The organism is Streptomyces sp. NPDC107765 (assembly GCF_055657085.1).
In genome coordinates, this window is the sequence record NZ_JBVKBL010000009.1 from 167,372 (window position 1) to 282,714 (window position 115,343).

Here is a 115,343-nt window from a genome sequence, read left to right on the forward strand (position 1 = left end):
GGTGACGTCAGGTGCAATCCGACGCTTGCTGGTGGGAGTGAATCCGCGTCTCTGGTAGAGGGCGAGCGCGGGCTGGTTGTCGGTTCCGGTGGAGACCACGGTCACTTCTGCGGGTTCCATGGCATCGAGGCTGTTGAGCAGTGCTGTCGCGATGCCGCGGCGGTGTGCACGGGGATGGACCACGAGTCGGCAGATATCCAGGGTGCCGTCGTGCAGTCGGGTCCAGGACACGGCTCCGGCCAGCCCGGTCCCGTCCGTGACTCCGAGGAAGGACTCCGTGCAACTACGCAACTCCTGGAGGGTTTCGTGCAGCGGCGGGATGCCGTCGAATCCGATGAGGTCGGCCTCCACTGCGTAGGCAGCGCGCTGAAGTTGCCACAACTGCCGCAAGGTGCCTGGATCGGCCAGGTCCAGCCGATGGGGTTCGCTCAGTTGCCGGCAGGGTGCTGCGCTGGTGCTGCGATGGCTTGTCACGCGGCAATCGTTTCAGAACGCTCTTTCAGGAGGCCACGCTCGAAGCAGGCTTCGGCGCGGACGAGAGGGCTGTCCGTTCTCTGGGTCAGCGGACGACGTTGGCGGGTTCATGTGCGCCGGCCAAGCTCCGCAGCGCGTATCGGTGGGATGACCGATGTGCGGGGGAGGGGGGTGGGGTTCATAGTCCTCGGGAGATCGTTTGCGGGCGGCCGAGGTGCGCCCGGTTTTCGAAAGGACCCTTCTGTGGACACGTATGCGGACCTGGTGTTTCTCGGCGGGAAGGTGGTCACGGTCGATGCGGAGTTCTCCGTCGCCTCGGCCCTGGCGGTGACCGGCGGGGTCATCAGCGCCGTCGGCGGGCGGGACGACGTCGCGCCGCTCGTCGGGCCCGACACCCGCGTCATCGACCTGCGGGGAGCGACGCTGCTTCCCGGCATCAACGATTCCCATCTGCACGGATGCGCCTTCGGCATGGCCAGCCCGCCGCTCTCCCTCGACCTCGGCCATCCCGCCGTCTCCTCCCTCGCGGACGTGGCCGAGGCGGTACGGGAAGCCGTCGGTCGGGTACCGGGCGGGCAGTGGGTCACGGGGCACGGCTGGGACCCCGGATTCCTCGACGAGTGCGTCACCGATCCTTCGCGGCAGCCCTCGCGGCGCGATCTCGACGCCGTGAGCCCGGACCACCCTGTCGTCCTGTACTCGTTCTCCGGGCATGCCACCTGGGTCAATTCCAAGGCACTGGAGCTCATCGGGATCGATCGGCACACCGTTGCGCCGCCCGGTGGGGCCATCGTCGTGGACGAAACCGGGGAGCCGACCGGGCTGCTCCACGAGGGGGCCCAGACCCTCGTGCAGAACGCGCTGCCGCCGCTCAGCCGGCAGGAGCGGACCGACGCGATCAGATCCACCCTCGCCACGCTCGCCCGGCTCGGCGTGACCAGCTACACCGAGCCCGGGCTCGGCCCCGGCGGCGACGGCATCATGCGGGGCGCACTCGGCGCACAGACCCTCGACGTCTACCGCCAGCTGCTGGCCGACGGCGAACTGACCGCCCGCGTCGGCGTCTTGGTCCTGCCCACCGGAATGGCGAGCACCGCCGAGGAGTTCGCCCGCACCCTCACCGCACTCGACGACTCCGGTGACTCCGGCGACGTCGATCCGCGCCGCCTCGCGATCCACGGAGTCAAGATCTTCGCCGACGGCATCGTCCCCAACAAGACGGCCTGGATGCACGAGCCGTACGTCGGCGGCGGCTGTGGCTCTCTGTGCGTCGGCGGTGAGACCGACGCCGAGCGGATCGCGGAGATCGACGCCATGATCCGGCATGCGCACGCCGCCGGGCACCAACTCGGCGTCCACGTCACCGGCGACCGGGCCTGCGACTCCGTCGCGGACGCCTTCGCCGCCGCCGTGGCCGAGCACCCGCGGCCCGACGCCCGCCACTACATCATCCACGGCGACTTCCTCACCCCGCACAGCATGAAGGTGCTGGCCGCGCACGGCTTCGGTGCCAACATGAACCCCACCATCAAATGGACCGTCGCCGACATGGAGGAGGAGTTCGTCGGCGCCGAACGGGCCGCGTACGCATGGCCCTACCGCGATGCCATCGACGCCGGCGTGCGGGTCGCGAGCGGGTCCGACGCCCCCGTCACGTACCCGGACTGGCGCCAGGGCGTCGCCACCATGGTGCTGCGTGAGTCGAAGGCCGCCGGCCGGGTCAGCGGCCCCGAGCAGCGCATCGGCCTGGCCGAGGCGATCCGTACGTACACGATCGAGGCGGCCTGGCAGGACTTCGCCGACGACTGGAAGGGCTCCCTGGAGCCGGGCAAGGTCGCCGACCTGTGTGTGCTCGACGGGGACCTGCTCAGCGCCGACCCCCACGACATCCCGCGGATGCCCGTCGTCCTCACGGTCGTGGACGGGCAGGTCGTGCACGACGCCCGTCGCGATTGACCTGTTCCGGAGAAATGATCATCCTTGGGGGATGCCATTGGAGCGGAGCACGGCGGACATCCTGGACGCGGCCGTCCAGGTCCGTGCGGCCGCCAGGAACGCCACGAGCGGCGCGAGTGGCCTCGACACGGTCCTGACGGCGTTGTCGGAGGTGATGGAGTACGACCACGCCTCCCTGACCCGGTGGGATCCGCTGCACCGGCGCCACACCACCCTGGCCGGGAGCTACCCGGATGACGCCACGGCCTACATCGAGACCCGCCTCCACCACGACCCGGTCTTCCCCGTGCTCCGCAGTCCGGCCCGAGGTGGTCTCTGGCTCAGTGACGTCCCTCGGCAACTCCTGGCCACCTCCCCGGGCTTCCAGGAAGTGCTGCGTCCCCTCGGCATCGAGGGCGGCGTGGCCCAGTGCCTGTTCTCCGCCGACGGCCGGTACGTCGGCATGCTGAACGTCAGCACACGCCGACCGCGGCGCGCGCCCGATCCGGCGCGCGCCGTGGTCACCCTGCTCACCGAGGCCCTCGCCGCGGCCGTCGCCCGAGGAGGCCCGCCGTCCGAGGAGGCCACCGCGGCCGACCCCGCCGCGGACGCGCGCCGGCCTGGCGGGCTCTCGCCACGGGAGGTCCAGGTGCTGGCCGAGCTGACCACCGGCCGCACCAACAGGGAGATCGCCGAGCGGTTGTTCATCGCGCCGCGCACCGTAGCGACCCACATCGAGCACATCCTCGCCAAGCTGGACCTCTCCAACCGCGCGGCCGCCGCCGCCCGAGCCGTCGCCTGGGGCATCGAGCCCTCCCGCTGACGCGAGCCCTACGGGGCGAAACGCTTCACCAAGAGCATTGCCCATGGCTGCCTCCGATGCGGTCGGGGGCGACGGGCTCCCGCGGGGCTCTTGTCAGTCCGTCAAGCCTCACTCTGCTCGATGTGCAGATGGATCGGACCGCGGAGAACGGGGCTGCGTCGATACGGCGGTGGGTCGGTGACCAGCCGGGGCTGGTCGAGGCGGCGCACCAGCTCGGTCAGCGCGATCTGGGTTTCCCGCCGGGCCAGTGGGCCGCCGAAGCACAGGTGGATGCCGCTGCCGAACCCGAGGTGCTGGTTGTCACGCCGATCGGGGTCGAAGCGGTCGGGATCGTGGAAGCGGTGCGGATCGCGGCTGCCCGAGGCCAGCATGAGAATGATCCGCGAGCCCTTGGGGATGGTCGTACCGCCGACGGTGACCTCGCTGTATGCCGCCCGCCACGGGATGATGTGCACGGGGGGCTCGTAGCGCAGCAGTTCTTCCACCAGCGGCACGACCAGGCCCGGTTCGTTGCGGAGTTGCTGCAGTACCTGGGGATGGCGCAGCAGGGTCAGCATGCCGTTGGTGATGAGGTTGACGGTGGTCTCGTGGCCGGCGATCAGCAGCAGATTCGCGGTGCTGATGATTTCCTCGTCGGTCATCCGCCCGTCCGGCCCGTCATCGTTGACCAGCCGTGCCAACAGGTCCTCGCCAGGCCGGCCGTGGCGTTGCTCCACCAGCCCGCCGAGGTACTCCTGCAAGTCCTTGCGGGCCTGTACGCCGTTCTCCAGTTTCTCCTTCGGGTCGGTCTTAGGGTTGTAGTCGATCGAGTTGACGATGTCGTTCACCCACACGTGGAATCTCGGTTCGTCCTCGCGCGGCACGCCGAGCAGGTGGCAGATCACCGTGACGGGGAACGGGTAGGCGAAGTCGTCGACGATGTCGATCCGCTCCTTGCCCGCGAAGCCGTCGATCAGGCTGCTGACGATGGCGACCAGGTCGCCGTCCATGCCCGTCACCAGGCCCGGGGTGTGCGGGGGGCCGAAGTGGCGCATCGCCATACGCCGCAGGCGGTCGTGCTCGGGCGGGTCGAGGTTGATGAACGACGGCTTGCCGGGCCTCTCGAACGCCTCCATCGGGCGCGACAGGTTGCGGACGTCGGAACTCAGGTGCGGATCGTGCAGGACGTCCGTGAGCTCACGATAGGTGCTGATGACGTAGCTGCCGTCCTCCTGCAGAGCCACCGGCGTCTCGCGCAGTTCGGCGTACAGCGGGTACGGGTCGGCCCGGGAGGAATAGTCGAGGATTCGGCGCAGCAGGTCGGGCGTCTCGGTCGTGGTCATCTCGCTTCCCCTCCTGCTACCGGTACTGCGCGGACGTGACGCGCCGCTCACTCGGGTCATGGCCGGTGACGACCACGGTGGCGCCCTGGGCGAGCAGGGTCGGGCCGGGGAAGTCGACGGCCACCGGTTTCCTGTCGGCGGGCTGGTCGGGCGTGGGGCAGGGCGGCGGGAAGGGTGCGGCCGTCTCGATCAGCTGCCGGTAGTGGTCCAGCCACTTCGCGTTGTTGAAGCTGACCGCAGCGGTGACGCGGCCCCGGTAGCCGTATGCGGCGACGAAGCGGTGGTCGGCCACCGATCCCTGGGAGACGATCACCTCGTCGGCGTAGGTCGGCACGCCGACGGTCTTGATGTTGACGCCGAACTGGATCGACCAGAACACCGGAATGGACAGGTGGGGCCAGCGGTCCGCCTGGGAGCTCACCATGTTGTGCGCCGCGACCTCGGCCTGCTCCACGGCGTTGGCCCAGTGCTCCAGCGAGATGAGCCGATACTCGTAGATCGGGTTCGGGCAGCGTGCCACGTCCCCGGCGACGAAGATGTCGTCGGTGATCAGGCCGTTGAGGTCGAGGGCACGGCAGCCCGTGTCGCAGGCGATTCCCCAGACCCCCGCCGCCAGTCCCGACCCGCGCAGCCACTCGGTGTTGCGGATGCCCCCCAGCGCCACCACTGCCACGTCGGCGTCGATCGTGGAGCCGTCGTCGAAGTGGGCCCGGCAGAACCGCCCTTGCGCGTCGCCCTCCAGCCGCGTGACCTTGACACCGCAGCGCAGGTCGACCCCGTGCGCGCGCTGCATGTCCGCCGCGACCTCACCGATCATGGCGCCCAGCGCGCCGACCAGCGGGGCCGCCGCGAGTTCGGCGACGGTCACCGGGATGTCCCGCTCGCGGCAGATGGAGGCGATTTCGGAGCCGGTGAATCCCGCACCGATGACGAGGACGCGGGAGGGCCCGGCGGCGAGGGCTCGCTGCAGGCCCTCGGCGTGCTCGCGGGTCCGCAGGACGAACACTCCGTCCAGGGCCGCCTCGCTCTCGACGAACCACGGCCGGGCCCGCACCCCGGTAGCGATCAGCACCCGGTCGAAGGGAACCTCGCGGCCGTCGGCGAGCCGCACGTGGTTGGTCGCCAGGTCGAGCCCCGCGGCGGGCACGCCCAGCAACCACTCAGCATCGATGTCACGGCGGCGCGGCAGCTTGGTGCCGTCGGCCGGCACCCACCCGGACAGAACCTGCTTGGACAGGGGAGGCCGGTCGTAGGGCTCGGCCGACTCGTCACCGACCATGGTCAACGATCCGGTGAAACCCTCGCCGCGCAGAGCCTCCGCGGCCCGCAGTCCCGCCAGTGACGCCCCGACGATCACGATGCGGCCCTCGCGCTTGAACGCCCGCAGGTTGTCGGCGCTGGTCATGACGGCGATGCCTCCGCCGATGCGTCCCGACTCCCCGCCGGTGCGCCCCCACTCTCCGCCGGTGCGTCCCGTCCCTCCAGCTGATCAACCAGAATCGCCTGGACCGGGCAGGCCGCCGCGGCACGCAGCACCTGGTCACGCCGGGCGTCGTCGGGGTTCGGGTCGTACATCAGCGCTTCTTCGCCGTGCATCCGGAACGCGTCCGGAGCCAGAAAGGCGCACTGCGCATACCCTTCACATCGGGAAAGATCAACGACAACTCTCATCCCCGGCCTCCGCTGCAGAACTGCGGGCCCCGAAGCCGGCGCCACTTTGACGCTTAAGCGCCTGACAGACTTCGCGAGAAGACGTGGCCGTGGCCCCGCCGCTGCGAACTGTGAGGGGGTGCACGGCGCTCGCCGCTCGGCGCTCGTAGGGTCTCCGCAGCCAAAAATTGATCGTCGCCGTAAGGCGAGTGGCGTCCGCAAAACCGCCTAGAGGAACTCACGTTCCTCCCAAAAGGCTATCCCGCGCCCACACCGCCCGCACCCGGGAAAGGGGCGTCTTGCCGTTCGGTAGCCGGCTCGCAGATCCCGCCCTTCTGCGTTCCACCGCGGAATAATGGATTTCCAGCCGCGGAGATTGCCGAGCAGTTCCTGGAGGGCTTCCAGCCGCCATTGGTCATACGGTCCGCGGGCGCTGCGGCGTCGCTCCGCCTGCTCCAATTCCTGCGCGTCGCCTGTTCCCGGCTTGGCGCCGCGTTCCTGGCGTGCCGCCGCGTTCCCGGCTTGGCGCCGCGTTCCAGGCATGGCGCCGCTCGCTGTGTCTGGCACTGGAGGTAACCCACGATGGCAACGAACGACGGCAACGAACATCATGGAGCCCACGGGAAGCGCGGCAGTCAGCAACTCCACGGCGGCATTGCGCCGAGAACGGTGCTCCACTGGCCAGCCCGCGGCATCGACACACGGCTGCTGCCCGAGGTCCGGCGTCGCGGACCTCGGGCAGCATGTCACCAGACCCGGCGAAGGTTTCCGGTCACCGCACCAGGGGCTGCCCGATGGTGGATCGGGTGACGGGCCTAGCTCCCGGCCGCGGCAGTGGTGGCAACGATGACCGCGGCCATGGCCGCCTGCATGTCACGGATCGCCGCGCGAACGCTCTCGGCGGCCCACTGGCCGGACGCGACCTCCGCCATCCGGTCGGCCACCTGCTTACGCGGCACATCGGGGAACGCCAGGCGGTGCAGCTTGGCAGCGTGGATCAGGGCGATGAGGCCCGCCGTGCGCTCGTCCGGGGCGGCGCCGTCCAGGACGACGGCCTGGAGCCGTTGGCGCAGCTCCTTCTCAGGCGCGCCGTCGGCCTCGGGGTAGCGGCGCGTGGTGAACAGACCGAGGGCCCTGTGCTGCTGCTCGACGACCACTCCGCGCGCACACAGGCTTTCCACAGCCGCGTTCCCGGCTTTGCCCCGGTCCTTCGTCAACCACTCCGTCACCCGGCGCTTTTCGCGGTCGCCCAGCCAGGCGTCGAGCAGCGCCAGTCGGTCATCGAGCAATTGCTCACCGGTCGGCGTCCTGTCTGCAAGTTTGAGGTACTTGCCCTCAACGGATGCCCTCCCGGCGAGGACCAGTTCCAGCAGGATCCCACCCGCGACGGCCCAGCCCGCCGCCTGCCGTTGCTCCGGCACCCCGGACTCCTCGTCCAGGGAGAGCAGCATGATCTCCTCGGCCAGCGTGATGGCCATCCGCGGTCCCCCGATACGTCTCGTGGTCATTTTCAGTCAGCCAGTGAGACGCCCAGGTTGACCAGGCGGTTGCTATGGACGCCCGTCTCGTCGCCTGCACTCACCGGGCCGGCGCTCATGCCGCATCAGGCAACGTATGTCTGGATGTTGAGTGGTGGTCAGGCCGGCACTCCGGCTTTCGATTGCGTATCACCTCATCTGGCCAAGCGTGAAGGACCGGGGCGTGCCAATGGCGGTTCGCGCGGCAGTCGTTCCAGATTGCCACCGCAGTACGGAAGGGTTGCGCGCTCCGGGCCAAGCGGGCGGCAGCTTCGTCTGAACGGCAGCGACCACCGCAGCCACGGCGAGCAGGACGGCGCCATCGCTGCCTGCGGTTTGATTGCGGGACGTGAGTGAGACGTTACCGGAACGTCAGTGGCCCCGGGAAAAGTGGTGTTCACACCGCGGGAACAGCCAACGAAGACTCCCGCACGAAACAGGGGGAACCCGAGCATGCGTACTTCCCGGATTCGTACCGCCACCCTGGCCGCCGTCACCGCCGCGTTGGCGCTGGGCCTGACCGCTTGCGGCGGCGCCGACGGCAGTTCGAAGGCGGCGGGCGGCGAGACCGCCGCTGGTACGGCGCAGAGCCGGTCCGCGTCCAATGGGGATGGCAAGGGCGGCGCGGAGCAGGCCAACAGCGGCGGTGACACCAAGCAGGGCGCGCGCTCGAAGACCGCCCCGGGCGGGACGGGCGAGAACGCGGGCAAGGGCACAACGGCCGGCGCCCAGCAGTGCCGCGGCGACGAGTTGCTTCTCACCGCGGTGCACCGGTTCGCCGGGCAGCAGGGCGACCACCTGCTGGTCACCGCGTCGAACGCGGGCACCAAGCCGTGCTGGGTCACCTCGTACCCGGCCGTGAAGCTCGACGGCGAAGGCGCCGCACTGCCGCACTCGAAGAAGGACAACCCCGGCGGCGACAAGCACATCACGCTCCAGCCCGGCGGCACGGCATACAGCGCGGTGAACCTCTTCGACTACGGCTCGAAGAACCACACGGCGCAGTCCTTCGCCCTCGCGCTGCGCGGCGCGGACGGTCACGTCGGCCCCTTCTACTCCGTCGACCTCAAGGGCGAGAAGCCGCAGTTCAGCTGGAACGAGGCCGACGTGCTGAACTGGAACACCAAGAAGCCGTACGACTTCTGACGGCTCGTCGGCCAGTGGGCGTGTCAGTTCGGGACGGCGCCGCACCGCGCGTCCCGAACCCCGCCGGCACGGCTTCGATGTGCTGGCGATCGTGTCCGGCTGGGTTGGACGTGAGAGGGGGACGCCGATGACGCTTGGTTGGGCGCGGGCTGCGGGAATCGGTGGGGTGTGTCACGGGAGGCGGCTGAGTCGCAGTTCCTTGGCACTTCTTCAGTTCCCTGACTGTGGTGAGGTGGCGTGGCCTCCACCCCTCAACGCCCCAACCCCTCAACGCCCCAACGTTCCAACGCCCCAGCGCCCACCTGGGGCTTTCGGTGGTAGCGGTCCGGTCCTCGGCCGCGCGTCACTTTGACATGCTGGCTTCGATGCCGTCGAGCAGGAAGTCGAGGCCGGTCCGGAAGGTGTGGTCGGCGTCCAGGTGGGCGGCATCGCGTACCACCCTGGCCAGCGCGGGGAAGCGGCCGGTGGCGAAGGTCCGCTCCAGATATGGCCCGAGGGAGGCCTGCCAGCGCTTCTCGTCCATCCCGGTGGCCCGCTCGGCACGCCGCTCGGCGATCTCCCGACGCACCGCGCCGATCACGTACGCGTCGACCGCGGTGACCACCGGCATGATGGCGTCCACATCGACGCCGCCCAGCGCGGCCACCACGGCCTCCCCCCCGGCCAGCGCGTGCGGCCCGAGCTGCGGTCGCCCGCCGAGCAGATCGGCAAGCCATTCGTGCTTGTGAGCGGCCTGCCGGGTGGTTTCGGCGAGAGACCGAAGCACCTCCCGCCAGTCGTCTCCGACCGGCCGGATCTCGGCGTGGACCGCGTCGACCATCAGGTCGAGCAACTCCTCCTTGCTGGCGATGTAGCTGTACAGCCGCATCGGCCCGACGCCCAGTGCGGTGGCGACCTTGCGTAGCGACACCGCCTCCAGGCCGTCCGCGTCGGCCAACCGGATCGCCGCTCGCACGATCCGCTCTCGGTTCAGCGGGGCCGGGACGGGTCGATTCGGTGGCTCCGGCCTCTCCCATACCAACATGCCGCCCACGATACATCGCATCGGGCGATACAGTGTATCGACCAGTACGGCGTATTGAAGGGGAGGCACCAATGACCATCGCCATCGTCGGAGCCGGGCTCGGCGGCCTGGCTCTCGCCCGTGTACTGCACGTGAACGGCATGGATTCCGTCGTGTATGAACGTGAAGCGTCACGCGGTGCGCGCGGTCAGGGCGGCATGCTCGACATCCACTCCGGCCAGCGGGCGTTGCGCGAGGCCGGCCTGATCGACCAGTTCTACGCGATTGCCCGTGGTGAAGGGCAGGACATGCGTCTTCTGGAGCCGGACGGCACCCTGCTGCTCCAGGAGGACACGCCCGACGACGCCCCGCTTGAGCGACCCGAGGTCGACCGTGCCGATCTGCGCAACCTGCTGCTGGATTCCCTCCCCGAAGACGTGGTGCGCTGGGGGCACGCGTTCACATTCGCCGACAACGGCCTGCTGCACTTCGCCGACGGCAGCAGCGCGACGTATGACTTGCTGGTCGGCGCCGACGGCGCGAACTCCCGGGTCCGCCCGCTGCTCACCGACGCCCGCCCAGCGCACACCGGCCACAACGTCGTCGAGGTCGGCATTCCCGACATCGACCGCACGCACCCCGACCTCGCGGCGATGGTCGGGCGCGGCACCTACTGGGTGCTCGGCAACGGACTGTCCCTGGCGGCGCAGCGCAATGGCGACGGCCGCGTGCGCATCGGCCTCAGCTTCTACAACACCGCCGAGGACTGGTTCGCTACCAGTGGGATCCCGTTCGACGATCCGGCCGCCGCCCGGGCGCGGCTGATCGACCTGCTCCCCGGCTGGGACTCACGGTTCACCGCGCTGATAGCGGCCTGCGACGACACGGTCGTGCCGCGGTCGATCACCACTCTCCCGGTCGGCCTGACGTGGCCGTCGACGCCAGGCGTCACGCTGCTCGGCGATGCCGCGCACCTGATGCCGCCGGTGGGAGAGGGCGCCAACATGGCGTTGCTCGACGGCGCCCTGCTGGGTCTCGCGCTGGCCGCGCACCCGGACGACTTTCCCGCCGCCGTCAAAGAATACGAACGCGAGATGTTCGAACGCACCAGTGCCGCCGCCCGGATGTCCGCAGACTTGCAGGAATTGCTGACGTCGCCGGACGCCGCCCAGAAAATGCTCGCATTCTTCCAACCTGGCTGAATGCAGGCCGGATAAGACCAGGCAACCGGCCGCCGCGATCGTGACTTCCGGCGCTATCTCCACTCATGTTCGCCCGGTGTTCTCACACCACCTGGCTTTCGCGGAAGTCGCGTTGGCGGGAGAGGAAGAAGCGCCGGCAGAAGGGGTCCTGGACACAAGCGCCATTGCGTGCGTGTGGTGATGCGTACCGAGTCGGCAGGTGTTTGCTGGTCCCTGCCCCTGGGGAGCTCGGGACCGGATACGGTTCGAAACGAAGCGGGACGGCGCCCGGTTGGCCGCGCCCGCTGTGCGCCGGCCGGGCGTCAGGGTCAGTCATCAGGGGGTATCGACGTGCCGCAGGAACCATGGGCCGAGCTGGGGGAGACCGTCAGCGCGATTCGTGCCGAGTTGCAGAGCGCCATGGAAGCGGGCAGGGAGGAGTCCCTGAAATTCAGGACCGGGCCGGTGGAGCTCGAGTTCAGCGTGGAGGTCAAGAAGGACGGCGGGGCCAAGGCCAAGGTCTTCGTTCTTCCCTGGACCGTTGAGGCCCATGGTGCGGCGAGCGTGGGCCGCACCCACCGGGTCAAGCTCACCCTGCAGCCGGTCGACGACGACAACAACGATCTGAGGATCTCCGCCGACTCTCCGCAGCGTCCGAAATAGCCGCAAACGATCAGCGTGGAGAACAGCTCGTCGGGTGAGGAACAGGACGGGGGATGGACCAGGCACGGGTCATGGAGATCTGGAATCCGGTCCTCGGGAAGTCGGGCAGCGGGTACCTGATCGGTGACGACGTGGTGCTCACTGCGCACCACGTCGTGGACGGGGTCCGGATGCGTGGCACCGTGGAGGTCCGGCAGCTGAATCCGGAAGGCGGGACGGACTGGACGGCTGCCGAACTGGTGTGGCTGCCGGAAGCAGCAGCTTCGGAGGTGGTGCCGGACGCGGACGGTGCGCTGCTGCGGATCACCGGGCCTGACTGGCAACCGCCGGTGACTCCGCCGGTGCGATTCGGGCGGATCGTGGGCAAGGACCGCGTGCCCTGCCTGGGGCTGGGCTTTCCCGACGCCGTCACGCGTCCCGACCACGCTCGGGACACCATGCCGATACGTGGCCATGTGGATCCGTTGCACGGCATGAAGTCGCGGATGACCACGGTGCATGTCGACGTGGGCATCGTGCCGAGCCGCTCGGGATGGCGCGGCAGCTCGGGGGCCGGGCTGCTGTGCGGACCGCACCTGGTCGCGGTCGTGACGACGGAGAAGAGCTTCGCGCCGGGTGTGCTGGAGGCCGTACCCGTCAGTGTCCTCGCCCAACTGCCAGGATTCGAGCAGACGTTACGTGCCCACGGCGTCCACTTCGTCACCGAGGACATCGGCGAGGCGTCTCCGGATCCCGACGACGAACCGGACTACGCGCCCATTGCCATACCGCCGCCCTCCGCACGGCACCGTATGAAGAAGCTGCTGGTGCCTGCCGCCGGAGGGATGATGACGATCCTGGCGCTCTTGGCACTGTCCCCGCCCGCGTCGGGTGTCACGTGGCCGATCGGATCGACACTCTCCGGCGTTCTGGCCGGGTGGGGCATTGATTGGCTCCGTGGCCCGCAGTCGGCAGGGGACGGCCGGGAAGCTGCAGTCCAAAGGCTGCGTGAGGCCGTCCGGGGGGAGGTGGAGCGACGTCGTTGGCAACTGCTGGGCAACGACAGCAAGGCCATCAACGTCACGTTCGTCACCGTGCCGCAGGACGGCAGGGACGCGGACAGGGCCTGGCCTCGCGGCGACTTCGACGGCGTCGCCCGTTACCTGGACGGGCTCCGGCCGAAGCGCCTGGTCATCACGGGCGGTCCCGGCTCGGGCAAGACGCTCCTGGCTTATGAACTCGTCCATCGGGTGCTCGCCCGCAAGCACTACGACGGTCCGGTGCCGGTACCGGTCGGCCTGTCGGAGTGGGACACCAGCGTGACGTTCGCCGACTGGTTCAGCGCTCGCCTGGAGCAGGAGTACCTGGGTGGTTCCGAGACCAGGGCGCGGGGCTTGTGGGCGGCCGGGCGCATCATGCCGGTACTGGACGGGCTCGACGAGATGGACCCTACGGACAGCGGACGGCCCAGGGCCGTCGCCGCGCTGGCCGAGCTCAACCGGTTCGCCGGGCCAGTGGTGCTGACCTGCCGTTCGGATGAGTACGCCGAGCTCAGCCGCGCCGATCAACGTCTGCTGGACTGTGCGAAGGTGCGGATCGAGGAGGTCCAGCCCGTCGACGGCCGGCGGTTCCTGGACGAGCGGAGCAGGAACAGGGCCCGGCTCGCCGGGTTGCAGGACGAACTCTTCGCCACGGGGACGGCCACGAGAGCGGTGCTGTCCTCGCCGTGGATGCTCACGCTGGCGTCCCTGGCCTCGCAGACGGAAGCCGGAGCCGCGAAACTCCGTTCCTTCGTCGGGGTACGGGCCTCGGGCGGCCGAGAGCAGGAAGACCTGCACGCGGCGTTGCTGGAGGAGCTCATCCCCTCCCTGTGCGAGCCGGATCCGGCCGACCGGCGTCGGCCGTACCAGGCGGAAGCCGTGACTCAGTGGCTGCGGCTGCTCACCGCAAGCCTGCGCGGCGGCCACGCGGCACCGGCCGACGGCAGCGATCCCGTCATGCCGTCCCGAGACCTCGCCATCCATACGCTGTGGCCGGTCGCCGGACCGCGCAGCGCCCGCTATGCCGCCGCAGCGATCGCCCTCGCCTGCTGGCTGCCCGCCCTGCTCTCCTTGGCGGTCTGCCTCCACCGCAACCACGCCCTGCCACTGCCTGGGGCAGTACTGCTCGCACTGCTGACCCCTGCGCCGCTGCTCTCGGCCTGGAACGCACGTGCCCGGTACGTCCAGCCCCGCCGAATCCTGTTCCAACGGCTACGCAGCAAACTCGGCTGGAGCCGGATCGCCCTGGGTTCCGCGCTGGGCGGCGTCCTCATGCTGCCGCTGACGTCGCTGTTCGGTCCGGGCTTCGCGCTGGCCGCCGGCGCCGGGTTCGCAGGCGTCTTCGGCCTCGGTCTGGCGCTGTCGGTGCGGGCGGACATCGACCGCCGCCATCTGGTGGGGGTCAGCATCCCCTCTGCCCTGGCGGTGACAGTGGCGGCCGGGTTCCTCGTCGGCCGACTCGGCGATTTCATCGGTCTCATCGCGGGATGCGGCGCCGGAGCAATCGGGCTGGCGGTGGGGGTACCCGCAGCGCTGCGCGCCGCTCGGCGCAACAACGGCGGAGACCCGGACCCGGACCCGCCCGGGGTGCCCACGCCGCTGTCCCCACTGCGCAATGACGCGATGGCAGGGGTGGTGTCCGGCGCCGTCGTCGTGGCCCTCACGCTCTACGGGACGCTGAGCGTCGAGTGGTTGCGGGTTCCCTGGCCGCTCGCCGTCATCACGGCCCTGGCCTGCGGTGTGGCTGCCGGGCCCGGTTTTGTCGCGGTCACCAGTTGTCAGTACCTCGGCCTGATCTTGGCCACCCGTGGAAAGCTGCCGTGGCGCCTGGCCGCATTCCTCCGCTGGTGCCATGACCGAGGACTGCTGAGGTCGGCCGGCACCGTCTACCAGGTACGCCACGACGAACTACTTGAGTGGCTCCGGCGTTGAGGTGAATATCGCCGGGCGGCTCGGTCCTCAGGTCCAACCGGCGGCTGGGTTCGGCGGCGCTTGGTTCGGGCCCGCCTGGACCCGGTCGCCGCGCGCCGTGTTGGCTGCCGAGCGGTGGCAGACGTGTGCAACCTGCCACGCGGGTTCGTAAGGATCGGTCAGCAAGGTCAGCAAGGTCAGCAAGGTCAGCAAGGTCAGCAAGGTCAGCAAGGTGAGCTTCAGCGGAAGTGGGAGAGGCTGCGTAGGAAGGCCCCGTCGTGGGCTGACCGGCCCCTTACTTCTCAACACCTCCTGAACGTAAAGCGGTCAGCTCCCCACGGTCGCCGGGCCGATCCCGGTCGGCAGGCGGACCTACGTTCAAGGCCAAATCGCCAACAACTGCGCCAAAATGCAAGCTAGTTGACGAGATCTTCAGTCGCGTCTTGCCCGCGACTCTGGACAGAACTATTGACGCACCATTCACACACGGTGAACATGCAACAAGCAAGAGAGCGCTCCCATGGACTTCACTCGTTCACTTCCTGAATCCGAATCAGGAGAGCTTCCATGCCCACACCCCCCTCAGACGCAACAGCTCACCCCACACCGAGACCCTCACGCCGCACAGTCCTGGCCGCGATGGCGGCCGCACTCCCCGCCGCCGGACTGCCCGTCCTGTCCTCCCGAGCCTCCGCGGCGCCCGCCGCCGCTGCGCTGCCCGGCGGCGGCGACCTCGGCCCGAACGTGCTGGTCTTCGACCCCGGCACGCCCAACATCCAGGGCAAGCTCGACGAGATCTTCAAGCAGCAGGAGTCGGCCCAGTTCGGTACCGCCAGGTACGCCCTCCTGTTCAAACCGGGCACGTACAACGGCCTGAACGCCCAACTCGGCTTCTACACCTCGATCGCGGGCCTGGGACTCTCGCCCGACGACACCACCATCAACGGCGATGTGACCGTCGACGCCGGCTGGTTCAACGGCAATGCGACGCAGAACTTCTGGCGCTCGGCGGAGAACCTTGCGCTCATACCCGTCAACGGCACGAACCGGTGGGCGGTGGCGCAAGCGGCACCGTTCCGGCGGATGCACGTCAAGGGCGGACTGAACCTGGCGCCCAACGGCTACGGCTGGGCCAGCGGCGGGTACATCGCCGACAGCCGGATCGACGGTACGGTCGGCCCGTACTCCCAGCAGCAGTGGTACACGCGCGACAGCTCGGTGGGAGGCTGGCGCAACGCCGTGTGGAACATGGTGTTCTCCGGAGTCGAGGGAGCCCCCGGGCAGACGTTTCCGGACCCACCGTACACAGCGCTGGACACCACTCCGATCTCGCGCGAAAAGCCCTTCCTCTACCTTGAGGGCGGCGACTACCGGGTGTTCCTCCCCGAGAAGCGGGTCAACGCCCGCGGCACCACCTGGGGCAACGGCACACCGCGGGGCGCATCCCTTCCGCTGAGCCGGTTCTACGTGGCCAAGCCCGGCACCGACGCGGCAACCCTCAACGCCGCACTGGCCCAGGGCCTCAACTTGCTTCTGACTCCCGGGATTTACCATGTCGACCGGCCGATCGAGGTGCAGCGGGCGAACACCGTGGTCCTGGGGCTGGGGTACGCGACCATCGTGCCGGACAACGGGGTGACCGCCATGAAGGTCGCCGACGTCGACGGGGTGCGCCTCGCGGGGTTCCTCATCGACGCCGGCCCGGTCAACTCGGCCACACTGCTGGAGATCGGCCCCAACGGCGCTTCCGCGGGCCACGCCGCCAATCCGACGACGGTCCAGGACGTCTTCGTACGGATCGGCGGCGCCGGCCCCGGCAAGGCGACGACCAGCATGGTGATCAACAGCAACCACACCATCATCGATCACACCTGGGTCTGGCGCGCCGACCACGGGGACGGGGTGGGCTGGGAGACCAACCGGGCCGACTACGGCATCCGCGTCAACGGTGCCGATGTCCTGGCCACCGGGCTGTTCGTCGAGCACTTCAACAAGTACGACGTGGAGTGGCGCGGCGAGCGGGGCCGTACGGTCTTCTTCCAGAACGAGAAGGCGTACGACGCGCCCAATCAGGCCGCGGTCCAGAACGGCAACACCAAGGGCTTCGCCGCGTACAAGGTCGCCGACACGATGACCACCCACGAAGGGTGGGGCCTGGGCAGCTACTGCTACTACAACGTGGATCCCACCATCCGGCAGGACCACGGCTTCGAGGCCCCGAACAAACGGGGTGTGAAGTTCCACGATCTGCTCGTGGTCTCGTTGGGCGGTAAGGGCCAGTACGAGCACGTGATCAACGACGTCGGCGCCCCCACCTCAGGCACCACGACGGTGCCGTCCACGGTGGTCTCGTACCCCTGACGTCCGCGCCCTACGAATGCCAGGCCCCCGGCCGGTGGCCAAGTCGCCATGGGCCGGGGATCGGGTGCGGGCCCGGGCCCTGTGCTCGGACGATAGCGGCTGCTCTCGCACCGGCCTGCCTGCCCTCTCTCTCCGCGGACGGCTGGCGGGGCATCAGTGGACGTCGGGAGACATGCGCACATGCGTACTCCATGTGACATGCAGGTGATGGTCCGAGCGCTTCCGGATCGATCAGGAATCGAGAAGCACGGTTTACACGGCCGCTTCTAACCTGATGGTTATGGACATCACCGTTCAGCCGAGTTCTCTCCTGCACGACGACCCGGATGCCTCGCTTGCCGTCTACCGTGATGTCCTGGGCTTTTCGCTGCCCTGCGGGCAAGCTGGTTCGCATCCGGGGCTGCGCTGAGCGTGCGGGTATCGACGCGGCCGCGCAGTCCGACTCGCGAACTTCCAAGGACGCGGCCGCGCACCAGCGCAGAGGCGACAAACAACGAACGTTGGAAAAAGGGGGAGTCTTCGCATGTGCCTGACCGAGTGGGGGCGGGCGCGCGTCCAGGCGCAGCGCCTGACTGATCTGGCGCGACTGCGCCGGGTCCGCGACCGGATCGATGGGCAATACGCGCAGCCGTTGAACGTGGAGGCGCTTGCCCGCGAGGTGAACATGCCCGCCGCCCACCTCAGCCGGCAATTCCGGGCCGCCTACGGTGAGTCGCCGTACGTGTACCTGATGACGCGTCGCATCGAGCGTGCGACGGCGCTGCTGTGGCGGGGCGACCTTGGCGTCACCGAGGTCTGCTTCGCGGTCGGCTGTGCGTCGCTGGGCACGTTCACCACCCGCTTCACCGAGCTGGTCGGCATGCCGCCCGGGGCCTTCCGGCGCCAGGCGGCGAAAGCGGCCCGCCATGCCGACACTGGGGGAGCAGCGCATGCAACCCGTGCAGTCCATGCAACTTATGCAGCCCATGCAGTCCATGGAGGCCACGATGCGCCCTCTGCGATGACGGTTGAGGTGACGCCTACGCCTGCGCGTGCGGCGAAGCAAGGGACACCACCCGTCAGGAATCGAGAAGCCCGGGCCGCCGAGCAGCCTCTAGCGTGATGACCATCGAAACAAGCACGGCTTCCAGCGCATCCACCACGTCCACCACGCCCACCATGTCCCTCGCATCCGCCTCACTCACCCCTACGCCGTCCTGATGCGTAGCCCCGGCACTACCGCCCCACCCCGCTCATCCTTCTACGAGAGGAAACCCGCCATGCAGTCCACGAAGTCGTCCGCCCAGAACTCCGGCACGAGCGCCGAGCAGTACAACGGATTCACCGCCGAGGAGCGGGCCGCGATGAAGGAGCACGCGCAGGAGGAGAAGAAGGCGGCGGCGAGGCGTGGTGCGTCGAAGAGGGAGAAGGAGGCGGCTGCGGAGCGGGACGTGCTCGCGAAGATCGCCGAGATGCCGGACGCCGACCGGGTACTGGCCGAGCGGATCCACGACATCATCACCACTGCCGCTCCGCACCTCACGCCCAAGCTCTGGTACGGGATGCCCGCCTACGCCCAAGACGGCAAGGTCGTCTGCCACTTCCAGAGCGCGCAGAAGTTCAAGTCGCGGTACGCCACGCTCGGCTTCAGCGACCAGGCGGCACTCGACGACGGCGCTATGTGGCCGACCGCCTACGCCCTGAAGGAGCTGACTGAGGCCGACGAACAGCGCATCAGCGCGCTCGTGAAGAAGGCGGTGGGCTGACGCCGGCCGGGCGAGCGAGTCACCACGCACGACGAGACCAGTCCCCGGTTACGGCCCCATCGATCACGGCGAGGCCCGCCTGACCCCCGTCGACCTCACCTGCGCCCAGGGCCCCATGCCCTCGGCTCGTAGCTGAGGGGATGGAGTGGTGGGGCGGATGGAGTGGTGGGGCGGCCGAGCAGCATCGGGTTGGGGGTGGCGCTGGGCTGTCACTCCTCCGTGCCCTCACATCCCACGCATGCCGACGGCGGCCAGCTGCTTGCAGCTTTGGTGGTGACCGCGCTGCGTACCTGGCTCTGCGCACCGCACGCACGTATGACGAACGGCCAACAAGGTGAACCTGGTCGACCTGAAGGCAGGGAAAACACCGGACGACGCAGAGGGGAGGTCTGATTGTGGGCGATCCCATCCAACGGTCGGTTCGGCACAGATCTGCGCTGATGCTGCCGAAAGGCCGTCCCCCCCTCCGCACCGGCAACTTCCGAGGAGCAGGAACGACGATGGCACCCGATCCCACAGTCGCCCAGGTGACCATGACCCTGGCTGCCTTTGCAGCCACCGGCGCTACCCCGCGTCCGTCCGGGGAAACCCTGCAGCAGCAGACCGAACGCATCATCACCGGCATCGACGCGCAACTGAGCGATCCCAGCCTTGCGACGCAGGGCGAGTGGGAGCTGGTGTGGCTCGCACTGAGCGCGGCCAACGCCAATATGGCCTACATCGCACGGAGCACCAACGGCTCGAACGAGTTCGCCGTGGTCGCTCGCGGAACGGACGCCGATCTGACCGACATCCTTGAGGACCTCGACGTCGGCACGGTCGTCCCGTTCCCCGAAAGCGGATCGCCGAAGCCCATCGCCGTTTCCAAGGGGGCGATGGATGCGTTCAAACGGGTTGTCAACGCCCGCTCGATCGCCTCACCCTCCCCGAATGTCACGCTCGCTCAGGCGCTGGCCGTCGCGCTCAAGTCGGCGCCCTCCTCGCCGCAGCCGACCGTCTATCTGACCGGTCACAGCCTGGGCGGTTGCATCGCCACCATGCTCGCGCCGTACCTGCAGGCACAGACCTGGACCACACAGCCGAAGTTCGCGGTGATCACCTATGCCGCTCCCACCGCTGGCGTGCAGAGCTTCGTCGACTACTTCAACTCCCTGCCGTGGGTCATCGACGAGCGCCAGAACAACGCCTACGACCTGGTACCCCACGCGTGGGCCGATCTCGACACCACCGCCGGCTGGTACCCGAGCCCGGGACCGCAGGCGACCGACGAAGTGAAGCTGCTCATCGGGACGATCGCCAAGCGCACCAAGGGCAACGTCTACGTCCAGCCGGGCACGCTCTGCCTGATGAACACCGGATATACGAGCCTTGCCAAGAACCTGGTCAACAAGACCACTCAGGACTTCCTCGGCCAGGTCGCCTTCCAGCACGCCAACTCCACCTACCTGGACCTGGTGGGGGCGCCTGCCGTCCCTTCGCCGCCGGTGGTGACCGACGTGAGCCCCACCTTCGGCGCCGCAGGCGACACGGTGACCATCAACGGCAAGGATTTCAGTCAGGACAGCAAGGTCGACTTCGGCCACTTCGCCTGCACCGAGCGCGACACCGTCATCGACCCCTCCGGCCTCAAGATCACCACCAAGGTCCCCAACGGAACCGGCGTCGTCCACGTCCGCGTCACCAACACCCTCGGCACCTCCCCGGCCGTCGCGATGGGGCAGTTCGCGTATGGCGGACCCGCACCTGTGGTGGTCAGTGCGGTCAGCCCGACCAGCGGAAAGGTCGGCACCCCGGTCACCATCAACGGCTCGGGCTTCGCCAATGGCGCCACCGTGCACTTCAAGGACAAGGCATCCGACTCGGTCAAGTTCGTCTCCACCGGCCAGATCACCGCAACCGCGCCCGGTCAGCTCGACGTCCAACAGACGGTGAACATCACCGTGACGGTGGGCAAGGCCACCTCTCCCACCAGCCCGGACGACGAGTTCACCTACACCGGACGGTAGTCTCCGCACGTTCCGTTCCCGGGGTGGCTCTTCGAGCCGCCCCGGGTCCTTGCCGTTGACCGTTCGAACCGTGCCCGGGCGAGGGATCGCCGCAGGACCAGGACCGGTCGCCCTGCGGCGAGGCCCTGTCCGTGCACGGTGGGAAAGACGCTCCAGTCAGTCCTCCCCACGCAGGTTCGTCCCCCGGCACGTTGACAGGCTTCTGTCGACATGTTGCTATGAGGCGCTGCTCAGCTGGACCTGCGTCGCATGCATGCCGCTAGGGCACCGGATCGACCGCCACTTGACCGGGGGCGGCGCCCACGAACTCAGAGCGAGGACCCATGCCGCAGCGCGCCGCGACCATCATCGGCGGCGGGATCGGCGGCCTCGCGGCAGCCATCGCCCTGCACCGCCGGGGCTGGCGCGTCGAAGTGCTGGAACGTGCGGCGGAGTTCACCGAGATCGGTGCCGGTATCTCCCTGTGGCCGAACGCGCTGCACGCGCTTGAGGTGCTCGGACTGGCCGACGCCGTCCGGGCGTTCGGTGCCGTCGAGGCCACCGGCGGCGTACGCGACCGCCGGGGCCGCTGGCTGTCCCGTACGGACAACGCGGAGCTGGCACGCCGATTCGGCCATCCCTTGGTGGTTTTGCACCGCGCCGACCTGCTGCGGGTGCTCACCGAGGCGCTGCCCGCCGACAGCCTGCGGTCGGGCAGCGAGGTGTCCGCGGTCCGCGACGACGGCCACAGCCTGGTCGTCGAACACCGTGGGGGCGCGTCCCGGCCCGATCTCGTGGTCGGCGCCGACGGGCTGCGCAGTGCCGTACGACGCGCGCTGTGGCCCGACGCGGCCGGTCCCCGGTACGCCGGTTACACCGCCTGGCGCATGGTCACCGAGCCCCTCGCCGAGCCGCCCGCCGAGGGCGCGGCGACCTGGGGGCGCGGGGAGCGGTTCGGCTACACGGCGCTGCCGGGAGGCCGGATGTACTGCTTCGCGACCGCGTCGCTGCCGGCGGGAACGGCCTCCGGCTCGTCGGAGTCCGCCGAACTGCTGCGCCGTTTCGGGTCCTGGCCGGATCCCGTGCCGGCCCTGCTGGCCGCCGCCCCCGCGGACGCGGTGCTCCGCCACGACCTGTACGACCTGCCGCCGCTGCGCTCCTTCGTCCGCGGCCGGGTAGCGCTGCTGGGCGACGCTGCCCATGCCATGACCCCCAATCTGGGCCAGGGCGCGTGCCAGGCACTGGAGGACGCGGTCACCCTCGCCCACTGCCTCGACGGCACCCCGGACGTGGCCGCCGGGCTCCGCTCGTACGACCTGCAGCGCCGCCCGCGGACGCAGGCCCTCACGCGTCGGTCCGCCCGGCTCGGCACGGTCGGCCAGTTGTCGTGGCCGCCTGCGGTGCTGCTGCGCGACACGGCCGCCTGGCTGACGCCGATGTGGGCGACGCTCCGTTCCATGACGCCGGTGCTCAGCTGGACGGCGCCCGTTGACCCGGTGACCGCGACGGAGAGCGAGAGCAACTGATGCCGGACTGGACCTATCACCCGCTGCGCGGCTTGGCCGCGGCCGCCGTCGGCCGGCGCCGTTCGCAGCGAACCGCACTGCGGCTGCTGGCGTCGATCGGCTCCCGCCCGGCCGGTGCCCGGCTGATCGCCCGGGGATTCGGCCACCGCCATCCACCGGAGCGGCTCGCGGGCGAGATCGCTGGCGTGCCCGTGACCGTCCGGCTCGGGATATCCGTCCCGCCCTCGCTCGCCCGCGAGGCGGTGCGCGCCATGCACCCGCTCGGGGCCGGTGTCGTCGAGGTGGCTCCCGTCTCGTTGGGCGACGCCGAGACGGTACGCGAGGCCGCTGCCGGCCGATCGATCCCGGTGGTCGCCCGCGTGCGCGATCCGGAGACGGAGGCCGCCCTCACGTCCCATGTCGACGGGTTCACCAGCAGCGACGACCCGCACGTGGTGCAGGTGTCCGACCCGTCCGTCACCGCCGCGGCCGCCGTGCTGGAGGAGCCGGAGGCCATCGTGCTCGCCCGGCCCGAAGTGCTCGTCGAGGCCGGGCCCGGCTGGTTCGCACGGGTCACCGAGGCAGCCACGCCCACCGCGCCCGCTCCGCGGCTACGGGACGTCGGCCGCGCTCCTCGCCGCTGGCCCGCCTGGTGGTGGGCACTGCTCGTCGGGCTGGGTATGACGGGCGCGGGGCTCGGGGCCGCAGCGATCACGCTGGGGCCGGTGCTGCTCTGGTACGACCGTGACTACCTCGGCATGACGCTGCACGACCTGCATGCGGCCAACCATCACCTCGTGCACTTCCTCCAGCACGACCGGATCACCATGGCCGGGACGATGGTGGCGATCGGCGCCCTCTACACCGGCCTTGCCGTGGGCGGGATCAGACGCGGCTGGCCCTGGGCCCGTGAGGTGTATCTGCTCTCGGGATTGATCGGCTTCCCCACCTTGTTCTACTTCCTGGCCACCGGCTTCGTGGAGCCCCTGCACACCGCCACTGTCATCGTGCTGTTCCCGATGTTCGTGGCCGCGGTCCGGCGGGCTCCGCACGCACCGCGGTGGCGCCTGGCGCCCGAGGGGCCGGAGCCGGAACGCCGACGGGCGCTGGTCGGTCAGCTGCTGCTGATCGTCACGGGAGCGGGGCTGTTCGTCGGCGGAGCGGCGATCTCGGTGGTCGGTCTGACCGGTGTCTTCGTGCCGAGTGACCTGGTCTTCCTGCGCACCAGCGCACAGGCGCTGGAAACCGTGAGTCCTCGGCTCGTGCCGTTCGTCGCCCACGACCGCGCGGGGTTCGGCGGCGCCCTGATGGCCGCCGCGGTGGCGATCGTCCTGCTCAGCGCGTGGGGCTGGCGGCGGGGTGAAGCCTGGGTGTTCTGGACCCTGGCCGCGGCGGCAGCCGCCGGCTTCCTGCCGGCGGTCGTCGTGCACGGCGCGATCCACTACATGGACTTCCTCCACCTCGCGCCGGTCTACTTCGGCATCGCCATGACCGGCACCGGCCTACTGCTCGCGCGTCCCTACCTCTGCGCGAGGGCCTCGGCGAGGCCGAAGGACTGATGGGCTGCATCGGCGAGTGCGCCACCCACCGATCCAACGACCAGGCAGCTGCGCCTGGTTGCCTTCTGGGCACGGCACCGACTCCGGCTTCGGCGCCCTGCGCGTAGGTATCTCGAAGACTGTGCACAACTTGGTTCAGGTACCGGGACTGTGATCGCATGGTGGCGATGCTCTCCAACGAACCTTCAGCAGACTCCCACGCGCGGGTACCGGCGAGCCGTGCTGCCCAGGACGGCCCGGCCTCGGACAACCAGGGCCCGGACGCGCCGTCGGCCCAGGGCAACACCGTCGGCGCCGACTCCTGCCCAGGCACCCGTACAGCCGCTACTGCTACCGCCGCCGGCAGAAGCACGGACTCGACCACGGCCACCGATAGCAACGCCGTCGGCGCACCCGTAGCCGCAACCGACGCAAGCACCGACCATACGAGCACCGGCGAAAAGAAGGAGCACCCACGGGCCGAGCGCAAGCCGCGACGGATCGTGCGGAGGACCGCGAAGGTGGTCGTCGCGCTGGCCGTCGTTCTTGCGTTTCTTGCGCTCGGTGACCGGTGGGCCGTGCTCTACGCGGAGAACCTGGCGGCGCAGCAGGTGCGGAAGGCGCTGAAGCTGCATGCCGAGCCCGAGGTGCACATCGACAGCTTCCCGTTCCTCGGGCAGGTGCTCGCGGGCACCATCGACCACGTCGAGGTCAACGTCCCCGATGTCGACGCCGGGCCGGTATCCGTCGCTCAGGTGAAGGGGACGGTGGACAACATCCGGATCGTCGGCAGCCTGCCGTCCTCGGTCACCGGCGCGGTGCTGAGCCGGGTGCGCGGTGACATCCTGCTGGACTTCAAGGACCTCAACCGCGAAGTCGCCGCGTCACAGGTCCACTTGAGGCCCGCTGCCGAGGAGAACACAGTGCTGGCCAGCGGCGACCTGCCGGTGGGCGACAAGCAGGCCCAGATACGGGGGCGTGCGCAGTTGCAGCGCACCGGGGACCGCGGCCTGCGCATGACCGTGCAGGACGCGCGCGTGGTCATACCCGGCTTGCTCACGTATGTACCGGGCAAGGGCGGTGGCTTGCAGCTGACTGCACCCGTCGCCGACAAGATGGACGAGGACGAGCTGCAACAGGCGACCGGGAAGCACGTCCGTCCGCAGCAGCTGATGAAGGGTCCCGTGCTGGACACGCTCGTGGACCATCCGTCGCTGCTCAAGCCCACCGGCATCGATCCCTCGCTCATCCAGGGCCTACAGAAGCTCCGGGAGCCGAAGGTCGCGCAGCAGATGGAGTTCTCCGTGCAGCTGCCGGACAACCTGCCGGGCGACATCCGGCTACGCGACATCTCCGTGACGAAGAACGGCATTCGGGCGCAGCTGACCGGCAACGACGTACCGGTGGGCTGACTGGCTCCGACGAAAGTTGCTGGCTCGCCGGCCGGGGCTCCATTTTGCGGGCCCCGGCCGCATGCTGGTGGGTACGCAGGACGCAGGACCGTGGAGTGCACGGACCCGACCCCGGGCCGGAGCCCGGCAAGTAAAGACTCGGGCGCCACGCAAGACCATGCCACCTCAGACCTCTTCGCGCCGTATCAGTGTGTCTGGCGGCGCCAGATCGAGGGGCTGACGCCCCGGTTGCGCTTGAACGCCACGCTGAAGGCGAAGGGGTCCTCGTATCCGACCTCGCGGGCGACGGTGGCGACGGTCGTCCCGGCGTCCCGCAGCAGGTCCGCCGCCAGGGTCATACGCCAGCTGGTGAGGTAGGTGAGCGGGGGGTCGCCGACCAGCGCGGTGAAGCGGGCGGCGAAGGCCGCACGGGACGTGCCGACCTGGGAGGCCAGCTCGGCGACCGTCCACCGGCGGGCTGGTTGCTCGTGCAGCAGGCGCAGCGCCTCGCCGATCACCGGATCGGACAGCGCCTGGTACCAGGCGGGCGCCGCCTCCGCACCGGCCCACCAGGCCCGCAACGCCAGCACCAGCAAGAGGTCCAGCAGCCGGTCCAGCACGGCGTCCTGACCGGGTTCGTCGCGGGTGGCCTCAGTGGCGAGCAGGTCCAGTGCCGCCCGGGTCGCCGGCCCGGCGGGTACGACGGCCAGCGGCGGCAGCATGCCGAGGAGGCGGTCGCCGACGTCGCCGCTGAGGTCGTAGGCGCCGCGGAGCATGATCGTGGCCCCGGGCAGACCGTCGCCGTACGTGCGGGGAGCCAGGCTCCGCTGCGTGTCCGGCGCTTGCGCGGACCGGTCGACGACGCGTTTGCTCTGCCCGTGGATCACCACCTGAGGCGCGGTGGAAGGGTCGTCGGCGATCGTGTACCGGCGGGGGCGGGTGAGGAGGGCGATATCGCCCGCCGCGAGCCGTACCGGTGCGGTGTCCGTGTCGTCGATGCGCACCGACGCGTGACCGGCGAGCGTGGTCACCACCGTGAGCGGCGGCGGGTCGGTGAAGCTCAGCGACCACGGAGGCCGCTGGATCAGTTGCCTGACCCACGCGTTCCTGGCCCGCGCCCGATGCAGCAGATCGCTAAGGACGTCCACGCTCCCACGCTAGACGAACGCAAAGGAAGTGGGGACGTTCTCCCATGGATCGTCCATGTGCTCCTGAGGTTGTCTGGACGGCATGAAGATCATTCTTGTTCTCGGCGGCACCGGCAAGACCGGCAGCCGCATCGCCCGGCGCCTCAAGGCCGCCGGCCTGCCGGTCCGCACGGCCTCCCGCACCGGCGGCGACTTCCGCCTCGACCTTGACGACCCGGCGAGTTGGACGCCCGCACTCGACGGCGTCACTGCCGTCTACCTCGTGGAGCCCAGCCTGTCGAGGAGCACGGACCACGAGGCGCGTATACCGCAGTTGGTGAGCGAGGCGGTCACCGCGGGCGTGCGCCGCTTGGTGCTGCTGTCCGCCCCACGCGCGGGCGAGGACGGCCATCCCCTGCATGCCGCTGAACAGGCCGTGCGTGCCTGCGGCGTCGACTGGACCATCCTGCGCCCGCAGTGGTTCGCGCAGAACTTCAGTGAGGGACCCTGGCGGCACGGGATTCTCGCCGGTACTTTGGCCCTGCCCACCGGTGACGGGCGCACTCCGTTCGTCGACGCCGAGGACATCGCCGAAGTCGCCATGGCAGCACTGACCGAAGACCGCCACAGCGGCCGGATCTACGAGCTCACCGGCCCACGGGCGATCAGCTTCGGTGAAGCGGCCGACCTCATCGCCCGGGCCACCGCCCGCACGGTCCGTCATATCGACGTGGATCCAGCGGACTTCGTCGAGCACCAGGTCGCCGCCGGCGCCTCACCCGACGTCGCCCAGCTGCTGACGGGGCTGCTGGTCGCGATCCGTAACGGCGCGGGCGCCACGCCCTCCGACGACGTCGAACGAGCCCTCGGCCGACCGCCCAGAACCTTCGAGACCTTCGTCACCGATACCGCTGCCGCGGGCCACTGGAACTGAACGTCCGGGCAAGTCGAGTAGGGCCACGTTGAGCACCGAAGTGGTCCTCTCGCCTTGCCCACACCAAAGCGCAGGCCGAACGAGCCGTCGCCGGCCTGGTGGGGGAGTTCGCCTGGTGAGAGTGCTCGCCTGGTTGGGGCGTTCGCGTGGTTGGAGTGTTCGCTTGGTGGGGGTGTTCGCGTGGTGGGGCGCTGACCGCCGGGCGGGTTCCGGGCCGGTCCAGCCGGCGGTCCCGCCACAGGCTTCGTTGCCTTCCGGTCGGCCAGCACCCAGTGCGAGGGAGCATGGGCCTTGCTCACCAGACGTCCGCCAGCCGCAATGGCTGCCGCCTTGCGCGCTTCGGCCTGGTCATAGGGCACCCACACGTCGACGTGCACCCGGTTGCGCTGAGGCGTGGTGTGTCCCTCTGCTGGAAAGAGAACGGCGCTCCGCGGCGCTGCGGGTCGATCAGCTCCACGATCATCCCGGACGTCGTCGAAGTCGGTTGTCGTCCGGCTGCGGTGTCAGGCAAGGCCGGTTGCCCATTTCGTCAGCGCGGCGAAGTCGCTGATGGTGAGGCCGCATCGCGGGTCGACCCGGTGCAGTAGGGCGGGACCGTCGTGGTGTTCCTGCACCCAGGTGCGATCCGCCTCTGTGATCTCGTCGTCGACCCAGGCGAACGCACGGCCTTTTGCCCACGCGACGATCTCAGGCGTCTTCCAGAACACACCGCCTCCAGGCTCGGGACGCGGCGCGGGCCAGGGAATGAAGGGCAGCTCGGGCAAACCCAGGACTGGGGCGATGAAGGTGTTGGCTTCTTCCTCCCACGTTGTCGCCCACACGAGGTCGAAGGGGAGCGCGTCCAGCGCCGGGCCGTGATCCGGGTTGAGCCACACCCGCAGTGGCCTCACGGGTTTGTTCGGTAGCCCCCACTCAGTCAGCCGGCGCCGCTCGGCGGCCTCCCAGCGAGGCGTCAGCAGGCGGTGCGTCTGATAGCCCGCGGGCCGACGGTGCGGCTTCGCGGCATACGGGTTCAACGGTCCGTCCACGTCCACCAAGAGCACTGGGCGCACCAGCTCATCCCCCCTCGTTCTGCGCCGCACAGTATCGGCCGGCGACGAGACACCGGTACTCCACCAACCACCAGGTCGTCACCGACGCCGATACACGGCTGGTCGTCGCGGTTGGCCAGTCTCTGCCCGGCAACCGCAACGACCGCAGGGCATGGGAGTTGTCCGGAGCCAAGGCTGCCGTCGTGCCACGATGAACCAACTGACCGTGAGCGGCTTCCTGTTCTCACGCCGGGTCCTGCACAGTGACGCTCTCACACACGGCCGGCCCTCACATCTGCCCACGTCTTGCGGTAGTTTCACTCATCGTCAGGACGTTGAAGGGTCAGTAGCCCAATCATGCATGAGCAATTCGACACCATCGGTGGGGCAACACCTTCCGACACCGAGCTGGTCCAGCGCATCCGTGCGGCAGCCCGGACCGGAAGGCGGGCGCAGGCTGATCCGTATGGCAGACCGGCTCCGGACGGCGCAGCGGGGCCAGGCGAGGAAGCCCTCGACGAGTTTCACCGCCGGCACTACGCCGCCGTACTGGCCTATGCCCGCGCCTGCTGCAGAAGCTCCCAGGCCGCCGCGGATCTGGCGAAGGAAGCCATCGACGGCGTTCTGCACTCCCAAGGGCCGGAGGAGGGGTCTGATGCCGTATGGCGGGACAGGCTGCTGGCGGCGGTACGCCACACCGCCGCCGCCTGGCACCAGAATTCCCGGAACACCGAGCTGCGCGACAACTTCGAGTCCTGGCTGGCCGACCAGTCAGGGGAGGGACCCGATCCCTTCGACAGCAAACGGGAGCCTGCCACCGGCGGCGAACCCTTCGTCGCTGGGCCCGCTCCATGGCGGAAGCCGTCCGGCGCATTGCGCGGTGCCCAGGTGTCCTGGTTCTCACCGGGGCGCATCGCCGTGCTCGCCGTTGCCGTGACTGTCCTGGCCGGCGGTGCCATATCCGTCGGCACCCTGCTCGGACCGGCGCGCCACGACGCCTCGGCCGGCAGCCCCGAAGGGTCCGGTCACTCATCGGCGACCACTCCGGACCACCCGCCGACGGCTCCGCCCAACGGCTCGGCGACCGCTTCCCGCTCGGCGTCGGGCTCCCCGTCCCCCACCCGCCCCCCAGCGTCGAAGCATCCGCGTTCCCGGCCCTCGTCGTCGGCGAAGCCGTCGCCCTCCGGGCGTCCGGGTTCCGAGGACAAGCCGTCGCCCGCCCGTATCACCTCGTTGGCCACCCGGCCGTGGACCTCCAGCACGAACGGCTGGGGGCCGGTAGGGCTGAACCGCAGCATCGACGGAAACCCCCTCACCATCCAGGGAACCAGCTACACCGAAGGGCTGGGGGCCCACGCCTCCAGCGAGATCACCTACCACCTCGGCGGCGCCTGCTCCGCCCTCAGTGTGGACGTGGGCATCGACGACGAGGTGGGCGCGAACGGTTCGGTGGTCTTCCAGATCTACCGGGACGGCACGAAGGTCGCCGACAGCGGGCTGATGACGGTCGACCAGTCTGCGAAGCACCTCACCGCAGACCTGACCGGCGGCAGCGAGATGCGGCTCGTGGTCACCGACGGCGGCAACGGCAACAACTCCGACCACGCCGACTGGGCCGGTCCCCTCATCACCTGCCGCTGAGCGGTCGCGTCCGACGCCGAACTGCAGATCCTCTGACCCTCTACACCGAATTCAGGGGGGATTGCCGGCTCGGTGACCGGAGGTCCGCCTCGGGTACGTGGCGGGAATCACAGGGCGGGCGGCCGGGCAGGCGGAATGCCGTCGCCGGGGGTGAGGGTTGACGCCTGCAATGCGTTGAGTGCATGTGCACATACCGCCTGGTACCCAGAAGGAGCCCCCGTGACCGACACCGCGTCCGCCGCCTCCCGCGCGGCCGAGATCCTGTCCCGGCCCGTCACGCTGAACGGCCTGACCGTCCCGAACCGCATCGCGATGGCGCCGATGACGCGTATGTTCTCCCCGGACGGCGTCCCCGGTGACGATGTGCGGTCGTACTACGCCCGCCGCGCCGCCGCGGGTGTGGGGCTGATCGTCACCGAGGGAACCTACGTCGGCCACGAGTCGGCGGGACAGAGCGACCGGGTGCCGCGGTTCCACGGCGAGCAGCAGCTGGCGGGCTGGACGAAGGTCGTCGAAGCCGTGCATGAGGCGGGCGGCACGATCGTGCCGCAGCTGTGGCACATCGGCATGGTCCGCAATCAGGGCGAGCCGCCCTTCGCCGACGCTCCGGCCGTCGGCCCGTCCGGCCTGGTCACCGCGGGCGCCGAGCCCACCGGCAGGGCGATGACCCAGCAGGACCTGGACGACGTCGTCGCCGCGTTCGCGCAGGCCGCCGCGGACGCCGAGCGCATCGGCTTCGACGGTGTGGAGATCCACGGCGCCCACGGTTACCTCGTCGACCAGTTCCTCTGGGCGGGCACGAACCGCCGCACGGACGCGTACGGCGGCGACCCGACGGCCCGCACCAAGTTCGCCGCGGAGATCGTCGCCGCGGTCCGCGAGCGGGTGTCCGCCGAGTTCCCGGTCATCTTCCGCTACTCGCAGTGGAAGCAGCAGGACTACGACGCCCGCCTCGCCGAGACCCCCGAGGAGCTGGAAGCGATCCTGACCCCGCTGGCCGCGGCCGGTGTCGACGCCTTCCACGCCTCCACCCGCCGCTACTGGCTCCCGGAGTTCGACGGCTCGGACCTGAACCTGGCGGGCTGGAGCAAGAAGCTCACCGGACGGCCCACCATCACCGTCGGCTCGGTCGGCCTCGACGGCGACTTCCTCCGCTCCTTCGCGGGCCAGGGCGCCCCGGTCCGAGGCATCGACAACCTCCTCGACCGGCTGGAGCGTGACGAGTTCGACATGGTCGCCGTCGGCCGCGCCCTCCTCCAGGACCCGGAGTGGGCGGCGAAGGTGCTGGACAACCGGTTCGAGGAGCTGAAGCCGTACGACGCGGCGGCGCTGAAGACGCTGCACTAGTAGGTCTCGTCCGGTGGGACGTGCCGGTGGCGGGGGTTCGGGCTCGTCGCCGGTCCGTTCAGAGGACGGGTGGTGGTGAGTCCGCCGGCGATCTCGCAGCGTGGCTCACCGCCGCAGCGATGTGGGGTGCGGGGTGCGGGGTGCCGGCAGTTTCAACGAGACGTTGACCCCGGTGCCAGCAGGGCGCGGCGTCTTCCCCGTCCCGCCGTGCGGCGGCCGTGAGCACGGTGACGACCAGCCCGCACTCCCGCAGGCTTGGGGTCGAAGGTTTACCGTCGGCGATGTGAGCACCATGCACTGACGGGCCGGGACAATCGCAGATCTAAGCTGCTCCCGTACCCGAACGGGAGGCCGAGGACGTGGCGGACGAGCAGGAGCTGGCAGAGGTCCAGCGGCGGCAGTGGCAGGACACCTACACCGCCCACCCCGGCATGTACGGCGAGCAGCCCTCCGCACCGGCCGTCCACGCGGCCGACGTCTTCCGCACGGCCGGGGCCAAGGACGTGCTGGAGCTCGGTGCCGGGCAAGGCCGCGACGCTGCGTACTTCGCCCGTGAGGGGTTCACCGTCCGGGCCATCGACTTCAGCCCCACCGGGCTGGAGCAACTGCGCGAGGCCGCCCGGGCCCAGGGCGTCGCCGGGCGGGTCACCACGGTGGTGCACGACGTGCGCGACCCGCTGCCCCTGCCGGACGCCTCCGTGGACGCGGTCTTCGCGCACATGCTGCTGTGCATGGCCCTGTCCACGAAGGAGATCCACGCCGTGGCCGGCGAGATCCGACGCGTCCTGCGGCCCGGCGGTGTCTTCGTCTACACCGTGCGGCACACCGGTGACGCCCACTACGGCGCCGGTACCGCGCACGGTGACGACATCTACGAGCACGGTGGCTTCGCAGTCCACTTCTTCGACCGCGCCCTGGTCGACGCCCTCGCCGACGGCTGGGCCCTGAACGAGGTCCACGCCTTCGAGGAGGGCGACCTGCCCCGCCGCCTTTGGCGCGTCACCCAGACACTGCCCCGATGACAACCGCGCCGATACCCGCTGCGGACATCACCGTCGACGGCACCGGCCTGCTCTGCGTCACCCTCCTGCTGCGCCTGCGCAGGCAGATTGACGGCGCGGCACCGGGCACCGTCGTGCACGTCATCGCCACCGACCCGGCCGCCCCGCTCGACCTGCCCGCCTGGTGCCATATGACCGGCCACACCTACCTCGGCCCCGTGCCCGGCATCGACCGGCCCGTGTACGCGCTCCAACTGGCCGCCGGCGCGCTGCCCACGCGTCCGGAGGCCCCGTGGCACCCAGTCACCCCGTAGCCTCCGCCGCCCAGCACAAGTTCCCCGGATCCGGCGAGAGTTGGATACCGAAGCCGGCCAGTGCAAGGCGGGGATCACGTCCTACTTCGACACGCTGAACTTGAGAGGGAAGTCTGCGGGGACCTGCTGATGCAGAGACTCCCAGTAGTTGATCAGTGAGGTTGGGAGAAGGCGATGGACCACACTCCGCACCTTCAGGGCTCGGCGGCTGCTCATGTCCCCGTCATCGCCGGCCGGTTGGCCAACTGGAGTGTCCGCCTTCGGCGTCGATCTGCCACCGAAGATGATCGGGCTGGCCCGGCACGCCTATCCGAACTGCGGTTCACCGCAGGCTCGATGACCGCGCTGGCGATGAGGGACGACGAGCTCGGCGGCATCCTGGCCTGGTACTCCACCCACCACACGCCCCCGCAGTGGTTGCCGGCGGTGTTCGCGGAGTTCCACCGCACGCTCGCGCCCGGCGGCTACCTGCTCTGGGGAGAGTATGTCGGCGATGAACGGCTGCAGCCGACCCAGGGCTATGGCCGTCCGGTGTCCTACGAGTCGTATCCCAGATCACCGACGATCACGGGGGTGGGCAGTCAGGCCGCGGCATTGAGAGGGCGACCGCCGCGGTCGGTGGACTCCTTCCACGTCTTGGTCCGTTGAAAGGTGGTCTGGCGTCGGAAGAGCAGGCACCGCAGGGTCTCCCGGCCGATGCGTATGCACGGTCCCGGGGCTTTGTGCAGGTAGACGGCGAGTTTCCGCACCGACCAGCGCGCGAACGGCAGGCCGAGCAGGCTGGAGCGGGTGGTGGCCGCCCCCACCCTGCTGGCCCGGCAAGTCGGTCCAGAAGTAGGCGAGTTGACGGCACGAATGCACAGCGGTCGCGGGGGAGTGTGCGCATGCGCCGCCAGCGCACCGGCATGAGCATCCCGGGCGTTGGGCCTCCCGTCCGCCCCATCAAGTCCTGGCAGCGTCACATGGCATCACTCGTTAGGGACACCCGGGCCGGGGCGGTTCTCCTACGATTGAGGCGACCGTTGCGCGAGGGACAGGGGTGGGTTCTCATGGCCGACAGCACCACAAGGGTTGATCAGTCGAAGCCGAGCATTGCCCGTGTCTACGACTATCTGCTCGGCGGCAAGGACAATTACGCCGTCGACCGCGAGATCGGCGACTTCTTCATCAAGGACCTGCCCGGTTCGGTGGCGATCGCATACGCCAATCGCCAGGCCCTGATTCGCGCCGTGGGCGCCATGGCACGCGACGGCATCCGCCAGTTCGTCGACATGGGCAGTGGCCTGCCCACCGCCGACAACGTGCATCAGGTCGCCCAGCGACGCAATGCCGATGCGCGCGTCGCCTACGTCGACAATGATCCGATCGTGCTCGCCCACGGCCGTGCCCTGCTGGCCACCGACGACCGCACCACAGTGATTCAAGCGGATCTGCGTGAGCCGGAAGAGATCTACCACCACCCGGACGTGCAGAAGGTGATCAACTTTGACGAGCCGGTGGGTGTCATCTTCAGCGCGATCCTGCACCACCTGAACGACGACGAGCGGCCCGCCGACCTCGTGCGCTGGTGGGCGGACCGGATTCCGTCGGACAGCCAGGTCTACATCTCCCACTTCTGCTCCGGTGAGAACGAGGAAACCCGGGTCGCGGAACAAAAGCTGCAGGGGAGTTTCGGCCGCGGCCGCTGGCGCACCGACGAAGAGATCGTCGCCCTGTTCGGTGACCTTGATCTGCTCGAACCGGGGCTGGTCAACTGCTCGCTGTGGCGGCCGGAACGTGCGTCCGGCGACGAGGTCGCCGAAACCGGCTTTGTCGAACGCGATGTGACGGTGTGGGAGCAGCTGATTTCGTGTGCACTGGCCCGCAAATCGTAAGTGGCTGTCATTCGGAACGAAGCGCGGATCACCGCACGTTGATGCCTTTTGCGGCGTTTCGATCGGGATGCCGTACCACTTAACGGCCGCCGGCTGCGGCCCACTCGGCGGTAATGGCGAGCTCGGCCTTGATCTGCTCGGGGTCGGGGTCGGGGAACAGTACCAAGGGGCACGGCCGCACCTGTCGTGCAGCGCCGCCAAGTCCGTTGCGGTGTCCACGCATGTCCAGAGAAAAGGGAAGAGGTGCTTCCCGTTTCGCTCGTATTCTGTCGAATGGGCGTCAATATCGAAATTTTCCAGCACTCATGAACTTCAGGTGCCTAGGATGCCGCTCGACGAACCCTGATTCTGGAGCTGCCGTGGGTCGCGTCCTCGGACGTGGTGTACAGCATTGTCAACGGCTTTGCGCGTGATGGCGATCCGGACGGCCGTCTCGGCTCTATGCCGAGCCGCTGGTCCGGCACCGGTACCCCACATCCCCGGGGGAGGCGGATGTGCTCCGTGGAGTTGGACCGAACGAGTCTGCACCCGTCGTGGGTGCCAGCACGCCGTCGCAGCCCTCCGGCGATACCGCCCCGGGCCTGCGGGACGGACCGGCGATCTCGCTGCCCAAAGGCGGCGGCGCCATCCGGGGGATGGGGGAGAAGTTCACCGCGAACCTGGTCACCGGCACCGGCGGCCTCTCGGTTCCTCTCGCACTCAGCCCGGGACGGTCCGGGTTCGGCCCGTCCTTGGCGTTGGGTTACGACTCGGCTGCCGGCAACGGTCCGTTCGGGATCGGCTGGGGGACGGGGCTTCCGGCGATCACTCGCAAGACCGACAAGGGCATCCCGACCTATGCCGACGACATCGAGGACACGTTCATCCTGGCCGGCACGGAAGACCTGGTGCCCGTCCTGGTCGAACGCGACGGCGAGTGGACCCGGCATCGTCAGTCGCGGACGGTGGACGGCGCGGATTACGTGGTGCGCCGATACCGGCCGCGCGTGGAAGGCAGTTATGCGCGAATCGAGCGGTGGACCCACGTACCTTCCGGTGACGTCCATTGGCGCTCGATCAGCCGGGACAACGTCACCACTGTCTATGGGCGTGATGCGGCCAGCCGCATCACCGACCCGGCCGACGCACGCCGGATCTTCAGTTGGCTGATCTGTGAGAGCCATGACGACCTCGGCAACACGGTTCGTTACGAGTACAAGGCCGAGGACGACGCCGGGGTCGATCTCGATGCCGACTGCGAACGCAACCGCACCACGGCCGGTCGCGCCACCAACCGGTATCTGAAGCGAATCCACTACGGAAACACCGTTTCCCGGCTGGTCTCCGATGACTCGGACTACCTGTTCGAGGTCGTGTTCGACTATGGCGAACACGACGAGAGTACGGTCGAGGTCCGGCCCTGGGCCTGTCGGCTGGACCCGTTCTCCTCCTACCGGGCCGGATTCGAGATCCGCGGCTATCGGCTCTGCCGACGGGTCTTGATGTTCCATCATTTCCCGGACGAGCCCGATGTCGGTCGTGACTGCCTGGTGCGCTCCACCGAGCTGGCTTATCGCGGCGATGCCGAACGGGGCGGGGTGACGGGCGCGTTCCTGGAGTCGGTGTCACACAGCGGCTGGCGGCGGACTTCCGGTGGATACCTCACCAGGTCGTTGCCACCACTGGAATTCTCCTATTCCACGGCCGAGATCGACACCCAAATACGCACGCTCGACGCGACTGACCTGGAAAACGCGCCGATCGGGGTGGACGGATCGGCATACCGGTGGACGGACCTGGAGGGCGACGGGCTGGCCGGGTTGCTCACCGAGCAGGCCGGGACCTGGTTTTACAAGCCCAACCTCGGCGGTGGCCACCTCGGGCCGATGCGCGTGGTGCGCAGCCACCCGGCCGACGGACGGACCGAACTGCTGGACCTGAACGGCGACGGCCGCCCGGCCGTGGTGGATTTCGGTGGCTCCACACCGGGGTTCACCGAACGGTCCGACCGGGATTGGGGGACGTTCCGGCCGTTCCGGTCCCGGCCGAACCTGGCGTGGGACGACCCGAATCTGCGCTTCGTGGACCTCAACGGCGACGGCCGCGCGGACGTACTCGTCACCGGCGAACCGGGCTGGACCTGGTATCGATCGCTGGGCGAGGAGGGGTTCGACACCGGCCGCCGGGCCTGGCCGGCAAGGGACGAGGAATCCGGGCCTCGGCTGGTCTTCGCCGACCGCTCCTCGTCGATCCACCTGGCGGACCTGTCCGGCGACGGGCTCGCCGATCTGGTGCGGATCCGCAACGGCGAGATCTGCTACTGGCCGAACCTGGGATACGGCCGGTTCGGCGCCAAGGTCAGCATGGCCGGCGCTCCCCGGCTCGACCATCCGGACCAGTTCGACCCGGCCAGGATCCGGCTGGCCGATGTCGACGGGTCCGGTCCGACGGACCTGATCTACCTGCACCGCGACGGGGTCCGCCTCTACCTGAACCGCTCGGGCAACGCCTGGAGTGCTCCCCACCCCCTGCCCGTGGCTTTTCCCCGGATCGAGAACGCGTCCCAGGTCGCCGTGATCGACCTGCTCGGCTCCGGCACCAGCTGTCTGGTGTGGTCCTCGCCGCTGCCCGCCGACTCCGGCCGCCAGCTGCGTTATCTGGACCTGATGCGCGGCGGCAAACCCCACCTGCTGACCGGGGTGCGCAACAACCTGGGTGCCGAAACACATATCCGCTACGCCCCCTCGACCCGCTTCTACGCCGAGGACGCCGCCGCCGGACGCCCCTGGCTGACCCGGTTGCCGTTCGTCGTGCACGTCGTCGAGCGGGTGGAGACGGTGGACGTGATCGGTCGTCAGCGGTTCGTCAGCCGGTACGCCTACCACCACGGCTATTTCGACGGGCCGGAGCGTGAGTTCCGGGGTTTCGGCATGGTCGAGCAGACCGATACCGAGGCGTTGGAGGCGTTGGCCGAGGCCGGCAATGTGGACGAGGCGACGTACCGGCCACCCACGCTCACCCGGACCTGGTTCCACACGGGTGCCTTCCTCTCCGGACAGCGGATCTCCCGGCAGTTCGCACGCGAGTACCACAGCGACGACCTGTTGCTTCCCGACACGGTGCTGCCGGACGGCCTGACCGCCGACGAGGCCCGGCAGGCATGCCGGTCCCTGAAGGGATCGGTGCTGCGAACGGAGGTGTACGCGCTCGACGGCAGTGACACCGAAGGGCGCCCGTACCGCGTCACCGAGCACAACCAGCTGATCAGGAGGGTGCAACCGGCCGCCCCGCAGGCCGACTCGTCCGGCATGCGGCACGCGGTCTTCGACGTACATCCCAGGGAAACCCTGACCGGGCACTACGAGCGCACCGCGGACCCGCGGATCGGCCATGAGCTGACCCTCGCCGTCGACGCATACGGCAATGTGCTGCGGTCGGTGACCGTCGGGTACGGCCGTACCGGCCCCTCCCTCGATCTCGAGGAGCGGGATGCGGGCCCACAACGGCGCACGCATATGGTGCTCACCGACCACGACTACACCAACGCCGTCGAGGAACCCGACAGCCACCGCGCGCCCCTGCGCTGCCGGACCCGTGCCTTCGAAGTGCTGGGGCTCGTCCCCCAGGCTGCGCCCGGGCAGACTGCGTCCGAGGGGAGCCGCACCGCCGGGGCCCGGTTCACCCACCCGGAGCTGACCCACGCGCTGACCGGCATCGATCACACGATTCCCTACCAGGACTGGGACGCGCTGCCGCCCAAACCGGCACTCCGGCTCACCGAGCACGTACGCACCCTGTACCGGAGCGACGACCTCTCAGGGCCGCTGCCCCTCGGCACACTCCAGTCCCGCGCGCTGCCCTACCAGGAGTACCGGCTCGCCTTCCCCGACGACCTCGTCACTGCGCTGTACGGGGAACGGGTCGACGAGCCGATGCTGCGGACCGCCGGATATCTGCGGCACGAGGGTGGATGGTGGATTCCCTCGGCGCGGACCGCGTACGCGCCACCGGACACCAGCGAACTGGACTACGCGGCACGCCACTTCTTCCTGCCCCGCCGGTTCACCGATCCGCTCGGTGAGACCTCGACGGTCACCTACGACGACTACGACCTGCTCCTCGTCGACAGCACCGACCAGCTCGGCAACCGCTACACGGTGGGCGAACGCGACGCCGACGGCAGGACCCTCTCCCAGGGCAACGACTACCGCGTGCTGCGGCCGGCCCTCGTCACCGACCCCAACCGCAACCGGGTCCAGGTGGCCTACGACGTGCATGCCAGGGTCGCCGGGACCGCGACCATGGGCAAGCGCGAGGAATCCCTCGGGGACTCCCTGGACGGCTTCGACCCCGACCCGTCGCCCGCGCTGGTGGCCCGGTACCTCGCCGATCCGCTCGCGGCCGGACATGCGTTGCTCAAGTCGGCGGGGACCAGGTTCTGTTACGACGAGTCGGCATTCCGGCTGCGCGGGGAGCCGGCGGTGGTCGCCACCCTCGCCCGGTGCTCGTACCGGTCCGACCTCGCCCCTGGTGAGCAGAGCAGGATCACCCACACGATCGCTCATGGAGACGGTTTCGGACGCGAGGTCCAGTCCAAGGTCCAGGCCGAACCCGGGCCGCTGTCCGAAGGCGGCCCGGTCGTCGAGCCCCGCTGGGTCGGCACCGGATGGACGATCTTCAACAACAAGGGCAACCCGGTTCGTACCTTCGAACCGTTCTTCACGAAGACCCACGCCTTCGAGTTCGCGGTCATGGCCGGGGTGAGCACGGTGCTCCTCTACGACCCGATGGAGCGGGTGATCGGCAGCCTGCATCCCGACCACACCTATGCGAAAACGGTGTTCGACCCGTGGCGCCAGCGGGTGTGGGACGGCAACGACACCGTGCTGACCGATCCCCGGCAGGATCCGGACATCGGCGACCAGGTCCGCCGGCTGCTGGCCACGGAGCCCGGGTGGACCACATGGCACGGGGCAAGGGCCGACGGCGCCCTCGGCCCCGAGCAGCGGCGCGCCGCCGAGAAGGCCGCACTCCACGCGGACACCCCCACCGAAACCCATCTCGACTCCCTCGCCCGCCCGTTCCGCACCGTGGCGCACAACCGGCACGCCAAGGACCGGACGCTCGTCGAGGAACAGCTGGTGACCCGCACGCGCACGGACGTCGAGGGCAACGTCCGCGAGGTGCGCGACCCGCTCGGCCGCGTCGCGATCCGCCACGACTACTCGATGGTGGGCATGCAGGTGCACCGGGCCGGTATCGACTCCGGCACCGGGGCGCTGCTGCCGGACGTGCTCGGCAACCCGCGCTGTAGCTGGAACAGCAGGGGCTTCCGCTTCCGCACCGAGTACGACGCGGGCCACCGCCCGGTACGCGCCTACGTCAGTGGTCCGGGCCTCGCCGGTGAGGCTCTGCACCAGAAGACCGAATACGGCGAGGATCCGGCCCGCAACCTGCGGACCCGGGTGTTCCGTCGGCACGACGGTTCCGGTGTCAGCACCCACGAGGCGTACGACCTCCGCGGCAACCTGCTGGAGGCGACGCGCCGGTTCCCGGTGGAATACCGCCGAGCGCCCGACTGGCGGGAGGAGGTCGCGCTCGAAGAGGAGGTCTATACCGGCCGCACCCGTTTCGACGCGCTGGACCGCCCCATCAGCATCACCAGCCCGGACGGCACCACGGTCCGTCCGTACTACAACGAGGCGAACCTTCTGGAGCGTCTTGAGGCCACGTCCGACGGTACGGACACCGTGCTGGTCGCGGCGGTGGAGTACAACGCCCGCGGGCAGCGCACCCGGATCGACTACGGCAACGGCGCGCGGACCCGCTACACCTACGACCCACAGACCTTCCGACTCACCGCGCTGCGGTCCCGCCGTGAGCGGTCGCGTTCCCGCCGCGAGCGCAGGACCGTGCAGCACCTGACCTACTGCCACGACCCGGTCGGCAACATCGTCTCGATCCGGGACACCGCGCAACAGAAGACGTTCTTCCGCAACCGGGTCGTCGAGCCCGGCGCGGACTACACCTACGACGCGGTGTACCGGCTCATCGAGGCGACCGGCCGGGAACACCTCGGCCAGACCGATCCCGGTGACACCGGTGACGCGCCCAGGGTGGGGCTCGCCCACCCCGGTGACGGTGGAGCGATGGGGCGTTACCTGCAACGGTATGTCTACGACGCGGTCGGCAACATGCTGGCCCTGGAACACCGCGCGTCCACCGCTCCCGGCTGGACCCGCCGCTTCAGCTACTCCGAGCCCAGTGCGCTGGAACCGGAGGTCACCGGTAACCGGCTGAGCGGTGCGGGCGACGGCGACTTCGCGTACGACGCCAGGGGGAACACCACCGCGATGCCGGGCCTGCCGGTGCTGCGCTGGGATCCCGAGGACCAGCTGGAAGCCACCGCCCGGCAGGTCCGCGGCGCCGGAACCCCGCAGACGACGTACTACTCCTACGACGCCACCGGACAACGCGTCCGCAAGGTCACCGACTCGTCGTGCGGCGAGGGCGGAACGGCGAGGAGAAGCAGCGAACGCCGCTACATCGGCCCGTTCGAGGTCTACCGGGAGTACGGCGCGGACGGCGCGGTGACCCTGGAGCGCCAGACGGTGCACGCAATGGACGACACGCGGCGCGTCGCGCTGCTGGAGCGGCGGGCCCGCGGCACGGATTCCGGTCCGGAGCAACAGGTCCGGTATCAGCTGGCGGACCATCTCGGATCCGCCACGCTGGAGTTGGACGAGCGGGCCCGGATCCTCACGTACGAGGAGTACCACCCTTACGGCGGCACGGCCTACCAGGCGGTACGTGCCAAGACCGAGACGCCCAAGCGCTACCGCTTCACCGGCCGGGAGCGCGACACCGAGACCGGCCTGTACTTCCACGGCGCCCGCTACTACGCCCCGTGGCTGTGCCGCTGGACCAGCTGCGACCCGATCGACACGCCTCAGGCCAGCTCGTACGAGTACGCCCATGGCAATCCGGTGCGCCTGATCGATCCCGACGGTCGGCAGACGCAGACCCCGACGCTGATGGACGTCTGGCAGTACGGCGTGAAGGTCGCGAACCGCGCGCAGGTCGGCCGCAATGTTCAGGTGGACCATCCCATCCAGGTGGCGGCCAGGATCGCCCAGCGCACGTCGCCGACGGGCGCCTCGTTCTATTCCCGCGCGGTCTCCAAAGCCAGCCAGGAGCTGGGCGTTCTGGCCGAGACGGGCAAGGGCCTTTTCCACACCGAGGTCGGCAAGCTCCAAAAGGTCATCACCCAGCAGGTCAAGAGCGGCGCCCTCGCAAGCGAAGGTGCGCTGATCGAGGCCACCCGGGACGCCTACCGGACCGCGGGCCAGATCACGAACACCGCGGTCAACTGGCGGGCATTGGACAAGGCCATCCTGACCAACCAGGCGGCCATCCACCGGTCCCTCGGCGACACGGTGAGTGAGTTGGGGGCGCTCAGCGGGGGAGGATCCGCTCCCGCATCGGCGGCGTCTGTCGCCGCCGATGTGGAGCAGTCGTTCGCCCAGACCTTCAACCTGACAGAGCAAGCCGTGGCCAGCACCGCGGCAGCCGCCGCGCCGGCGGCGACGGAGACCGCGGCCGTAGCAACGGAGACCGCAGCCGTAGCCAAGAGCGTTTCGACGACCGCGCAGGTGGCCTCCGAGGCCGGCGTCGCGGCCAAGGCGGTGGGTACGGGAGCACGGGCCCTGCGGGCGGCCGCGCCGGTGCTCAAGGTGGTCGGGAAGGTGGCGGCCCCGCTGGCCGTGGCCGCCACCGCCCTTCAAGTGGCCACCGCGAAGACCACGGCCGAGAAGGCCGACGCCGCTATCGGCGTCGTGTCGACGGCCGTCGGTTTCGCGGGCGCGCCGGGGGCGATCGCCGCGGTCGGCATTCAGGGCACCGCGTACGTCAGCGGCAAGGTGGGCGAAGTCGTCGCCGAGAAGACCGGCAGCGAGACCGCCGGGGTGGCCGCGGCCACGTTGACCGGAGCAGCGGCGGGGGCAGGGGTCGGCGCGGTGGTCGGAAGCATCGTGCCCGGAGTGGGTACCGCGGTCGGGGCCGGGGTGGGCGCGGTCGTCGGGGCCGGCATCGGATTCGTCAAGTCGTACTGGAAATAGCCGTACTGGAAGAGCCGTACGGGAAACAGCTGAAATCGGGGCGGAAGGGCGAAGATTGATATGCCGGATTTGTTGATCGTTCGGTTGCATCCGACGAAGCCCATGTCCGCGACGGATTTCCGGGCAGCCCTGGACAAGCTGACCGTGACCGCCTTCGACCTGACCTTCGCCGAGCCCGGGAAGGGCGTACGGATCGGCTCGGCGAAGGGGCTTGCCGTCACGCCCGCCGATGTCACCCGGCACGACGTGGACGTGACCACCACGGGGATCATCCAGCACTACCAGGACATCACCGGTGGCGGCCTGCCGCCCGTGACCACACGGCTCCAGGAGGCGATAGCCACCGCGGTGATCGTGGTGACGCCACCGGCGGGCCATCCGGAATACCCGACGGCCTCCTCGTACGACCTCCGGCTGGAGCTGACCCGCGACGGCGTCCCCATCGGCGACGGGGAGCTGGACTTCAACATCAAGGTCACCAGCGTGGGCACGCTGCCGGTGCTTCAGCCGGAGTACTTCGCGATGCCCGCGAGCGCCTACGCGGCGGTGCCGGCGACCTCGCCCGGCACGGACCAGGTCGAGCTGCCCAAGGACGGTACCCCGCCGAACTTCGCCGACCTGGTCACGAAGATCGACAAGGTGCTGGCGAAGGATCCCGGCACGGGTGGCTCCCTCGTGCAGCGCCCGCCGCTCAGCCCGGCACAGAGCCGGCAGGTGGCAGCCGAACTGACCTGGGACCGGCTGGTGTATCCACCGCCGGACCTGCCGCGCCCGCTCGGTGAGATGTACACCAGGCCGCCCGTGGCCGTCGGCCTCGACGTGCAGCAGGCGGAGAACGACCGGCAGCGGTTCGAGGCGGAACTGGCCGGCTATCACGCCACCGTCGACGCGAGGGCCGCACGGCTGGCCACCTTCGTCTTCGCCGCCTCGGCGGCCGTGCAGGGCGAACGGCTGGCCGCGGACGCCGACCGGGCGAGGCTCACCTTCCCGATCCTGACCGGCGCGGAGACCGGGGCCGCCGCGGTCACCTGTGTCCCCCAGGCCGGCTCGACCGCTCTGGACCCGACGTTCGCCGTGCCGGCGGCGTACCTGTACGCCCTCGGCGCGACACTGCCGATGACGGTCGATCCCGAACACCGCTACGACGCGGCCCGTTTCGGCGCCGAGGCGCAGTCCCTGGCACACCTGCGCATCGCGATCGAGAACGGCGTGGTCGCCGCGTCCGAGCCGCTGCTCACCCGGCCCGCCGAACCGGCAATCGGTCCGCATGCCGCGGCCCGCCGACTGCGCGCGCTGGGCTCGGTCACCACGTCGGAGCCGACCGTCGCGCTGGCACCGCCGGTGTTCGACGTGGTGCGGGCGTGGAGCACGCATCCCGGGGCCACGGAGACCATCGACGTGGGGTTCTGGGCCCCGACCGCGGCCGCGTCACCCGGGCCGTACCTGGAGCTGGTGCTGCGGGCGGTCACCGGCAACCACGCGCCGCTGGTGGTCGCGGTGGGGCAGCCGCCGCTCTCGGTCACCACGGTCGCCGGGCTGGTGGCGGTCACCGATGAGCAGTGGCGCACCCTCCTGCGGGACGATCCCGCACTGCTGCCGCCGTTCACCGAGCCGGGCACGGTATCGGAGCGGGCAGATGCCTTCGTCCGGCACCTGCGCAAGTTCTTCACCGTCCCCGTCACGCCCCCGACCGCCAAGGCGCCCGCCGCCGGTACCCTTCCGACGCTCGGCGTGTCCGCCTCGGACGTGTTCGCCCGCATGATCGCGGCGTACGGCGACCACGGCGGTGGCGCCTTCGTCTTCGGAGAGCCCCGGAACGACGCCGCGTTCGAGGCCGCGCTGGCCGACACCTTCGGCACGGACGTCGCGGCACAGCGCTGGCTGGAGCAGGCGGTCGCGGTGCTCGACGCGCTGCACGAACTGACCGCGTTCGCGGCCGCGGACGAACTGCGGTTCTCGCTGATGGAATCGCTGTACTCGGCCGGTTTCACCAGCACGTCGCAGCCGGCCGCGCTGCCGGCGGCCGATTTCGCCGCGGCGCTCGTCGGCACCGTCGCGCACCCGTTCGCCGCGCAGATCCAACAGGCCGCGGGGGGACCCGCCGATCCGGCCGGCCGGCCGGACGAGAGCTTCGCGCCGGTCAACCCGGACGGCACACTGACCGACTGCGTCCCGCCGGACCACCTGTCACCGTTCGGCCCGCCGCAGTACCTGCACGATCTGCTGCGGATCTCGGCCGAGTCGACCTGCGAGCACCCCACCACGCCGGTCAACGTGGCATCGATCGGCGAACTGCTCGCCGACCGCCGCGGCCCGCTCGGCGACCTGCGGGTGACGGCCGCCAACCTCGGCACGCCCCTGCCGGTGATCGACCTGGTGAACGAGAGTCTGGAGAAACTGGCGGGCGGCGGCGCGCAGGGCGCGGTGCACGACACCGCCGCGGACCGGCTCGCCGGGCACGCTCTGGGGCGGCCGCACGATCCGGCGACTCTGTTCGCCGTGGTGCCGGAGCACTCCTCACCGGCCACCGAGGCCCTGCCCCGGGCCCACCTCGACGCGTACGCCCTGCTGCGCAAGGATTTCACCACACCCGCCCTGCCTTACCACCAGCCCCTGGACGTGAACAGGTCCTACCTGTGTTTCCTGGGCACCAGCCGGTACGCCGCGATGCGCCGGTTCCGCAAGGAGATCACCGAGCTGGTCCTGGACCCGGCGCACGAGCCCGCCGGATTCCAGAGCCACCGGTGGCGCTACCCGGTCCGGCTGGAGATCGCCTGCGAGTATCTGGGCATCTCCGCCGAGGAGTACGACCTGCTCTATGCCCGGGACATCGCCCTCAAGAAGGCGAGGGGGCGGCTGAGCCTGTACGAGGTGTACGGGTTCACGAAGGAGTCCGTCGGCGAATCGTCCTGGACCGACACGGTGTTGCGGGTGCCCCAGTTCCTGGACCGCACCGGCCTGAGCTACTGCGAGTTCCTCGACCTGTGGCGCAGCGGTTTCGTTCCGTTCCGAAGCGCCGCGCCGGAGGGTGCGGCCTCGGAGTTTCCCGACTGCGAGCCGTGCTGTCTCGACGATCTGCGCATCAGGTTCACCGCTCCCACCGACCAGCAGGACCCGCGCGCCGCGTTGCGCAGGCTGATCGTTTTCATCCGGCTGTGGCGCCGGCTGGGCGAGGGCGCGGCGCCGGGGATCACCTTCGCGATGCTGCGTGATGTGTGCGAGGTGCTGCGGCTGTTCCATGGTTCGGCGATCAACGCGGACTTCTGCCGCCAGCTCGCGGCGCTGCTCATCCTGCACAAGGAACTGGGTCTCTCCCTCGTGGGCACCTATCGGGCCGACGCGGCGTCGCCGGCCGAGAGGCTGCCGCTGCTGGGGCTGTGGGCCACCGAGACCCCGGCCCCCGGGGCCGTCGAGCTCGTGCTGGAACGGATCGGCGATCTGGCACGGGCCCGCTACTCCTGCGGGGACCGGGAACCGCGCTTCGACAAGGCGCTCGCCGGAAACCTGACGGTGCTGTCCCGGCTGGCCGGGTTCGACCCCGACACCGCGAGCGACACCTGGTACGCGCTGCCCACGCACACGCTGCGGTTCGTGGAGGTCCTCGGCAAGATCTACGCCTCCGACTTCACCGTCGGCGAGATCATGTGGCTCTTCACCGTCGAAGAGCACCGCGACGGTGACGACCCGTTTGCTCTCCAGGACCGTAACGAGTCGGCCGACGATCCCCTGTCACTGCCCGAGCCGGCGGGATCGACCGGGTGCGACGAGGCGCAGACGCTGTGGGCGCTGCGGCGGTCCCTGCTGGCCGTGCACGTTTCCGAGGAGGACGCCGAAGCCTGGACGTGGCCCCGGATGACCGCGGCCCTGCGGGACGAGTTCGGCTACCTGCCGGCTTCGAGCGGACCCGACGCCTGGCAGGCGCTCGGGGAACACTTCTTCCCGTCCGTGCTGGAGCGGTGCGGCTGCCCGGTCGATGTGCGGGAGCGCCAGTACCGTACGCCGCTGGCGGCCGCGGACACCTCGCCCCTGATGTGGCGGCGGCCGCAGGAAGGGCCGTTCGGCTACGACAGCACCGCGCAGGAGCTGTGGACCTCGCTGCCGGTCTCCGACACCGAGGTGATCGAGGCGCTCAGCCACCTGCGGCCGCTGCGGGAGGCCGAGCGGGTCGCCGTGCGTCACCTGTACTTCGCGCCCCGGGCCGCGCTCGCCCCGTTCGCGGCGCTCTTCGACAACGCCGAGTCGGCCATCGACACCTTGGTCTCCGAACCCGACGAGCAGGCCAGGTTCGCCCATTTCCAGGCGGAGTTCGCTCGTTTCCACGCACGCTGCAAGGTGATCGTCGACCATCTGGCGGCACATGTGGCCGCGGTGAGCGGCTGCCCGGCCGACGCCGCCGCGGCAGCCACGGTGCTGCGCACCCTGTGGGCGGACGAGAACGCGGCGGCGACGCCGTGGGAGACCGACGACGGCAAGACTCCCGAGGTGACCTGGGCCCCGCTGCCCAGCGGTGGCGCGTTCGCCGCGCTGCTGGGCCTCGTCGGCACCGGCCTGCTCGGTGAACTGCACGACGGCGCGGGCAACCTGGTCTGGCGGGAGACCCGCGGCCCGGCCACCGCGTTCGGCCCCGTGCGCAATCACTACAACGCTCCCGTGCCCACCGTGTTGCCGGCGATGGACCTCACACCGAGCCCGGCCCAGTCCCGCCTGGTCGGCGTACGCAACGGGTTTGCCGTCCGGGAAGGGGACGCCGAGCCGCTCGGTGGCGCGAGTCCCTTCACCGTGTGCTGGACCGGTGCGCTTCTGGTGGACGAGGCGGGGGAGTACCACTTCCACGCCGGCGCGCCCACCGAGGGCGACACCGCACCGGATTTCGCCCGCGCCCGCGAGCACCGCTGGCGGGTCACCCTGGGGCGCGGCCAGAAGACCTGGATCATGCTGGACCACCACTGGGCCTCCGACGACGCGCCGGCGGCCACGTCCCGGGGCGTGCGGCTGCGCCGGGGCGCCTACCGGATCACGATCGAGTACGCCCAGTCCGATCCGGCTTTCGAGCGGGCCGAGGAGGTCTGTGCGGAGCACACCGGGTTCCAGCTGAAGTATCGCGGCCCGGACAGCGACGGTGTGCTGACGGAGATCGGCTTCGACCGGCTGTTCCGGGACGCCAAGAACGGGACGCTGGGCGACGGCCTGGTGGGGTCCGAGAGCCTGTACGCCTCGGGCGAGGCCGCCGCGCAGTACCTGGAACAGCGCTACGGCGCCACCCTGCGCGACATCCGCCGCACCTACCAGCGGGCGGTGAAGGCGGCACTGCTCGCCCGCAGGTTCGCGCTCTCCGCGACCATCGTGCCCGGCTACCGGCAATCCGAACTGGGCCACCTGATCACGCATCCGGAATCCTTCGCCGGCACGTCCTACCCCAGGACCGGGCCTTCGGCGTTCGGGGTGCACCACGCCTGGTTCGACTTCGACCTGCTGCCGGTGTCCGACCCGTACCCGCCGCAACCGGTGGGGGATCAGCGCACCGCGCCGAGCTCGCGCCGCCAGGCGGCACTCTTCGACTGGTGGGAAAGGCTCTTCGACCACAGCCTGCTGCGGGCGGAGACCGAGGCCGCCCGGGAGCGCCCGGTCTGGCTGCTCTTCGCCGATGTGCTGGAACAGCAGCCCGACGACCCGGCGCAGCTGCTGAGACATCTGGGCGTCGATCTGGCGCACTCGCCGCTGCTGCACACCTACTTCGCGACGCCACCGTATGCGCTCGACGCCGACGACCTCACCGATGAGCGGTGGGCGCTGCGGGTCTGGCAGGGCGAGAAATGGCTGACCCGGCTGCGCAGCCACTTCGCGTGCCCGTGGATCGGCGACGCCGTGCCGTGGAAGTGGGCCGCCGACGACCCCGGGGCGCCACCCGATTCAGGCAACGCGAACCTCACCCGGTTCGTGCGGGACGGCTGTTTCGAGAACGGCGAGCCGCTGCGCTACGAGGACCTGCGCGGGCTCAACGACGGCCTGCGGGAGCGGGCGAGGACGGCCCTGCTCGCGTACCTGTGCGGGATGGACCGGGTGCCGCTGCCATGGGCGCCGGGCACCTTCGCGACCGCGCCGAAGGACCTCTCGGACCTCATGCTCCAAGACGTCGAGACGGGCATCTGCCAGCGGATGAGCCGGATCGAGGAAGCCATCCGGACCGTGCAGGCATGCGTCCAGCGGGCCCGGCTCGGGCTCGAACCCACCCTGACACCGGGGCCGGAGTTCGTCCGGCTGTGGGAGAGGCGGCTCGCCACCTACCGGGTGTGGGAGGCATGCCGGCGCCGCGAGATCTACGGCGAGAACTGGATCGAGTGGGACGAGCTGAGCACCGCGCGGGAGTCGGAGGCGTTCGCGTTCCTGGAGTCCGAGCTGCGCCGGTCGACGCTGACCGTGCCGGTACCCGGCGGACTGGAATGGTGGCCGGGGCAACGGCCGCCGGAGCACCCCTCGCTGACCCTGCTGCAGGCCCGTGAACCCTCCGGAATGCAGCTGCGGCAACCGGCCCCGGAGGGGCTGGGGTTGCTGGGCTCGCCCGAGCGGGCCGCCCGTAACTCCTGGCTCGCGCCGGTACTCGGCCTCACCCCCGTCGTCCGCCCCCCGGACAACGACCGCCCCCGACGTGAAGGTGACACGCGCGACCGCCAGGAGGGATCCGAGGACAGCCACGGCGGACTTCCGCTGTGGCTGTCCGCCGCGGTCCGCCTGGGCACCCGGTTCGTCCGGGTCGCCGCCGCCGGGCTCCCGCCCGCAGGGACGCCCTTCGATGCCTGGCACGAGGAGACCACCTGCTGCGCGCAGTGCGGCGAGGAACGGCACCACGTCGACGAGTACTACTTCTGGCTCGCCGATTCCGCGTTCTACTCGGCGCAGGTCCAGCACGCGGATGTCGGCGCTCAGCCGGACCGGACCCACCGCGACACCTCCGACTGGCACCGGCCGGAGAAGCTGCCCGCGCTGCTGGACTGGGACGCCCAACCCATGGTGCATCTGTGCTGGAGCCGGGTGCGGCACGGCGAGTTCGACCCGCCGCGCCGGTCCAGTCAGGGCGTCGCGGTCACCGGGGAGACGGCCACCCTGAGGTTCTCCGGACGCACGGCGGATTCCCTGCGCTTCGAGGTGGTGGGCGCGGTCACTCCGGTGATCGGCCACGCCGACCCGACGCCACCGGGGTTCCGCTACGACCTGGCCGAGGACAACGCCGTACCCCTTCCGTTGGTCGAGACGCCGGACCCCGCGCCGAGCTTCCCCGGCGGGCTCGCCGCCTACCCCTACTTCGTCCACGTCGCCCCGGGGGCTCCGCTGCTGCCGCCCTCGCCGTTCAGCGTGGCGATGACGGTGGCCGGCGCGCTGCGCACCCACTGCCGGTACGAATCCGCGCTGAAGTGGTACGAGCTGGCGTACCAGCCGCAGGTCCGCGACAACACCTGGGCCTCCTGCGCCACGGACAACCAGCGACGCCGACGACGGCAGGACCTGCCGTGCTGTCCGAGTTCGCCCGTCTACGAGGGCCGGGCCAGGAACCGGGCGGTGCTGCTGGCCCACTTGGAGACCATGGTGCAGTGGGCCGAAGCCCACGCCTGCCGCAACACTGTGGAGGGCGCACAGCAAGCGGGCGTCCTCCTCGCCGCCGTACAGCGGATCCTGGGCGATCGCCCCACCGTGGTGCGGGCCCAGGACCACGTCGGCGAGTCCATGACGGTGGGCGGCCTCGTCCCCCGTCCCGCGCCGCTGAACCCGCGGCTGATCGCCCTGTACGACGGCACCGCGGACCGTATCGCCCTGATTCACCACTGTCTCAACCGCTACCGGCTTCCCCAGCGTGGTGCCTTCGGCGAGACCGGACTGTGGGAAGGGTGGCGGGAGACCGTCGAACAGTGCGCCGGTGACTGCGCGGAGGACTGCAAGTGCGGCGGCAGCCCGTACCGGTTCACCTTTCTGGTGGCCAAGGCCAACGAACTCTGCGGGGAGGTACGCCAATTGGGCGCGGCGCTGCTCGCGGCCTACGAGAAGGGCGACGGCGAAGCCCTGGCCGCGCTGCGCAACAATCACGAGCGGCAACTGCTCGACCTGACCCTGGAGATCAGGAAGAACCAGTGGCGGGAGGCCGACTGGCAGGTACAGGCGTTGGACAAGACCAAGGAGGGCGCGCTCGCCCGGCTGCGGTACTACCAGGAGCTGCTCGCCGGTGGGCTCAACGCGGGGGAGACCGGCTATGAGGCGCTGACCGGGGTGTCGATCGCGTCCCGGATCGCCGGCAACGTGCTGGAGGGCGTCGCGCAGGGCATCGGCATCAGCCCGGACATGTGGATCGGCATCGCGGGCATCGCGGGTACCCCGCTGGAGTTCAACCAACTCCCGGTCGGCAACAAGCTGGCCTCCGGCTTCTCCACCGCGGCACGGATCATGATGGCGATCGCGGACAACGCCAACACCAGCGCGGGTCTGAGCTCCACCGAGGGCGGCTGGGCCCGCAGGGAGCGGGAATGGCACCACCAGGTCGAGATCATCGGCATCGAGATCGAGCAGATCGAACGACAGATCCTGGCCGCCCACCGGCGACGTGACATCGCACTGCGCGAGCTGAACAATCACCAGCAGCAGATCGACCACAGCGCCGAGGTCTCCGACTTCCTCCGGGACAAATTCACCGGCACGCAGCTGTACCTGCACCTCCAGCGGGAGACCGCCGCGCTCTATCGCAGCCTGTACGAGGTGACGCTGCACACCTGCCGCCGAGCGCAACGCGCCTTCAACTACGAACGCGGCCACACAGCCCGCGCTTTCCTGCCCGAGGCGGGCTGGGACGGCCTGCACGAGGGCCTGCTGGCCGGCGAACGGTTGCAGTTGGCGGTGCGGCAGATGGAAGGTGCCTATCTCGACGCCAACTGCCGCGAGTACGAGCTGACCAAGCACCTCTCGATGCGCAAGGAGTTCCCGCTCGCCTTCCTGCATCTCCAGCATGCCGGCTGGGCCGAAATCGAGATCCCCGAGTGGCTGTTCGACCTCGACCACCCCGGGCACTACATGCGCCGGATCAAGAGCATGACGGTGACGATTCCCTGCGTGGTGGGCCCCTACACCGGTGTCCACGCCCGGTTGACTCTGCTGGCCAGCAGCACCCGGGTCGATCCCGCGCTCGTCGAGCCGCCGGCCGGATGCTGCTCCGGCCCGGACTCCGACGGCTACCGGACTGTCGGCGACGACCGGCGGGTGGTACGCACCTACGGCGCGACCGAGGCGATCGCCACGTCGAGCGGCCAGAACGACTCGGGCCTCTTCGAGCTGCGCTTCACCGACGAGCGGTACCTCCCCTTCGAGTTCGCCGGGGCCGTGAGCCGCTGGCGGATCGAGATGCCTCAGGAGAACAACCAGTTCGACTTCGACACGCTCGGAGACATCGTGCTGCACCTCAACTACACGGCAAGGGAGGGCGGTGACGTTCTGCGCAGGGCCGCGAGCACGGCCGCACGGCGGCATCTGCCGGGCGGCGGCATGCAGCTGTTCGACGTGCGGCACGACTTCCCCGACGACTGGCACCGTCTGACCGCGGCCACCGGTCCGCGGCAGTTGCCGCTCCAGTTGGGCCGGGAGCACTTCCCGTACCTCCCCGGTCATCAGGACCTGCGGGTCAACAGGCTCGGGTTGTTCATCGAGACCGCGGCCCACGAGGGCGTCGGCCGCTTCGCGGTGCGGTTCAGGACCGAGTACGAGGTGCCCCACGGGTGCGACGAGAACGGCCGGTGCGGCGGGCACGACATCACCTGCGTGACCAGTGCCGAATACCCCGGCTTGTTCCACGGCGAGCTGCACCTGCCGTTGGCGCCGCTGCGTCGCGCCCGCGATCGGGAGCTGGGAGAGTTCGCCCTCCCCGCCGAGATCGGCCGGGTCACCCGGATGTACCTCCTGTGCGGCTACGAAATCGTCCCGTGAACGAGCCCCGCGGGTCGACCCCCCTGACCCGTTTCGTGGCCCCTACCTCGGCCAGGAGGTAGCCGACCCCCGCCTCTTCCAGGGTGCGGCGCACTGCCAGCAGGCGGGGTCTACGCCGTGACCAGCGGCCACGGCAAGATGGTTGGTCTTCGCACACCGATGATCAGCGGTGGCCGCGGCCTTCCCGCAGCCGGTCCTCAGGCAAGGTCGCGCTGTCCGGCTGGCCCACCAGGTCGCGCTGATACCAGGTGCCTGGCTCACCGTTGAGGTGGGCCGGGTCGGCCGGGCCGACAGGGACGAACCCTGCTTTGGCCAGTACCTTCTGAGACGCGGCATTCCGGCGGGTCGTGGCTGCCCGCAACGTGCGCAGTCCGTGTTGGGCCCCGGCCAGCTGGCACAGCTCCCGGACGGTCGCGGTCGCGACGCCGCGGCCGGCGATGTGCTGCGCGACCCGGTAGCCGAGTTCCGCAGTGCGGTCCTCGATGTCGACCAGATTGAACCTGCCGAGTACCGAGCCGTCCTCGGCGACGAGCACGTGGAAGGCGCAGATGCCGGCCGCCTGCTCAGTCAGCAAGGCGTTGAACCGGTCGGCGAACCGGTCGAAGAAGTCGTCGCCGCGATCCGGGACCGAGGCAGCGAAGTAGGCGCGGTTCGCCAGCTCGAAGGCCAGGACCGCCGGGGCATGGCCGGCATGCAGCGGCTTCAGCTCGGGCATTGCCCGACCTTACCCAGACGGTCCGCTGAGGCCACCTGATTTTGCCGACAGCTCCAAGACCAGGGCGCATAGCGATCTACGACTGGAGTACTGGGCCAAGCGCTGAGAAGGCGCCCGGCGGGATGAGATATCCCACGCCAAGTGACCGGCAGTAGCCTCTTGACGAGCCGTCAGGGAACCTTCCGGGGACTCGGGACGCCGCGGTCGGGGCAGGTCACCACGGTCTCGAAGTTCCTTGCTCAGCACGGGGCAGGAGCGTGGTGGAGATCAGGCGCCAGGCAAGGAGGGAGCGCGTGGCGACGTCGAGCGTGAGGGTGATGTCGACGTTGTAGGTGTCGTTCCTTGCGAGGTCGAAGGCCAGAACGACCTGTTGCCGTGCCACCCGGGTGCCCGAGTAGGGTCGGGGGCTGCGTGACGGCTGACGGTTGCACCCTGGCCTCCCGGCCCTTGCGAGGGCGCGGGCGTACGTGGCCTTCCCGGCCCCACCCGGGAAGGGCGCATGGCATGCGCGCGTACGGGAACCTCCGGACGCGCCGGGCACCGGGATGCGGCTTCGACGTCTCACGGGCAGTACAGCGGACCCCCGGGTCCGTCCCCCACACACAAAGAGTCGCGCGTGCGCGGCCGCAGACCAGGAGCACCAGTGCAGGGCATCCCCCACATAGCCAGCACACCGCACGACGGACGATTGTCGTCCGTACCCCCTGCCCGCAGGGAGCCGTACCCGGCGCAGCACACGGGGCGGGACATGACACAGCGCATGCCGCACCGGAGCGTGCCTCGCGTGACCCCGGCGGCACGCCGTCCTCAGGCCGCAGAACCCCAACTCCCCATCTTCATCAGCCAGTCGGGCTGGCGCAGGGGGGCGCTGCAAGGTGTGGCGCTGGCCACGGGATGCGCCTGCCTCGGGTATCTGCTCTTCGTCGGCATGCTGATCACCGGGCTCCGGCAACCCGTCGGCACGCACCCGCCGAGTATGAACGGACTGGTGCCTTCGGGCCCGGGCACCGGCCAGTCGCAGCACGGTCACGGCGCACCGGCCCGAGCCGAGGCACACCGGCCGCCGGCCAGGGCCCACGTGGACCGCGAGGACCGCCACCGCCGCCCGCCGGCCGGCAGATCCGCCCCGTCGGCCGGAGGCCTGAAGCAGTGAGCCGGCAGTCCGGCGCCGTTCGGCGCCCGCCGCGCGGACATTGGCTCGTCCTCCTGCTGGTCCTCCTGGTGGTCGCCGTCACCCTCCTCTTCGAGGGCTGGACGACCCACCAGGTGGACGCCGCGCGCACCAAGCCGCCGTGCACCCGGCCGATCCCGCGCGAGGCGGACGACGGGAAGCCGCTGCTGCGGTTCGGCCCGAAGGGGGTCGCCACCGCGGCCATGCCGCCGGGGACCGTCGCGCTCACCTTCGACGGCGGGTTCGACCCGGTGTGGACGCCGCGTCTGCTCGATCTGCTGCACAGTCACCACGTGCGGGCGACCTTCTTCGTCTACGGGAAGGACGCGGCTCAGCACCCAGAGCTGATGCAGCGGCTCCTGCGCGAGGGGCACGAGATCGGCTCGTACACCTACAGCGGCGGCGACCTCGGTGTCGCTTCACCGCTGCGCGCGCGGCTTGAGCTGTCGCTCACCCAGAGCGCCCTCGCGGGTGCGGCCGGCATCAACACCACCCTGCTGCGGCTGCCGCACACCACGGCCGCGGACACGCTCTGCGGCGCGGAGTGGACGGCCGCGAAGCGCGCGGCGGCCCAGGGGTATCTGGTGGTCGCCTCGGACCACAAGGACCGCAAGCCGTGGCAGGGGGTGGTGACGCAGCACAGCCAGACCGACCTGGGCTACCACGAGGCCGAGGATCTTCTGCGGGACCGCAGTGTGAAACGGTTCACCACCGTCAGCGGCGGGCTGGCACGTCTTTCCTTCCTCGACGAGGTCCCGGTCGCCCAGAAGATCAAGGGTGAGGGCCTGATCTGGTCGCAGCGGCTCGGGCACGCCTTCCTCACGGTGATGGTGTGGACGCTGACCCTCACGGGCGTCCTCGGCGTCCTGCGGATGCTCCTGTTCGCGGTGTTCGCCCGGCTCCACGTGCGCCGGCTGCGCCGGTACCGGCCCGGCGCACCACGGCTGCGCGAAGTGCGGGACCCGGTGACGGTTCTGGTGCCCGCGTACAACGAGGAGGCCGGCATCGCCTCCACCGTGTACTCGCTGCTCGCGTCCACCCACCCGCACTTGCAGATCATCGTCATCGACGACGGTTCGACCGATGCGACCGCCGACATCGCGGAGGACATCGACGACCCGCGGGTGACGGTGATCCGGCAGCCCAACGGCGGCAAGCCCAGTGCCCTCAACACCGGCCTGGCGCACGCCAGGCACGACATCGTCGTCATGGTCGATGCGGACACCATCTTCGAACCCGCGGCGCTGGCCCGGCTGATCCAGCCGCTCGCCCACCCGGCGGTCGGTGCGGTCAGCGGCAACACCAAGGTCGGCAACCGGCGCCGCCTGCTCGGCAAATGGCAGCACCTGGAGTACGTCCTCGGCTTCAACCTCGACCGGCGGATGTTCGAGGTCCTGGAGTGCATGCCGACGGTGCCGGGGGCGATCGGTGCCTTCCGCAGGGACGCGCTGATGGGTGTCGGCGGCGTCAGCGACGAGACCCTGGCCGAGGACACCGACCTCACGATGGCGCTCTGGCGGGCCGGCTGGCGCGTCGTCTACGAGGAGTCGGCGGTTGCCTGGACCGAAGTGCCCAGCACCGTGCGGCAGTTGTGGCGCCAGCGCTACCGCTGGTGCTACGGCACCCTCCAGTCGATGTGGAAGCACCGTCACTCGGTGACGGAGGTCGGCCCCGCCGGACGCTTCGGCCGCCGCGTGATGCTCTACGTCACGCTGTTCCAGATCGTGCTGCCGCTGTGCGCACCGGTCGTGGACCTGTTCGCCCTCTTCGGGGCGCTGTTCCGCGACCCCGGGGAGGCCGCCCTCGTCTGGTTCGGCTTCCTCTCCGTCCAGTTGATCACCGCCGCGTACGCGCTGAGGCTCGACCGCGAACGGCTGCGCGTGCTGTGGGTGCTGCCGCTCCAGCAGTTCGTCTACCGGCAGTTGATGTACCTGGTGGTCATCCACTCCGTGACCACGGCGCTGCTCGGCACCCGCCTGAAGTGGCACAGCATGAAGCGCACCGGAACCGCCGACCCGTATCTCCTCGAAGCACCGTCCACAGACACCTCCGGAGATCCTCTTGAGGGGCTGCCCCCGCGGCGGACCCTGTCGTCGCAGTGAGGAGACAGAGGGGACGAAGGGACGGAGAGGAACCGGTGAGCGGCCGCGCGAGTCGGACCTCGGACATGACCAAGGGAGTTGACCATGAGAGACCCGCTTGACCAGCGGGCCGGACGTACCACACCCACAGGGGAGCAAGGCTGGCCCGGCGACGTCGGGAGTCGTCCCGTGCACCGGGGACCGGTGCGGGTGACGGGCGACCTGTGGCGCCCGGAGCCGGGGGGCGGGCGGGGGCCGTACGTCGATCCGGAGCTGTCCGCCGAGCCAGAGCTGTCCGCCGATCCGGAGCCGTACGCCGACCAGGCCCCGCACGCCGACCAGGTCCCGAACGCGACCCCGGAAGACACCGCCGCGCGTGAGCGGTTCGCCGAACGCCCCAGCTCGCGCTACGGGCCCCGGCGCGCCCACGCCCGGCAGCCGAAGAAGCGCAGGAGACTGCGGCGGGCGGTGCTCGTCCTGCTGGCCCCTGTGGTCGTCGTGGCGGGCGGCACGTACGGCTGGGCCGAGATCCGGCTCCAACGTGACGTCGACCTCGGGGCGTACGGGGACCGTCCGTCGCCGGGCGAGGGCACCAACTACCTCATCGTGGGCTCGGACAGCCGCGACGGGCTCTCCGATGACGATGTGAGAGGCCTGCACGCCGGCGGGGGCGGAGGGCGGCGCACCGACTCGATGATGCTGCTGCACACCGGGGCCCACGGAACCAGCATGGTCAGCCTGCCGCGCGACTCCTGGATCACCGTGCCCGGCCGCCTTGACACGTCGACAGGTAAGACGAAGCGGCCCGAGGGGGACAAGCTGAACGCCGCCTTCTCTTACGGCGGCCCCGAACTGCTGGTGCACACCATCGAGAAGAACACCGGGCTGCGCATCGACCACTATGCGGAGATCGGTTTCGCGGGGTTCGTGAACATCGTCGACGCCATCGGCGGTGTGCGGATGTGCCTGGACCGGGACATCAAGGACGAGAAGTCGGGCGCCGATCTGCGCAAGGGCTGTCACACCCTGAACGGCAAACAGGCGCTCGCCTTCGTCCGCGAGCGGCACCAGGAGAAGGAGGGCGACCTGGGCCGGTCGAAGAACCAGCAGAAGTTCCTGTCGACCCTCGCCCACCAGGCCGCCCGGCCCGACACCCTCTTCGACCCGATGGAGATCGGGCCGGCCGTGCAGGCCGGGCTCGACACGCTCATCGTCGACAAGGACATGAGCCTGCGCGATCTCAGCAGGATCTTCCGCGCCGTGCAGAGCGTCACGGGCGGACACGGCAAGCAGATCAACGTGCCGGTGTCCGGTATCGGTGTCCCCACGCCCAAGGGCAACGTCCTGAAGTGGGACGCTAGAAGGTCGGCCCGGCTCTTCAACGACCTGCGGCTCGACCGGCCGGTGACGGAGACGGGGAAGACGTCCCGCCACCGGCGCGGGGCGGTCCGCCGCGCGCCGTCACGCGACGACCGCCCGCAGCGGTTGGAGGAGCGACAGGCCAAACGGTGACAGCCGCAGCCCAGAGTTCGGGGAAGACGGGAGGGGCCATGGCCAGATGGAGCGTCAGGGAGTGAGCGACCAAGAGCGGATCAACACGGTCGGGCGGCGGGGCGGTGTCGTGCAGTGCTGTGCGGGACAGTCACTTGGGAATGGTCGAGGCGACGTCGTCGAGGGTGGCGTCCTTGACGAGTCCGGTGTCCTCCAGAACGTCCATATGGTCCTGGACGGTGTTGTTGGTTTGCGTGGCCAGTCGCCGGATCAGCGAGTTCTTGGTGGTGGCGCGCACCTCGCCGATGGTGATGAAGATCTTGCCGTGGGAAGCGCGCAACAGGTCCACGAAGAGCTGGTCGAACGCCTGGCCCCGGGCGTTCTTCAGCTGGTCCACCCAGCCCTGTTGTTCGGGGGTGGCCTGATCGGGGATGGGCACGTTCAGCGCCTCGGAGTCCTCACGGGCCAGCTCGTCGAGCTTGCTGTGCCCCTCCAGCAGATGCATACCGGCGCGCTTGATGGCTTCGCTCGATGCGTGTGTCTGGGCGAGCCGGCCTGCCGGCATCTCCCACAGGCCGGCCTGCCGGACCTTGGTGAGGAAGGTCTTGTCCAACGCGGAGACCGTGCCGGTGTTGCCCCCACCAGGGCCGGCCGGGGCCGATCTCGCGGCCGGCAGATCGGCCGAGACGGACTCGTCGGCAGAGCTGTTCCGCTGCCCCAGCCACACGGACACGGCAGCGATAACTGCGGTGAGGGCGAGTGCGGCGGCTATGAGGCGGCCGCGGTTCGAGGTGGGCCGGGGGTTTCGCGCGTGAGATTTCATCGTGCCTCCTGGATTGCGCGCGACGGATTGCCGACGGGCGCCGCCGTCCGGGCGAGGGTGGGCGGTGCCACGCTAACCGTTGCACTAGGCAAGGAAGCGGATTGAGCGACGATGCTCAAATCCGGCTGCCGGGCGGTGCGCGTGAGCTACGATCCCGCTCTTCGCGCCATGGCACGGGTGCTGGCTCTGGCCGTGCGGGGCGGATTCCTTGGCCGGAGGTTCGGAGGTTCGGAGGCTCGGAGCTTCGGTGTTTCGCGATGCCGGATTCCGTGGCGGCTGAGGTGGCCTCCACGGCGAGGGCCGCACCGCGGTAACGGTTGATGCCGGACGGAAGGAACAGGGCCTTCACCCCTGCGTGACCCCATCAGCCCACCTGCCGCAGCCACTTGGGTCTGTGCGATGGGAGCCGGCATACCCGGCTGCCCGGAGAAAACCACAATGCCGAGGAAGGCCGCGGCTCGTGATGTCGCGCGGTGGATGTCACGACGTCGGCGCACCGCGGCCGACGGCCGGATCGTGGCACGCCGCCGGAGCCCGCCGGAGCCCGCCGGGCAGGCGGGCAACGGACCGCTGGTCGGGTTGGAGGCGCTGGTCGGGCTGGAGAGAGGAAACGACCCAGGGCCAGTCGCCAAAGCCGATCTTGTTCGTTGGTAATCCCGGCTTGCGGGACGGGGCGATCTGGCGGAACGGCCGGTGGGACAGATTCGCCTAATCACGCCAACTTCATAGGAACCAGTCATATTCACCGAGTTCGGTGCCGCCGGGTGCCCGAGTTGTGTAGGTTCTGGGACGGCTCAGGTGATTGCCTCATGTCACCCGTCCCACGCGGTTCTTTCACTGGACAGCGGGCACGTCCTGTCGAGTCCCACTCACGAACGACCCGACTGGAGCCCGACAGGAAGGGGACGGCCCGCCGTAACTGGAGAGGAAGCCTCATGGCAGACATCGACCTCGGATTGGCGACGGACTGGGATGAGGGCGACACCCACGGCCGTATCAAGCTGCGGCAGAACCAGGTCTATCCCACCTCGCCCAAGAAGGACCTGCTGATCAGTTCACCGGTGAGCATCGAACTGTCGGTGAACACGAACTACTCCACCTCCCAGGAGGCGGACAAGATCTACTTCACGACCCACCACGGCTCCACGAAGAAGATCATCGCGGTGCTCGACTCCGACGGCAATCTGCACATCGCCGGTCGCCTGATCACGGACCAGAAGGACCTGTCCTACTAGAAGCGAGCCCCGTCCCATCCCTCCTGGCCGGCAGAGGTTGAGGTGGCCCGGAAGGAACGCCGTAGCGTCCAGATCAAGGCACGGGACATGAGGACCAGCTGTGAAAGTGCTGGTCACAGCCATTCGTTGAGGGATGTGACCAGCACGCTCGCTTCAAAGCGGACGGCGAGCTTGTCGTAACGGTGGCGACGGCCCGGTGGCGCTTGAGGCGGTTGATCCCACACTCGCGGACACACGGGTTCGCGTTCTCCTGCCGGCCCGTACAGGGGCGTCTGCTCCAGGTGCTGGCCGCAGGAGCGCCCTACACAGCATCGCCGAGACCAGAAGGCGTGGCGCAACGCGGACGGCGGCACCTGGAACCGCACCATCGCGCTGCTGGGCACCCACAACATCTCCACTTTCCGCGAGTACTTCGCTTTGAGGCCTACCGCACACCTCGCCACGGGCGCAAAGGCGCGCAAGATTCTGCGGAACCACACCGTCACCTACTGAGACCCTGCCCTACAGGGGCAGTTGGGAGCGTTGACGCGGATCGCGGCGTGCTACCTGGCCTGGCGCAGGCCGATTGCTTCCTTGCGACACCGGGGGGGACGCGGAGCCGAGGGAGCGCGCCGAGGCAGCGAACCAGTGGAGCATGAGCCAAGGCCCCGTCCCGGCGAAGCTGACGGTGCATGTCCACCGCCTTGGCGAACGCCAGGCCCCTTCCCGTATGCAGCGCACGGACAAAGCTGTGAGCGCCCAACTGTCCCCGTACACCGGCGTATGCGTGTTGAGGGATGCACACCGGCCAGCGCGTGGCCGATCTCTGCCTTCGTCCCGTCTTGGCCTCGGTGCGGATCGAGAATCGGGAAGCATGGACACCGAGCCGGGAGGAACCGCTTTGGCCGACGTGCAGGAACTCTTGCAGCCGCTCGACTGTCCGGGTGCAGCGATCCGGTGTGCCCTGGGGGATGCGTGAGAAAGTTCGGGTTCTTGGCTGTCGCTGCTGTGATGGCTGTTGTGGCGGTGGCTGCCGGGTGCTCGACGGCAGGCACGCCGAGCACCTCGTCTGCCACGCCTTCGCCGCCGTCCAGCACGAAGCCGAAGCCGTCGTCTGCGCCTCCCGCTAAGACACGGGCCGAGGTCACCGCTGATCTGCGTGCCGCCGGTCAGGGGCTCGGTACCTACGCGGACCTGAACCCTCGGCTCATGCCTGGCGCCTGCATGGTGACCGCCCGGCGCCTGTCTCGCCGGACGCTCACGATGCGGGATGCTCGTCTGGCCGCGGAACGGCTGCAACAACGCGGCTGGAAGTTGGGGAGGATCAAGCCTGAGACGATCTCCCTCACCTCGGGTGCGTGGCTCGTAGCTCTTGCGGCGGTGACATTCCCCGACGACGTCCGGGAGACGAAGCTTGCTCCGTACAAAGGAGGTCTCGTCCTGACGGCGGTGGGGAGATGCCCACGCCGGTGACTGCAGACCGGTCAGGGCAACAGCTGACCTGGTTGGTGCCGCCATCCCGGACTGAGGCGGAGCCCTCCCACGGCGTCTGCCATCAGTCCGGCGAGACGCAACCGGTGGTGCACGCGGTCGGTTGCGACCGCTCCCCACGGGGTGTCCGACGTTTTTCACTGCTTGTGGGTGAACCACGAAGCCGCGCCGTCGCGCCGACCGAGAATGACCGTTTGCGCCCCTTATTGTCGGCTCTTGTGTCATTGAGCTGTGCTTTTGTGAACCTCAAGCCGGGCGTCGGAAAGACGACGAGTGCTGTGTGGCTGGCCCACGCGCTTCATGAGTGGGGACTGTCGCCGCTGCTGGTCGACGGTGACCCGGCCGCCTCCGCGCTGCGCTGGAGCGAGCTGGCCGATGGCTTTCCGTTTCCGGTGATCGCCCTGCCGGTGGGGGACGTCCACCGTCGTGTGAACGATTTCCTCGGCAATCGGCAGGCCGTCGTCCTCGATGCGCCGCAGTTGGAGGACCATCCCCGCATCGCCCGCAGCATCATGAGGTACGCCGGCGAGTGGATCGTGCCCGTGACCCCCGCCCCCATCGAGCTGGACCGGATGGCGCCCATCCTCGGCGAGATGGCGGACGTGCAGTCCCTGCGCACCGAGCCGGCCCGGACGGCGGTCCTGCTCAATCGCACCAACCGACCCGATGCCACGCGCACCGGGCCCGATGCGGACGCTCGCGAGGCACTCACCGAGCGGGGTTTCGAGGTGCTGGACACCCAGATCGCCCGGCTCGACCTGTACGCCCAGTCCTTCGGGAACCCGGTCCAGGCCAAGGGCTCGGCATACATGGACTTCGCAGAGGAACTGATCAAGCGTCAGGATGAGGTATGAGCCAGCGCAAGGAGAGCTACCGTGCTGCGTTGCGGCGCGAGAAGGACGTCTCGTCACCCCAGCCCGCCAATGTCACCACGCTGCAGAACAGATACCTCCGGGTGACCGTCGAGGTCGATCCCCACCTGCGAGGCGATCTGACGCGATGGCTGGGACGGCCGGTCTCCTCGGCCCTGCTCGCCGGTACGACTGTCCTGCGCAGCCTGGCCGTCACCGTCGGCTGCGTCTCTCGGCCCGGAGACCGGGCTGCGTCCGTCCCGCGTGAGGATCCGGATTCGGGTCGCTGAGCAAGTGGCTCACACGGTAGGACGGCCCTGCCTGAGGTAGCCACTCGTGGGAGCAGGTGGGAAAGTTCACCGCCGACCCGAACATGGCGGGGCCGGGCCGAAGGGGCGGATCAAGGAGATCGGCAGAGGCTCGTCCCACAACAGGCTCCAGCAGGTACTTCTCTCGTCACCACCACACCCAACTCCTGAGCGCGCTGTACGACACCTCAGCTCGCGCAGAGGTGAGGCGTCGCCGCGCCGCAGCATCGCGGCGACGCGCTGGAAGTGGCCGGCATCGGCTGCCGTCTGCGTGGCGATCAGGGAAGGCGGCCGCTGGCGGTCTGCCGGATCCGACTCAGCTGGGCCGCGCGGGGCGCATGGTTGGTCAGGCCGGCGAAGCCGGACTTGCCGACGTACGCGTGGTGGCCCGTCCGCCGGCCGAGATGTTCCACCGGCGTCGCCCCCGCCCCTGCCCTGCCTGTAGGAAGTCCCTCACGCACGTCGAGAAGGGCAGGTGGCCTCCCAGGCCGCCTCGATCATCCGGAAGATCTCGTCCACCGTGGCCTCCGGATCGGTCGCCTCACGGCCCAGCGCATACGCGTCGATCACAAACCTCGCGATCGCCCGGCAGGCCGTCGTGGTCTGTGACAGGCCGGGATCGGCGGCGATGGCCGTAGCCAGCGCCTCCGCATGGCGCAGCCGCATCGAATCCTCGTACTCCCGCAGGGCGCGCGACTCTTCGATCATGCGCCAGATCGGGGCGGCGCCGGCCGCCGTGCAATGGCGCACCATGGCGTGGATCTCTCGGCGTAGCGCGGGGATGAGCGGCTCGTGCGGCGCCCGGCCGGTGACCGCCTGGGTGAGGCGTTGCTCGAAGTTCTCGTCCTGCTCGAACACGAGGGCCTCTTTCGAGGCGAAGTGGGAGAACAGGGTGGTGACGGCCACGTCGGCCTCAGCGGCCACGTCCCGGATGCCCACCGCGTCGTACCCGCGTTCCAGGAAGAGCCGCAGGGCGGTGTCGGCGATCTTCTGGCGGGTCGCGGCCTTCTTGCGCTCACGGCGTCCGGTCGGCACGGTCATGCCGTGATGCTAACAGATGCAAAGAGCTCACAGTTTCAAAACACTAACCGTTAGTGCTACGGTCGGCCGCATGAAGAAAGTGAGCTTCGCCGAGTTCGGCGGTCCGGACGTTCTGCACCTCATAGATGCCGCGGAGCCCCACGCGGGCCCCGGCCAGATCCGCGTCGCCGTGCGGGCGGCGGGCGTGAACCCCGTCGACTGGAGGATCCGAGAAGGCCAGGTCCTGGGAGCCCATCCGATCGAGCTGCCCGCCGGGGTCGGGCTGGATGCCGCCGGGGTGGTGGATGAGGTCGGCGAGGGTGTCGAAGGCATCGAGGTCGGCGACCACGTGTTCGGCGAAGGGGCCGACACCTACGCCGAGTTCGCCGTGCTGTCGGCCTGGGCCCGTATGCCCGAGGGCATGACGTTCGAAGAGGCGGCCGGATACCCCTCCGTGGTGGAAACCGCGCTGCGCATCATCCGCGAGGTCGGTGTGCGGCCCGGGCAGACGTTGCTGGTCAGCGGTGCGTCCGGGGGAGTCGGTTCGGCGGTGCTGCAGATCGCTCGCGCCCGCGGCATCAGGGTGATCGGTACGGCCGGGGCCGCGAACCAGGACTATCTGCGGAGCCTGGGTGCCGTCGCCACGACGTACGACGAGGGTTGGGTCGAACGGGCGCGGCAGCTCGGCCCTGTCGACGCAGCTCTCGATCTGGCCGGCTCGGGCGTGATCCGCGAGCTCGTCGAGCTGACCGGGGATCCGCGGAAGGTGGTCTCCATCGCCGATCTCGGTGCGCCGGAGCTCGGTGTCCGATTCTCCGGCGTGGCCGGGAGCATGCCGGACGCGCTCGCCGAGGCCGCCCGCCTCATCTCGCGGAGGAAGCTCCACATCCCGGTCGAGAAGTCGTACACGCTCACCGAGGCCGCGGCGGCGCACATCGACAGCCAGGCCGGTCACACGCGCGGACGCCGGGTCGTGGTCGTCTGAGCCCTTTCAGACAGGTGACCGTCCGTCAACGCTGAGACGCGAGCTGCATCGGGCTTCTGCCGCTCGCATCGCGGAGTCGGGGCGGGGTTCCTGTCCCGACCCCGCAGCGGTCTACGCGACGGCCGGTGCCTTGGCCCGCCGGAGGAGCCCTTGCCTGGCCGGACCGTGCCACCGGTGGGCCGTTAGGCAGAGGTGGTCGACGACCTCGGCCAGGGTCCACAACCGCATTCCGGCAGTGCCAGCGCAGCCTCGCCCGGTGAGCAAAGGACGCACTTCGCCGATGGCGCGGGTGATGGGGGAGCGGTCCACACCGCGCCAGCACGCCAGCACGTCGTGCGTGGTCCCGTGGCGGAGGTGCACAAGCGTGGCAAGGAGCCGGTCGACGAGAACCAGTCGGTGTTTCGCACCGGAGCCCACGGCTCGCTTCCGTGATCGTGACGCGAGCCTGGCCTGGTGCCGTTCATGCCACAACGGGCCTACCTGGGCGACGAGTTCAGCGATCACATCGGGCGACAGGCCCATGATCCTCCGATCGCTGGTGATCGGTGCACGAGACGCGGTGCCCACCACCCCACCGTGATCGACGAGCGAGGGCTCGACGTCTCACCGTCCACCGTGCACGAGCTCGTTGGACAAGGATGCCAACCGAAATAGCGCGCGGTCGGAATGACTGATCGTTTCAGAATGAGGTACGGAGGCCGAGCGACTGTCAGTCGTCGAGACGCTGAAGGATCTGTGTGAACTCGCCGGTCTCGATCAGGCCGGCGAGGACCTGGGTCATGCTGCTGATACCGGCGTCACGGACGATGAGACCGTCCGAGCACCAGAAGTAGCGGCCTCCAAGAGCTTCTCCGCTGGCGGCCCATCTCTTCATGAGAATCTCGACCTGGGCGAGGGTGATGATGGTTGCGCTCCACCGTGAGCCGTCCTTGAGGTTCACGAAGACGTCGACGTTGTCCACGGCCTCCGGGTCCTCGCCGGCGTTCGGCAGGAACGCGGCTTCGAACTGCTCCGTCTGGACGCGGTACCAGGGGCCATCCCAGTTGCCCGGTGGTGTGCTGTGGCTCATCAGGTGAGCCTGCCTGGTGGAACCGTTCACCTCAACCGCATTGTTCTGGCACGCTTCCGGCGCGACCAGCGATCTTGTGCCCGATGACCTGTGGAGACGGGTGGCAGTCCTGCTGCCGCCGCACGCGGAGCAGCGGCCTGATTGCTGGCTCGGACTGTCGGCAGCTTCCAGGAGAGCGACAGTCACCCGATCACTGGGACATGAGCTGGAGTAGCACGGTGTGTTGACCGTCAACGTGTCTGCATGGAAGGGGAGTTGGGGCTGTTAGCAACCCGTTTGACGACGACTGCAGGCCCGCCGAGAGTGGTCCAGGCGGGGCCTCGTGCCGGACTCCGTGAGCGATCCCCTATCGCCAGGTCGACTTCAAGGAGTCATAAAGGAGTCATACGGACCCGGCCTATGACGTGCGCCGACTACAGGTGACTGCTCCAGATCACTTCGCGGCCCTCAGATCCTTCCGGCAGTCCCACAGGGTCCTCGCCGCCCTGCACCGCGCTGATCCGCCTGCACAGCACAAACCCGGACCCACTTCTCGAGCGGAGGACAACGAGGAGATGCCCTTCGCGCCAAGGAGAGGACGGGGCGGAGAAACCCAGCGTCTGCAGGATCTGCCGGGATTCGCCGTCGCTTGCGGTGCGAAGCTCAATCGATTTGTAGTGAGTGACCAGTTGCATGGCACGCACGCCTTCGAAGAGGAGGTCCAGGCAGAGCGTGTCCGTACTGTCTGGAATGGCGCGCAGGAGCAGTTGCGAGTGTCCGACCCCGTAGCGCCAGACCGTGAACGTGCGCTCAGAACTGAACAGAAGCGCAGAACTGGAGCCATCAATCGAATGGGCTGTCAACCGGACGACCTCCTTGATGTCAGGTGATCCGCTCCCACCCGTGTGGAGCGCTGCCTGACTCGGTAAAGACCGCGTTGCGTATATACGTGGCGACTGGGGAAGTGGTGGGCGGCCCGGCAGCCTGCCACTCCGCATGTGTACTGATCAGGGGAATTCTTTGAGGATCAAGCATGCGGTACAGGTGGTTGCAGTCGCCGTACAGCCACCCGGGTCAGCCCGACTTCGGCGGCTTCTGTGCGTCGAAAGCGAAGAGAGTGTTCTTGGCTGCGGCCACGATCACCGCACGCCCCGAAAGAGTCACCCGCGGGCTCGCGCCCCCGTCGCCCGTCAACCCGTCGGCCTGCGGATTTGTTGCCCACAGGGGTTTGCCATCGTGCGGCGACAGTGCGACCACCCGGCCGGTGGCCGAGCTGAAATACAGTGCGTCGGCTCCCGCGACAGGACCCGACGCGCCCTCCACGGCAGTCTGCCGCGACCACTTCTTCCGGCCGGTCACGGGGTCGAGTGCCGTGATGAGACCGGTCTGCCCGCTCACGTAGAGGGTGCCGGCCGCCATGCCGGGCGCCCCCGTGTACGTCTTGGGCAGTCGGGAGTACGTGACCCTCTGCGAGGCCAGGTCGACCCGTGCCACCCCGTTGAAGCGGTCCAGCTCCGTTCCCCCCATGTGTATTTGCAGGAGTACGAGCCTGCCGTTGGCGACGCCCATCGGCACGGCGGGGCCGTTGACCGCGATGGGCCTGCCCAGTGTCCCCGACGCGCGGTCGACCGGGTACAGGGTGGGGTGGCGCACCGCCAAGGCATCCACCTCCGCATCCGTCGCGCACATCGCGACGAGTTGTGGGCCCACCGGGACGGGAGCGCACTGCTTACCCGCAGGGAATGACGACCTCCATGTGACTTGACCGCTGTGTGCGTTGCGGGCCTCGAAGCGGGAGTGGGAAGCGTCGATCGTCACGACGTCGGAGCCGACCACAAGGGCGTCCTGAGTCCGACCCGTGACGGCCGTCGACTGGGCGCCGGACGGCACGGACCACAGCTCCCGGCCGTTGCTCGCGTCGAGGGCCACCACCTCGCTGCGAGGGCCCTGCGGGGCGTCCTGGGCGGCGAAGCGGTAACCGAGCACCGTGTCGTTGGTGGCGCCCACCAGGTACGTGCCATTGACGGGGACGCCGGGGCTCTTCGCCGTCCACACCCGCGAGCCGTCCCCGGCCCTGATACGGGCAGCGACAACACCGCCGCCCCCGCAGAACAGCGCATCGTCGTGCGCGACGCAACGCAGCTCGTCGGGTAGGTCCTCGCGACCGCCCGGCACGGTCTGGTGCCACGGCTTGAAGCCGTCCGGAAGTGCGGCAACCGGGGCCGCAAGGCTGTTGCCCTTGTCGCCGCCGCTGTTCCCGCCGAAGCCGCCCGCCGTCAGTGCCGCGACTCCTCCACCGATCGCTGCCACCGTGACCGCGACCGCAGCCGCGAGCATGGGACGCCATCGGCCACGCGGTCGGCGGCCGATGGAGGTGTCGACGCTTTCCGTATCGGGACCGGCCGGGGTGGTGGTCGGGGCATTCCGCGCCGGGGTGGTCGGGGCCTTCCGCGCCGGGGTGGTCGGGGCAGTCGGCGCCGGGGTGGCCGGTGCCGCGAAGTGGTGCTGGGTGGTCATGTCGCGGGTGCGGCCCGCGCCAGCTTCCGTCGCGTCGGTCTGGCCGAGGTCGGCCGGCAGGTCCCGTAGCAGCACGAGGAGTTCGTCCGCCGAGGGTCGCCCATTGGGCTCCTTGGACAGGCACGACTCGACGACCGTGCGCAAGGCCGCCGGCACGTCCTCCAGCGACGGCTCCCCGTGCACCACCTGATACGCGACTATGTACGGGCTGGCCGCGTCGAAGGGCCCGTAGCCCGTCGCTGCGTACGTCAGCAGCGTCCCCAACGAGAAGACATCGGACCGCGGCCCCACATCACGCGGCGCCTGCAACTGCTCCGGAGACATGAAGGGCGGCGTACCGATGACCCGCCCTGTCATCGTCAGCGTCTGCTGGTCCACGGCGCGCGAAATGCCGAAGTCGATGACGCGTGGGCCCTCGGGTGAGAGCACGACGTTCGAGGGCTTCAGGTCACGGTGGACGACCCCCACCCGGTGGATGTCCCGCAGCGCCTCCGCCAGCCCGATGACGAGCCTCCTCAGCTCCGCTCCGCTCAGCGGGCCCTTCGTGGCGATGCGCCGGGAGAGCGTCTGCCCCTGGATATAGGTCGTCGCCATCCACGGCTGCTCGGCCTCAGGGGCAGCGTCGACAACGGCGGCGGTGAACGCGCCGCTCACCCGCCTCGCCGCCGCCACCTCCTGCCGGAAGCGGGTGCGGAACTCGTCGTTCGCCGCGAACTGCGGGTGGATCAGTTTGATCGCGACAGGTCGTCCTGAACTCGTACGGGCCAGAAAGACCGTGCCCATGCCACCCGAGCCGAGCCGGGCCTCAAGTGGATATCCACCGATCTCGGCTGGATCCCCTTCGCGCAGCGACACTCTTCCCGACCTCTCGTCCCCCGTGTACCTCTGCCGGCACGGGCCTGCGTACCAGTCCTGCACCCAAACTAGCCGCTCCAGCGCCGGTGCCTGACATCCCTACCGCTCCGTCAGTTTCCGCAGCACCTCCTTGAAGTGCTGCAAGGCCCGCCTGCGCGGCCAACTTGGCGGATCCGCGGCGAGGGGCCGGCCCCACGAAGCGCAGATGTGTGGGCTGACTACAAGTCAGCACCTGATGTTCAAATGTCTGATGTTTGTATAGAGTGCTGTCATGAAACGCATCAGCGCACCGCGGCGGACCGCCAGCCTCTCCGCTCAGCTCGTTGACAGTCTCCGCTCCCACATCGAGTCCGGCGGGTGGCCGGTGGGGACGCGGATCCCGCCGGAACAGGCCCTCATCGAAGAACTCGGCGTCGGACGCAGCACCCTGCGTGAGGCGATCGGTGCGCTGGTGCACCTGGGTCTGCTGGAGCCCCGAGCCGGCGACGGCACCTACGTCCGCTCATCGAGCGAGCTGCAGTCGGTCATGGTGCGGCGGGCGAGCTCCGCGCGGCGGGACAACGTGCTGGAGCTGCGGACCGTTCTGGAGGAGTACGCCTCCCAGGCCGCGGCCCTGCGCCGCGACGAGAGTCAGTTGCAGCAGCTGCGGGAGCTCTTGGCCGACGCCGACGCGGCCTGCGCCGATGAGGACACGTCCGCGGCCACGAACGTCGACGCGCTGTTCCACCGGGCCGTGGTCCGGGCGAGCGGGAACGACCTGCTGATCGAGGTTTACGACCACCTCGGCACGGCGCTCACCTCGTCCCTGGGAGGCCTGCCCTGGGACGCCGTCCATGCCGAGGAGCACGCCCGCCTGCACCGCCGGCTCGTCGACGCGATCGAAGCCCGGGACGCGGGCGGCGCCCGTGCCGCGGCGGCCGCGATCGTCCAGCTCACCCGCGGCCACGAGACCGGCACACCACGATCCGCGGAGGACCGGTGAGTGCGCGGCCGGCTTCCCTACCGGCTGTCCTGGGCATTGCCACGGCGGTCGCCGGATACGGCGCGGGACAGGACCGCCGGCTGCGTCAGCCCTCCCGCTGACACGAACACCCTGCCCACACGGCAACGCCGCCCACCCGAACGGGCTTTCACGACCGAAAAGGAGACCACCCGTGTCCCACTCCCGACCCCCCGCCGCCGAACTCGACGCACGTACCGACCGGCGGAACGCCCACCTGTCTGCGACCGACGCGCAGTTCCGTGACACCGCGCCCCTGGACGCCGTCACCGAGGCGATCCGGCGGCCCGGACTGCCGCTCGCCGCCCTGGTGGCCACGGTGATGAAGGGGTACGCCGACCGTCCCGCCCTGGGCGAGCGTGCCACCGAGCCGGTTACCGACCCGGAGACAGGCCGGACCACGCTGCGCCTGCTGAAGCGGTTCGACACGCTCACCTACGGCGAACTCTGGGAACGAGTGGGCGCGGTGGCCTCCGAATGGCGGCACCACCCCGAACACGCAATGGGACCGGGTGACCTCGTCGCCGTTCTCGGGTCCACGAGCTCCGAGTACACCGTGGTGGAGCTGGCCTGCATCCGCTCCGGCATGGTGTCCGTTCCCCTCCAGGCCGGTTCCTCGGCGTTACACCTGGCCCCCATCGTCGAGCAGACCGGCCCGCGCCTGCTCGTGGCGCACGTCGACCACGTGGCGGTCGCGATCGACATAGCAGCGAACGCCCCCTCGCTGGGCCGGATCATCCTCATCGGCCACCACTCCGAGATCACCGCCCACCAGGAGGAGCTGGACTCCGCGCGCGGCCGGCTCGCGGCGCAGGACCGAGGCGTCACCGTGGACACACTGGCATCGGTCATCGACCGGGGAAGGACGCTGCCGTCGCTCCCCGAGGTTCCCTACGGGGCGGCAGCCGACGCGCTCAGCGCACTGATCTACACCTCGGGCAGTTCCGGCACCCCCAAGGGCGCCATGTACACCGAGCGCCTGGTCAGGCACCTCTGGATCGATTTCGTACCCGGCCAAGCGGTTCGGCCCTCCATCGTGCTGAACTACCTGCCCCTGAGCCACATGATGGGCAGGGGCGTACTGTTCAGCACGCTCGCCAAGGGAGGCCTCGCCTGCTTCACGGCGTCCAGCGACCTGTCGACGCTCTTCGAAGACCTCTCGCTGGTCCGACCCACCGAGTTCCTCATGGTTCCCCGCATCTCCGACATGCTCTTCCAGTACTACCGGGCCGAGTTGTCCCGCCGCACCGAGCCGGACGGCGATGCAGCCGAGCAGGTGAGGGAGGAGTTGCGGGAGAAGGTCATGGGCGGCCGCCTCCTGTGGGCCGTCACCGCCTCCGCTCCACCGAGCGACGAGCTGACGGCGTTCGTCGAGAACTGCCTCCACGTCAGGCTGTCCGACGGCTACGGGTCGACGGAAGCCGGCATCGTCTCCCTCGACGGCCAGGTGCTGCGCCCGCCGGTGACCGACCACAAGCTGGCCGACGTACCCGAGCTGGGATACTTCGCGACCGACTCACCGCATCCCAGGGGCGAACTGCTGATCAGGTCCGACCGGCTCGTCCCCGGCTACTTCCGGCGCCCGGACGCCACCGCCGAGGCCTTCGACGAGGAGGGCTTCTACCGCACGGGCGACATCATGGCCCGCGTCGGCCCCGACGCGCTGAGGTACGTAGACCGCCGCTCCAACGTCCTCAAGCTGTCACAGGGCGAATTCGTCACGGTCTCCCGCCTGGAGGCGCTCTTCAGCGGCAGTCCGGTCGTCCGGCAGATCTTCCTGTACGGCAACAGCGCCCGCGCCTACCTGCTCGCGGTCGTCGTGCCGACGCAGGACGCCCTCGACCGCGCCGACGGGGACCCCCGGGGCATCAGGCCGCTCCTGCGGGAGTCCCTGCAGGAACTCGCCACCGAGGCGGGACTGAACTCCTACGAGATCCCCAGGGACTTCCTCATCGAGACCGAGCCGTTCACCCAGGAGAACGGACTGCTCTCCGGAATGCGCAAGCCGCTGCGGCCCGCCCTGACAAAGCGTTACGGCGAGCACCTCGAAGCGCTGTACACCGAATTGACCGACCGCGAGGCCGACGAACTGCGAGCACTGCGCCGGCTCGGCCCCGACCAGCCCGTACCGGAGACCGTGCTCCGGGCCGCACAGGCGCTCCTCGGGCAGCAGAACGGCGACCTGGAGCCCGGCGCACGCTTCCTCGACCTCGGCGGTGACAGCCTGACGGCACTGTCGTTCTCCCAGCTGCTGAAGGAGATTTACCGCGTCGATGTTCCTGTCGACCTGGTCATCAACCCGGTCAGCACGCTGCGGCGGGTGGCCGACCACATCGAGCGGGCGCTCGCATCGGAACACCGCCGCCCTACCGCCGACAGCCTCCACGGCCCTGACGCGACGCGACTCGACGTGGCCGACCTACGGCTGGACGCGTTCCTCGACGCGCGGGCCATCGGGCGGGCCGAACGGCCTGCCGGTCCGCTGCCCGAGGCCCGGACCGTGCTGCTGACCGGCGCCAACGGCTTCCTGGGCCGTTTTCTGTGTCTCGAATGGCTGGAGCGCGTGGCGCAGCGCGGTGGCACGCTGGTGTGCGTGGTCCGCGGCTCCTCCGCCGAGACGGCCCGGGCACGTCTGGAGGCGGCCTTCGACAGCGGCGACCCGGAACTCATGGAGCGCTACCACGAGCTCGCCGCCCGGCATCTGCACGTGATCGCCGGCGACATCGGGGAACCGAACCTCGGACTCGACGACAGGACTTGGCAGCGACTGGCCGACACCGTCGACCTGATCGTCCACCCGGCGGCACTGGTCAACCATGTCCTGCCCTACGACCAGTTGTTCGGTCCCAACGTACGGGGAACAGCCGAACTGATCAGGCTCGCGGTCACCTCCCGGATCAAGCAGTTCACCTACCTGTCGACGGTCGCCGTCGTCTTCGGGAACGAGTCAGCGGCCGACGAGTCGGCGGACATCCGCACCGCCTGCCGGACACGCAGCCTCGAAGGCGACTACGCCGACGGTTACGCGGCCAGCAAATGGGCCGGCGAGGTGCTGCTGCACCAGGCGCACGACAGGTTCGGGCTGCCGGTCGCAGTCTTCCGCTCCAACCTGATCCTCGCGCACCCGCGCTACCGCGGCCAGCTCAACATCCCGGACGTCTTCACCCGCCTCCTGCTGAGCCTGCTGGCGACAGGCATCGCGCCCGGCAGCTTCTACGCCCGCGACACGGGGGACGGCAGCGCACACTACGACGCACTCCCCGTGGACTTCACCGCGCGGGCGATCACCTCGCTGGGGGACGACGCACGAGAGGGCCACCGGACCTACAACGTGGTCAACCCGCACGAGGACGGCATCTCCCTCGACACGTTCGTCGACTGGCTGATGACAGCCGGGCACCCCCTGACCCGCGTCCAGGACTACGCCGAGTGGCTCGACCGTTTCGAGACCGCCCTGCGGGGCCTGCCCGACCACCAGAAGCAACATTCGCTGCTTCCTCTGCTGCACGCCTTCGCCGAGCCGCAGAAGTCACTGCCCGGGTCCGCCCTGCCGGCGGACCGGTTCCGTGCGGCGGTACGGGCCGCTGCCCTCGACGAGGAGAACGACATCCCTCGTCTGTCACCGGCCCTGATCACCAAGTATGTGGCTGACCTCCGGGCGCAGTACCTGATGTGACGCGCACCTGTGTGTCGGCGGACGCCATCGTCCCGCCGCCTCCGGGCGAGCGGCACCGGTGAGGAGGACCGGCCAGCCGATCTCGGTCCGCCACGGTGTGGTCCGGGGTATCGTGCTGGCCGGCCAGGATGAACGGCGCCTGGTGGGGAGGGCCTCGAAATGGCCCGCCCCTTCTTCGGTCCCACCGGGCCTGACAGCCCCCAGACGCCGTCGCGAGTGCGCGAGTTCGACATTCGGCTACCCGAACACGGCGATCGCTTTGTCTCGGAAGGTGTATCGGCCGGATGCTCCCGGGCACGCACTGTGACACCCAGGGGGCGAGGGCTTGTCAGTGCCTCTGGGTACGCTGGCACAGACATGAAACGGACGTGAACCGGAAGCTCGATGACGCCGATTGGTGAACGGAGGCGCAGTCATGGGCGACGGGTTCAAGAGCAAGGAGAACGAGGACCTCAACAACGCTCTGATCAAGGAGCAGAAGTCGGAGCACCAGTTCGGCGGCGGGGCGCGGGTTCTGAAGTCCATGAGCAAGTGACACGGCCTGCACCACGGGGCCTGGGGCGACCGTACAGCAGGGTTGCAGGGCCGCCACAGCAGCACGGTCGCGGCAGCCAGGGGCGAGTGTTTGCGCCCTATCGGTTTCGGCGTCGGCTCGGCTCCGGCTCGGTGTTTCGGCGACCAACTGCCCCGCGCCAAGCCACGTTCAACCGCATGACCCTGCCTGGCCCACAGCCGCCCCTTCACTGATAGGAGAGAGTCCGTGTCGCATCCCGACGCGCCGGAACCGGTACAGCCCGTCCCTGCCACTGCCGAAGAGGCATTGGCTGCCGCTCGCGCCCGATTCGAAGTACTGGACCTGGAAGGAAACCCGGCGCCGTTGTACGTGGCGGAGTTCGACATCGGATTCCTCGTCCACGCCGTCATGCCCCCACCGCCGCCGGGCACTCAGGCGCCGTTGGGTGGTAGTCACATGGTGATCTCCAAAAGCGACGGAGCCGTCACCTATGTCCCCAACTTTCCGCCAGATTCCGCGATCGAGCTGTACCGCAGCCTGCGCCGGCCCAAGGGCTAGGCAGTTGCGTTTGGATCGGCAGGTCGTGTTCCGGGTGTGCCGTTAACAGATGTGCAGTGGGCGCGAATCGAGCCGTTGCTCCCGGAGCGGACGCCGAACGGGTGGACGCTGGCGTGAGCACCGGGAGGTGATCGACGTGGTCGCCTTCAAGTTCCAGACCTGAACGCAGTGAGTCCACCTGCCGGAGAAATACGGCAACTGGAGAGGTGTCTACAAGCGGCGGCGGATGTGGGCCCTCGATGGCACCTGGGAGCGAGTGTTCACCGCGCTGATGGCTCAGGCCGACGCGGACGAGGACCTGACTTGGGCGGTGTCGGTGGACTCCACGATCGTGCGCGCTCACCAGCACGCGGCCGGGGCCCGCAAAAAGGGGCCCCGGCCGGCGAACCGACCGACCATGCCATCGGCCGGTCCCGCGGCGGGATGAGCACCAAGATTCACCTGGCAGCCGATGCCCGCTGCCGGCCCCTGGTAGTGGGCACCCACTGCGACGAGGCAGCCGGGGCGGCAGGCCGCCGGCCTTCGACCGCGAGGCCTACAAGCAATCGTCAGTGCGGCGAGGCGGGGATGTGTGACGGCTCTTCGCGTCCGCATCACAGTCCGCCTTGGGCCCCTCCCCGCACCGAGCGGCGGATCATCACGGTCCGCCTCCTGTACCGCTGGGAACCGGCCCGCATCGCCTACCCGGCGCGGTTGAACTCCACGACCGTGCGCCGCATCCTCAGCCGATTCCAGCTCGCCCGCCCGGCCCACGTGGACCGCGCCACTGGCCGCGTTATCCACCGGTACGAACACGCCGCCCCGGCCACCTGGGGTCCACGTCGACATCACAAAGCTCGGGATCCTCCCCGCCAGCCGCGTCCCCAACCTCACAGGGCAGTACACCTGGGCGCCATCGTCCCCGTCCCACCGCACTCTGACATGAGGTGCCTGGCAGTCAGGATGAGCCGCAGGCATCGGCCTCTTCACTGACTCGAGGTGGTGCGCGACGCTCGGGCATGCCACATCGTCGGCCAACCACCCGTGCACCGGGTGGTCCTGCCAGCCCATAGGGAGAGAGACCGCCGCTTGCGGGCCGGAGTTCGCAGTGGGACTCGTCGGTCTGGGGTCCGGGCCAACGAGGCACGCATCCGGAGAACGCGATCGTGACGCATGGACGTAACTGGTGCTCGGCCAGCACGCTGTTTGGCTTAGGGTTGAACATGTCGTTGAGCAACCATGACCAACGTGGGGGATGTTGTGGCAGGGGCAGGTGGCTTTCAGGCCGATGTGGAGTCCTTGAAGTCGGAGGGCGCCAACTTCGTCAAGCTCGGCGATGACTTCAACGATGCGGTACGACGTCTGGTCAACGGCTTGGCCAAACTGCGCGCGGGCGAGCCCACCAAGGATGTGGCGGCGAAGCAGAAGCAGCCGGAAGAGAAGTCGTTCGGCGAGCAGCTCTGGAGCAGCCTGACCACCCTGGACAGCAAGTCCAGCGCGCCGCCCTGGGGTGATGACGACCTCGGCGAGAAGTTCGGCGTCGTCTACGAAGGCCTCCGCGACGGCATGTACGAGTCGATGGGCCACCTCGCGGCCAAGCTAGAGGAAATCGGCAAGGCGCTGATCGCCATGTCCAAGCACCACGCCGAGAACGAAGACTTCAACGACGCGCTGATGAAGCAGCACGTTGAGAACGAGCAGGCGTGGGACGACCCGTACAAGGGCACGGTCGTCCAGAGAAAGCTCGGCCCCGTGACCTGAGCCGGCAGGCTCACGACGAGGGACTGGCGGGCGGCCACCGCCTGTCGGCGCGCGCATCGCGCACGCCACGCATTTACGCACATCATCACGGGGGAGAAGCTCTACCTTGTTGAACCCACCTGTTGCCGTTGAGTGGGTCCTGGAGATGCTCGGCTTCGACTGGCCGACCGCGGACGAGGACATGCTCTTCGAATGCGCCCAGACGTGGCGCCAGTTCGGCTCCGATGTCGCCGAACTCCAGGCTCGCGGAACCGAGCTGGCCGGCAACGTCCTGGCGGCGAACTCCGGCGACGCCATCGAGGGCTTCACCAAGACCTGGGAGAAGTTCTCAGGTGGCTCCGGTTACTTCGACGACGCCCAGCAGGCGGCCGAGGTCATCGCCTTCACCTTCGAGGCCGCCGCCACCATCGTCATCGCCATGAAGGTCGCGGTCATCGTCCAACTGGTGATCCTCGCCTGCGAAATCGCTGCGGCCCAGGCCACCGCCCCCTTCACGCTGGGCCTGTCCGAAATAGGCGGCGCCGCCGCCACCCTCGCCACCCGTGAGGTCGTCCGCAAGCTCCTCAAGAAGGCCGCCGAGCAGCTCCTCGAGGCCGCCCTCGAGTGCGCAAAGGAACCCTTCGTATCCGCCCTGCAGGCCATCGCCTCCGACCTCATCGCCCAGACCGTCAACCAGAACTTCGGCGCCCAGAACGGCTATGACCTCGGCCGCACCGCCAAGACGGGGGTCAAGGCGTTCACCGACGCTGTTGAGAACACTGGCGAGACCCTCGGCGAATCTCTCCGCGACGGCGCCGGCCACCGCGCCGGCCACCGCGTTCGTGGCGGCCTCGACAGCGCAGCAGGCCGCGGCCACGAAGGCAACGACTCCGGCACCGACAGCAGCGGCGACTCCACCAGCTCCAACGACGGGAGCGACAGCGCAGACCGCAATTCCGGAACCAACTCGGGAAGCAGGACCGACGGCAACGGCTCTGCGGGCTCCGACGGCACCGCCAGCACCTCCACCGACTCCGGCAACAGCAGCAACACTGCAGGCAGCGGCAACCGCGGCAGCGCGGACAGCGGCGGCTCCGGGCGCAGGGCACCGGATATCGGCGGTCCGTCGTCCTCGTCTCCGTCGAGCGGTTCGGACAGCTCTCCATCGAGCCCGTCCTCGTCGTCCGATGGCCCCTCGGCTTCGAGTTCGCCCTCCTCTTCCCCGAGTACGCCGTCCCACAGCAGCACGGACAGCACCGGCAGCCCGGACTCGTCGATACTCTCGTCGTCCTCACCCTCACCAAGCCGTGGCTCCGACTCGCCCAGCCCTTTCGACGTGGGCACCCAGGCCTACAACGAGAGCATCGGTCGTCCTCTGGGCGACGACTCGTCCATCCCCGACTCGTCTCCGGACTCGTCCACGCCGTCCACCACGACGAGGCCGGACGTGGAGGGCGGACCGGCCGCCGACACCACCCCTGACTCCACCCGTCCGGACAGCACACCGGACGCCCCGCCGAGCACGGCACCGGGCAACGAGCCGTCCATGCCCTCCAACTCCTCGCCCATCGAGGGCCCCGGCAGCACGCCGGATGTCGATGGCTCCCCGGCGCCGGACATCACTCCGGACAGCGCTCGCCCGAGCCGTCCGGAAGGCGTCGACGTCCACACCCCGGAGCAGGGCGCGTCAATCCCGGACCCGCGCAACACCGAGCCCGCGCCCATGCCGTCCCCGCCGCCGGAGACAGCTCGCCCCGAGGCCGCCCCTGCCCCGGCTCCCGACGACTCCCGCCCCGAACCGGGCGTGCACCAGGTCGACCGCGACTCGGTCACCACGATGCCCGCACCGGCCCAGGGCCACATACCGGGCGACTCCAACGACGGCAACAACGATCAGAACCAGGGCAGCGGCCGCTTCTCCATGCCGAGCGGCGCCATGCCCGGCAGCACGCCCACCGCAAACCCGAGCCCTGGGCAGGGTCACGCCCCGACACCGTCAGCACCGACCCCGCACCACCCGGACGACGACAACCTCAGCCTCATGGGCGGCACCGCCACGGCGGCGCCCCCGGCCCGCGGTACGCAGCCCGGTGAGGCGGGTATCCCGCAGCAGGCGGGCCCGCCGTCCGCGACGCCCTCAACATCGACCCCGGGTGCCATGCCACCACCGGCGGCCGGCCCCATCCCGACGCAGGCGCCGGCGGCAGGCAACCCCACGACGACACGGCGGGCCACCACGCCCAGGGCCACGACGCCGCGTACGGAACAGCCGAGCACCAGGCCCACGACGCCGTCGCGGGACTCCCAGCAGAACCGTCCCGCATCGCCGCCGCGCACCGGGGCGCCGCGCACCGGGGCGCCGGGCAGCGAGACACCGAGCCGCCCGACCACGCAGCCGCGCACTGGCACACCGCGTACCGAAACGCCCAGCCGCCCCACCACACCACCACGCGTGGACACACCGCGTACCGAGACTCCGCGCACCGAGACGCCTGGGCGCCCGACCACGCCGCCCCGCAGCGAGCAGCCGACCAACCGTCCGACGGACCAGCAGTCACGGGCCGAGTCCCCCACTTCCACGCCGGACGGCCAGGGGTTGCCGGCACCGAACAACCAACAGCCGGACCATCAGCAGCCGGACGCCACCCACCAGACGCCCGATCAGAACCAGCCCCCCGCTGACGGCAGCGCGCCCGGGCAACCCACGGCGCCTCCGCCTCCGCCCCAGGCAGACAACCTTTCGGACATCCGCAACGACCTGCACATCCCGTCCGAAGGCCTGACCACACCCGACCCCGCCCATCAGCAGGACCTCGAGAACGCCCACCCGAGGAATCCCGACGGCACCCCGCAGGTGTACGCGGACCCGCGGCAAGGAAACTGGGTCGGTCTGCAGAACGACGGCGGCGTGGGGGTGCCCGGCCGGTCCAACAACTGCGCCGATTGCACCCGCTCGTTCCTCGAGACATGGTTCGGCCGCCCGACGGTGTCCGCCCCGCGCACCTTGGACCGCAATGCGGACGGCAGCCTGAACACCTTTTCCGCGGAGCGCGACTCGGTCGACAACCAGGCGCGTTGGGCAGGCGCACCCAGCACGTATGCGGGCAAGGACCATCCCCATCCGTACGCACGTATCGCCTACGAGCTGTCGCAGGCCGGGCACGGCTCGGCAGCCGTGATCGGCGTCAACTGGCCCGGCGGTGGCGGCCATGCCTTCGCGGCGGTCAACCACAACGGGCAGGTCCTGTTCGTCGACGCGCAAACAGGCGTCGTGAGCGAGAATCCGATTCACCTGGGCGCCCAAGAGGTCTTCTACACCCCGCTGGACGCCAATCGGAATCCGATCACTCCGTACTTCCTGACCCCGTCGACCCCTCAACCGTCCACCCACAACACTCCGGACACCGACAACAGCCCGGGCCCCGACTCGTCGACGGATCAGTCAACTCCCGACGCTCAGTCGGACGGCCCTTCCATCACCTCGCCGTCCGCTGAGCCGTCCACTGACGAGGCGTCCTCCGACAACGACGGCTCGACCACCGAACAGAACGCGAACGACGCCAACACCGACACAGCACCGCCGTCGACGACCTCGGAATCCTCCACAACGCCCGAGACGACGCCGGCCCCCGAGATGACGCCGAGTCCGTCGACGACATCACCGCAGAACGAGGGCATCTCTCCGGACACCGCCCCGGACACGAACACCACCCAGGAGTCCAACCCGGACCAGGCATCCGAGACCGCCACGGACACGGACTCCACCACGGACCGGGACGCGGAAGCGACCCAGGAGTCGGACGCGACGGACCAGGACAGCCCGCAGCCCGACAACGCGCAGGACACGCAAGACAGCCAGGGTTCCCAAGCCCCTCAGGATTCCCAGGAAACCCACGACACCCACGACACCCACGACCCTCAAGACACCCAGGACCCTCAAGACACCGACCAGCAAGCGGAGTCGAGGGAACCAGTCTTCCCGTCCACCGCCACGCGCCCCTCCGGTCCGCCGGAGGGCTACGACGACCCCACCGACGCCGACAACCGCGCGCAGCAAGAGCGATTCCCGCGCAACGAAGACGGCTCGTTCCAGCAGGCCCCTGACCCGCGCGAGGGCACCTGGGTCGACGATCTGCGCGGCCAGAACCCCGACGAGTCCGGTCGCGACGTCAACTGCCCGGACGGAGCACTGGCGTTCGTCGATTCGTACGCGGGCAACCCCACGGTCGCCGCCCGCCGCAGCCCGAATGAGGACGGCACCCCCGCCGACACTCCCGAGCCCAACGGCCGCGACCGTATCGAGAACGCCCTGGGCGCCGAGTTCGACGACTTCGGCGACGGCCGCGACGCGTACCACAACCTGGAGACCGCCCTCCTCAACGAGGGCCACGGCTCACAAGCCGTGATCATCACCCAGAACGCCGACGGCCGTGCCCACGCCTGGAACGTGGTCAACCACAACGGCCAGATCGTCTACGCCGATCCGCAGACGGGCCAGAGCAGCACCACCCCGCTCCACAGCGGCAACAACGGCGTCTTCGCGATCCCGTTGGACGCCAACCGTCGCCTCATCGAGACCACCAACCAGCCAACCACGCAAAACCAGAGCCAGACCACACCTGCCGATACCGACCACACATCGCCCCAGCGCCCGGCCGGTTCGACCCCTGGGGCCAACGACCCCAGCGCGGAAGCCACTCGCGAGCGGCGCAACCAGAGCCTTCCCGCCCCGGAAGCACGGACCGATGCGCAGGCGAACCTTCCTCCGGACAAGGCACAGGGCGACCTTCGAGACGCGCACGACGTCCATCGGATCGGTCTGGACCCGGTCCAGGCGCAGATGCGGCAGTGGGCCCAGCCGCAAGGCAACCCGCCGCGGGTGCCCTTGGCCGACGTGCTGCGGGAATCCATCGATCGCCGCCAGGCGCACGCGGAGTCGGCGCAACAGGTACGTGAAGCCAGGCAGGACTATGACAGGGCGCTGAAGGAAGTCGCCGACGCCAAGGCAGAGCGGACCAGGGCGGCGACCGCGGAGCGGAAAGCCAAGACCGACGACGCGAAGCAGGCCGCTCAGGCCAAGCGGGCGGCGGCGGAGCAGCGGCTCGCCAATGCCCAGCAGGCTCTCCCTCAGGCTGCGGCCGCCCACAAGGCCGCGATGACGGCGCACCGGAGTGTTCCGACGCCGACGACAAACTTCACCGACAGCGATCTCCGGCAGCATCTTGATCCCGCGTGGTCGCAGATGAACGACGGCCAGCGGTACGCCGCGATCGCCACTCTGGCCCGCCTCAGCCAGTCCTTCCATGCGAACAACGCCGTTGGCGTGAACCCTGACCCGGCCGCGCACAACGACACGTACAACGACGGAAAGTTCCACGAATCAGCGGCTCCGTGGCGACGTGAACTCGCTTCGCACCCGGACGGGACGAACCTTCGGGATGTGGAGGACCTCAAACGGCTGCTTGAGGAGACGGAGAGCAATTCACCCGACTTCTCCGGCAAGAACTACGCGGTCGTGGAAGTCTTCGACCCGGACACCAAGGAAAGTCACTACATCGTCGATTCGTCGGTTCCCCCTGCCGTGGACGGCGCCGACCCGATGCACTCCGAATCCCACATCCTCAATTGGATCGACCAGCTCAATGAGAATCGCGAAGCTCGGGAGCAGACCAAAGTCGAGGTCAAGGGCCTCTACACCGAACGTGAGCCTTGTGGCCTGCCCAACACCACATCCGGTCATCCCACCGGCCACGCCAACTGCTCCAGGACAATCAACGATTCCCAGGCGATGGACGGCGTTCCCGTCCACTACAGCACGACCTATCGAGCGGACCCGGACCTCAAGAAGCTCAAGGCGGCCGAGCGGGACAGGCTGCGCGCGGAAGGCAAGACCGAGTCGCAAATCAGGACTGCGCTCGGCAAGTACCGCACGCCGAGCCAGCAGAACCAGGACGCGGAGATTCAGCAACACCTGAACTTCGTGAACGAATTGGCACAGACGCTGGCGAATCCGGGTCAGAACACACCGCCGGGCCCGACGCCCGACCAGAACACACCGCCCACCCAGGCGCCCCAGTCGGGCCCGTCTCATCCCACGGGCCCTCACCGCACCCCACCGGCGAACCCGGCAGGCGTCGACCGCAGGCCTCCCACCGACCCCGCAGGCACGACGACCACCAACCCGACCGATAGCGAGCGCGCACCTTCGGCAGACCCCGCGAGCGTCAACTCTCCCCCGCACAACGGGACCGCTCACAACGGAACCTCCGCGCCGGCGGACTCGCAGCGCTCGAACCGCGACGCTTCGCAGCGGGATCCCAAACTCGCGGTCGCGGCAGAGACCCCGAGCCCCACCACCGCCGCCAGGGCGGGCGAGCAGGCCGGCGCCCCGACCCCATCCGCCGGCGAGCCGCACGAGGGCTCCCCCGCCTCGGACAACCAGCCGGAAAAGCGAGGCCGATTCAAGCAGCTCTGGCAGTCCATGACCCAGTCAGGGCCGGCCGAGGCCACCGAGATCACCACTGAGGTGGACCAGCCGCGCTTCGGCAACCACAAGAAGCTGGCGGAGTTCCAGCCCGACCGTTACGGCACCCCGCTGGACCGTCCCGACGGGACGCGCGTGCCGCTGTTCGACGGGCCTCCGTCGCGTGAGCAGACGCAGCAGGGTGAAATCGGCGACTGCGGCATCATCGCCACCATGGGCGCCGTCGCGAGCAGGTACCCGGATCTCCTCCAGGACATGATCCGGGAGACGGAGGACGGCAATTACGAGGTCCGTTTCCACGAGGTGCGGCGCAACAAGTACGGCAACCAGGCTCCGACCGGGCGCAACCTGACCGTCCGGGTCACTCCCGACGTGCCCGTGTACAGCGAGTTCCCCCACACCACCGTCTACGCCGACGCCAACGACGTGGGTGTGGCCTGGCCGGTAGTCATGGAGAAGGCCATCGCGGGTCTGGACCAGTTCTGGGACGACAAGATGCGCGAGTACCACTCGCAGTTCCCCCGTTACAAGGACTTCGACGGCAACCTGCTGACGGGCTACTCCCGCATCGGCCAGGGCTCCACATCGGGCGACCGCGCCGAGCTGCTCGCCCAGCTCACGGGACGTACGTCGGAGAACCACGATTTCCCGACGCAGTACGATATGCACGGCCGCAGCCCGGAAAGGCAAGTCCTGGACCACCTGCGAGAGCTCACGGAAAGCGGCAGACCGGTCGTTATCGGCACCCGCCCCAGGGGCACGGGTGTGGAGAACAAGATGGAGAAGGGCCTCCTGAGTTCCCACGCCTACGAGATCGTCTCGGTCGACGACAAGGGCCTGATTCAGTTGCGCAATCCGCATAACTTGAAACACCCCCAGCCGCTGACCATCAAGGAATTCATGAAATACTGCAGCAACCAATATGCGTCTTTGGAGGATGAGAAGTGAGTAGTGCCGACACGCTTCATCTCTGGCACGGGATTCAGCGAAAGTCCCAGAACGCGAGGTTTGTAGTGATGGACATCTACAGGGAGTCCGACGGCTCGGTCAGGGTTGAGCTCACGACCGTCGCCACCGAGGAGCAGGATCACACCCTCCGCATTGGCGAGACCTTCCCCGTGGGCGACGAAACCTGGCAGCTCGCCGACCTCACGGGATGGCCGAGCGAGGACGACTGGACCGTGGTGCTGCACCGCGTCGCGGCTGCCCCAGCCTGATTCCGTCACCGCCCACCACGCGTAGGGTCGAGGAGTCATCGCACAACTGAGGAGGACCATGCCCGAGCCAACCACCGACACCCCCGGAATCCCCGAGGAAGAGGTCGCCGGTCACGTCGGCGCATGGTGGCGTGAGGGTGGGCTCGGCGGCCAAGTGGCCTATCTTGTCCCCACGGACGGCCATGGCGCCTCGGCCGTCATGCGGGAGATACACGAGCACGTGCCCGGCAGTGTTGTCGTCGACGCCACCGGTCTCACCGCCGAGCAGGTCATGCAGCAGGCCCTCGCGGCGCTCGGAGTCGAGCTCTCCGCGGACAAGCGGGACGACTGGCGTTTCGCGCTCGGCGCGTGGCCCGAGGAGCGGCTGCTGCTGGTCGTCAACGCCCATCGTGCCGGGCCGACACGGCGGTCGCACGAGCCCGAGCGGTTGGTGACCCGGACCCTTCCGTGGCTGGCACGTGGCAAGTTGGCCGTGGTGGTCCATGTGGTTCCCGAATTGCTGCCGTCCCGTGTTGATCCCAGGGCGGTGTTTCGCCTGTCCGCGGCGGCCGTCGAGTCTCTGCCAGCGGTAACAGAGTCCGTTGCCGTGCGGGCGTTGGCACTGGCCGAGCCCCGCTTCGTACCCGTCCCTGTCTGGGCCCAACTTGTCACCGCGCTGGCCGGTGAGGCGGCATCCGAAGACGAACTCGCCGAATTCGCGAGGGAAGCGTCCGGAATTCTTCGGCTCGGACCTCTCGGGGTTTCCTTTGTCGACGAGGGCCTGGCCGAGGACTTGCGTCGGGAGATCGACTCTGCCGACCTCTCCCGTCTCAACAGTCATGTGGTTGCGTGGCTGATGCGCTCGGCTCCGGGTTTCCGCCACCCCGAGGGGTGGGCCAAGCACGGTGCCATCGGCCTGTACGCGGCCACTGGGCTCGCCATGCACGCCGTACAGGCGGGAACGTACGACGAAGTTCTTCGGGACGGACGTGTCATCGCCAATTTGCCGCAAACGGCGCTCATGGACGCGGCACGAAGCATCACGTTCCTCATCCCCGGAAACACGGCGGCCGCCGACGCGATTCATCTGTGGAACTGGGGAGTCACACCGCGGTATCAGACGGAGTGGGCTTCGTGGCTGCACTTGATGGCGCTTTCGCGCGACGATCTCGAGTTCGCGTCAGCGGTCGCCTCCTCTGGTGTGGCACTGCCCTGGCAGGTCAAGTGGGCCGATTGGCGGCCGCCGGGTGGCTATCACGCGCGCTATCTGCGGGCCGGGAGATTCGCCGCGCTGGCGGAGGTGCGCTGGCAGGGGCGACCCGCCATTGCCGGTTTGCAGCAGCGGACGGTGGACGGAGCACAGCAGCCGTATGTCTCGATCTGGGACGTGGAGAGGGGAGACCGCGTCGCAGGCCCTTGGGAAAGCGACGAGATTCCGCAGGAGCATCGTGCGGATCTCACCTGGCCCGCGTCACCCGGGAGCGGCTCCGCCGCTCCTGCTCGTGTCCAAGAGCTGTTCGCCTCGTCGTCCCCCCGGCGAAACGAGCGCGCTTTCATGCTGCCCTGCGCGCCACTGGCCGTGGGTGAAGTCGTCGTCTTCGCGGGCGACGTGGGCCTGATTGCCATCAGCCCTGCGGGCGGCGTGGACATCTCCGACTTCGGTTCCCGGCTGCAACCGCTGAGCGGGGACTTCACGGACGCGGGCCCGTGCAGTCCGATCGACGCGCCGGCACCGAGTCACGAGGACCTCATCACACTGTTCGGCGAGGACGCGCTCTATCCCATCGAGGTCGAGGACTTTCCGGATCGGCTCACCCATGCGGCGACACGCGAACTTCTCCTTGATTTCGGTCTGCCATACATGAACGAAGGGGCCATGGGGCTTTTCCCGTTCGGCAACTGGGAGGTCGGAATTCTCGACGAACTGCCCTCGTGGCCCGAGGGGATCGAGCCCGTCCCCGAAAGCGGGCCCTTCTTCCAGATCGGGAAGTGGATGGGCGGCAAGCTCGTCATCGACGGGCCCACCGGACACGTCCTGCGCGTTCCCCCGAAGCCGGGCCAGGATCACCTCGCCGGCCTTCCCGCCGCGCACAGCCTCGAAGATTTCCTCACCATGGTCGCGCTGCTGGTCACCGGGCTGCGTACGCGGAGTATTCTGCCCCCGGCCAATTCCGAGCGAGGGCAGATCACCCATTGGGTCCTGGGAGCGCTGGCCGAGGTCGACGAGACGGGCAGTGAGCAGCCCGCCTGGTCGTACGTACTCCACAACACGTGACGCCGATCAGTCGGAGAGGCGGGCGACAAGACGCCTCAGCCCCTCCTGGCAGTTGACCCCCGTCTGGAGTGCCTTCCAGGCCTGGGCAACCTGCAACTCGGACAGGTCGGGCAAGGTCTCGTCGATCCGTGTGCGCAAGCCCTGCATGGGCCTGGTGCCGATCAGGTCCTCGGGACGCATCGTGGCCATCAGCCCTTCGATCGCTGGACGGTCGGCCTCGGTCGGAAGGTCGGCCAGGACCAGCGCGACCACGTCCACGGACGCGAACTCCCCTGCCGCCGCCTCGTCCTTGAGCAGCTCGTCGACAACCCCGCCGATGTGCACGAAGGGGGCGAGCACGTGCACGAGCCCGTTCAGGTCGAGGCCTGCGCGCAGGCGTCCGCGTTGGCGGTTCAGCCATGCGCACAGCACCTCGCGGCCCATGGGCGTACGGCAGATGCCCGGGGTGCTGCGCCAGCTGTTGGGTTCTGCGTCCCGGTGGGGGCGATAGTGACGGTGGTATGACACCCCCGCCTCCGGCAACCCGTCCAGCTCGAGTTCGGCGTTGAGCGCGAGGCGTAGTTCGCGGGCGAAGCGGGGGTCGGCGCGCAGCCTGGTCAGGCGCGGGCGCCGGTGAACGAGCATGTGGGCGGCACCCGGGCTGCCCAGTTTCGGCGGAGGGTCGGCCAACGGGACCCCGTGTTCGAGGAGTTCGTCCGCCAGGTCGAGCGGGATGGGGGCAGCCCGCCTGCGGCCGGGTGCGGGAAAGGGCAGGCGCACCGGAACGGCGTCGGCCGCCAGGGCGCGGGGCGAGGCGTACCGCCAGGTCGTACAGCTCGTCACTACGCACACGCCAAGTCGGTTCGCTCGCCAGCCAGTCGTGCAGCAGGCGGGCCACCTCGCCGGCGGGAACCCCCAGCCGCTCGCCCGTCAACAGGGCCAGGGCACCGCTTCGTCGGAGCAGCGACAGCCAGTCCTCCGGGGTGTTCGCGTCGCCGGGGACCAGCCGCAGTACGTCGTACACCGTTTCCGGGCGCCGCTCGACCAGCAGATCCAGGGCCTTCCCCTTCAAGGCGTCGGCCCAGAACTTGTCCGTGTCGCCCGCGTACAGCCCGGCCCTCGGCACGATGCCCTCAAGCAGCGCGGCCACTTCGGACTCGGGATTCGCTCCTGCCGCCCGGGCCACCCTGCGCAGATCCGCGACCATGCCCGGATACAGGTCGTGGGGTGCGTGAACGCGTCGCACCAGTACGTCGCGGAAGCGCCGGAGTTGCTCCGGCGAGACCACGGCGCCCCGGGAAGCCAGTTCCTTGGCACGCGCGCGTAGTGTCCCGATGGCCAGCGCCCCATGGTCCGCGAAGGTGGCGTAGCGGGCGTCAAGCCATCGCTCGTCGGGCTTGGTGTGGTGCTCGCGTTCGACGTTCCTGGCGCGCGTGAAGTACCCAGTGGCGTGCTCCTTGTGCTCTCCGCCCACCTTCAGGCACATGTCGGCGAGTTCGTCGAGGAAGGCGGGGAGGAACCTGGGTGCCGTCGCGGCCAGGTGCTCCAAGTCGTCGTCCAAGATGGACTTGTGGAGAAGCGGGCTGCCCCAAGGCTCCAGCCGAAGGCGTAGGCCGCCTCCAGGGCCTCCTGCTCCCGGCCGGTGTGCGCTGCCATCAGCCGCTCGGGGAACGGGGGTTCCGCGTTTCCGGGAACCCTGATGCCGGTCGGGAACGTGTCCGTGAGCGCCCAGTCCTCCTGCGACGCCACAAGCGCGTCCCAGTGGGGTGCGAAGGAGGCCCTCAGGAGGAGCGTCATGGTGTGGCCGTCGGGGTGGGCGTATGTCCGCGCGATCAGCGCCGCCTCGTCGACATCCGGTGCGTGCGGGTCTGCCGCCGGCTCGACGCCGGCGTCGTCGAGTGCCTCGCGCCACACGGGGTCGGACTCGGCGAGGGCCATGGGCACGCGCGTGCCTGCGGTGGCCCAGGCTTCGGCCTGCACGCCGCGCGTGCCTGCGGTGTTCTGTCAGCGCCCGCCGCAGCCGGTACAGCCGGCGTACGCCTTGGCTGTCTGCGAGCCGGTCCGGTACCTGCTGAAGCTTCGTGCCGTGTGGGTTGCGGTAGACGACCTGGAAGTCGTCGTCCAACTCGGCGGTGTATCCGTCCACTTCGTAGCGCCGGCCCATGCTCCGGTACTGCCTCCCCGTCTTGACTTTCGCGGCTGTTTTCGCCATCCGACCAGGCGCGTCCGTTGAGCCGGGTTGTAGGGCATGTCCCGGCCTCCAAGGCGATGGGGGGCGATCAGAACAACCCGTGCCACATCTGCTCGACGATCACTGACCACCAGTTCCTCGGGTCGTCCAGGGCCGATGCGTCGATGGCGACGAGCTGACCCTGGAAGTCGGCGACGGCCCTGCCCGCCATGATCGGGTCGAGCGCGATCATCTCCTCGCGCGTGGTGTGCAGGAGCGCGAGGGAGCGGGCGAAGGCGGACACCGAGGCGTTGACGCGGCGGCCCGCGCCGCTTTCCGGAGTGACGGCCCAGAGCTGACCGACCGGCTCACCCTCCAGCTCGGACCCCGTGCACTGGACGGTGATCAAAGCGACCCCGTCGGTGCCGATCCTGACGTGACCCTCCAGGAACGCGAGGGAGTCGGCGCTCGCCTGGGAGCCGACCTCGCGCAGATGCGCGGCGGCATTGCCGAACAGGCCGGCCGGAAGCTTTGCCTCCGGGCTGTCGGCCGTGAAGAAGAACGGGATGTCGGTCGGCAGCCCGGCCCATGTCAGCGTGGCCTTGGCGGCCTCCGGGAGCGGGGTGCCCGCCACGTCGTCGGCGTCGTAGCGACGTACGTCGTCAGCGCCGAAGGCCTTCACCAGCTCGCGGCCCAGGGCAACATCGCGGAGCGGCTCGGCCGGCTCGACGTCGGTCGGCACCGGCGTGCGGTGAGGCCGTGGCGGCGGCTGCTGTCCCGCGATCTGGTGCATCATCTCGACGTGCTGGATCAGCCCGGCGATCGCCTCGGCGCGCTCCTCGCCCCGCAGGCCGTACTCATGCGTGCAGGAGAACCGGGCGTTGGGGAAGCGACGACCGATCAGCAGGCCCGGGTACCCGCCGGGGAGCAGGCTGGAGCTGAGGTCGGTGTGGATCGCGACCACGTTCCGCGCGGGGACGCCGAGGACATCGATCTCCACCAGGGCCTGGTACTCGGAGTGCGGCTCACCGGGGGCGGAGTTCTTGACGAGGCTCATCTCCTCGCCGGTGCGCGGGTCGACGTAGGTGATGACCGTGGTGTTGCCGGGGCCGGTGACCGGCGGCTGCGCGGGCGGCGCAGCCTGCTGGCCGCCGCCGTGCTTTTGCTGATACATCCGCACGACCTCCTCGACCGGCACGGAAGGCCAGCTGCTGAGCTCGCCGGTGCGGCGGTCGACCACACCGCAGGAGTGGCCGATCGTGGCCGGCGGCCGGCGCTTGCCCGTGACCGGGTCCCGCTCGATCGGTGGGGCCGCGGCCCACACCACCCAGCCCAGATCGAACTCCTGCATCCGCACCTCACGGTGCTCCTGTCCCTCGGGGTTGAGCCACCCCTCGGCGGTCGCGAGCGCCTGCTCCTGGCTGATCACGGGAACTCCCTACGAGTCTTCGGGCGGACGGGGCCGGTGCGACCGGGGTCGGTGCCGGGCGAGCTCCGCGGCCCTCGTCCGAGTGGGCCTGAGTGCAGGCGATCTGATGCGGGCGCCTTCGAGAGGCTTCGGGCCTTTGAGCCCAACGGTCTGCGGTGGGTGGGTGTCAAGCGGTCGGATGGGCATCGGGCCCGGGGACTTGTGGAGCCTGTGCGGCTTCCGGTTTGGGCTCGGGGGCCTGTGTGGGCTCGGGCTCGGCTGCCTGGGGGTCGGGTACGGAGCTCCGAGCGGTCGTGGCATCGGGCTGCGCCGGGCGGATCTGCAGCGCCTTCACACCGCTTTCCGTGGCAACGAGGAGGATGCCGTCGGGGGAGAGATCGGCTCCCGTGAAGGGCGTGGCGGAGATCAGGGCCGTGACGATCTCCTCGTCGCCCTTCTGCTCGCCGCGACGCCAGACGCGCACATAGTCGGCGCCGCGGCTGAACCCGAGCGGCCCCGTGGCGCGCTCGTCATCCGAGGGGCGCAGGATCCGGGTCGGGTCGGCGTCGATGACGGAACCGGTGGCGAGGTCCTGCACCAGCACGGCGGGGGCCTTGGGATCGTCGGCTTTCAACGGGCTTGAACCCGGGGTGCCCCGAGGCACCGAGCTTACGGCGACCGCGAGCGGGGCCGACTCCGGAGGCTCCTGCTTCGCAGGAGTCTCCGCGGTGCTGTCCGACGCGGCCGCGAACGGGGGCAGTTTACCAACGGTCACGGCGTCGACCCCGGCGACCGGCACGCTCCACAGGGTGTGCCAGGGAAGCTCGGGTACCGTGCGGCGCAACACCGCCGCGTACTCCGGCAGTCCGTCTTCGACGAATGCGGTCTCCAGGAGCGCCGCTCGAAAGATGGCGGGTGCCTGGGTGCGGGTGAGAAGCGGTGCCGTACGCAGATACGTGCGCGCCGGTGCGTCCAGCTGCTCCGGGGGTACGGCCTCCACCGCGGCCCGCAACCGCACCGGCTCGGCATGGGCGAACAGGCCGGGGTCGGTGAGGAGCCGGGGGAGCAAACCGGCCTCCAGGGTGTGTCCCGCGATGTGATCGCGGACGTACACCCCTGCCTTCGCCCAGTCCTGATGGGGTACGGCCTCCAGCAACTCCATGGCGATACGCGCCTGAGCGCCCGGAACGTCCGGAATGCCTGCCCGAACGGCCTCGCCGATGCCCGGGTGCTGCAACCCTACGAGCGTCCGCTCGTCCTCGGGGATGCCTTCGCCGGCTCTCTCGATGGGGCGGATGAAGGGGGCGACGAGCAGCATGCCCCGCGCCATGTCCTCGCTCATGTCCCGCTCGGCGACGGCGGAGGCGAGCGGGGTCAGCAGATGCACGGGCAGGCCGCCGCCCTCGGCGAGGGCAAGGGGCGCGAGGATCTGCCGCAGGGTGCGGGGATGGATGTCAAGTCGCTGGGCGTGCACATCGAGCACTTCGCCGACGCTGCCGGGCAGTTGGCTCGCATCCTCCGGGTCGAACCCCTCCGGGTGCATCAGGATCGACTGCACGGCGAGACGCACGGCCAGACGGCTGCCCGCGCCGTCTCCCGCGTGCCGGGCGATCGCCTCGGCGAGCGCGCGTCGAGCGCCAGGCTCGGTCGTGAACGGCAGGTCCGGGGCGCCGAATTGGGGATTGAGCAGCGCCTCGGCCTGTAGCACGAGCCCTTCGGGGTCGGCCCACTCGGGTGCGTCGAGGTCGATGATCTGGGCCACGCCGGGCGGCAGGCCCTCGGCGAGCTCGGCGGCGAACTCCCGGGGCACATCGGCGAGAAGGCGTATGGACTCGACGGCGGCGAGGGGCTTCAGTACGTCCCGCACCACGCGCGCGGGCTCACCCGTCCCCCGCACCGGACCGGCCCGATCCACATCCGGCACAACGATCGTCACCGGTCGCCCGGCCAACGAGAGTTGACCGATTTCGGGGAAGATGTCGGCGGTGCGGGTCGCGGACAACTCGTAGTGATCGGCGAGCAGCCACAGGGTCTGCGCTGCCGTGAGCCCGGCGACGCTCGGCACCGCGGGTGCGGGCAAGTCCGGAGGCACGGTCGCCGGATCAAACGCGTCCAGCTCGAGCCCTTTGCGATACTCCGGGTCGCAGAGCATCAGAAACCCCGTGAGCAGCCGCGAACAGCCGGTGCCCGGACTTCCGGTCAGGATGACGACCCGAGGCGCGCCCGGCCGCTCCATCCGCCACGTGGTGAGCGCGCGCAGCGCGGCATTGCGCCCCCCGATGTAGGGGTGGGGCTCATAGGCCTTGGCCTGTTCTGGAGCCTGGGTCGGGCTGGTCATTGTCTCCCCGTTGTCCTGTCCGTCCGGCACCGTCAAGTCGTGTTGACCGTGCCTCGTTCATCCTAGGGGTGTGGTACGGGTTGAATCGCACCCCGACCGCCGCCTGCTTCCGGGTGTGGCGTGCGCTTGTCACCCACGTGTGGCGCGGCGCGGCGACAGGGCTCGGTGATCGATTCCGGGGGCGAACTCGTACACCGAAGTGCCGCCAACGTGCCGTTCGACAGGAGCGGTCGGAATGTGCGCGGGCGACCTCACAGGGTGCCGGCGATCATCGTCACACTTTCGTACCCGCATCATGCCGCACCCCACTGACAATGCCCCTGACCTGACCTGATTCACCCAAGGACCTTCATGGGCAGCATCGCGGCGAGTAGAGCAGCAGCACGACCGTACTGGCGACGCTCCGAGACTTCCACGCCTGCCGTCGGGGACCGTTTTGCTTTCGTCGCCCTTGGCGAAGGCGGTGATGATCTTACTCACCACGTCGGCCTCCTCCTTGGTGCGGGGTGCGCCGGGCATCAGGCCCTGACCGTGGGAGCGTGCTGATACCCGTCCGGTAATCGGGGCCAAGGTGCCCGCCATTCGCTGGCATGGTTGGTGAACGCCAGAGGCTGAACGAGATGTCGAATTTCGCGATCCGTTGTGGTCTGCCAGAGTCGGATTCAGGGTGTTCCATGAGCTGGGGTTGAGAGTTCTGCGGGTCTGGGTGGGAGGCCGTGAGTTCCGGGAGAATTGGCGGGTGCTGTCCCGGGGCGGGGTCTGACTCATGAGCCTGAGTGTCTTGCTCACGCTGTGTCGACCGTGGCTGGGGATGGTGCGTTGCTGGGAGCGGGCCGGCTGGGTGTGTCTAGTGGTGTGGACACTCACCGGTAGGCGTCCTTCGCCGCGCTGTGCGGGGTCAGCCTTGTCGAGCGCTCCTCGGGCAGTCGGCACTACCGTCGCCTCAACCGCGGGGGAGACCGGGCGCCGCCCTGCAACGAATCGTGCAGACCGCCTGCGCTTCGACCCGCGCACCCAGGACTACTTTGAGCGCCGCACCACGGGGGGCAAAACCCGACGCGAGACCGTCCGATGCCTCAAACGCTACGCCGCCCGCGAGGTTTTCCACCTGGTCAGGCCCACACAGTGATGACCACTGTCATAGGGGCGGTGCGATGGCCTGCCGCCCGGCGAGGCAGCTGCTCAGGCGGGAGAGCCGGGCGCGTGCGAGGCCGGATCTCGCGGCGACACCGTCGCTCGGGCGGCATCTGATGCCCGGAGCGGCTCTTCCGCCGTAGCGCGACAACCGCTGGCCCAGTTCGCCGCCTACACGCCTCCCTTGAGATAGATGATGAGGCATCAAGCAGGCGGAGCGCGCAAATCAGCCGGTCGTTGCGCCGAACTGACGGACCGGTGACGGATCAGTTGTGTGGACGGTTTTACCCATTACAGTTGTGCAGCTAGGGTGCCTCAAATGTTCCGCGCGGCCATACCCCTCGAACGTACTGTGGATCCGGCGACCGAGGGGCGGCAGGATCCCGTCCCACGCATCGAGCCCCAGTCTGGCGGGAGAGACCCGTTCTTCGACAACGCGAAGTACCTGGCGGTCGTCCTCGTCGCCATGGGGCATATGTGGGAGCCGCTCACCCACGGGAGCCGGGCGGCGACGGCGCTGTACATGACCGTCTACACCTTCCACATACCGGCGTTCGTCCTCATCTCCGGCTACTTCTCCCGCGGATTCGACCTCAGCCCGGCCAAGGTCAAGCGGCTCATCACCAGTGTCGCCGTGCCGTACGTGGTGTTCGAGGTTCTCTACGCCTACTTCCAGCGCTGGGTGCACGACACCCCGAACGAGCCGATCAGCCTCACCAGCCCCTACTACCTGGACTGGTTCCTGGCAGCTCTCTTCATCTGGCGGTTGACCACCCCTGTCTGGAAGATCGTGCGTTGGCCCGTCCCACTGGCGCTGGTGATCGCCGTGCTCGCGGCGGCCTCACCTGAGGTCGGCAATGACTTCGCCATGCGGCGGGTACTGCAGTTCCTGCCGTTCTTCGTGCTCGGACTGCACCTGAAGCCGGCCCACTTCGACCTGCTGCGGCAGCGCGCGATCCGCGTCGCGGCAGCGCCGGTGATGCTGGCCGCCGTTGTCTTCGCGTACTGGGCGGCGCCGCGCATGAACTCCGCATGGTTCCGGCAGAACAACGCCGTACAGGACCTGGGCATGCCGGCGTGGGTCTCCCCGGTCATGGAACTCGCGCTGTTCGGCTGCGCCTCGGTGCTCACCGTGTGCTTCCTGGCCCTGGTGCCACTGCGGCAGACGTGGTTCACGAAGCTGGGCGCGGGCACGCTGTACGGCTATCTGCTGCACGGTTTCGCGATCAAGATGGCACGCTGGTCCGGGTGGTACGACACTCTCCCCTGGGTGCGCACGCCGGTCGGCGAGGTCGTGGTGACGTTGCTGGCCGTCACCTTGATCACGCTGCTGTGCACGCGGCCGGTACGGCGGGTGTTCCGCTACGTGATGGAGCCGAAGATGTCTTGGGCGTTCCAGGGCGATGCGGTCGCGTTGGCGCGGACGCGGGCGGGCACGGCTGATGCCGCTTCCCCACGCTCCCCAAGCGGTCAGACACGTAAGTCCGACGTCGAACTCGCGGACCAACAGACTGGACAACCCGTCCGGTGATCCGGCCTTGGCGGACCTGGCGGACCTGGCGGACCTGGCGGACTGGGTGGGCACCACGCTGCGCCGGGGCCTGAGCGCGAGGTCCGGATCTTGCCGTCAGCTCACCGCATGCTGGGGTGGGTAGGTCGCCTGTCGGTGCGGCTCGGGAGGCTACCGTCGGAGAGGCTCCGGTGCTGAGGACGGACGGCGGGTGGCGACCTTCGGTTGACCCGGCGAGAAGCGCACCCCGGTCTTCGGTGTACCCGTCGCACCTGTAGCTGAAGTGGGCGAGGCTGGCGTGTCGGATGGGAGGGGCCCGGTGTGGCTCTCGAACCCGAAGCGTGACGTGAAGGAGATGCATCAGTCGGCATCCACCTGTGTGCGGCTCAGCCCCGGTGTCCCTGTGTGAGCCGGATGGTGCCAGGCCAAGAGGCACTTCGCGTTCACAGATCTGGATGCTTCGTCGCCACCTGGTAGTACCCCGAGTGGAACACCAGAGGGGTACCGCCGTCGGACTCGTACTGTTCGACCTCGCCGAGAAAGATGATGTGGTCGCCGGCGTCGAGGCGTTGGACGGTGCGGCATTGGAAGCGGGCGACCGCGCCGTCCAGGAGGGGGGTGCCGGCGATACCGGGGGTGGTGGGGGTATCGCGGAATTTGTCGTCGGCCGGGGTGGCGAACTGGCGGGACAGGTGGTGCTGGTCGGCGGCCAGTACGTGGACGGCGAAGTGCGAGGCGTCGGTGAAGTCCGGGAGGCTCGGGCTGTTCTTGCCCGGACACCACAGGACGAGGGGCGGATTCAACGAGACGGAGGTGAAGGAATTCGCGGTCATGCCGACGTTGCGGCCGTCGGGGGCGCGGGCCGTCACCACGGTCACGCCGGTGGCGTACTGGCCCAGCGCGCGGCGCAATTCGCGGCCGTCGAAGCGGGCGGCATGCTGGGCGCGTTTCTCGGCGAGGAAGCGGTGTGCCTCGGCCTCCTCGAACCACCAGCGGTAGAGGGTGCGCGGGTCGTCGAATCCGGCGGCGAGGGCGCCGGCGACCGAGGGGATTCCGGCCGCCGCGGTCAGGAGGTCGCGGTGGTGCGGACTCAGTTCGGTCAGGAGGGAGTTGGTCCAGCCGACGGCCCATTGAGCCCAGCCGCGCCAGAAGTTGTCGAAGGTGCGCTGCATCCACTGCGGGGTGAATTCGGCGGTGCCGTGGCGGAGGATGCTGTCGAGGTAGTGGGTCGCGGCCTGGGCCGCGTTGTTCGAGCCCTGGCCGGTGATCGGGTCGTTGAGGACGACGGCGTCGGCCATGCCGAGGACGTGCCGGCCGGAGGCCAGGCGGGCGACGGGGTGCCGGACGGTCGGAGTCAGCCTGCCGCGCAACACGCCGCCGCTGTCAGTGAGTCGGGAGTGCCGGTAGTGCTCGTATGCGTCGGGGAAGAACCGGTGGAGGAGTTCCAGTGAGCGGGTGAGGTGGTCTTCAGGCGTGCGGATGTCGTCCCAGCAGTCCATCGGGCCGTCGGGGACGCCTTCGAAGACCATGATGTCGCAGGGTCCGGTGGTGGTGAGGGCCGGGAAGGAGATGTATTCGCCGACGCCGGGGACCAAGCGGTAGTGGATGGCGTCCTCGCTCTCCCGGGGTGCCGTTCCCGTGACGTACGTCAGGGCCAGCGCACGGCGCGGCCGGTCGTACGGGGAGAGTTCGGAGTTGCGCGGGAAGAGTTGGCTCAGCTCGCCCTTGCCTGTGGAGACCACGACGAGATCGTGCGTACGGGCGTACCATTCGAGGTCGTTGACGCCCGCCTCGTGCAGCACGATCTCGCCGCGGCCGCCGTCCGCGAACTGCTCGATCCAGGCGGCACACTTGACGCGCTGGTCGATGGAGTGGGCAGGGCCCTCCAGCGGCGCGCGCCAGGAGACGTCCGGAGTGCCGTGCGGGCCGATGAGAGAGAACGCGATGCCGGAGATGTCCGGGGCTTGGTCCTCCCAGTGGTGCAGGCCGAGTTCGCGCTCGCTTTGCAGCGCGGTGTCGAACATGCACTGACTGGACATGACCGGGCCGCGGCGTATCTCGTCCGGGGCGCGGTCGGTGACCAAGGTGACGTCGTAGCCGTGCGCCTGGAGTCCCAGGGCGAGTTGGGTCCCCGCCTGCCCGGCTCCCACCACCGCGATCCTTCTCATGTCCTGCTGTCCTGTCTCGTCTACGTTTCTATCGCTGACGTAGTGTCAGTTTGATCGTGTATCCGCTTATGACGAGCCGTTCAGGCGCCGACCTCCGTCAGATAGTTCTTCGCGGCGACCGGGTCCATGAACCAGCGATGCACGTCGCGCGGGTCATCGAATCCGTTGACGAAGCGGGCAGCGATACGGGAGTTGGCGCTGGCCGCGCCGAAGAGCTCCAGGACGTGCTGCGGCGGGGCGCCGAGCATCGCGTTGGTCCAGGCCGTGGCAGCCTCCGCGTTATCCCAGAAGCGGCCGAAGGCCAGCTCCATGAACGCGGCGTCGTACGGGCGCTCGCCCTGGTCCAGGATGGTGGCGAGGTAGGAGGCCGCGCACTTCGAGGCGTTGTTGGACCCCTGGCCGGTGATCGGGTCGTTGAGGACGACGACGTCGGCCAGGCCGAGCACCTGCGCGCCGGAGGGTAGCGTGGTGACGGGCTTGCGGACGGTCGGCGCGAAACGGCCCGCGAGGGTGCCGTTCCAGTCGGTGAGCGCGACATCGGTGCAGCGCTCGGCCTCCCACGGAACGTACGTCCGCAGCAGTTCCTGGAACTTCGCCAGCAGCTGGTCGGGGGCGAGCCCGTCGAAGCAGTCGAGCGGGCCACCCGGGATGCCCTCGAAGAACATGATGTCGCACGGGCCGTTGGTGGTGAGGCTGGGCATGGTGAAGTACTCACCCACACCGGGAATGACGTTGAAGCTGACGCCGGGGCGGTCGGGCAGCGGTGCCATGCCGGTGACGTACGCCAGGGCCAGCGCGCGCTGCGGAGCGTCGTACGGGGAACGCATGGCGTCGCGCTCGAACAGCCCCGCTATCTCGCCCTTGCCGGCCGCGACGATCACCAGGTCGGACTCGACGGCGTAGCGCTCCAGGTCCTCGATGCCGGCCTCGCAGAGCTCCAGACGGCCTCCGCGGCGTGCGAACTCGCCCATCCAGAGTGGCATCTTCACGCGCTGGTCGATGGAGCGGGCGGTGGCTTCAAGGCGGGCGTCGAAGGAGAGTGCCCGGCCGCCCTGGCCGTCCGCGATGCTCACGCCCAGACCGGCGATCGACGGGCAGGCATCGCCCCAGAAGTCGAGACCGAGGTTGCGCTCGTGGGCCAGCGCGGTGCCGAACATGGCCTGGCTGGACATGACCCGGCCCTCGCGGATCTGGTCTCCGGTGCGGTTGGACACGAGGGTGACGTCGAAACCGTGGCCGATCAGGCCGATGCCGAGCTGGAGACCGGCCTGGCCGGCTCCGACGATGGTGATCTTGCGCATGAGGGGGTCCTCCAGGGGTTCGGGGTGTGCGGTTGTTGAGCGGTGCCGGGCAGTGCGTGCGCTGTGCAAGCGTTTCGGCACGTGGCGGCGTCAACGGGTGGGCGGCGGTGGTGGGGAATGCGGCTGCCCGCCGGAGGGGGGCCGGCGGGCAGCCGCGGGTGGCCGGGTACCCGTAGGACCGGGGGACGGGCCCCCGGGTGACCCGGCCGGCTAGAGGGGCCCGGCCGAACCGGCGAGCCGGGGGAGCACAGGCAAGGGTGCCGCGACGTACGGGGTACGGGCTTGGCGGCCCTCGCCGCGCCGGTCGCGCGTAATACGCGCAGCGCGCAGGCGAGGGGCTGTCCGCTGGGCGTGACTCCGCCTCTGGCGAGCGCAGTCCGGCCCGGTACTCCCTGCATTGCTGATTCCCAGGATTCTCTCGGGTCCGCGGCGGTCAGGGGTCAATCTTGATATGGCAAGATCACCTGCGCTATCCGGATCACGCGGGTTGCTGTCCCGATCGCGCACATCTCGGCGGTGGAGGTTTACATGCCCGCTGATAAATCCCCCCTCGCAAATCACCAGCGGTTCCATACAACGGACATTTGGGAGGCGCGGGCCGAGGTCGGCCGGGCCTTCTGCCCGCATGAGCTGCGCATCGTGCGGCGGTCGGCGACACTCGACGCCCGGCTGCACGGTGCACCCTTCGATCGGACAGGTCTCTATTACCTCGATTACGGAACGGAAGTCCGGATCACACCGGGCGATCTGGAGAGCTTTTTCCTCGTCCAAATCCCGCTCGCCGGTTACGCCGAAATAACCTGCGGTCGCGAGGAGATCATTTCCTCCCCAGAACTCGCTTCTGTCCCCTCTCCGACCGGAAAGTTGGACATGCGCTGGGGTGACGGCAATCCGCAGCTGATCGTGTGGCTCGACCGAGCGTCGTTGGAATCGCACCTGGGCAGTCTGCTCGGTCGCACCGTGCGCCGCCCGATCTTCTTCTCGCTCGGCATGAACCTCACCACGCCGGGCTCCCGGTCCTGGCTCAACATCGTCGACCTCATGCGCCGGGAGGCGGAGGGCCCTGGTGGGATGACAAGCCAGCCCCTCGTGACAAAACAGCTTGAATCACTCCTCATGACCCAGCTGTTGATGGCCCAGCCCAACAACTACACGCCGGCGCTGCTCGGCGAGCAGCCGCGCGTGGCACCGCCCGCGGTCCGCCGTGCCATGGAGGTCATCGAGGGACACGCCGCCGAGCCGCTCACGGTCGCTGAGATCGCGGAATGCGTGGGTGTCGGCGTACGGGCCCTTCAGGAGGGCTTCCGCCGGCACCTCGCGACAACACCGCTCGCGTACCTGCGCGAGATCCGCCTGGACCGTGTACGCAAGGAACTCCTGGCCGCCGACCCGGGTTCCGCGACCGTGACCGCCGTCGCCTCCCGCTGGGGCTTCCTGCACCCGGGCCGTTTCTCACTCGCGTACCGCCAAAAGTTCGGGGAGTCGCCTTCGGAGACGTTGCGGTCGTAGGAGGAAGTCGGAGGAAGTCGGTTCTTCGAGTGCCTGCCGGAACACCATGTGCCCCCGCCTGACCTTCGTGGAACAGATGCTTCCCCACCCCGTGCTCGGAGTGTCCTCGGAGTTGCTCGGCTTGGTTCCTCCGGCGGAACCGCGCTGACCTGCGGACGGCCACCACAAGGGAGGGACCGCCCGCTATCGGTGACGTACGGCGCCGACCACTGCCAGGTCGCCGAAGCGGTTGAGAAAGCCTCTACGATCCGGTTGATCACCGAACCAGGAGGGGACATGGCCGAGGGCCGGGAAACGGACGCGGTCGCCGAGAGACCGGTGGAGCTGGCCTACCGGCCGACCATCGGCGAATTGGCGTCCGCGCTGCGGGCACGCGCGAGAAGCACCGGCGCGGGACGCTTTGAGCGCGGGGCGCTGATCTGGACGGTGGCGGTCACGGCCATCGGCGTTCTGCTGTCGGCGGCTGGCTCCGGCCACCGGGACACACCGTGGCCGCTGTATGCAGGGGTGGTGGGCTTTGTCGCCTTCAGGACTGCGGTGCCGTGGTTGCAGGCGCGCCGCCTCCACCGGCTCGCCGAACGACAGGGGGACATCTGCGGGACGGTCGACGACACCGGGGTCCGGCTCACCACCGCGCACAGTTCGGCCAGCCACAACTGGCACCTCTACTCGCGCTATGTCGAGACGCCGGAGCTGTTCGTGCTTCTCAGCGCCGATAAGTCCTCCGTCGGCTTCGCCGTCCTTCCCAAGCGGGCCGTGGCGGTCCCGGAGGAGGTGGACCGGCTCCGGGCGCTCCTCGACCGGCGGCTCGTGCGCGCGGACGCCGCCGGGGCGCCCGGAAGCCCGCGGAGCCGGGGCCGAGCCGTCGGCCGCGGGGCCATCTCCGTCGGACTGTTGCTGCTGGGGCTGCTGCTGTTCTTCTTCGCCTTCGCCGCTGTCCAACACGTCGCGCACCCGGACCGCTTTCCCGGGATCCAGAACAACACCGCCCCGATGTCGGCCGTCATGCTGGGGCTGGGGACGCTTGCGATCGCCGGGGCCTGGTGGCACGTACGGCGGATGACCGTCATGCGGATCGTGACCACCGTGCTCGCCGTCCTTGTCCTGCTCGCCGGTGGCGCCGCCCTGTACCGCGTTGGGCCGATGCTCCACTGCTGGGGCTCGGACCGGATCGCCCGCGGCCCCGAGGGCGCCTACGTCTGCTACGACTTCTGAGCGGGCCATGGTCTCCGAGGTGGTGTCTGGGCCAGGAGTTCGGCGCCTTGGTGGCCCGGCTCGGTCCGGACACTGAACGAGCAGGCCACCCCGGCTCACCGACGGCCCGCCGCTCACTGAACTTCCCCAGTCCGTTGATAGCCGGACCGAGGGGGGCGAAGAGCATCCCTGGTCGTTTTCAGGAATCCCCATCACCGCAGGCATGGCCAGCGCACTGAGCGGCTGCGTTCGACCTTGGCCGCAGTCGGCCTGGCCTCGTTGAGGCGACCGGCGGTGGTGCCCGTCGCTACCCTGTGCTGCTGTGACTGGCTCTGTGCGGCTGCCGCTGCTGTTCCTTGATGTCGACGGACCGCTTATCCCGTTCGGGGCGGAACCCCAGCAGTATCCGACCTATGCGACCGGTCCCGATCTGCGTGAAGCCGACGCGAACCCGCTGCTGACCAGGATGAACCCTCAGCACGGAGTCAAGCTGTCCGCGCTTCCGTGTGAGCTGGTCTGGGCCACGACGTGGATGGATGACGCGAACGAGTGCATCGCTCCGTTGATCGGTCTTCAGCGGCTTGCCGTGGTGGTCTGGCCGGAGCCGTCAGACGTCGACGAGCAGGACGAACGCGGCGGACTGCACTGGAAAACCCATGGCCTGGTCGAATGGGCGGCGGGCCGGCCGTTCGTATGGGTCGACGACGAAATCACTGACACGGATCGAGCCTGGGTCGCCGCCCACCACCCGGGGCCCGCCCTGCTTCACAGGGTCGATGCCCGCTTTGGTCTCACCGAAGGTGACTATGAGGCTCTCGACTTGTGGCTGCGACAGCCGTTCCCGTCGGAGGAGGTCCCCCAGCAGGGCATGCTGCCCGCCCGACGCCGGGTTGGCGGCGGGCCGTCGAGCAGCAATCCGGAGTGATCAGCCAGCCTTGGCCGGCTCCACAGCTCCGGCTCGGATGCTGTCAATACTCGTCGGCCCTCCTTGGCGGCGAGGACCAGACCGCCCGGTGCGGAAGACCTCCGTCTCACCTGCTCAGCGGCCGCCGAGCTCCTGCTCCGCCACCAAGCGCAAGGCCCTCGCTGACGAACTCGCCCGGCTGACAGCGGCCTGCGACCGACTTCATCGAGCCGGTCGAAGACGTCCGGGACGCCCTTGCCATGGCCAGCTCCAGCCACCTTCAGGACGCGCCAGCGAGGACCTTGACGCCGCCGCCACCTACCTCACCGAGTCCTGAACGGCACCACCGGGGACCGGGATTCGCTTCCGGCCTGGGCGCGAACCCACCTGCGGGACGCCATCGCCATCGCCTGCTGAACCCTCCGCTGGGTTGAGCGCACCCTGTGCCGCCCCGCCCCGCCCCGCCCCGCCCTACACCCACCAGGCCGGCGCAGTCGCGGTGTTCCGCCACGACTCGTCGATCACCTGCGCTCTCACGACAGCGTTCGCCCAGCGCTATACGGCACGAAGAACGGGATCGATCTCTGCCAGGACCTCGTGCAGCTGACGGGCTCCCCATGCAACACGGTCGTCGCTATCCCGCGACATCTCCTCGCACAGCCGTATCGCTTCGTCCCGGTCGTCGGAGAAGACGCTACATACATCGACGATTGCGGTGTGGATCCAATCGCTGTGATTCGAGTTGGCGACGGCCAGTGCGGCCGCGACGATCGTCAGTCCGGCCCTGTCCTTCCGCCGAAGCAACGCTTCCGCGGTCCGTCGGGTGACGAAGGTGTCACCTGGGTCGAGTACAAGCTCCAGCAGCGGCCCGCGGGCCTCCTGCATCTCGGCGAACGCTGCCAGGCCATGACCGGCATCCGCCCGGTCACGGTAGTCATGACTTCGCCCGAGCTCGCCTAGTGCCACGACAGTTGCATGCCGCAGGTCAGTGTCCACCTCTGGGGCCCCTCCCACGATTCCCGTCAACGTACCAGCGAGGTGCCCTACGGGATGGTCACCAGGACACGGTGTCAAGGGCGCCATTCCCGGCGGTAGGTAGGAGCGTTCGGCCCAGCCCTGCGCGAGGACACGAAGTGTGCTCTGGCAATGCGGGATCTGCATCGACCTGCCGCCCGCGCCGGGCCCTTCCCCGACTGACTGGACCGCACAACTATCACCGACCCCACACCGGAATCAGCGGCCACACCCCAGCCAGCCGCGTCACCGACCTCACCGACCAGCACCCCAGTTCTGTCCGTACTGCCAGCTGATCGCGACTGTCAGCCGATCGCGAGGGCGGTCGATGCGTCGATGAGGGCGAGTTGGCCCGGGCTGGTTCTCCGGGTCCGGGCCTGTTTGACGAAAGGGCCCAGCTCGGCGCGGAGGGTGGCCGAGTCGATGCGCTTGATCACGGGCAGCGTGGCCTCGACAATCTGACAGGCGTCGTCTAGGCGGCCGACACCGGCCAGGGCTGTCGCCTGTCGAACCGCGAAGCGGGCCAGGGAGTTGCTGTCCGCCGGGACGGCCGGTCGGCGCCGGCGCTCGGCGGCGAAAAGGTCGGCGGCCAGCTCGAAGCGACGGAGGCTGAGCATGCAGGACGCCTCGATGAGTCGAGGGTTGCCGTTCTCGATGCGCGGGCCCCAGTGAGGAGTACGGTCGTCGATGGCCTCGGCGGCGTGGCTTCTGAACCGCTCCAGTGCCTCCCGGCAGGCCCCCGCATCGCCACGGCACGCATGCCCCTGGGCCGCGCGTCGCGCGGCGTGCGCGCGGATCACCGGGTTGGCCGCCGGGTGTTCGGCCGCCTGGTCAGCGAATCCGATCGCCGCATGGGTGTCACCGCGGTGCTGGGCGATGAACGCCTTGCGGACCAGGGCATACGCGGCCACCGTTTCGTCCCCGCCGAGTGCGCCCCAGCGGACAGCGAGATTCGTCCAGCGCAACGCCTCCGCGGGATTTCCCGCCTCTTGTGCCATCCACCCCGTGTATTCGGCGAACCTTGAGGCGAGCCGCCAGATCTCGGCACGCTGCTCGCCAACGGCATGCGGGCCGGCGTCCGTCAGGATCCGCGTGATCGACTTCATCGAAGCGGTGACGAACCTCGGTCCGGTGGATCTGCCGATGCCCTTCAGCTCCCACAGGACCCGCTCGTATCCGGCGACCACGGGGCCGGCCTCGACGATGCCCTCGGTCCGGGCACCGCGGCGGCCGGACCCGGCCAGCTCGACGAGTTCCCCGCCGGTGCCGAAGGCCGCGTCGCATGCCGCCGCCACAGCGGGCGTCGGGTTGCGCAACCCGCTCTCCAGATTGCAGATCTGCCCCTCGGACACGTGCGCACGCCGGGCGAACTCGCGCACGCTCCACCCCCGACGTGCCCGGAGTGTGGCCAGGACGACGCCGAAGTCGCCCGGTGGCAGGCGCGGGCTGGTCGATCTCCCTGCCGAGACCGTCCCTGCCGCGCTGTCCGCTGGGTCCATACCGGCCAGCGTACGGAGCCTTGCGGCCGCTATTCAATCTCCGGCGAATAGCCACCGAGCGTGTACTCCACTCCTAGGGTGAGCACGATCCCTGACGTCAAGGCTTGCCGGATAGGGGGCAATGGTGCCGCGCATCTTCCTCAGCTTTCGCAAACCGGACTCCCGGTGGATGAGAGACCGCGTCTACCGCGCGCTGTCCGACCGCTTAGGTGCCAACGAGATCTTCAAGTCGGGCCAGTCGATTCCGCCCGGGGCCGATTTCGCCGAGATCCTGCGGCGGCAGGCCGCCGAGTGCGAGCTCATGTGCGTACTGATCGGGCCAGGGTGGCTCGACGCGCGGGGTGAGGACGGTGTGCGACTCCTGGACCGGACTCACGACTGGGTCTGCCTGGAGATCGCGACAGCTCTGCGGGCGGGAAACCGCGTGGTCCCGGTCCTTCTGGGTGACGCGACGATGCTGCCCGACGCCTCGGCGCTGCCGGCCGAGATCGCAGAGCTGGCGCGCCTGCAGTTCCTCCGCGTTCCGGAGACCCATCTGCCGGCCGGACTGGAGCACTTGGGCGACGCGTTGACCGCTCTCCTGTTCGATACCGATACCGACCCCGCTGTCGAACCCGGGCACGGCACCGCGCCCGCCGCCGATCCGGGGCCATCGATGACCATGACGGCCCATGTGTCCGGCGGTGGCAGCGCCTACCAGGCGGCCCGTGATCAGACGATCAGGCTGGCGTGAGGGGCGGACGATGGATCATCCCGGAGCAGACGGTGCTGATCGGATCGGGCCGTATGCGCTGCTCGCAAGGCAGAGCACGGTCGGCGGGGGCGAGGTCTTCACGGCCCGCACGGACGAGGGGCTACTCGTCACGGTCACGGTCGTGGGGCCCGAACTCGCCGCGGGCCCAGGGTTCCGGGACCGGTTCCGAGCCGCCGTAGAGGCGGCACGGACGCTGTCAGGTGCTTTCCTCATGTCGGTGGTGGATGCCGACGCCGATGCCCCGGTTCCTTGGCTGGCGACCGAGTTCACCGCCGGACTGCCGCTCCGGCAGGCGGTGGACCGGCACGGCCCGCTGTCCGAACCAGCTCTGCGGGTGCTCGCCGACGGCCTCGCCCGGGCGCTGGCCGCACTCCACGCGGCCGGGACGGTCCACGGCGAGGTGAGCCCGGACTCGGTGCTGCTGACCATGGACGGGCCCCGCATCACGGCCCTGGGGATCGTCGGAGCCACCGGCAGTCCGGCACCCTCACCGACGGACGACATGTTCGACCTCGGGTCGACCGTGTTGTTCGCAGCTTCCGGAGGCGAGCCGGACACGGGCGCCCTCCCCGTGTCGCTGCGCGAGGTGATCGGCGGCTGCTTGTACCCGGAACCGCAGGACCGTCCCACCGCGGAGCAAGTCGTCGACTACCTGAGGCGTCAGAACCTGCCGTCCCTGGCGGGCAGTTGGCTGCCGCCGGCGGTGACCGCCGACATGGCCGCCGCGACCGCGGCGGTGGGATCGGTGTCCGCCGGGCGCGGCGGCCGGGGACCGTTTCCTCCGCCGCCGGTGATCGCTGCCGGCACGGATGTCAGTCGCCGGAAGCTGATCCTCGGTCTGGCCGGGGGCGCGGCCGTACTCGGCGGGGCCGCGGCGGCACTCGCCTTTTCCGGCGACTCGTCGCCGGCACCCGACGGCCGGGCCGGCGGGCCCGGGTCCACTGCGCGGCCGGCCTCTCCGTCAGGCGTGCGACCCACGTCGGCCTCCTCCGCGTCGCCGTCCTCGACGGACGGACCGGAACCGATCGTGCTGGCCGGACCCGACGCCACCAAGGCATGGGCAGGCGCCGGGAAGCATGCCCCCAACTGCCTGGAAGCGTCCGACAAGGTGGTCATGGTGGTCACGAAAACTGCCACGTCCTTCCTGGACACCGCGACCGGAAAATCCGTGTTCCGCCAGCTGAACACGACCAACTTCTTGGGCACGACCAGCCTGAACTACCCGACGGCGTACGCGGACGGAGTGTTCTACCTGCTCTGTGACACCCCGAGTCAGCCAGGCATGCTGGCGGCGTTCGACGCCGCCGGCGGGAAGGTGAAGTGGGCGACCAAGATGGCCGACGTCGATCCCGGCGGCGGCACGCATGCGGCGAGGTACCTGAGCCACTTTGTGGCGGTCGCGGGGAACACGGTGTACGTATGCGGGGAGTTGAGTCAGACATCCGGGTCGTTCTCGCCCGAGTCTCCGACCACCGGCTACATCCGTGCGTTCAACGCCGCGACCGGCAAGGGACTGTGGCGGGTCAAGGGCACGGACATCAACAACGTGCTCGTACCGCCCTCCGGTTCTCACCTGCTGGCCACCTCGGCCGTTCCGGGCAGGAAGCCCGGCCGCGTCCAGATGATCGACGCCGGCAGGAAAGGCGCCCGCGGCTGGAAGGTATCCGTCCCGCGCGCCGGGTACTACTTCACCACCGGCTGGCCGCTGACGTGCTACGTCGCCGGGCTGTTCCTGTTCGCCGGCGGCAACGGCGAAACGCTGTTCGCCGTCGACGCGGCCACGGGCAGCGAGAAGTGGCATCGGCGCTTCGATGCGAAGAACGGGGACCAGGTCCAGATCGGCGCCCCGTTCTCCAGCCTGGACGGCGCGACCGTCTACGTACCGGTCGGCAGCGACCTGGCCGCCCTGGCCGCGGCCGACGGCACGATCCAGTGGGTCGCGACGCTCGGCGGGGCCAGCGACATGGGCGGTTCCAACATGTTCAAGGCCGCCCTCAGGACTTCCGGCAAGAGCGCGCAGTGTTCGGCCGACACCGTCTTCGCCACCGACAGCGCCAAGACGCTGTGGGCCATCGACGCGGCCACCGGCCGGGCCCGGTGGAAATACAGCGATCCGGGGCAGCCGGACGCGGGCTTCCTGTGGACGGTGGGCGGCGACCACGTGTTCATCGCCTCCCACCTGACAGTGACCGCGATCGCGGCCCACGGGCGGTAAGGGACAAGGAGAAGACATGGAGACGGGTGTGGAACTCGCCGGCCTGGCATCGGCGGCCGCGGCGCGCCTGATCGATCTGCTGACGACGGACGGCTGGGCCGCGGTCAAGTCCTCGGTCCTGTCCCTGTGGCGGTCCGCGCACCCGGAGCGCATCGAGGAGGAACTGACCGATGCGCGCGGCGAGTTGCTCCAAGCACAGCAGACGGGCGACGGCCAGGAGCTCCAGGGGCTGCTGGTCGCCGAGTGGCAGGCCCGCATCATCCGGCTGATGGCCACGCGGCCGGACGCCGTCGACGAGCTGCGCGCGCTGTTCGGCGAGGAACCGCGCGCTGCCGGAACCCCGGAACAGCAGATCACGGGCTCGATGGCGCTGGAGGCACACGTCTCCGGCGGCGACGCGTTCCTGGCCGGCCGGGACATGACCGTCACCAGGGGCGGACAGGCGTGACGGAACGCAGCACCGGTGCCCCGCCGCCCGACGGGCCGCCCCTCTGGCAGCCGAAACGGCAGGAGGCGAGCGCGACCGGCGGCGGCAGCGTCTTCCAGGCCGGCCGCGACCTCCACGTGCGCCTCGGCGAGGAGGGGCGCAGAACCGTCCCCGGCCCCGGCGCCGACCAAGTGCCGTGCCCGTACCCGGGCTTGGCCCCGTTCGACGCATGGCACAAGCAGTGGTTCTACGGCCGTGAGCGAATGGTTCACCTCGTGTGCGAGCGGATGGACGCCCGGATGCGTGAGGGCGGCCCGCTGGTGCTGATCGGCCCCTCGGGGGCCGGGAAGTCGTCCCTGCTCGCGGCCGGGGTACTACCGGCCCTGGACGAAGGCCGGCTTCCGGTGGCGGGTTCGAGCACCTGGCCGCGGCTGCTGCTGACCCCGACGGCCTCCCCGGCCCTGGCACTGGCGGCCGCCGCCGAGCTCGACGCCGAGACGGCCCGGCGCACGGCACCGGCGTGGCGGGCCGATCCCGCACGCTGCCTCGCCGAGCTGCGCGAGATCACCGGAGCCGACGATCCGGCGCCCGCCGGGGAGTCACCCTCCACGGGCCTGGTCGTCGTGGTCGACCAGTTCGAGGAGGTCTTCACGGCCTGCGGCGACGAGACCGAACGGCAGTGGTTCATCGACGTGCTCGACCGTCTGGCCCGGCCCGCGGGCGGTGCGGTCGTGGTGCTGGGAGTGCGCGCGGACTTCTATGCCGCGTGCACGGCCCATCCGCAGCTCCGGGCGGCGCTCCGGGCCGGACCGGTCCTGCTGGAGCCGATGACGGAGGACGAACTCAAGGACGCGATCCGCCGCCCGGCCAGCAACGTGGGACTTGACGTCGAAGACGGCCTGGTCGAGGTGCTGCTGGCGGACCTGGGCGCGGTCGGGGGACCGGTCGGTACGAGCACCACGGGCCGGCTGCCGCTGCTCGCACACGCGCTGCGGGCCACCTGGCAGCAGCGCCACGGCCATACGCTCACCGTGGACGGATACCGCGTCACCGGTGGCATCCAGGGCGCCATCGCCACCACGGCGGACAGGCTCTACGACACCCTGCCGCCGCCCTGTCACGAGGCCGCACGGTGGGTGTTCCTGCGGCTCGTCATCGTGGGACGCGACGCCGACGACAGCCGCCGGCGCGTCCGGTACGACGAGCTGCTGCGTCACGCGCCGGACCGGGAAGCGGCCGTCAGGGTCCTGGACGACTTCACCGATGGCCGGCTGCTGACCCGGGAGCAGGACACGGTGGTGATGACACATGAGGTGCTCATCCGCGCCTGGCCCCGGCTGCGGGACTGGATCGAGCACGACCGCAGCGGAAACCTCGTACGACAGGATCTGGAAGAGGCGGCCGAGCTTTGGGAACAGGCCGGCCGGGAGGCAGCCGCGCTGTACCGCGGCAACCGCCTGGAGGCCGCCCTCGCCTGGGCCAAGACACACGGGCCGGAACTCAGCGGCGCCGCCCGGGCATTTCTGGCAGCCGCCCGCCACCACCAGCGGCGCGGGCAACGGCTCCGGCGCGCCGCGGTCGCCACCATCACCGCCCTGGCCGTGATCGCCTCGCTGGCCGCGGTGTTCGCCTTCCGGCAGGAGTCCCACGCCCGGACCGCCGCCACCCGGGCCCTGCAAGCCCGTGACCAGGCCATCAACGCCGCCGTCACCTCCGCGTCCGTGCAACTGGCGCCGACCGATCCTTCGCTGTCCGCTCAACTCGCGCTGACCGCCTACCGCATGGACCCGACCCCGGAGGCCGCATCCCGGCTCATCACGACCGAGAACACACCGCTGGACACCCGGCTTCCAGGCCCGCGCGGCGCGGTGTACACCGTGGCCTACAGCCCTGACGGACACATGCTGGCGGCCGGGAACGTCCACCAGAGGCTCGTCCGGCTGTGGGACGTCTCCGATCCCAGCCGTCCGGTGGCGCTGGGCCAACCCGTGCCGGTGGACCGTTCCGTCAATTCGATCCTGTCGCTCGCGTTCAGCCCGGACGGCCGGGTGCTGGCCGTCGGCGGTCACACCAGCCACAATGGCGACGCCGGTTCCGGCGGATTCGTCGACCTGTGGAGCCTGACCAGCCCCAGCCACCCAGTCCTGCTCGGCCGGCCGAAGAGTCCCGCCATCACGGACTGGGACGCCATGTCCTCCATCGAATCGGTGGCGTTCAGTCCCGACAGCCGCACCCTGGCCGCCGGATGGCACGCCGGACTCGTCAGCCTGTGGAACGTCACCCGCCCCGACGACGTCAAGCCCGCGGGAGCGCCCCTGAACCTCCACTGCCCCGACGTTTTCTCCCGTCGCATCGCGTTCAGCCCCACCGGGCACACCCTGGCCGCCGCATGTGACGACGACGCCGGCACCATCCGCCTGTGGAACACCACCGACCCGGCCCACCCCGGCCGCGGCCGTTCCCTGAAGGCCGGGTATCACGTCAACTCCCTGGCGTTCAGCCCCGACAGCCGCACCCTGGCCGCCGGAACCAGCCGCGGCCCGGTCCACCTCTGGAAGGTCGCGGACCCCGGCCACCCCGCCCCCCTGGGCAAGCCGCTGACAGGTCCCGCCCAGCCCGTCATGTCGGTGGCGTTCAGCCCGGACGGTCACACCCTGGCAGCCGGCAGCGCCGACCACACCACCCATCTGTGGAACGTCACCCACCCCGGGGCCATCGGCCCTCTGGGCCGGCCGCTGACCGGTCCCGGCGACGCGGTGACCGACGTGGTGTTCAGCCCGGACAGCCGCACCCTCGCCGCCGGGAACAGCGACGGCAACGTCGATCTGTGGAGTCTGCCGCCGACCCGGATCATCGGCGCCGGCGGCAATGTGGCATCCGTGGCGTTCAGCCCCGACGGGCGCACCCTGGCCGCCGGAAACCAGAACAACACCGTCTCGCTGTGGAACACCGCCGACCCCCACCACCCCGCTCCCCGCGGTGATCCGCTCACCGGCCCCAAGGACCCTGTCGACGCCGTGGCGTTCAGCCCGGACGGGCGCACCCTGGCCGCAGGCGACAGCGGCGGCACCGTCACGTTGTGGAACACCGCCGACCCCAGCCATCCCGTTCGCCTCCCTGAGACCCTCAAGGGGGCGGACGGGCTCATCTTCTCCCTGGCGTTCAGCCCCGACGGTCACACTCTGGCCGCGGCCGGCGACAACGAGCGCGGCAGCATCGCCCTGTGGGACGTCAGCGACCCCGCGAAGCCCGACGCCCAGCCCGGCATCTCCAATGACCACACGAGGTCCGTCGAGTCCCTGGCGTTCAGCCGCGACGGCACGATGCTGGCGGCCGGCGGCGACGGCAGCAACGGCACCGTCGGACTGTGGAGTACGGCGGACCCCGGGGTCCGCATCGGGGAGCCGATCGACCAGCCGACCGCCACCAGCACCTGGGTGGCGTTCAGCCCGGACGGCCGCACGCTCGCCACCGGGAACAGCCGCGGCACCGTCACCCTGTGGAATGCCACCGACCCCAACCACCTCACACGCAGGGGCAGTCCCCTGACTGTGCCCGGCGGCAGCCTGGGGACGGTGGCGTTCAGCCCGGACGGGAACACCCTCGCAGCGGCCGGCCACACCGACAACGGCACCATCAACCTGTGGAACGTCACCGATCCCGACCATCCCACCCTCATTGGCCAGCCGCTGACCGTGGAGACCGGATTCGTCGACGTTCTGGCCTTCAGCCCGGACGGTCACACCCTGGCCGCCACTACCGACGACGGCGTGGCCACGCTCTGGGACCTGAAAGTCGAGTCAGCCATCAGCCGTATCTGTGCCGGGAGCTCCGGCGCCCTGAGCCGGCAGCAATGGCGCCGATACGTTCCCCAACTGCCGTACGCCCCACCCTGTGTGACCACCTAGGCAGTTTCGTTGGGAGCAGTCGGTCGTTGGCCCGGGTCTGGCGTTAACTGATGGTGCAGTGGGCGCGAATCGAGCCGTTGGTCCCGGACCGGATGCCGAAGAGGGGGGCCGCTGGCGGGATCACCGGGAGGTGATCGATGCGATCGCTTAGTGGGTTCACCTGCCGGAGAAGTACGGCAACTGGCGAGGCGTCTACAACCGGCTGCGGATGTGGGCCTTGGATGGCACGTGGGAGCGGGTCGGGGAAACGTGTTCGGCTGTGTCTTCGGGTCCGATGGTTCGTCTGCGAGAACGCGTTGTGCGAGCGGCGGACCTTCGTCGAGCAGATTGCCGGGCTGACCCGGCGGTACGGTCGGTGGACCGAGCGGCTCGGTTCACGCTGGCCGCGGTCGGTCTCGCGCCTGCATGGCGGGTGTGTTCGGAGTGTCCGTCAGCCGCAGCACCGTACCGCGGCTGCTCGAGGCCCTGCCCGATCCTGAACCACCGGCGCCGCGGGTGGTCGGCGTCGACGACGAACAGATGCGTCTCAAGGCGGTGCTGGCCCAGTGCCTGGAGCTGGACGCCCTCGCGGGGCACATCCGGTCCTTCGCCCGAATGCTTACCGAGCGAGGGGGCGAGCGGCCACCGGAATGGCTCGACGCCGGCCGGCAGGACGACCTGCCCACCATCCACACCCTCGCTGCCGGCATCGGCCGCGACCGCGACGCCGTCATCCGCGGCCTCACCCTGCCCTGGAACTCAGGTGTCGTCGAAGGACACGTCAACCGGATCAAGATGCTCAAGCGTCAGATGTTCGACTGCTGCCCAAGCCGGCCGACAAACGCTGCTGCTTGAAGTGAACGAAGCCAATCGGGGACTTCCGGCCGACGAACTCTCCCCCCCCGCAGGTGTGGGGACGATGCGTCCTCGCGCTCCACCGTCCTCGAACTACCCCCGCCGGTGCGGGTTCGTGCGGATCCGTCTGTCAGCCTTCGCGGATGAAGCCCTCCCGCACCAGCCAGTCCTTCGCGACCTCGTGTGGGTCTTCCCCGTCCACGTCCACCCGCGCGTTCAGCCGCTGGGCTTCTGCCCCCGTCAGCCGCTTGGTGATGGGGGTGAGGAGGTCGGTGATGGCGGGGTATTTCTTCATTGTGGCGCTGTTCATCTCGGGTGCTGCGTTGTAGTTGGGGAAGAAGTGCCGGTCGTCCTGCAGCACCGTCAGTTTGAGTTGGGGGATGCGGCCGTCGGTGGTGGCCGCCACGCCGAGGGTGCAGGCCGTGCCCTGGGCGACCTGGGTGTAGACGACGCCGTCGTCCATCTTTTTGAAGTTTCCGCGCCGGAGGGCGAAGCCGTACGTCTTTGCTACGCCCGGCAGGCCGTCCTCGCGCACCGAGAACTCGCTTCCGCCGCAGATCGTTGCCGCGCCCGGGTCTTTCTTCGTCAGACGTGCCACGTCGGAGAGTGTGCGCAGCCGGTACTTCTGTGCATTTGCCTGGTTCGCGACCAGCGCGTAGGTGTTGTTGAGTGGGGCTGGGGGCAGCCAGGCGATGCCGTTGCGGCGGTCCTCCTCGCGTACGGCCTTCCACTGCTCGTGCGGGTCGACGACCCGCTTGGTGTGACCGAGGTAGGTGATCCAGGCCGTGCCGGTGTACTCGTACATCCCGTCCGCGGCACCGGACTTGACCGCCTCGCGGGCACCGATCGAGCCCTGGATGTTCGTCCGGTCCAGGACTTTCGCGCCGGCCGCTTTGAAGACCAGCCCCATGATCTGGCCCAAGATGATCTGCTCGGTGAACTCCTTTGAGGTCACGGTCAGTTGGGCGCCCTTCAGCGGTCGACCCTTGCCGATGGAGCCGGGCTGCACCGAGTCGGCCAGCGGGCTGCCGCTGGTCAGTCCGCAGCCGCTCAGCCCTGCGGCGGCGAGCAGCAGGGCGCCCGCGCCCGCGACGGCTGTTCGTAACCGGGTCAGCCGCATCGGTCTACCTCCAGGCCGCGTGGGCGTTGCAGTAACTCGACGAGTGTCCCCAGTCGGTCCATGATCAGCGCCATGACGACCGTCAGTGCGGAGCCGAGCACCAGCACCGGCATGCGCTGGTTGGTGATGCCGGAGGAGACCAGGTCCCCGAGTCCTCCTCCTGCGCCGAAGGTGGCCGGCGTCGCGGTGTCGACGTTCAGCAGGAGCGTGGTCCGTATGCCCGCCAGGATCAGCTGGACGGCTGCCGGGCAGTTCGACCCGGGCCAGCAGCATCAGTAGCGGTGACATCCCGATGCCGCGCGCCGTCTCCACGAGTGCCGGGTCGGTGGCTCTCGGGCCGGCCACGGTGTTGCTCATCTCCTCGACCTGGTCCCGCACCTTCGGGCGGGGCCGGCCGGTCATTTTCGGTTCGAGCCCGATGTTCTTGGTGACGGTCATGTGCGGGAAGGTACCCGTGGTCTGGATGGCGTAGCCGATGGTGCGGCGGAGCGCCACGGGGTTGATGCCGGTGACGTCCTGGCCGCCGAGGGTGATGTGCCCCGAGGTCGGCTCGATCAGCCGGTTGATCACCTTGGCGGTGGTGCTCTTGCCGCAGCCCGCGGGCCCCACGAGGATCACGGTTTCGCCGGCCGCTTCGTTTCGGGTCGCGTCCTGCACGGCCGGTGCTTGGCTGTCCGGAGAGCGCTTGGTGAGGTTGTTCAGCCGGATACTCGCGCTGGCGGCGGCCGGCCGGTCGGGCCCGGCGGATCGGGCGGATCCGCCGGGGCCCGCAGCGCCGGATGCCGGGGAGGTCGGGGAGGTCGGTTCGACGGTTTCGGCAGAGTCAGCCACGGATCCCCCGTGAGATGGTGAGCCGTCCGATCAGCACGTACCCGGCGTCGAACGGCAGGGCTGGGACGACGATTCCGAGCGTCCCCGACAGTACTTCGTTGAGCGTGTTCGCACTGCCCGGGCTGGAGGTCCCGCGGAAGATCTCGTTGCCGAGCGCGGGCCCAGTTCGGTATCCGAGATCGGGAGGAGCACCAGCTGGGTGGGAGCGAGCCAGGCGGGGAAGGCACCGCCACTCGTACAGCTCCCGCTCGCCGAGGACCGGTGAGTGCACGTGGCGGTGAAGCACCAGACATCAGGTTCTTCGTCTGCTGGTGGTGCAGCGCTCATAGCGCTGCTGACCTGCTGAGACAGCAGTTGTTGCGTCCGTCGGGGGGGCGTTGGTCCGTGCCTGGTGCGGATCGTGCCGGCTGTCCTTGGATCTTCTTCCCGGCGCCGCTCAGGACCGTGCACCGTGCCAGCGGACGGCGACGGCACCTGCGAAGTCGCCCGCGTGGGCGAATCCTGCGAGCACCACCAGGTCGCCGTCCTCGACCTGCCGCGAGCTGATCGCGCGGTCCAGGGTGATGGGGATCGCCGCGCCGAAGAGGTTTCCGTACTCGTCGAAGGTGTGCAGGTGGCGTTCGGCCGGCAGTTGTAGCGCTTC

Annotated in this window: 72 protein-coding genes and 9 pseudogenes (2 of these 81 running past the window's edge); 48 read left to right on the plus strand and 33 right to left on the minus strand. The window is 69.4% G+C overall.

The annotated features are described in order from the left end of the window. On the minus strand, window positions 1-474 hold the 5' portion of the coding sequence (locus tag ACZ7MX_RS22910; protein ID WP_472134849.1) for a GNAT family N-acetyltransferase. 63 nt of this gene lie to the left of the window's left edge; the window shows 474 of its 537 coding nt (coding positions 1-474); it begins with the start codon at window positions 472-474; its stop codon lies off the left edge, out of view. Between the two features lie 243 nt (window positions 475-717). On the opposite strand from ACZ7MX_RS22910, the gene ACZ7MX_RS22915 reads away from it, so the two are divergent. Further along, complete coding sequence (locus ACZ7MX_RS22915; RefSeq protein WP_472134851.1) at window positions 718-2,430, plus strand: amidohydrolase; 1,713 nt, start codon at window positions 718-720, stop codon at window positions 2,428-2,430. A gap of 31 nt (window positions 2,431-2,461) precedes the next feature. Continuing rightward, window positions 2,462-3,232, plus strand: coding sequence for a helix-turn-helix transcriptional regulator (locus ACZ7MX_RS22920; RefSeq protein WP_472134853.1), 771 nt, complete (start codon window positions 2,462-2,464; stop codon window positions 3,230-3,232). Between the two features lie 101 nt (window positions 3,233-3,333). Here the strand turns inward: ACZ7MX_RS22920 and ACZ7MX_RS22925 are convergent, their stop codons facing one another. From ACZ7MX_RS22925 to ACZ7MX_RS22940, 4 genes are all read right to left on the minus strand, one after another. Next, window positions 3,334-4,554: a cytochrome P450 gene (locus ACZ7MX_RS22925; protein WP_472134855.1), complete on the minus strand. Its 1,221-nt coding sequence runs from the start codon at window positions 4,552-4,554 to the stop codon at window positions 3,334-3,336. 16 nt (window positions 4,555-4,570) lie between these two features. After that, on the minus strand, window positions 4,571-5,959 hold the full coding sequence (locus ACZ7MX_RS22930; protein ID WP_472134857.1) for an NAD(P)/FAD-dependent oxidoreductase: 1,389 nt from the start codon (window positions 5,957-5,959) through the stop codon (window positions 4,571-4,573). Beyond that, complete coding sequence (locus ACZ7MX_RS22935) at window positions 5,956-6,225, minus strand: ferredoxin (RefSeq protein ID WP_472134859.1); 270 nt, start codon at window positions 6,223-6,225, stop codon at window positions 5,956-5,958. The genes ACZ7MX_RS22930 and ACZ7MX_RS22935 overlap by 4 nt, the downstream gene beginning before the upstream one ends. A gap of 794 nt (window positions 6,226-7,019) precedes the next feature. Beyond that, entirely contained in the window at window positions 7,020-7,682 is a 663-nt protein-coding gene (locus ACZ7MX_RS22940) for a GOLPH3/VPS74 family protein (RefSeq protein ID WP_472134861.1), read from the minus strand. A gap of 492 nt (window positions 7,683-8,174) precedes the next feature. Between ACZ7MX_RS22940 and ACZ7MX_RS22945 the strand changes: the two genes are divergently transcribed. Next, window positions 8,175-8,867: a DUF4232 domain-containing protein gene (locus ACZ7MX_RS22945; protein ID WP_472134863.1), complete on the plus strand. Its 693-nt coding sequence runs from the start codon at window positions 8,175-8,177 to the stop codon at window positions 8,865-8,867. A gap of 343 nt (window positions 8,868-9,210) precedes the next feature. Here ACZ7MX_RS22945 and ACZ7MX_RS22950 read toward each other — a convergent pair whose 3' ends face one another. Continuing rightward, window positions 9,211-9,891, minus strand: coding sequence for a TetR/AcrR family transcriptional regulator (locus tag ACZ7MX_RS22950; protein WP_472134864.1), 681 nt, complete (start codon window positions 9,889-9,891; stop codon window positions 9,211-9,213). 71 nt (window positions 9,892-9,962) lie between these two features. Between ACZ7MX_RS22950 and ACZ7MX_RS22955 the strand changes: the two genes are divergently transcribed. The 3 genes from ACZ7MX_RS22955 to ACZ7MX_RS22965 all read left to right on the plus strand — a co-directional run bounded on the left by ACZ7MX_RS22955 (window position 9,963) and on the right by ACZ7MX_RS22965 (window position 14,665). Then, window positions 9,963-11,072, plus strand: a complete 1,110-nt coding sequence (locus ACZ7MX_RS22955) for an FAD-dependent oxidoreductase (RefSeq protein ID WP_472134866.1) — start codon at window positions 9,963-9,965, stop codon at window positions 11,070-11,072. A 330-nt stretch (window positions 11,073-11,402) separates the two neighbouring features. Further along, on the plus strand, window positions 11,403-11,714 hold the full coding sequence (locus tag ACZ7MX_RS22960) for a trypco2 family protein (protein WP_472134868.1): 312 nt from the start codon (window positions 11,403-11,405) through the stop codon (window positions 11,712-11,714). Between the two features lie 53 nt (window positions 11,715-11,767). Beyond that, a complete protein-coding gene (locus ACZ7MX_RS22965) occupies window positions 11,768-14,665 on the plus strand; it encodes a trypsin-like serine protease (protein WP_472134869.1) in 2,898 nt (965 codons plus the stop codon). 27 nt (window positions 14,666-14,692) lie between these two features. On the opposite strand, the gene ACZ7MX_RS22970 is transcribed toward ACZ7MX_RS22965, so the two are convergent. Further along, on the minus strand, window positions 14,693-14,875 hold the full coding sequence (locus ACZ7MX_RS22970; protein ID WP_472134870.1) for a hypothetical protein: 183 nt from the start codon (window positions 14,873-14,875) through the stop codon (window positions 14,693-14,695). 408 nt (window positions 14,876-15,283) lie between these two features. Between ACZ7MX_RS22970 and ACZ7MX_RS22975 the strand changes: the two genes are divergently transcribed. The 8 genes from ACZ7MX_RS22975 (at window position 15,284) to ACZ7MX_RS23010 (ending at window position 25,190) form a co-directional block, all read left to right on the plus strand. Further along, window positions 15,284-17,005 (plus strand): coagulation factor 5/8 type domain-containing protein, encoded by a 1,722-nt coding sequence (locus ACZ7MX_RS22975; RefSeq protein WP_472134871.1) that lies wholly within the window; start codon window positions 15,284-15,286, stop codon window positions 17,003-17,005. A gap of 280 nt (window positions 17,006-17,285) precedes the next feature. Continuing rightward, on the plus strand, window positions 17,286-17,414 hold the full coding sequence (locus tag ACZ7MX_RS22980) for a hypothetical protein (RefSeq protein WP_472134872.1): 129 nt from the start codon (window positions 17,286-17,288) through the stop codon (window positions 17,412-17,414). 114 nt (window positions 17,415-17,528) lie between these two features. Next, window positions 17,529-18,107, plus strand: coding sequence for a helix-turn-helix domain-containing protein (locus tag ACZ7MX_RS22985; protein WP_472134874.1), 579 nt, complete (start codon window positions 17,529-17,531; stop codon window positions 18,105-18,107). 157 nt (window positions 18,108-18,264) lie between these two features. Then, window positions 18,265-18,750: an iron chaperone gene (locus ACZ7MX_RS22990; protein WP_472134876.1), complete on the plus strand. Its 486-nt coding sequence runs from the start codon at window positions 18,265-18,267 to the stop codon at window positions 18,748-18,750. A gap of 500 nt (window positions 18,751-19,250) precedes the next feature. Next, the gene (locus ACZ7MX_RS22995; protein WP_472134878.1) at window positions 19,251-20,756 is read left to right on the plus strand and encodes an IPT/TIG domain-containing protein; all 1,506 of its coding nucleotides are present in this window, start codon (window positions 19,251-19,253) and stop codon (window positions 20,754-20,756) included. Between the two features lie 323 nt (window positions 20,757-21,079). Next, window positions 21,080-22,261, plus strand: a complete 1,182-nt coding sequence (locus ACZ7MX_RS23000; protein ID WP_472134880.1) for an FAD-dependent monooxygenase — start codon at window positions 21,080-21,082, stop codon at window positions 22,259-22,261. Next, complete coding sequence (locus tag ACZ7MX_RS23005) at window positions 22,261-23,799, plus strand: hypothetical protein (RefSeq protein WP_472134882.1); 1,539 nt, start codon at window positions 22,261-22,263, stop codon at window positions 23,797-23,799. The genes ACZ7MX_RS23000 and ACZ7MX_RS23005 overlap by 1 nt, the downstream gene beginning before the upstream one ends. 500 nt (window positions 23,800-24,299) lie before the next feature. Continuing rightward, window positions 24,300-25,190, plus strand: a complete 891-nt coding sequence (locus ACZ7MX_RS23010; RefSeq protein WP_472134884.1) for an LmeA family phospholipid-binding protein — start codon at window positions 24,300-24,302, stop codon at window positions 25,188-25,190. Between the two features lie 185 nt (window positions 25,191-25,375). On the opposite strand, the gene ACZ7MX_RS23015 is transcribed toward ACZ7MX_RS23010, so the two are convergent. Next, window positions 25,376-26,317: an AraC family transcriptional regulator gene (locus tag ACZ7MX_RS23015; RefSeq protein WP_472134885.1), complete on the minus strand. Its 942-nt coding sequence runs from the start codon at window positions 26,315-26,317 to the stop codon at window positions 25,376-25,378. 82 nt (window positions 26,318-26,399) lie between these two features. On the opposite strand from ACZ7MX_RS23015, the gene ACZ7MX_RS23020 reads away from it, so the two are divergent. Beyond that, window positions 26,400-27,230 carry an SDR family oxidoreductase gene (locus tag ACZ7MX_RS23020; protein ID WP_472134887.1) on the plus strand — a complete coding sequence of 277 codons (831 nt, stop codon included), beginning with the start codon at window positions 26,400-26,402 and terminating at the stop codon, window positions 27,228-27,230. Window positions 27,231-27,544: 314 nt separating this feature from the next. Here the strand turns inward: ACZ7MX_RS23020 and ACZ7MX_RS23025 are convergent. Next, window positions 27,545-27,640, minus strand: a pseudogene (locus ACZ7MX_RS23025) (hypothetical protein); the annotation flags it as partial. Window positions 27,641-27,733: 93 nt separating this feature from the next. Continuing rightward, window positions 27,734-28,285: a hypothetical protein gene (locus tag ACZ7MX_RS23030; RefSeq protein WP_472135091.1), complete on the minus strand. Its 552-nt coding sequence runs from the start codon at window positions 28,283-28,285 to the stop codon at window positions 27,734-27,736. Window positions 28,286-28,332: 47 nt separating this feature from the next. Between ACZ7MX_RS23030 and ACZ7MX_RS23035 the strand changes: the two are divergent. The 6 genes and pseudogenes from ACZ7MX_RS23035 to ACZ7MX_RS23060 all read left to right on the plus strand — a co-directional run. Further along, a pseudogene (locus ACZ7MX_RS23035) lies at window positions 28,333-28,464 on the plus strand (IS5/IS1182 family transposase); the annotation flags it as partial. Window positions 28,465-28,618: 154 nt separating this feature from the next. Continuing rightward, entirely contained in the window at window positions 28,619-29,902 is a 1,284-nt protein-coding gene (locus ACZ7MX_RS23040) for an NPCBM/NEW2 domain-containing protein (RefSeq protein ID WP_472134889.1), read from the plus strand. A 219-nt stretch (window positions 29,903-30,121) separates the two neighbouring features. Continuing rightward, the gene (locus ACZ7MX_RS23045) at window positions 30,122-31,249 is read left to right on the plus strand and encodes an NADH:flavin oxidoreductase (protein WP_472134891.1); all 1,128 of its coding nucleotides are present in this window, start codon (window positions 30,122-30,124) and stop codon (window positions 31,247-31,249) included. Window positions 31,250-31,608: 359 nt separating this feature from the next. After that, complete coding sequence (locus tag ACZ7MX_RS23050) at window positions 31,609-32,271, plus strand: class I SAM-dependent methyltransferase (RefSeq protein WP_472134893.1); 663 nt, start codon at window positions 31,609-31,611, stop codon at window positions 32,269-32,271. Next, complete coding sequence (locus ACZ7MX_RS23055) at window positions 32,268-32,564, plus strand: sulfurtransferase TusA family protein (RefSeq protein WP_472134895.1); 297 nt, start codon at window positions 32,268-32,270, stop codon at window positions 32,562-32,564. Before ACZ7MX_RS23050 ends, ACZ7MX_RS23055 begins: the two co-directional genes overlap by 4 nt. 247 nt (window positions 32,565-32,811) lie before the next feature. Then, window positions 32,812-33,113, plus strand: a pseudogene (locus tag ACZ7MX_RS23060) (class I SAM-dependent methyltransferase); the annotation flags it as partial. 65 nt (window positions 33,114-33,178) lie between these two features. On the opposite strand, the pseudogene ACZ7MX_RS23065 reads toward ACZ7MX_RS23060, so the two are convergent. Next, a pseudogene (locus ACZ7MX_RS23065) lies at window positions 33,179-33,370 on the minus strand (IS630 family transposase); the annotation flags it as partial. 243 nt (window positions 33,371-33,613) lie between these two features. On the opposite strand from ACZ7MX_RS23065, the gene ACZ7MX_RS23070 reads away from it, so the two are divergent. The 3 genes from ACZ7MX_RS23070 (at window position 33,614) to ACZ7MX_RS23080 (ending at window position 52,491) form a co-directional block, all read left to right on the plus strand. Then, window positions 33,614-34,438, plus strand: a complete 825-nt coding sequence (locus tag ACZ7MX_RS23070) for an SAM-dependent methyltransferase (RefSeq protein ID WP_472134897.1) — start codon at window positions 33,614-33,616, stop codon at window positions 34,436-34,438. A gap of 533 nt (window positions 34,439-34,971) precedes the next feature. Continuing rightward, a complete protein-coding gene (locus ACZ7MX_RS23075; protein ID WP_472134898.1) occupies window positions 34,972-42,534 on the plus strand; it encodes a SpvB/TcaC N-terminal domain-containing protein in 7,563 nt (2,520 codons plus the stop codon). Between the two features lie 102 nt (window positions 42,535-42,636). After that, a complete protein-coding gene (locus ACZ7MX_RS23080; protein ID WP_472134900.1) occupies window positions 42,637-52,491 on the plus strand; it encodes a Tc toxin subunit A-related protein in 9,855 nt (3,284 codons plus the stop codon). 163 nt (window positions 52,492-52,654) lie between these two features. Here the strand turns inward: ACZ7MX_RS23080 and ACZ7MX_RS23085 are convergent, their stop codons facing one another. Next, on the minus strand, window positions 52,655-53,206 hold the full coding sequence (locus ACZ7MX_RS23085) for a GNAT family N-acetyltransferase (RefSeq protein WP_472134902.1): 552 nt from the start codon (window positions 53,204-53,206) through the stop codon (window positions 52,655-52,657). A 214-nt stretch (window positions 53,207-53,420) separates the two neighbouring features. Continuing rightward, complete coding sequence (locus tag ACZ7MX_RS23090) at window positions 53,421-53,588, minus strand: hypothetical protein (protein ID WP_472134904.1); 168 nt, start codon at window positions 53,586-53,588, stop codon at window positions 53,421-53,423. A 767-nt stretch (window positions 53,589-54,355) separates the two neighbouring features. Between ACZ7MX_RS23090 and ACZ7MX_RS23095 the strand changes: the two genes are divergently transcribed. Next, window positions 54,356-56,479 carry a bifunctional polysaccharide deacetylase/glycosyltransferase family 2 protein gene (locus tag ACZ7MX_RS23095; protein WP_472134906.1) on the plus strand — a complete coding sequence of 708 codons (2,124 nt, stop codon included), beginning with the start codon at window positions 54,356-54,358 and terminating at the stop codon, window positions 56,477-56,479. Between the two features lie 84 nt (window positions 56,480-56,563). After that, window positions 56,564-57,970, plus strand: a complete 1,407-nt coding sequence (locus ACZ7MX_RS23100) for an LCP family protein (RefSeq protein ID WP_472134908.1) — start codon at window positions 56,564-56,566, stop codon at window positions 57,968-57,970. A gap of 130 nt (window positions 57,971-58,100) precedes the next feature. On the opposite strand, the gene ACZ7MX_RS23105 is transcribed toward ACZ7MX_RS23100, so the two are convergent. Next, window positions 58,101-58,772, minus strand: a complete 672-nt coding sequence (locus ACZ7MX_RS23105; protein WP_472134910.1) for a DUF4142 domain-containing protein — start codon at window positions 58,770-58,772, stop codon at window positions 58,101-58,103. Window positions 58,773-59,707: 935 nt separating this feature from the next. Here ACZ7MX_RS23105 and ACZ7MX_RS23110 point away from each other — a divergent pair. The 4 genes from ACZ7MX_RS23110 to ACZ7MX_RS23125 all read left to right on the plus strand — a co-directional run bounded on the left by ACZ7MX_RS23110 (window position 59,708) and on the right by ACZ7MX_RS23125 (window position 62,618). Beyond that, on the plus strand, window positions 59,708-60,007 hold the full coding sequence (locus tag ACZ7MX_RS23110) for a DUF6342 family protein (protein WP_472134912.1): 300 nt from the start codon (window positions 59,708-59,710) through the stop codon (window positions 60,005-60,007). A gap of 990 nt (window positions 60,008-60,997) precedes the next feature. After that, on the plus strand, window positions 60,998-61,459 hold the full coding sequence (locus tag ACZ7MX_RS23115) for a hypothetical protein (protein ID WP_472135093.1): 462 nt from the start codon (window positions 60,998-61,000) through the stop codon (window positions 61,457-61,459). A 257-nt stretch (window positions 61,460-61,716) separates the two neighbouring features. After that, a complete protein-coding gene (locus ACZ7MX_RS23120) occupies window positions 61,717-62,331 on the plus strand; it encodes a nucleotide-binding protein (protein WP_472134913.1) in 615 nt (204 codons plus the stop codon). Next, complete coding sequence (locus ACZ7MX_RS23125) at window positions 62,328-62,618, plus strand: hypothetical protein (RefSeq protein WP_472134915.1); 291 nt, start codon at window positions 62,328-62,330, stop codon at window positions 62,616-62,618. The genes ACZ7MX_RS23120 and ACZ7MX_RS23125 overlap by 4 nt, the downstream gene beginning before the upstream one ends. Before the next feature lie 471 nt (window positions 62,619-63,089). On the opposite strand, the gene ACZ7MX_RS23130 is transcribed toward ACZ7MX_RS23125, so the two are convergent. Continuing rightward, a complete protein-coding gene (locus tag ACZ7MX_RS23130) occupies window positions 63,090-63,677 on the minus strand; it encodes a TetR/AcrR family transcriptional regulator (protein WP_472134917.1) in 588 nt (195 codons plus the stop codon). Window positions 63,678-63,747: 70 nt separating this feature from the next. Here ACZ7MX_RS23130 and ACZ7MX_RS23135 point away from each other — a divergent pair, with 70 nt between their 5' ends. Next, window positions 63,748-64,641: an NADP-dependent oxidoreductase gene (locus ACZ7MX_RS23135; RefSeq protein WP_472134919.1), complete on the plus strand. Its 894-nt coding sequence runs from the start codon at window positions 63,748-63,750 to the stop codon at window positions 64,639-64,641. Window positions 64,642-64,752: 111 nt separating this feature from the next. On the opposite strand, the gene ACZ7MX_RS23140 is transcribed toward ACZ7MX_RS23135, so the two are convergent. From ACZ7MX_RS23140 to ACZ7MX_RS23155, 4 genes are all read right to left on the minus strand, one after another. After that, window positions 64,753-65,163, minus strand: coding sequence for a helix-turn-helix domain-containing protein (locus ACZ7MX_RS23140; protein ID WP_472135095.1), 411 nt, complete (start codon window positions 65,161-65,163; stop codon window positions 64,753-64,755). A gap of 187 nt (window positions 65,164-65,350) precedes the next feature. Continuing rightward, window positions 65,351-65,710 (minus strand): hypothetical protein, encoded by a 360-nt coding sequence (locus ACZ7MX_RS23145; protein WP_472134921.1) that lies wholly within the window; start codon window positions 65,708-65,710, stop codon window positions 65,351-65,353. 413 nt (window positions 65,711-66,123) lie between these two features. Next, window positions 66,124-66,552, minus strand: a complete 429-nt coding sequence (locus ACZ7MX_RS23150) for a hypothetical protein (RefSeq protein ID WP_472134923.1) — start codon at window positions 66,550-66,552, stop codon at window positions 66,124-66,126. 211 nt (window positions 66,553-66,763) lie between these two features. Next, window positions 66,764-69,061, minus strand: a complete 2,298-nt coding sequence (locus ACZ7MX_RS23155; RefSeq protein WP_472134925.1) for a protein kinase domain-containing protein — start codon at window positions 69,059-69,061, stop codon at window positions 66,764-66,766. A gap of 271 nt (window positions 69,062-69,332) precedes the next feature. Between ACZ7MX_RS23155 and ACZ7MX_RS23160 the strand changes: the two genes are divergently transcribed. From ACZ7MX_RS23160 to ACZ7MX_RS23180, 5 genes and pseudogenes are all read left to right on the plus strand, one after another. Beyond that, entirely contained in the window at window positions 69,333-70,043 is a 711-nt protein-coding gene (locus ACZ7MX_RS23160; protein WP_472134927.1) for a FadR/GntR family transcriptional regulator, read from the plus strand. 172 nt (window positions 70,044-70,215) lie between these two features. Further along, window positions 70,216-73,737 carry a carboxylic acid reductase gene (gene car / locus ACZ7MX_RS23165; RefSeq protein WP_472134929.1) on the plus strand — a complete coding sequence of 1,174 codons (3,522 nt, stop codon included), beginning with the start codon at window positions 70,216-70,218 and terminating at the stop codon, window positions 73,735-73,737. A 760-nt stretch (window positions 73,738-74,497) separates the two neighbouring features. Then, window positions 74,498-74,809: a hypothetical protein gene (locus tag ACZ7MX_RS23170; RefSeq protein WP_472134931.1), complete on the plus strand. Its 312-nt coding sequence runs from the start codon at window positions 74,498-74,500 to the stop codon at window positions 74,807-74,809. A gap of 1,218 nt (window positions 74,810-76,027) precedes the next feature. After that, window positions 76,028-76,549 (plus strand): hypothetical protein, encoded by a 522-nt coding sequence (locus tag ACZ7MX_RS23175; RefSeq protein WP_472134932.1) that lies wholly within the window; start codon window positions 76,028-76,030, stop codon window positions 76,547-76,549. Window positions 76,550-76,730: 181 nt separating this feature from the next. Further along, window positions 76,731-77,033 (plus strand): annotated as a pseudogene (locus tag ACZ7MX_RS23180) (WXG100-like domain-containing protein); the annotation flags it as partial. Between the two features lie 845 nt (window positions 77,034-77,878). Here ACZ7MX_RS23180 and ACZ7MX_RS23185 read toward each other — a convergent pair. Next, window positions 77,879-78,076 (minus strand): hypothetical protein, encoded by a 198-nt coding sequence (locus tag ACZ7MX_RS23185; RefSeq protein WP_472135105.1) that lies wholly within the window; start codon window positions 78,074-78,076, stop codon window positions 77,879-77,881. Here ACZ7MX_RS23185 and ACZ7MX_RS23190 point away from each other — a divergent pair. The 3 genes from ACZ7MX_RS23190 to ACZ7MX_RS23200 are packed head-to-tail and all read left to right on the plus strand — an operon-like array spanning window position 78,075 to window position 86,483. Further along, complete coding sequence (locus tag ACZ7MX_RS23190; protein ID WP_472135097.1) at window positions 78,075-83,960, plus strand: toxin glutamine deamidase domain-containing protein; 5,886 nt, start codon at window positions 78,075-78,077, stop codon at window positions 83,958-83,960. The two genes, ACZ7MX_RS23185 and ACZ7MX_RS23190, sit on opposite strands and share 2 nt — an antisense overlap. Further along, window positions 83,957-84,229, plus strand: coding sequence for a DUF6406 domain-containing protein (locus ACZ7MX_RS23195; protein ID WP_472134933.1), 273 nt, complete (start codon window positions 83,957-83,959; stop codon window positions 84,227-84,229). Before ACZ7MX_RS23190 ends, ACZ7MX_RS23195 begins: the two co-directional genes overlap by 4 nt. Window positions 84,230-84,287: 58 nt before the next feature. Next, the gene (locus ACZ7MX_RS23200; RefSeq protein ID WP_472134935.1) at window positions 84,288-86,483 is read left to right on the plus strand and encodes an SUKH-4 family immunity protein; all 2,196 of its coding nucleotides are present in this window, start codon (window positions 84,288-84,290) and stop codon (window positions 86,481-86,483) included. Window positions 86,484-86,489: 6 nt separating this feature from the next. Here the strand turns inward: ACZ7MX_RS23200 and ACZ7MX_RS23205 are convergent, their stop codons facing one another. The 4 genes from ACZ7MX_RS23205 to ACZ7MX_RS23220 all read right to left on the minus strand — a co-directional run bounded on the left by ACZ7MX_RS23205 (window position 86,490) and on the right by ACZ7MX_RS23220 (window position 92,408). Then, window positions 86,490-87,305, minus strand: coding sequence for a hypothetical protein (locus ACZ7MX_RS23205; protein ID WP_472134936.1), 816 nt, complete (start codon window positions 87,303-87,305; stop codon window positions 86,490-86,492). Between the two features lie 633 nt (window positions 87,306-87,938). Next, window positions 87,939-88,400, minus strand: a complete 462-nt coding sequence (locus ACZ7MX_RS23210) for a hypothetical protein (protein WP_472134938.1) — start codon at window positions 88,398-88,400, stop codon at window positions 87,939-87,941. 341 nt (window positions 88,401-88,741) lie between these two features. Then, the gene (locus ACZ7MX_RS23215) at window positions 88,742-90,061 is read right to left on the minus strand and encodes an SUKH-4 family immunity protein (RefSeq protein ID WP_472134940.1); all 1,320 of its coding nucleotides are present in this window, start codon (window positions 90,059-90,061) and stop codon (window positions 88,742-88,744) included. Window positions 90,062-90,227: 166 nt separating this feature from the next. Continuing rightward, complete coding sequence (locus ACZ7MX_RS23220) at window positions 90,228-92,408, minus strand: ATP-binding protein (protein ID WP_472135099.1); 2,181 nt, start codon at window positions 92,406-92,408, stop codon at window positions 90,228-90,230. A gap of 1,423 nt (window positions 92,409-93,831) precedes the next feature. On the opposite strand from ACZ7MX_RS23220, the gene ACZ7MX_RS23225 reads away from it, so the two are divergent. Beyond that, on the plus strand, window positions 93,832-95,043 hold the full coding sequence (locus ACZ7MX_RS23225; protein WP_472134942.1) for an acyltransferase family protein: 1,212 nt from the start codon (window positions 93,832-93,834) through the stop codon (window positions 95,041-95,043). A 422-nt stretch (window positions 95,044-95,465) separates the two neighbouring features. Here the strand turns inward: ACZ7MX_RS23225 and ACZ7MX_RS23230 are convergent, their stop codons facing one another. After that, window positions 95,466-97,190, minus strand: coding sequence for a flavin reductase (locus tag ACZ7MX_RS23230; RefSeq protein ID WP_472134944.1), 1,725 nt, complete (start codon window positions 97,188-97,190; stop codon window positions 95,466-95,468). Window positions 97,191-97,270: 80 nt separating this feature from the next. Next, a complete protein-coding gene (locus tag ACZ7MX_RS23235) occupies window positions 97,271-98,491 on the minus strand; it encodes a styrene monooxygenase/indole monooxygenase family protein (protein ID WP_472134946.1) in 1,221 nt (406 codons plus the stop codon). 528 nt (window positions 98,492-99,019) lie between these two features. On the opposite strand from ACZ7MX_RS23235, the gene ACZ7MX_RS23240 reads away from it, so the two are divergent. From ACZ7MX_RS23240 to ACZ7MX_RS23250, 3 genes are all read left to right on the plus strand, one after another. Next, entirely contained in the window at window positions 99,020-100,000 is a 981-nt protein-coding gene (locus ACZ7MX_RS23240) for an AraC family transcriptional regulator (protein ID WP_472134948.1), read from the plus strand. A 276-nt stretch (window positions 100,001-100,276) separates the two neighbouring features. After that, window positions 100,277-101,215: a YcxB family protein gene (locus ACZ7MX_RS23245; RefSeq protein ID WP_472134950.1), complete on the plus strand. Its 939-nt coding sequence runs from the start codon at window positions 100,277-100,279 to the stop codon at window positions 101,213-101,215. A gap of 301 nt (window positions 101,216-101,516) precedes the next feature. Beyond that, window positions 101,517-102,119: an HAD domain-containing protein gene (locus ACZ7MX_RS23250; protein WP_472134952.1), complete on the plus strand. Its 603-nt coding sequence runs from the start codon at window positions 101,517-101,519 to the stop codon at window positions 102,117-102,119. Window positions 102,120-102,653: 534 nt separating this feature from the next. Here the strand turns inward: ACZ7MX_RS23250 and ACZ7MX_RS23255 are convergent. Beyond that, a complete protein-coding gene (locus tag ACZ7MX_RS23255; protein ID WP_472134954.1) occupies window positions 102,654-103,094 on the minus strand; it encodes a hypothetical protein in 441 nt (146 codons plus the stop codon). 323 nt (window positions 103,095-103,417) lie between these two features. Continuing rightward, window positions 103,418-104,611 (minus strand): helix-turn-helix domain-containing protein, encoded by a 1,194-nt coding sequence (locus ACZ7MX_RS23260; RefSeq protein ID WP_472134956.1) that lies wholly within the window; start codon window positions 104,609-104,611, stop codon window positions 103,418-103,420. Window positions 104,612-104,732: 121 nt separating this feature from the next. Here ACZ7MX_RS23260 and ACZ7MX_RS23265 point away from each other — a divergent pair, with 121 nt between their 5' ends. The 5 genes and pseudogenes from ACZ7MX_RS23265 to ACZ7MX_RS23285 form a co-directional block, all read left to right on the plus strand. Then, window positions 104,733-105,344 carry a toll/interleukin-1 receptor domain-containing protein gene (locus ACZ7MX_RS23265; protein ID WP_472134958.1) on the plus strand — a complete coding sequence of 204 codons (612 nt, stop codon included), beginning with the start codon at window positions 104,733-104,735 and terminating at the stop codon, window positions 105,342-105,344. 10 nt (window positions 105,345-105,354) lie between these two features. Continuing rightward, complete coding sequence (locus ACZ7MX_RS23270; RefSeq protein WP_472134960.1) at window positions 105,355-107,580, plus strand: outer membrane protein assembly factor BamB family protein; 2,226 nt, start codon at window positions 105,355-105,357, stop codon at window positions 107,578-107,580. A 16-nt stretch (window positions 107,581-107,596) separates the two neighbouring features. Then, window positions 107,597-108,028 (plus strand): hypothetical protein, encoded by a 432-nt coding sequence (locus tag ACZ7MX_RS23275; protein ID WP_472134962.1) that lies wholly within the window; start codon window positions 107,597-107,599, stop codon window positions 108,026-108,028. Further along, the gene (locus tag ACZ7MX_RS23280) at window positions 108,025-111,915 is read left to right on the plus strand and encodes an nSTAND1 domain-containing NTPase (protein ID WP_472134964.1); all 3,891 of its coding nucleotides are present in this window, start codon (window positions 108,025-108,027) and stop codon (window positions 111,913-111,915) included. Before ACZ7MX_RS23275 ends, ACZ7MX_RS23280 begins: the two co-directional genes overlap by 4 nt. Window positions 111,916-112,398: 483 nt before the next feature. Then, window positions 112,399-112,749 (plus strand): annotated as a pseudogene (locus ACZ7MX_RS23285) (hypothetical protein); the annotation flags it as partial. A gap of 130 nt (window positions 112,750-112,879) precedes the next feature. On the opposite strand, the gene ACZ7MX_RS23290 reads toward ACZ7MX_RS23285, so the two are convergent. The 5 genes and pseudogenes from ACZ7MX_RS23290 to ACZ7MX_RS23310 all read right to left on the minus strand — a co-directional run. Next, window positions 112,880-113,869: a glycine betaine ABC transporter substrate-binding protein gene (locus tag ACZ7MX_RS23290; protein WP_472134966.1), complete on the minus strand. Its 990-nt coding sequence runs from the start codon at window positions 113,867-113,869 to the stop codon at window positions 112,880-112,882. Beyond that, window positions 113,860-114,226 (minus strand): annotated as a pseudogene (locus tag ACZ7MX_RS23295) (ABC transporter permease subunit); the annotation flags it as partial. The gene ACZ7MX_RS23290 and the pseudogene ACZ7MX_RS23295, both read right to left, overlap by 10 nt. 30 nt (window positions 114,227-114,256) lie before the next feature. Further along, window positions 114,257-114,700 (minus strand): annotated as a pseudogene (locus tag ACZ7MX_RS23300) (ATP-binding cassette domain-containing protein); the annotation flags it as partial. Next, window positions 114,693-114,872, minus strand: a pseudogene (locus ACZ7MX_RS23305) (ABC transporter permease); the annotation flags it as partial. The pseudogenes ACZ7MX_RS23300 and ACZ7MX_RS23305, both read right to left, overlap by 8 nt. A 264-nt stretch (window positions 114,873-115,136) precedes the next feature. Beyond that, window positions 115,137-115,343, minus strand: the final stretch of a protein-coding gene (locus ACZ7MX_RS23310; protein ID WP_472134968.1) for a 3-oxoacyl-ACP synthase III family protein. Its footprint extends 813 nt past the window's final position; only the last 207 of its 1,020 coding nucleotides appear in the window; its start codon lies off the right edge, out of view; it ends in the stop codon at window positions 115,137-115,139.

Excerpts from the sequence above, each read along its gene's own strand:
- ACZ7MX_RS22920 (WP_472134853.1), top strand. The coding sequence starts at position 2,462 with ATGCCATTGGAGCGGAGCACGGCGGACATCCTGGACGCGGCCGTCCAG.
- ACZ7MX_RS22925 (WP_472134855.1), bottom strand. The coding sequence starts at position 4,554 with ATGACCACGACCGAGACGCCCGACCTGCTGCGCCGAATCCTCGACTAT.
- ACZ7MX_RS22930 (WP_472134857.1), bottom strand. The coding sequence starts at position 5,959 with ATGACCAGCGCCGACAACCTGCGGGCGTTCAAGCGCGAGGGCCGCATC.
- ACZ7MX_RS22935 (WP_472134859.1), bottom strand. The coding sequence starts at position 6,225 with ATGAGAGTTGTCGTTGATCTTTCCCGATGTGAAGGGTATGCGCAGTGC.
- ACZ7MX_RS22940 (WP_472134861.1), bottom strand. The coding sequence starts at position 7,682 with ATGGCCATCACGCTGGCCGAGGAGATCATGCTGCTCTCCCTGGACGAG.
- ACZ7MX_RS22945 (WP_472134863.1), top strand. The coding sequence starts at position 8,175 with ATGCGTACTTCCCGGATTCGTACCGCCACCCTGGCCGCCGTCACCGCC.
- ACZ7MX_RS22950 (WP_472134864.1), bottom strand. The coding sequence starts at position 9,891 with ATGTTGGTATGGGAGAGGCCGGAGCCACCGAATCGACCCGTCCCGGCC.
- ACZ7MX_RS22955 (WP_472134866.1), top strand. The coding sequence starts at position 9,963 with ATGACCATCGCCATCGTCGGAGCCGGGCTCGGCGGCCTGGCTCTCGCC.
- ACZ7MX_RS22965 (WP_472134869.1), top strand. The coding sequence starts at position 11,768 with ATGGACCAGGCACGGGTCATGGAGATCTGGAATCCGGTCCTCGGGAAG.
- ACZ7MX_RS22975 (WP_472134871.1), top strand. The coding sequence starts at position 15,284 with ATGGCGGCCGCACTCCCCGCCGCCGGACTGCCCGTCCTGTCCTCCCGA.
- ACZ7MX_RS22980 (WP_472134872.1), top strand. The coding sequence starts at position 17,286 with ATGGACATCACCGTTCAGCCGAGTTCTCTCCTGCACGACGACCCGGAT.
- ACZ7MX_RS22985 (WP_472134874.1), top strand. The coding sequence starts at position 17,529 with ATGTGCCTGACCGAGTGGGGGCGGGCGCGCGTCCAGGCGCAGCGCCTG.
- ACZ7MX_RS22990 (WP_472134876.1), top strand. The coding sequence starts at position 18,265 with ATGCAGTCCACGAAGTCGTCCGCCCAGAACTCCGGCACGAGCGCCGAG.
- ACZ7MX_RS22995 (WP_472134878.1), top strand. The coding sequence starts at position 19,251 with ATGGCACCCGATCCCACAGTCGCCCAGGTGACCATGACCCTGGCTGCC.
- ACZ7MX_RS23000 (WP_472134880.1), top strand. The coding sequence starts at position 21,080 with ATGCCGCAGCGCGCCGCGACCATCATCGGCGGCGGGATCGGCGGCCTC.
- ACZ7MX_RS23005 (WP_472134882.1), top strand. The coding sequence starts at position 22,261 with ATGCCGGACTGGACCTATCACCCGCTGCGCGGCTTGGCCGCGGCCGCC.
- ACZ7MX_RS23020 (WP_472134887.1), top strand. The coding sequence starts at position 26,400 with ATGAAGATCATTCTTGTTCTCGGCGGCACCGGCAAGACCGGCAGCCGC.
- ACZ7MX_RS23040 (WP_472134889.1), top strand. The coding sequence starts at position 28,619 with ATGCATGAGCAATTCGACACCATCGGTGGGGCAACACCTTCCGACACC.
- ACZ7MX_RS23055 (WP_472134895.1), top strand. The coding sequence starts at position 32,268 with ATGACAACCGCGCCGATACCCGCTGCGGACATCACCGTCGACGGCACC.
- ACZ7MX_RS23070 (WP_472134897.1), top strand. The coding sequence starts at position 33,614 with ATGGCCGACAGCACCACAAGGGTTGATCAGTCGAAGCCGAGCATTGCC.
- ACZ7MX_RS23080 (WP_472134900.1), top strand. The coding sequence starts at position 42,637 with ATGTCCGCGACGGATTTCCGGGCAGCCCTGGACAAGCTGACCGTGACC.
- ACZ7MX_RS23085 (WP_472134902.1), bottom strand. The coding sequence starts at position 53,206 with ATGCCCGAGCTGAAGCCGCTGCATGCCGGCCATGCCCCGGCGGTCCTG.
- ACZ7MX_RS23100 (WP_472134908.1), top strand. The coding sequence starts at position 56,564 with ATGAGAGACCCGCTTGACCAGCGGGCCGGACGTACCACACCCACAGGG.
- ACZ7MX_RS23105 (WP_472134910.1), bottom strand. The coding sequence starts at position 58,772 with ATGAAATCTCACGCGCGAAACCCCCGGCCCACCTCGAACCGCGGCCGC.
- ACZ7MX_RS23110 (WP_472134912.1), top strand. The coding sequence starts at position 59,708 with ATGGCAGACATCGACCTCGGATTGGCGACGGACTGGGATGAGGGCGAC.
- ACZ7MX_RS23115 (WP_472135093.1), top strand. The coding sequence starts at position 60,998 with ATGGCTGTTGTGGCGGTGGCTGCCGGGTGCTCGACGGCAGGCACGCCG.
- ACZ7MX_RS23125 (WP_472134915.1), top strand. The coding sequence starts at position 62,328 with ATGAGCCAGCGCAAGGAGAGCTACCGTGCTGCGTTGCGGCGCGAGAAG.
- ACZ7MX_RS23130 (WP_472134917.1), bottom strand. The coding sequence starts at position 63,677 with ATGACCGTGCCGACCGGACGCCGTGAGCGCAAGAAGGCCGCGACCCGC.
- ACZ7MX_RS23135 (WP_472134919.1), top strand. The coding sequence starts at position 63,748 with ATGAAGAAAGTGAGCTTCGCCGAGTTCGGCGGTCCGGACGTTCTGCAC.
- ACZ7MX_RS23140 (WP_472135095.1), bottom strand. The coding sequence starts at position 65,163 with ATGGGCCTGTCGCCCGATGTGATCGCTGAACTCGTCGCCCAGGTAGGC.
- ACZ7MX_RS23145 (WP_472134921.1), bottom strand. The coding sequence starts at position 65,710 with ATGAGCCACAGCACACCACCGGGCAACTGGGATGGCCCCTGGTACCGC.
- ACZ7MX_RS23160 (WP_472134927.1), top strand. The coding sequence starts at position 69,333 with ATGAAACGCATCAGCGCACCGCGGCGGACCGCCAGCCTCTCCGCTCAG.
- ACZ7MX_RS23175 (WP_472134932.1), top strand. The coding sequence starts at position 76,028 with ATGACCAACGTGGGGGATGTTGTGGCAGGGGCAGGTGGCTTTCAGGCC.
- ACZ7MX_RS23190 (WP_472135097.1), top strand. The coding sequence starts at position 78,075 with ATGCCCTCCAACTCCTCGCCCATCGAGGGCCCCGGCAGCACGCCGGAT.
- ACZ7MX_RS23185 (WP_472135105.1), bottom strand. The coding sequence starts at position 78,076 with ATGGACGGCTCGTTGCCCGGTGCCGTGCTCGGCGGGGCGTCCGGTGTG.
- ACZ7MX_RS23200 (WP_472134935.1), top strand. The coding sequence starts at position 84,288 with ATGCCCGAGCCAACCACCGACACCCCCGGAATCCCCGAGGAAGAGGTC.
- ACZ7MX_RS23210 (WP_472134938.1), bottom strand. The coding sequence starts at position 88,400 with ATGGCCCTCGCCGAGTCCGACCCCGTGTGGCGCGAGGCACTCGACGAC.
- ACZ7MX_RS23225 (WP_472134942.1), top strand. The coding sequence starts at position 93,832 with ATGTTCCGCGCGGCCATACCCCTCGAACGTACTGTGGATCCGGCGACC.
- ACZ7MX_RS23230 (WP_472134944.1), bottom strand. The coding sequence starts at position 97,190 with ATGAGAAGGATCGCGGTGGTGGGAGCCGGGCAGGCGGGGACCCAACTC.
- ACZ7MX_RS23235 (WP_472134946.1), bottom strand. The coding sequence starts at position 98,491 with ATGCGCAAGATCACCATCGTCGGAGCCGGCCAGGCCGGTCTCCAGCTC.
- ACZ7MX_RS23240 (WP_472134948.1), top strand. The coding sequence starts at position 99,020 with ATGCCCGCTGATAAATCCCCCCTCGCAAATCACCAGCGGTTCCATACA.
- ACZ7MX_RS23245 (WP_472134950.1), top strand. The coding sequence starts at position 100,277 with ATGGCCGAGGGCCGGGAAACGGACGCGGTCGCCGAGAGACCGGTGGAG.
- ACZ7MX_RS23260 (WP_472134956.1), bottom strand. The coding sequence starts at position 104,611 with ATGGACCCAGCGGACAGCGCGGCAGGGACGGTCTCGGCAGGGAGATCG.
- ACZ7MX_RS23265 (WP_472134958.1), top strand. The coding sequence starts at position 104,733 with ATGGTGCCGCGCATCTTCCTCAGCTTTCGCAAACCGGACTCCCGGTGG.
- ACZ7MX_RS23270 (WP_472134960.1), top strand. The coding sequence starts at position 105,355 with ATGGATCATCCCGGAGCAGACGGTGCTGATCGGATCGGGCCGTATGCG.
- ACZ7MX_RS23275 (WP_472134962.1), top strand. The coding sequence starts at position 107,597 with ATGGAGACGGGTGTGGAACTCGCCGGCCTGGCATCGGCGGCCGCGGCG.
- ACZ7MX_RS23290 (WP_472134966.1), bottom strand. The coding sequence starts at position 113,869 with ATGCGGCTGACCCGGTTACGAACAGCCGTCGCGGGCGCGGGCGCCCTG.